Annotated in this window: 78 protein-coding genes and 1 pseudogene (1 of these 79 running past the window's edge); 59 read left to right on the forward strand and 20 right to left on the reverse strand. The window is 61.3% G+C overall.

Annotated elements, in window-relative coordinates; translation table 11 throughout:
* The 3 genes and pseudogenes from CKW32_RS18205 to CKW32_RS18220 all read right to left on the reverse strand — a co-directional run.
* Positions 1–45: the beginning of a thiamine pyrophosphate-binding protein gene (locus CKW32_RS18205; RefSeq protein WP_003442221.1), read on the reverse strand. It extends 495 nt beyond the left edge of the window; only the first 45 of its 540 coding nucleotides appear in the window; it begins with the start codon at positions 43–45; its stop codon lies beyond the left edge, outside the window.
* Positions 46–198: 153 nt separating this feature from the next.
* Positions 199–400, reverse strand: a pseudogene (locus CKW32_RS28645) (aminotransferase class I/II-fold pyridoxal phosphate-dependent enzyme); the annotation flags it as partial.
* A 191-nt stretch (positions 401–591) separates the two neighbouring features.
* Complete coding sequence (locus CKW32_RS18220) at positions 592–1,968, reverse strand: MFS family transporter (RefSeq protein WP_095185591.1); 1,377 nt, start codon at positions 1,966–1,968, stop codon at positions 592–594.
* Positions 1,969–2,474: 506 nt separating this feature from the next.
* Between CKW32_RS18220 and CKW32_RS18225 the strand changes: the two genes are divergently transcribed.
* A complete protein-coding gene (locus CKW32_RS18225; RefSeq protein WP_095185592.1) occupies positions 2,475–3,398 on the forward strand; it encodes a LysR substrate-binding domain-containing protein in 924 nt (307 codons plus the stop codon).
* A 725-nt stretch (positions 3,399–4,123) separates the two neighbouring features.
* Here CKW32_RS18225 and CKW32_RS18230 read toward each other — a convergent pair.
* Complete coding sequence (locus tag CKW32_RS18230; protein WP_095185593.1) at positions 4,124–4,450, reverse strand: DUF2388 domain-containing protein; 327 nt, start codon at positions 4,448–4,450, stop codon at positions 4,124–4,126.
* 139 nt (positions 4,451–4,589) lie between these two features.
* Positions 4,590–6,956, reverse strand: coding sequence for an outer membrane protein assembly factor BamA (gene bamA, locus CKW32_RS18235; protein ID WP_095185594.1), 2,367 nt, complete (start codon positions 6,954–6,956; stop codon positions 4,590–4,592).
* 166 nt (positions 6,957–7,122) lie between these two features.
* Here bamA and CKW32_RS18240 point away from each other — a divergent pair, with 166 nt between their 5' ends.
* The 14 genes from CKW32_RS18240 (at position 7,123) to fecE (ending at position 21,538) form a co-directional block, all read left to right on the forward strand.
* Complete coding sequence (locus CKW32_RS18240) at positions 7,123–7,806, forward strand: response regulator transcription factor (protein ID WP_095185595.1); 684 nt, start codon at positions 7,123–7,125, stop codon at positions 7,804–7,806.
* Entirely contained in the window at positions 7,803–9,083 is a 1,281-nt protein-coding gene (locus CKW32_RS18245; protein WP_095185596.1) for an ATP-binding protein, read from the forward strand. Before CKW32_RS18240 ends, CKW32_RS18245 begins: the two co-directional genes overlap by 4 nt.
* Before the next feature lie 57 nt (positions 9,084–9,140).
* Positions 9,141–9,581 (forward strand): hypothetical protein, encoded by a 441-nt coding sequence (locus tag CKW32_RS18250; RefSeq protein ID WP_095185597.1) that lies wholly within the window; start codon positions 9,141–9,143, stop codon positions 9,579–9,581.
* Between the two features lie 227 nt (positions 9,582–9,808).
* Complete coding sequence (locus CKW32_RS18255; protein ID WP_032886938.1) at positions 9,809–10,477, forward strand: GntR family transcriptional regulator; 669 nt, start codon at positions 9,809–9,811, stop codon at positions 10,475–10,477.
* A gap of 64 nt (positions 10,478–10,541) precedes the next feature.
* Complete coding sequence (locus tag CKW32_RS18260; protein WP_032886935.1) at positions 10,542–11,348, forward strand: ABC transporter substrate-binding protein; 807 nt, start codon at positions 10,542–10,544, stop codon at positions 11,346–11,348.
* Between the two features lie 12 nt (positions 11,349–11,360).
* Positions 11,361–12,137, forward strand: coding sequence for an amino acid ABC transporter permease (locus tag CKW32_RS18265; protein ID WP_032886933.1), 777 nt, complete (start codon positions 11,361–11,363; stop codon positions 12,135–12,137).
* A 2-nt stretch (positions 12,138–12,139) separates the two neighbouring features.
* Complete coding sequence (locus CKW32_RS18270; RefSeq protein ID WP_095185598.1) at positions 12,140–12,919, forward strand: amino acid ABC transporter ATP-binding protein; 780 nt, start codon at positions 12,140–12,142, stop codon at positions 12,917–12,919.
* 22 nt (positions 12,920–12,941) lie between these two features.
* Positions 12,942–14,552: a gamma-glutamyltransferase family protein gene (locus CKW32_RS18275; protein WP_095185599.1), complete on the forward strand. Its 1,611-nt coding sequence runs from the start codon at positions 12,942–12,944 to the stop codon at positions 14,550–14,552.
* 204 nt (positions 14,553–14,756) lie between these two features.
* Positions 14,757–15,239 carry an Lrp/AsnC family transcriptional regulator gene (locus tag CKW32_RS18280; protein ID WP_032886925.1) on the forward strand — a complete coding sequence of 161 codons (483 nt, stop codon included), beginning with the start codon at positions 14,757–14,759 and terminating at the stop codon, positions 15,237–15,239.
* 81 nt (positions 15,240–15,320) lie between these two features.
* Positions 15,321–17,726 carry a TonB-dependent receptor gene (locus CKW32_RS18285; protein ID WP_095185600.1) on the forward strand — a complete coding sequence of 802 codons (2,406 nt, stop codon included), beginning with the start codon at positions 15,321–15,323 and terminating at the stop codon, positions 17,724–17,726.
* Positions 17,727–17,864: 138 nt separating this feature from the next.
* Positions 17,865–18,785 carry a Fe(3+) dicitrate ABC transporter substrate-binding protein gene (locus tag CKW32_RS18290; RefSeq protein WP_032886920.1) on the forward strand — a complete coding sequence of 307 codons (921 nt, stop codon included), beginning with the start codon at positions 17,865–17,867 and terminating at the stop codon, positions 18,783–18,785.
* A 2-nt stretch (positions 18,786–18,787) separates the two neighbouring features.
* Positions 18,788–19,777 carry an iron-dicitrate ABC transporter permease FecC gene (fecC, locus tag CKW32_RS18295; protein ID WP_095185601.1) on the forward strand — a complete coding sequence of 330 codons (990 nt, stop codon included), beginning with the start codon at positions 18,788–18,790 and terminating at the stop codon, positions 19,775–19,777.
* Positions 19,774–20,742 (forward strand): iron chelate uptake ABC transporter family permease subunit, encoded by a 969-nt coding sequence (locus tag CKW32_RS18300; protein ID WP_095185602.1) that lies wholly within the window; start codon positions 19,774–19,776, stop codon positions 20,740–20,742. The genes fecC and CKW32_RS18300 overlap by 4 nt, the downstream gene beginning before the upstream one ends.
* Positions 20,743–20,746: 4 nt before the next feature.
* On the forward strand, positions 20,747–21,538 hold the full coding sequence (fecE, locus tag CKW32_RS18305; protein WP_095185603.1) for a Fe(3+) dicitrate ABC transporter ATP-binding protein FecE: 792 nt from the start codon (positions 20,747–20,749) through the stop codon (positions 21,536–21,538).
* A 1,320-nt stretch (positions 21,539–22,858) separates the two neighbouring features.
* Here fecE and CKW32_RS18310 read toward each other — a convergent pair.
* From CKW32_RS18310 to CKW32_RS18320, 3 genes are read right to left on the reverse strand one after another with little or no spacing between them, the layout of a single operon-like run.
* The gene (locus CKW32_RS18310) at positions 22,859–23,788 is read right to left on the reverse strand and encodes a sulfonate ABC transporter substrate-binding protein (protein WP_032887227.1); all 930 of its coding nucleotides are present in this window, start codon (positions 23,786–23,788) and stop codon (positions 22,859–22,861) included.
* Entirely contained in the window at positions 23,785–25,116 is a 1,332-nt protein-coding gene (locus CKW32_RS18315) for an LLM class flavin-dependent oxidoreductase (RefSeq protein WP_095185604.1), read from the reverse strand. The genes CKW32_RS18310 and CKW32_RS18315 overlap by 4 nt, the downstream gene beginning before the upstream one ends.
* A 1-nt stretch (position 25,117) precedes the next feature.
* A complete protein-coding gene (locus CKW32_RS18320; RefSeq protein WP_095185605.1) occupies positions 25,118–27,301 on the reverse strand; it encodes a TonB-dependent receptor in 2,184 nt (727 codons plus the stop codon).
* Between the two features lie 207 nt (positions 27,302–27,508).
* On the opposite strand from CKW32_RS18320, the gene CKW32_RS18325 reads away from it, so the two are divergent.
* The gene (locus CKW32_RS18325) at positions 27,509–28,537 is read left to right on the forward strand and encodes a LacI family DNA-binding transcriptional regulator (protein ID WP_095185606.1); all 1,029 of its coding nucleotides are present in this window, start codon (positions 27,509–27,511) and stop codon (positions 28,535–28,537) included.
* Between the two features lie 34 nt (positions 28,538–28,571).
* Here the strand turns inward: CKW32_RS18325 and CKW32_RS18330 are convergent, their stop codons facing one another.
* Positions 28,572–29,297 carry a M12 family metallopeptidase gene (locus CKW32_RS18330; protein ID WP_095185607.1) on the reverse strand — a complete coding sequence of 242 codons (726 nt, stop codon included), beginning with the start codon at positions 29,295–29,297 and terminating at the stop codon, positions 28,572–28,574.
* Between the two features lie 154 nt (positions 29,298–29,451).
* Between CKW32_RS18330 and CKW32_RS18335 the strand changes: the two genes are divergently transcribed.
* Complete coding sequence (locus CKW32_RS18335; RefSeq protein ID WP_032887231.1) at positions 29,452–30,066, forward strand: TetR/AcrR family transcriptional regulator; 615 nt, start codon at positions 29,452–29,454, stop codon at positions 30,064–30,066.
* 61 nt (positions 30,067–30,127) lie between these two features.
* Here CKW32_RS18335 and CKW32_RS18340 read toward each other — a convergent pair whose 3' ends face one another.
* On the reverse strand, positions 30,128–32,881 hold the full coding sequence (locus tag CKW32_RS18340) for a glycoside hydrolase family 3 protein (RefSeq protein ID WP_095185608.1): 2,754 nt from the start codon (positions 32,879–32,881) through the stop codon (positions 30,128–30,130).
* A gap of 488 nt (positions 32,882–33,369) precedes the next feature.
* Between CKW32_RS18340 and CKW32_RS18345 the strand changes: the two genes are divergently transcribed.
* From CKW32_RS18345 to CKW32_RS18445, 19 genes are all read left to right on the forward strand, one after another.
* Complete coding sequence (locus tag CKW32_RS18345; protein ID WP_032887233.1) at positions 33,370–33,594, forward strand: hypothetical protein; 225 nt, start codon at positions 33,370–33,372, stop codon at positions 33,592–33,594.
* 128 nt (positions 33,595–33,722) lie between these two features.
* Entirely contained in the window at positions 33,723–35,417 is a 1,695-nt protein-coding gene (gene gspE, locus CKW32_RS18350) for a type II secretion system ATPase GspE (RefSeq protein ID WP_032887234.1), read from the forward strand.
* Positions 35,414–36,616 carry a type II secretion system inner membrane protein GspF gene (gene gspF / locus CKW32_RS18355; RefSeq protein ID WP_032887236.1) on the forward strand — a complete coding sequence of 401 codons (1,203 nt, stop codon included), beginning with the start codon at positions 35,414–35,416 and terminating at the stop codon, positions 36,614–36,616. Before gspE ends, gspF begins: the two co-directional genes overlap by 4 nt.
* Positions 36,613–37,053, forward strand: coding sequence for a type II secretion system major pseudopilin GspG (gspG, locus tag CKW32_RS18360; RefSeq protein ID WP_177434282.1), 441 nt, complete (start codon positions 36,613–36,615; stop codon positions 37,051–37,053). The genes gspF and gspG overlap by 4 nt, the downstream gene beginning before the upstream one ends.
* Positions 37,054–37,062: 9 nt before the next feature.
* Positions 37,063–37,494, forward strand: coding sequence for a prepilin-type N-terminal cleavage/methylation domain-containing protein (locus CKW32_RS18365; protein WP_032887238.1), 432 nt, complete (start codon positions 37,063–37,065; stop codon positions 37,492–37,494).
* Positions 37,491–37,853 carry a prepilin-type N-terminal cleavage/methylation domain-containing protein gene (locus CKW32_RS18370; RefSeq protein WP_095185611.1) on the forward strand — a complete coding sequence of 121 codons (363 nt, stop codon included), beginning with the start codon at positions 37,491–37,493 and terminating at the stop codon, positions 37,851–37,853. Before CKW32_RS18365 ends, CKW32_RS18370 begins: the two co-directional genes overlap by 4 nt.
* Positions 37,850–38,479, forward strand: a complete 630-nt coding sequence (locus CKW32_RS18375) for a prepilin-type N-terminal cleavage/methylation domain-containing protein (protein WP_032887241.1) — start codon at positions 37,850–37,852, stop codon at positions 38,477–38,479. The genes CKW32_RS18370 and CKW32_RS18375 overlap by 4 nt, the downstream gene beginning before the upstream one ends.
* Positions 38,476–39,201 carry a hypothetical protein gene (locus CKW32_RS18380; protein WP_032887242.1) on the forward strand — a complete coding sequence of 242 codons (726 nt, stop codon included), beginning with the start codon at positions 38,476–38,478 and terminating at the stop codon, positions 39,199–39,201. The genes CKW32_RS18375 and CKW32_RS18380 overlap by 4 nt, the downstream gene beginning before the upstream one ends.
* Entirely contained in the window at positions 39,198–40,241 is a 1,044-nt protein-coding gene (locus CKW32_RS18385; protein WP_095185612.1) for a PilN domain-containing protein, read from the forward strand. The genes CKW32_RS18380 and CKW32_RS18385 overlap by 4 nt, the downstream gene beginning before the upstream one ends.
* Positions 40,216–40,827: a type II secretion system protein GspM gene (gspM, locus tag CKW32_RS18390; protein WP_095185613.1), complete on the forward strand. Its 612-nt coding sequence runs from the start codon at positions 40,216–40,218 to the stop codon at positions 40,825–40,827. The genes CKW32_RS18385 and gspM overlap by 26 nt, the downstream gene beginning before the upstream one ends.
* Positions 40,824–41,348 carry a general secretion pathway protein GspN gene (locus CKW32_RS18395; protein WP_032887245.1) on the forward strand — a complete coding sequence of 175 codons (525 nt, stop codon included), beginning with the start codon at positions 40,824–40,826 and terminating at the stop codon, positions 41,346–41,348. Before gspM ends, CKW32_RS18395 begins: the two co-directional genes overlap by 4 nt.
* Positions 41,345–43,564, forward strand: coding sequence for a type II secretion system secretin GspD (gene gspD, locus CKW32_RS18400; RefSeq protein ID WP_095185614.1), 2,220 nt, complete (start codon positions 41,345–41,347; stop codon positions 43,562–43,564). Before CKW32_RS18395 ends, gspD begins: the two co-directional genes overlap by 4 nt.
* 1,571 nt (positions 43,565–45,135) lie before the next feature.
* A complete protein-coding gene (locus CKW32_RS18415; protein WP_032887248.1) occupies positions 45,136–47,529 on the forward strand; it encodes a TonB-dependent siderophore receptor in 2,394 nt (797 codons plus the stop codon).
* Positions 47,530–47,545: 16 nt separating this feature from the next.
* Positions 47,546–48,511, forward strand: coding sequence for an amino acid ABC transporter permease (locus CKW32_RS18420; protein ID WP_095185617.1), 966 nt, complete (start codon positions 47,546–47,548; stop codon positions 48,509–48,511).
* Positions 48,504–49,277 carry an amino acid ABC transporter ATP-binding protein gene (locus CKW32_RS18425; protein WP_095185618.1) on the forward strand — a complete coding sequence of 258 codons (774 nt, stop codon included), beginning with the start codon at positions 48,504–48,506 and terminating at the stop codon, positions 49,275–49,277. Before CKW32_RS18420 ends, CKW32_RS18425 begins: the two co-directional genes overlap by 8 nt.
* Before the next feature lie 18 nt (positions 49,278–49,295).
* Entirely contained in the window at positions 49,296–50,219 is a 924-nt protein-coding gene (locus CKW32_RS18430) for an ABC transporter substrate-binding protein (RefSeq protein ID WP_032887252.1), read from the forward strand.
* A 12-nt stretch (positions 50,220–50,231) separates the two neighbouring features.
* The gene (locus CKW32_RS18435) at positions 50,232–51,815 is read left to right on the forward strand and encodes an FAD-dependent oxidoreductase (RefSeq protein WP_095185619.1); all 1,584 of its coding nucleotides are present in this window, start codon (positions 50,232–50,234) and stop codon (positions 51,813–51,815) included.
* A gap of 11 nt (positions 51,816–51,826) precedes the next feature.
* Positions 51,827–52,249 (forward strand): RidA family protein, encoded by a 423-nt coding sequence (locus CKW32_RS18440; RefSeq protein ID WP_032887256.1) that lies wholly within the window; start codon positions 51,827–51,829, stop codon positions 52,247–52,249.
* A gap of 159 nt (positions 52,250–52,408) precedes the next feature.
* Entirely contained in the window at positions 52,409–53,743 is a 1,335-nt protein-coding gene (locus CKW32_RS18445) for an LLM class flavin-dependent oxidoreductase (RefSeq protein ID WP_095185620.1), read from the forward strand.
* 3 nt (positions 53,744–53,746) lie between these two features.
* Here the strand turns inward: CKW32_RS18445 and CKW32_RS18450 are convergent, their stop codons facing one another.
* Complete coding sequence (locus CKW32_RS18450; RefSeq protein ID WP_256585346.1) at positions 53,747–54,304, reverse strand: hypothetical protein; 558 nt, start codon at positions 54,302–54,304, stop codon at positions 53,747–53,749.
* Positions 54,301–55,215, reverse strand: coding sequence for an NAD synthetase (locus CKW32_RS18455; RefSeq protein WP_095185621.1), 915 nt, complete (start codon positions 55,213–55,215; stop codon positions 54,301–54,303). The genes CKW32_RS18450 and CKW32_RS18455 overlap by 4 nt, the downstream gene beginning before the upstream one ends.
* A gap of 184 nt (positions 55,216–55,399) precedes the next feature.
* On the opposite strand from CKW32_RS18455, the gene CKW32_RS18460 reads away from it, so the two are divergent.
* Entirely contained in the window at positions 55,400–55,888 is a 489-nt protein-coding gene (locus tag CKW32_RS18460) for a type VI secretion system tube protein Hcp (protein WP_095185622.1), read from the forward strand.
* A gap of 48 nt (positions 55,889–55,936) precedes the next feature.
* Positions 55,937–56,119: a hypothetical protein gene (locus CKW32_RS28405; RefSeq protein ID WP_143499405.1), complete on the forward strand. Its 183-nt coding sequence runs from the start codon at positions 55,937–55,939 to the stop codon at positions 56,117–56,119.
* On the opposite strand, the gene CKW32_RS18465 is transcribed toward CKW32_RS28405, so the two are convergent.
* From CKW32_RS18465 to CKW32_RS18475, 3 genes are all read right to left on the reverse strand, one after another.
* Positions 56,094–57,425, reverse strand: a complete 1,332-nt coding sequence (locus tag CKW32_RS18465; protein WP_032887260.1) for an OprD family porin — start codon at positions 57,423–57,425, stop codon at positions 56,094–56,096. The genes CKW32_RS28405 and CKW32_RS18465 overlap by 26 nt on opposite strands.
* Positions 57,426–57,487: 62 nt before the next feature.
* Positions 57,488–59,029 (reverse strand): MFS transporter, encoded by a 1,542-nt coding sequence (locus CKW32_RS18470; RefSeq protein WP_095185623.1) that lies wholly within the window; start codon positions 59,027–59,029, stop codon positions 57,488–57,490.
* A gap of 9 nt (positions 59,030–59,038) precedes the next feature.
* Positions 59,039–60,247: an aspartate transaminase gene (locus CKW32_RS18475; protein ID WP_095185624.1), complete on the reverse strand. Its 1,209-nt coding sequence runs from the start codon at positions 60,245–60,247 to the stop codon at positions 59,039–59,041.
* Positions 60,248–60,623: 376 nt separating this feature from the next.
* Between CKW32_RS18475 and nac the strand changes: the two genes are divergently transcribed.
* The 12 genes from nac to CKW32_RS18535 all read left to right on the forward strand — a co-directional run bounded on the left by nac (position 60,624) and on the right by CKW32_RS18535 (position 70,274).
* Positions 60,624–61,529 carry a nitrogen assimilation transcriptional regulator NAC gene (nac, locus tag CKW32_RS18480; protein ID WP_032887298.1) on the forward strand — a complete coding sequence of 302 codons (906 nt, stop codon included), beginning with the start codon at positions 60,624–60,626 and terminating at the stop codon, positions 61,527–61,529.
* Between the two features lie 114 nt (positions 61,530–61,643).
* Positions 61,644–62,051, forward strand: a complete 408-nt coding sequence (locus tag CKW32_RS18485; RefSeq protein ID WP_095185625.1) for a biotin/lipoyl-containing protein — start codon at positions 61,644–61,646, stop codon at positions 62,049–62,051.
* Positions 62,052–62,084: 33 nt separating this feature from the next.
* On the forward strand, positions 62,085–63,437 hold the full coding sequence (accC, locus tag CKW32_RS18490) for an acetyl-CoA carboxylase biotin carboxylase subunit (protein WP_095185626.1): 1,353 nt from the start codon (positions 62,085–62,087) through the stop codon (positions 63,435–63,437).
* Positions 63,434–64,090 carry a 5-oxoprolinase subunit PxpB gene (pxpB, locus tag CKW32_RS18495; protein WP_032887265.1) on the forward strand — a complete coding sequence of 219 codons (657 nt, stop codon included), beginning with the start codon at positions 63,434–63,436 and terminating at the stop codon, positions 64,088–64,090. Before accC ends, pxpB begins: the two co-directional genes overlap by 4 nt.
* Positions 64,087–65,061 carry a biotin-dependent carboxyltransferase family protein gene (locus CKW32_RS18500; protein ID WP_095185628.1) on the forward strand — a complete coding sequence of 325 codons (975 nt, stop codon included), beginning with the start codon at positions 64,087–64,089 and terminating at the stop codon, positions 65,059–65,061. Before pxpB ends, CKW32_RS18500 begins: the two co-directional genes overlap by 4 nt.
* Positions 65,058–65,453 (forward strand): biotin/lipoyl-containing protein, encoded by a 396-nt coding sequence (locus CKW32_RS18505; protein ID WP_095185629.1) that lies wholly within the window; start codon positions 65,058–65,060, stop codon positions 65,451–65,453. Before CKW32_RS18500 ends, CKW32_RS18505 begins: the two co-directional genes overlap by 4 nt.
* Positions 65,450–66,223 (forward strand): LamB/YcsF family protein, encoded by a 774-nt coding sequence (locus CKW32_RS18510; protein ID WP_095185630.1) that lies wholly within the window; start codon positions 65,450–65,452, stop codon positions 66,221–66,223. Before CKW32_RS18505 ends, CKW32_RS18510 begins: the two co-directional genes overlap by 4 nt.
* A 93-nt stretch (positions 66,224–66,316) precedes the next feature.
* Entirely contained in the window at positions 66,317–67,069 is a 753-nt protein-coding gene (locus CKW32_RS18515; RefSeq protein ID WP_032887269.1) for an SDR family oxidoreductase, read from the forward strand.
* Positions 67,070–67,178: 109 nt separating this feature from the next.
* A complete protein-coding gene (locus tag CKW32_RS18520) occupies positions 67,179–67,880 on the forward strand; it encodes an amino acid ABC transporter permease (RefSeq protein ID WP_095185631.1) in 702 nt (233 codons plus the stop codon).
* A 6-nt stretch (positions 67,881–67,886) separates the two neighbouring features.
* Positions 67,887–68,630, forward strand: coding sequence for an amino acid ABC transporter permease (locus CKW32_RS18525; protein ID WP_032887299.1), 744 nt, complete (start codon positions 67,887–67,889; stop codon positions 68,628–68,630).
* Positions 68,631–68,653: 23 nt separating this feature from the next.
* Positions 68,654–69,382 (forward strand): amino acid ABC transporter ATP-binding protein, encoded by a 729-nt coding sequence (locus CKW32_RS18530; protein WP_177434288.1) that lies wholly within the window; start codon positions 68,654–68,656, stop codon positions 69,380–69,382.
* Positions 69,383–69,440: 58 nt separating this feature from the next.
* Positions 69,441–70,274: an ABC transporter substrate-binding protein gene (locus CKW32_RS18535; protein ID WP_032887272.1), complete on the forward strand. Its 834-nt coding sequence runs from the start codon at positions 69,441–69,443 to the stop codon at positions 70,272–70,274.
* A 51-nt stretch (positions 70,275–70,325) separates the two neighbouring features.
* Here the strand turns inward: CKW32_RS18535 and CKW32_RS18540 are convergent, their stop codons facing one another.
* Complete coding sequence (locus tag CKW32_RS18540) at positions 70,326–71,534, reverse strand: DUF1835 domain-containing protein (RefSeq protein WP_095185633.1); 1,209 nt, start codon at positions 71,532–71,534, stop codon at positions 70,326–70,328.
* A gap of 269 nt (positions 71,535–71,803) precedes the next feature.
* Here CKW32_RS18540 and CKW32_RS18545 point away from each other — a divergent pair, with 269 nt between their 5' ends.
* On the forward strand, positions 71,804–72,307 hold the full coding sequence (locus tag CKW32_RS18545; RefSeq protein WP_032887274.1) for a hypothetical protein: 504 nt from the start codon (positions 71,804–71,806) through the stop codon (positions 72,305–72,307).
* Between the two features lie 12 nt (positions 72,308–72,319).
* Here CKW32_RS18545 and CKW32_RS18550 read toward each other — a convergent pair whose 3' ends face one another.
* Positions 72,320–73,396 carry an aldo/keto reductase gene (locus CKW32_RS18550; RefSeq protein ID WP_032887275.1) on the reverse strand — a complete coding sequence of 359 codons (1,077 nt, stop codon included), beginning with the start codon at positions 73,394–73,396 and terminating at the stop codon, positions 72,320–72,322.
* Between the two features lie 132 nt (positions 73,397–73,528).
* Here CKW32_RS18550 and CKW32_RS18555 point away from each other — a divergent pair, with 132 nt between their 5' ends.
* Positions 73,529–74,206 carry an ATP-binding cassette domain-containing protein gene (locus tag CKW32_RS18555; RefSeq protein ID WP_095185634.1) on the forward strand — a complete coding sequence of 226 codons (678 nt, stop codon included), beginning with the start codon at positions 73,529–73,531 and terminating at the stop codon, positions 74,204–74,206.
* The gene (gene fetB / locus CKW32_RS18560; RefSeq protein WP_095185635.1) at positions 74,203–74,994 is read left to right on the forward strand and encodes an iron export ABC transporter permease subunit FetB; all 792 of its coding nucleotides are present in this window, start codon (positions 74,203–74,205) and stop codon (positions 74,992–74,994) included. The genes CKW32_RS18555 and fetB overlap by 4 nt, the downstream gene beginning before the upstream one ends.
* Before the next feature lie 77 nt (positions 74,995–75,071).
* On the opposite strand, the gene CKW32_RS18565 is transcribed toward fetB, so the two are convergent.
* Together CKW32_RS18565 and CKW32_RS18570 are read right to left on the reverse strand one after the other, a co-directional pair.
* A complete protein-coding gene (locus CKW32_RS18565) occupies positions 75,072–76,124 on the reverse strand; it encodes an L-idonate 5-dehydrogenase (RefSeq protein ID WP_095185636.1) in 1,053 nt (350 codons plus the stop codon).
* Between the two features lie 14 nt (positions 76,125–76,138).
* Entirely contained in the window at positions 76,139–76,912 is a 774-nt protein-coding gene (locus CKW32_RS18570) for a glucose 1-dehydrogenase (protein ID WP_095185637.1), read from the reverse strand.
* Between the two features lie 135 nt (positions 76,913–77,047).
* On the opposite strand from CKW32_RS18570, the gene CKW32_RS18575 reads away from it, so the two are divergent.
* The 6 genes from CKW32_RS18575 to CKW32_RS18600 all read left to right on the forward strand — a co-directional run bounded on the left by CKW32_RS18575 (position 77,048) and on the right by CKW32_RS18600 (position 82,148).
* Positions 77,048–77,920 carry a LysR family transcriptional regulator gene (locus CKW32_RS18575; protein ID WP_095185656.1) on the forward strand — a complete coding sequence of 291 codons (873 nt, stop codon included), beginning with the start codon at positions 77,048–77,050 and terminating at the stop codon, positions 77,918–77,920.
* 106 nt (positions 77,921–78,026) lie between these two features.
* Complete coding sequence (locus CKW32_RS18580; protein ID WP_095185638.1) at positions 78,027–78,659, forward strand: glutathione S-transferase family protein; 633 nt, start codon at positions 78,027–78,029, stop codon at positions 78,657–78,659.
* Positions 78,660–78,677: 18 nt separating this feature from the next.
* A complete protein-coding gene (locus tag CKW32_RS18585; RefSeq protein WP_032887281.1) occupies positions 78,678–79,586 on the forward strand; it encodes a LysR family transcriptional regulator in 909 nt (302 codons plus the stop codon).
* Positions 79,586–80,470, forward strand: coding sequence for a LysR substrate-binding domain-containing protein (locus CKW32_RS18590; protein ID WP_095185639.1), 885 nt, complete (start codon positions 79,586–79,588; stop codon positions 80,468–80,470). Before CKW32_RS18585 ends, CKW32_RS18590 begins: the two co-directional genes overlap by 1 nt.
* An 80-nt stretch (positions 80,471–80,550) precedes the next feature.
* Positions 80,551–81,483 (forward strand): pyridoxamine 5'-phosphate oxidase family protein, encoded by a 933-nt coding sequence (locus CKW32_RS18595; protein ID WP_095185640.1) that lies wholly within the window; start codon positions 80,551–80,553, stop codon positions 81,481–81,483.
* 167 nt (positions 81,484–81,650) lie between these two features.
* Entirely contained in the window at positions 81,651–82,148 is a 498-nt protein-coding gene (locus CKW32_RS18600; protein WP_095185641.1) for a hypothetical protein, read from the forward strand.
* 32 nt (positions 82,149–82,180) lie between these two features.
* Here the strand turns inward: CKW32_RS18600 and CKW32_RS18605 are convergent, their stop codons facing one another.
* On the reverse strand, positions 82,181–82,648 hold the full coding sequence (locus CKW32_RS18605) for an Sbal_3080 family lipoprotein (protein ID WP_095185642.1): 468 nt from the start codon (positions 82,646–82,648) through the stop codon (positions 82,181–82,183).
* Positions 82,649–82,974: the final 326 nt, after the last annotated feature.

Consider the following 82,974-nt stretch of genomic DNA (forward strand, 5'->3'; position numbering starts at 1 on the left):
CTCTTGCCAATCCTGTCCCACGGTGTGTTCAGCTTCTGTTGACATGCCAATCTCCCAAGCAGTGCTGCTTTTGTGTTTTCACCCATTCTGGGAGGGATGGAGGAGAAGGACGACTACCGTTTTTGTCTTTGAGATATGCCCATTTTGTATAGCAGGGGGGGAATGCGTGGCCTCTTGGGCAACGGCGATAGCCACGCATTATGGGAAGGGAAATGATTGACGCAGAGAGGTGCAGAACGTACGGAATCGCTTCGCGACCCCTACGCAATGAAGCGTCATCCATAGCGTAGACAATGCGAATGTAAGGGCCAAGGCCAAAAGCGCTTCCATGCACCACTGCCACATCCGCGTCGTCGAGCAGCGCATGCGCGACATCTTTGTCGGTGTGCAGTACTCGGCCGGTATCAAGAGGCCCGTCTTTGACTCAAGTCAGTTCAAGGATCTTGATCTGGATTGCAGGCATGGCCAAACCGGGGAAGGTAACCAAGGTTCATCAAGCGCATTCATCACAAGTAGCATAGGTATTCGCTATCCAATGATTTTAAAAGGGCCCATGGGCCCTTTCAAAAAACCACGGTAATCGTCAGTGCCTCAGATCCTTGCAGCCTGCGATTTGATGCAGCCCCTAAGTCCGGTGCGTTCTTCGATCTCACCCGAGCCGCTGATGTAACCATAGCGGGACAGGTTGGGCATTAGCATCGCTGCGATGAACGTGATGGTTACTACGGCCGCGACGTAGAAGAAGAAATACTCCTCAATACCCTGCGACCGAAGCGACAAGGCGACGTATTCGGCGGTGCCACCGAACGCCGCGTTGCCGACGGCATAAGGAAAGCCCACACCCAATGCACGTACCGCTGGCGGGAACAGTTCAGCTTTGACGATACCGGCAATCGGGGTGTAGAGCGACGCGATTGCCAGGCCGCCAAATACCAGCAGGAACGCTGTAAATGGACTGCTGACTGATTGCAGTGAATAGAGCAGGGGGATCACCAGTAGCATGGCCAACCCGGAAAACAACAACATATGGACCTTGATTCCGATTCGGTCAGCGAGCAGACCAAAGAGTGGCTGACAAAACATGAAACCGACCAGGGCGGCCGTCATGATGAAACTCACCGTTTCCGGACTAAACCCCGCAGAGATCACCAGAAATTTCTGCATGTAGGTGGTGAAGGTGTAGAAGTAAAGTGAACCGCCAATGGTAAACGCGACCACCAGTGCCACTGCGCGTTTGTGTTTGAACATGCCACGTAGCGAGCCGGCATCTTTGCGGTTCATTTCTTTTTTTGTGGCGGTTTCATGCATCGCGCGACGCAAATACACGACTACGATAGAACTAAAGGCGCCGATGAAAAAAGGAATTCTCCAGCCCCATTCCCGCAATTCCTCGCCGGTAAGGGTTTGTTGAAGTATGACCACGGTCATCAGGGCGAGGAGTTGGCCTGCGATGATGGTGAAGTACTGGAATGATCCATAGAAACAACGGCGTCCAGGTGTCGCGATTTCACTGATGTAGGTGGCGCCGGTGCCGTACTCCGCGCCCACTGACAGCCCCTGAATCAGCCTGGCAACGACAAGCAAAACTGGCGCCGCCACACCGATGGTTTCATAGGTCGGCGTGACGGCAATCAACAAGGAACCGGCGCACATCATGAACACCGAGATAATCATCGATACCTTGCGGCCGCGGGTATCAGCAATCCAGCCAAAAATCCAACCGCCGAGCGGCCGCATGAAAAAGCCGACGGCGAAGACGCCGGCGGTTGCGAGCAACTGACTGGTGGTGTCGCCTTTGGGGAAAAACGAGCTCGCAAAATAGATGGCGGTATAGGCGTAAATGAAAAAGTCGTACCACTCCACCAGATTGCCCGAGCAGGCACCCATGATCGCTCTGACACGATTCGGACTTTTCATCTGATCGGACTTTTCAGTGTGGCGTGTTGAGTCGCTGGTTGATGCAGACATTCTGTTCACCCTTGTTTCAAGGCGAGACGATACGAGGCCCACGCTGATGCGTGTCCGACGTTGCTAGCTCGATGGGTTGATGTGCTTAACGCAAGTGCTGTGACCCTTCGACGACCAAGGCACATGAAGCGGGGGGGTGTATATGAGAGGTCAGCTGTTCGCTGACTGTATAAGGCGGGTCGGTCAGGTAACGAGAAAGGTAGTAAATCATGGCGGCAAGCCCTCGAATCTTATTCTTGTAGTCAGTCGATCGCTCTTGGCGTCGACGTTGATTGCACGCTACCGCAGAGTGACGAGGGTAATAAGCCGTCAGCCAGGTCTAACTGATATACCGAAATTCTATAGCTTGTCTTGCAGCCCCTACGGGCTGGGGGATACAGCCGGCTAGAAAGCCATTAGGCCCCATGCGACGCGGGCCCTGTGGCATTCCAGGAAACGCTAATGCGTTTACACTCAGACTACTTTCGACGCATTTCGCGCCGAGCCCGACTTTGACTGGCCTGGTAATGGATGTCGTTCAACTCAAAACCTTGATTCATGTGGCCGAGCTAGGCAGTCTCAGCAAGGCCTCAGACCGGCTTCACATCGCACAACCGGCACTCAGCCGACAAATTCGAATGCTGGAAAAAGAACTCGGCACCTACCTGTTTGATCGACATGGACGAGGCATGGAGATTACCGATGCTGGTCGCGAGGTGCTGGCGCATGCCACTCGAATCATGGAGGAAATGGAATCCATTCGAAGTTCGGTGGTGGGCGGAAAGACCTCTTTTCGGGGAACGGTCGTCATCGGTACGACGCCGACGGTAGCGGAAATTGTCACCGTCCCTTTAGTGCGCAAAATCAAAGACGCGCATCCGAATCTTGCCGTCAGATTTTCCTCGGCCTTCAGCGGTTATCTGCTGGATTGGGTTCAGCGTGGCGAATTGGAACTGGCGATTTCTTACGATCCCCAACCCCTGCATACACTGCGTATTGTGCCGGTAATGATGGAAAACTTGCTGCTGGTCGGACCTGCCAGTGCCAAGCTGCGCCTGGATGTGCCGGTGTCATTCGAGTCTTTGGCCGAGCAGCAGTTGGTGTTGCCAAGCGCCCGCCACAGTCTTCGCGTGATTCTGGATAATTGTGCGCGAGAAGTCGGCATCAAGCTCAAAACCAGCGTTGAAGCTGACTCCTTCGGCGCGATGATTGACCTGGTTCGTAATGGCTTCGGTTTGACAGCTTTGCCACTGGCATCGATTTATACGCAGATTGAATCGGGAGTGCTCAGTGCTGCACCTTTGGTCGACCCTATTCCCATGCGTAAATTGGTCCAGGTATTTCCCGCGGACAGGCGAGTCAGCCCGGCTGCAAAATTTGTTGGGGATGCGTTCATCGAGATTGCTGCCGATCTAGTAGGTCGCGAAATCTGGGCAGGGCACATGCTTTGAACAACATCAATCCTCGACCATGAACCTATGAAGGAAACCCCTGTTGTGTGAGTTCACGCCGCTTTTGGCCCTTTTTCGCGCTGCCTTTGGCACCAATCCTGTCTGATATTTCTCTTCCTTTCTCAGCTTTTTCGCATGTCAGATAGCCTTGCCAAAAGCCCTGTTTCCGGGCGATTAGGGCGTTTTTCCTCACCGGCTCCGCGGCGCTAAACCCTGGAAGCTCAGTTCCGATTCTTCGTTCTTAAAGGTCACCATCCAACATCCGCGAAACCGGCTGTACGTCACGCGGGCCGTGCCTTTGAAGACAAACGGAAGCAGCGAAAGCCGGACTTCCGATTGTGCGCTAGGGAAACGGAACAGAGCGCGGGGAGGGCGCATCTATTCGAATTGATTGCTGACGGGCTGTGGGCCTCCTGAAGACCCTTTGATCACAAGGCCCAGGGGCCGATTTGGAATCAAACAATCGCGTTCGAGAGCCTGCCTCATACCTCCAAATTCGACGTTTTTGGGCCCAAACCGCAGTGCCAAACAGACCGCAAATTCACCCGACTTCTTGCTGTTTTGGTGACAAACCATTTTGCAGGTAGTTGGCACCGATTGAGTGCCGCTGAACCCTCGAAAGATCCGTCGGCCGCGGCTTCTAGCGGTCAGCTCGGAATCTCTTGCAAGGTCCTGGTCGGTGCCAAATCCGCTTCTAACTCACAGCGCTATACCGAGAGCTTCGCTCAGTACGTTGTGGCGATAACCTGTGCTAATTGCATATCAGGCATGAAAGGTGGGCTGTAGGTCGAGTGATAGTACCTGGACGCCTGCTCAAACTGGGCGCCGCGGATCTCGCCCTCTGAACCGATAAACGCCAGTGCATCGGCCTTGGCGGCGCCGAAATATTTGCTGGGATGACTTGTCACATCACTGGCGAAGGAGCTGAAGAAGGTGGGCCCCGATGTCGTCCAGAACATGGCGCGGTCGCCGGGTTTCTTGATCTCTCCTGCCATCGCTTGAGTGGCAAATAACGCCAGCCCTGCGATGATTGCTGCCTTCCATGAGTCCATTCGTCGTCGCGCCCCTTTTGTTTAATCAGCCCAGGGTAGCAGCGCAGGCGCGGTGATTTTGCTGGGCTGGAAAAATTTCCCATATCCGGCGCATCCATCTCGGCGAAGGAGAAGCTCAATCAGGCCTAACGCGCACGTATCAAAACGTTTGCCCCATGGAAAACTGGAACACCTGCTTATCTGCATTCTCCGGCGTTCGAATCGGATACGCCAAGTTCACACTCAGCGGCCCCAAAGGGCTGTACCACGTCACGCCCACGCCTACCGAGCTGGCCATCTGGCTCAAATCCACGCTGCCACAGCCCTGGGTGGTGCTGAGGTAGCACTTGTCCGAATACACCGTGCCTACATCCCAGAACACTGAGGTCCGTACAGATTTGTTGTCTTTGATAAACGGCACCGGGAACAGGTATTCCGCGCCGCCGGTTATCAGGATATTGCCGCCCAAAGCCTCGGTGTCGCGGTCGGTGTAGTACGCCTGGCCGGCGCTGGAGTAGGCGCCGGTGGCCGGGGTGTTGCGTGGGCCGAGGGTGCCACTTTCAAAACCACGCACACTACCTTCGCCGCCTGCCGTGTAGGTTTCGTAGAAGGGCAGGCTATCGGTCGAGCCATAGCCGCCGCCGTAGCCAAGCTTGGTATGGAAGCGAAGCGACGTGCTGTTGGTGATAGGCAGGAAGGTCTGCCCCGAGTAGTCGATCTTGTAGAAGCTCAGGTCGCTGCCGGGCACTGTCACCATCACGTTGAGGTTCTGTGAGTGTCCGCGGGTGGCCAGTACACCCTTATTCAGCGTCGATTCCGACCAGCCCAGGTTGGCCTTGAAGTTGGTGAACTCCTTGCCTTCGCGGTCGACGAAGTCGTAGATCTCGTCTGCGCTGTAGGTGCCCGGTTCAATGCTGTCGTGTTGCGCCGTGAGGCCAAAACTCAGGCGAGAGGTTTCGTTGATCGGGTAGCCCAGGGTTGTGCCAAGGCCAAAGCTATTGATTGCGTAATAGGAAACGCCATCATCGTAGTAGTCGTTGTAGTCAGTCTTGCTGTAGAACGCGTTGTAGCCCAGGCTCACGCCGTCGGGAGTGAAATAGGGGTCGGTAAAACCGATGTTGTATTTGCTCTGGTACGACGAGCGGGTCAGCCCCAGGCTGGCGTAATTACCGGTGCCCAGGAAGTTGCTCTGGCTGATCGAGCCGCCGAGGATCAGGCCCGAACTTTGGGCAAAGCCGACACTGGCGGTAATCGATCCAGACGCCTGTTCTTCCACGGCGTAGTTCACGTCCAGTTGGTCATCCACACCGGCCACCGCCGGCGTTTCCACGTTCACTTCCTTGAAGAAGCCCAGACGGTCAAGGCGCACTTTGGATTGGTCGATCAAGTAGGTCGACGCCCAGCCACCTTCCATCTGGCGCATCTCACGGCGCAGCACCTTATCGTCTGTCTTGGTGTTGCCACGGAAGTTGATCCGATTGACGTAAGCCCGCTTGCCGGGGTCGACGCTGAAGGTAACGTCAACCGTATGATCTTCCTCATGCACCTGCGGAACGCCGTTGACGTTGGCGAACGTATAGCCCTCGTTTCCCAGGCGACGGGTGATCAGCTCCGAAGTGGTGGTCATCAACTTGCGCGAAAACACCTGGCCCTTTTGTACCAGCAGCAGCGAATTGACCTGATCCTCAGGCACCTTCAGCTCACCACTCAGCTTCACCGAACGAACCCTGTATTTCTGGCCTTCCTGGATGTTCACGGTGATATACACGTGTTTTTTGTCCGGGGTCATGGAGACTTGGGTCGAGGCGATATCCATGTTGATATACCCACGGTCCAGGTAGTAGGAGCGCAGCCGTTCGAGGTCGCCGGAGAGTTTTTCCCGAGCGTATTTATCGTCGTTCTTGAAAAATGACAGCCAGTTGCTGGTCTTGAGCGTGAACTGGTCGATCAGTGCTTCATCCGGGAATGCTGTATTGCCCACCACATTGATGTGCTGGATCGACGCCACTTCGCCTTCATTTATCTTGATCTTCACGCCCACGCGATTGCGCGGTTGGGGCACGACCTCAGTGTCGACCGAGGCCGAGTAGCGGCCCTGGGCAACATATTGGCGCTGCAATTCGTTGCGCACGCCTTCCAGCGTGGCTCGCTGGAAAATCTCGCCCTCAGCCAGGCCGGACTGCTTCATGCCTTTCATCAGGTCTTCGGTGGAGATTGCCTTGTTACCCTCGAACTCGATACTGGCAACCGAAGGCCGCTCAACTACATTAATAATCAGCACGTCGCCTTCGCGACTAAGTTGAATGTCCTGGAAGAACCCGGTCTTGAACAGCGCGCGGGTCGAGTCCACCAGGCGCCGGTCATCCGCTTCATCGCCTACGTTCAGCGGCAATGCGCCAAACACACTGCCTGCAGAGACCCGTTGCAGGCCGTTGATTCGGATATCCGAGATTTTGAAACCCTGGGCGAGCGCCAGTGAGGTATTGAGCAGCAGCGCAACCGAGCAGAGCAGGCGCGAAAAATTCATCAAGATCTTTTCCAGAATACAGCGCCGGCGCAGCCGGACGGGTGAACAGGCAGCTTAAGAGCGTGCGGCGTTTGGTGCGGTTAACCGAATGTCAAGTTAGGTAAAGGTTGGCCTGCAAAAACGCGCCAGGGCCAATAATGCGCGACCACCCACTGACGAGCTCGCGATGATCTCCGTACTGTTAGTCGACGATGACCAGGAACTCACTGGAATGCTGAGCCAATACCTGGCGCGCGAAGGATTTGCTGCGACCGCCGTGCACACGGGCGAGGAGGGTGAAGCAGAGGCGTTGTCAGGGCGCTACAGCATTGTGGTGCTGGACGTCATGCTGCCCCAGCGCTCGGGGATCGAGGTGCTCCGGCGCATTCGCGCCGTCAGCCAGGTGCCGGTGGTCTTGCTCACCGCCCGTGGCGACAACATCGACCGCATCACCGGCCTGGAACTAGGTGCCGATGATTATGTACCCAAGCCCAGCTCCCCCGGTGAGCTGGTCGCTCGCCTGCGCGCCATCATGCGCAGGGTGCAGCCAGCCGGCCAGCCGACCTCGGAGATGATTAAGACCGGCTCGCTGGTGTTGTGGCCGGGCAAGCGCCAGGCAATATGGAAAGGGGTTGAGCTGGGCGTGACCAGCACCGAGTTCAGCCTGCTCGAAGAGCTCGCCCGCAGTGCCGGGCAGGTGGTGAGTAAAAAGGACCTGTCGTTGAACGCCTTGGGTTGCCCGTTGACCCGCTACGACCGGCGTATCGACGTGCACATCAGCAGCATTCGGCAAAAACTCGGGCCACGCGCGGATGCCAAGGCGTGGATTCAAAGCGTGCGCGGCCTCGGCTACCTGTTGATTGCCGAATGACCAAGCCCAGCCTGCTGTTCTGGAAGCTGTTCCTGGCCTTCTGGTTGGCCACCAGCCTGACGTTCCTGGCGGGGGTCGGCGTGATTGAACTGGGCAGTTTTCGCGCGGGTGATCCGCACGTGGAAGCCATTCTTACCAGCGAAGAAAGACTGCTGGAGCAATTTGGTGTCGAAGCGGCCACCCAACTGCTTAACGTGTGGGAGCATCCCTCGGACGAGGCCATTGGGGTGTATGACAGCGCGGGTCACCTGGTGGCCGGTTCAACGGTGCTGAACCCGGTCTATGAGCGATCAATCATCAGTAAGGAAGGGCTGTCGCTGTCGGTCAAGTCCACCCATGCCCCCGACGATCACGGCAGGCCCTGGCGCCAGATCCCGCTGATTATCGGTACGCTGATGAGTGCGTTGTTCAGCGGTTATATGGCGTATTACCTGGCCTGGCCCCTGGCTCATCTTAAGCGGGCCATGAGCGACGCGGCCCAAGGGCGTTTTGAAACCCGGGTCAAGCCCGCCATGGGCAAGCGCCGAGATGAAATCGTCGACTTGGCCGAAGACTGCGACCGCATGGCCAACCAGCTGAAGGTGCTGGTAGAGGCCCAGCAGCACTTATTGCACGATATCTCCCATGAGCTGCGTTCACCCCTCACGCGCATACAGGCCGCCATCGGGTTGTTGCGCCAGGATGTGGCGCGCGTGGAAATGCTCGAACGCATCGAGCGCGAATCCGAGCGCATGGACACGCTGATCGAGGCGCTGCTCACCCTGGCTCGTCTGCAGGGGCGCCCCGAAAGCATTGAGCGTGACGCCGTGGACATCGTCGAGTTGCTGGGGATGATTGTCGAGAATGCGCAATTCGAAGCCGGCATCAAAGGCTGCCGCGTGCACCTTGGGGCATGTCCGCCATTTATTGCCTGTGTCAGCGGCGAATTGCTGTACCGCTGCTTCGAAAACGTGATCCGCAACGCTGTGCGCTACACACGGCCTGGCACCACGGTGCAGGTGTCGGCCCGGATCAGCAGCGATGGGAACCGCCTCTGCGTGCACATCACCGACCAGGGGCCGGGTGTCGAAAACCGCCGGCTGCGTAGCATTTTTAACCCGTTCGAGCGCGGTGCAGGGGACGCCAGCGTGGGCTTTGGCCTGGGCTTGGCCATTGCGGCCAGGGCAGTGCAAATGCATGGCGGCAATATTGTGGCGCGCAACGAGCCGACCGGGGGACTGACGGTGGAGGTCAACCTGCACAGCGCGCGATCTTTACACGACATTACATTGGCTTGACCGCCCTGTACGTCGCACCTCTTTAGACTGGTCACCATTGATTGAGTGGAGGTGGCGATGTTTCAGGTGCATAAAAAAGGCTTTGTGCCCGGCAGGAAAATGGTCGATGGCCTGGTCCCTTATGACTTCTTTTGTGAAGACAGCCCGGCGATCAATCTGTTTGTGTTTACCGGCGCGGCCACGCCGGATGCGACCGTGCAGGAGCAGACTTTATGGGGTTTCACCCGGCTCGAACGTTTTGAAGCAATGACCGGCGCCCTGTTGAGCAACAAGCAGCACGCCGGATGGTTTCAAAGTGTCAGCGTCCTCACCGGACCCAGCCAGAACGGAACGCAGAGCGTGAAATTCCAGCGCGTGCTGAAGATCATCAAGCACGCTAGCCCCACCCGCAACGTCGACTACGAGATCCTGACTGACGAAGGCGACACCTACTTCACCCGTCAGACCGTTGCGCAGGACACCGCACAAACCATCATCTATTCGGCCGAATCCGTCTGATTCTGCACGGGCAGGTGGCTGTTACCGGCGACCGCACTGCCCCGGCATGGGGCATTTTCTGAGCCATTTGGTAGCACATTCCTACACCGTCTTTGCGTATGCCGTCAGGCACTTGCGACCTATTTCATCCAAATCAATCACTTGGCTTACCCCATGAACGATTGGCACGCATTCTGCATTTATGTATCCGTGGATAATTGGATACAAAAATTCAAAAGGTGCAGCCGATGCAGTTCGCCCCCGCTTACGTTGATCGCCAGCCTCTCACTGCCGAGGAGGAGGCCTACAAGTTCCTCCTCGACGCCATCTGCGGTGGCCGCTACCACAAGGGCGACCGGCTGATTGCTGAGGATATCGCCAGCGAGATCGGCATGAGCCGCATGCCGGTGCGCGAGGCGTTCCGTCGCCTGGACGCCCAGGGCCTGGTGACCTTGCGTCCCAACCGTGGCGCCATCGTCAGCGGCCTGGATATCGATGAACTGCACGAAGTGTTCGAGATGCGCAGCGCCCTGGAAGGTCTGGCGGTGCGCGTCGCGGTGGGCCGTATCGGTGAGCGGCAACTCGCCGCGCTGGAGCGCCTGCTCGACGAGATGGACGACTACCGCGATGAAAGCGCCGTGTGGGTCAGCCGTCATCGTGCCTTCCACGAATACCTGTGCAGCCTCAGCGGTCGCCCGCGCCTGATGAAGCAAATCTCGGCGCTGTACTCGCTGGTGGAGGCGCCCATGCGCTTGTGGTTGCAACACGGCGAAAAACCCCTCAGCGCACGTCAGGAACACGCGGTGATCCTTGAGGCGATCCGCGCCGGTGATGGGGCACGCGCTGAAGCGGTGGTGCGCGAACACATCGAAGGCACCGTGCCCGCCCTGATCCAATTCCTGCAATCCGAACAATAAGAAAGCTGTCGTGTGTTGACGTTGAGTCCTGCCCCCGTTACTTAACGAACTGGAGTGTCTGGTCATGCATAAACGCCGTGCCTTGCTGATGGCTGTCTCCCTCGGCCTCTGTACCCAATGGGCTTTTGCTGCGCCCCAGGTGCCGGAGCGCCTGCAGAAAGTCGACAAACTCACCTACTGCTCGGGGATGGATTCACCGCCCCTGGTGTCCTTCGACGAAACCCAACAACCGCGCGGGCTCACTGTCGATCTGGGGCTGGAAATAGCCAAACGCCTGGGCGATAAGCACGTGCAATGGCGGGTGATTCCGTTCTCCGGGCTGGTGCCGGCGTTGCTCGCCCAGCAGTGCGACATGATCGTTGACCAACTGTTCGACAAACCCGAGCGGCGCCAGGTGATCGACATCGTCAACTATATGTATTCCAGCCAGTCGGTGGTGGTGCCCAAGGGCAACCCCAAGGGCATCAAGACCCTGGATGACTTGTCCGGGCACAAGGTCGCGGTGCTCAACGGTTCCACTATCAAGACCCTGCTCGATACCCAGAATGAAAGCCTGACCAAGGCCGGCAAGCCGCCGATGAAACTGGTGGTCTACAACACCGACACCGATGCCTTTCAGGCCCTGCGCATCAGCCAGGTCGACGCATACGGCACCACCGTGGAAACCGCCGGCTACTACGCCGCAATGGCCCCGGATCTATTCCAGGAAGGTGTGCCCGCGTTCAGCCGCATCCTCACCGGCCTGGGCATGCGCAAGGACGACCCGCAGCTCACCGCCGCCGTACAGCAGGTGATCAGCGACATGCGCAGCGACGGCAGCTACGTGCAATTGCTTAACAAATGGCATGTCAGCAGCGACACACTCGACTGAGGCGCACCGACGATGAATTTCAATTGGGATGTGTTCTGGCAGTACCTGCTCCAGCCCAGTGGGGTGTACCTCACCGGGCTGTGGCTGACCTGCCTGATCAGCATATTGGCGATGCTGCTGGGCTGTGCGTTGGGTTTGGCGGCGGCGCTGTTGCGCCTGTCGAAGAATCCGCTGCTGCACCTGCCGGTGCGCTTTTACGTGTGGTTGATGCGCGGCACACCGTTGCTGGTGCAGATCGTGTTTTTGTACACCGCACTGGCGGCTGGCGGGATTTTCCGCTTCGAAGACATCGAGCTGTTCGGCCTGATCGTTCCCGGCAATATCCAGGCAGCCATCATCGCCCTGGGCCTCAACGAAGGTGCGTACATGGCCGAGATCATCCGCGCCGGTATCGGCGCGGTGGACAAAGGCCAATACGAAGCGGGGCGTTCCCTGGGTATGGGCTTTGCCAAACTGATGCGGCGCATCGTGCTGCCCCAGGCGTTCCGCGTGATCGTGCCGCCGTTGGGCAATGAGTTCAACGTCATGCTCAAGAACACCACCCTGGTCAGCGTGATCGGCGTGCAGGAGCTATTGCTTAGCACGCAGATGATCACCTCGGCGACCTTCCGCGTGTTCGAGCTGTACCTGGTGGTCGCCCTGTATTTCCTGACGCTGACCACCCTGTGGGGCTTCTTCCAGCGCTGGCTCGAAAATCGCTTCGGCCAGTCCGATCGACCTTCCTCGCCACCGCCGGCCGCCAGCCGTATGTTCGGTCGCAGCACCCTGAAATTGCTGAGGGGACGTTAACCATGGCGCACCAAAGTGAAGAGCTGATCATTGAGGCTTTGGATGTTCAGAAGTCGTTCGGCGAGTTGCAGATTCTCAAGGGTATCTCTCTGCAAGTGCGGCGGGGCGAAGTGGTGGTGCTGATCGGCGCCTCCGGCTCTGGCAAGACCACCTTTATCCGCTGCATCAACCTGCTCGAAGATATCCAGGGCGGACGCATTCGTGTCAACGGCCGCGCCATGGGCTATCGCGAGCGCAGCGACGGCAGCCTGGTACGCGATTCGGAGCGCAACATCGCCCGTCAGCGCCGGGACATCGGCATGGTGTTCCAACGCTTCAACCTGTTCCCCCATATGACTGCGCTGGAAAATATCATTGAGGCGCCGATCCAGGTGCTCGGCACCCCGCGTGCCCAGGCGCTGGAACAGGCGCGCGGCTTGCTGGCGCGGGTCGGCCTGGCCGACAAAGCCAACCATTACCCGTCAATGCTCTCCGGCGGCCAGCAGCAAAGGGTAGCGATTGCCCGCGCGCTGGCGATGAAGCCCCAGGCCATGTTGTTCGACGAACCCACCAGTGCCCTCGACCCGGAAACCGTCGGCGAAGTCTTGCAGGTGATGAAGGAACTGGCGGAGGAGGGCATGACCATGGTGGTGGTCACCCATGAAATGGGGTTTGCCCGTGAAGTGGCCGACCGCGTGGTGGTGCTCGATCAGGGCGAGCTCATCGAGCAGGGGCCGCCGGAACAGATCTTCAGCCACCCCAGCCATCCGCGTACCCGGGCCTTTCTCAGTCGCGTGTTATGACCCTTTTTGAAGAGCGTTTGCCATGTTGAAATTTTCTCCTCACGAGTACCCTTATCCGTCGCAACGCCAGAGCGTGTTTGCCCGTCGCGGCATGGTCGCCGCGTCGCAACCCCTGGCCGCTCAGGCCGGTATCGAAGTCATGCAAAAAGGCGGCAACGCCATCGACGCCGCCATCGCCACAGCCGCCGCCCTGACGGTGGTAGAGCCCACCGGTTGCGGCCTGGGCGGCGATGCGTTTGCCCTGGTCTGGTGCAAGGGCCAGTTGCACGGCCTGAACGGCAACGGCCACGCGCCGGCGGCCTTGAGTATTGAGGCGGTCAAGGCCGCCGGGCATGAACAGATGCCCCTGTATGGCTGGACCCCAGTCACGGTACCGGGTTGCCCGTCGGCGTGGGCTGAGTTGTCGCAACGCTTCGGCAAGTTGCCGTTCGCCGAGTTGCTGCAACCGGCGATTTCCTTGGCGCGGGAAGGCTTTGCGCTGTCGCCGGTGGTCGCCCATCAATGGCAGATCTCCATGAACGAATTCAGCCCGCACCGTGACGAAGTGCTGGACGCGTGGTTCGATACCTTCCTGATCGACGGTCGCGCGCCACGCGCCGGTGAGATCTTCCGTAACACGGCCCAGGCCCGCACCCTGGAAGAACTGGCCGCTACCTGCTGCGAAAGCCTCTATCGCGGCGCGCTGGCCGAGCGTCTTGACGCCCACTCGCGCGCCAGTGGGGGCTACCTGCGCGCCAGCGACCTCAAGGATTACCGCGCGCAGTGGGTGGAGCCGATCCATATCAACTACCGCGGCGTGGATGTCTGGGAAATTCCGCCCAGCGGCCAGGGCCTGGTGGCGTTGATGGCGCTGAAAATTCTTGAAGGCTTCACCTTCGATCACCGCGACAGCCAGCAGACCTGGCATCGCCAACTGGAGGCGATGAAGCTTGCCTACAGCGATGGGCTGCACTACATCACCGACCCCGCGCACATGCGCGTGGCGGTGGCCGACCTGCTCAGCGACGACTACAGCCGCCGCCGCCGTGACCAGATCAGCGAGCAGGCGCAGCCGCCCAAACCCGGCGACCCCCACGCCAGCGGCACGGTGTACCTGGCCACGGCGGACGCCGAAGGCAATATGGTCTCGTTTATCCAGAGCAACTACCACGGCTTCGGCTCCGGCGTTGTGTTGCCCGACAGCGGCATTGCGCTGCAGAACCGTGGGCAGGAGTTCAGCCTCGACCCGGCCCATGCCAACCACCTGGCACCGGGCAAGAAGACCTTTCACACCATCATCCCCGGCTTCCTCACCCAGGACGGCGAGGCACTCGGCCCGTTCGGCGTGATGGGGGGGTATATGCAGCCCCAGGGTCATGTGCAGATGGTGATGAACCTGGTGGACTTCGGCCTCAACCCCCAGGCCGCGCTGGATGCGCCGCGCTGGCAATGGCTGGGTGACATGAAGGTCGGCATCGAACACGGCGCCTCGCGGGGCCTGGTCAATGCACTGGCGCGGCGTGGTCATACCGTGCAGACCGACAGCGACCTGACCGATTATGGGCGCGGGCAGATTATCCTGCGTGACCCGGTCAGCGGCGTGTTGTGTGGCGGCACCGAACCACGTGCGGATTCCCATATCGCGGTGTGGTAAGGCGCAGCATGCCCGGCCGCTGCGTGGCGACGGAACCCTTCGACATCACCGGAAACACCGGCGACAGGTGAATCAAAAACCCCATGAGACGCTCCATTTCTGCATGCTGAAGGAGTTGGGATAGTATTGAGGCCCTGGTCGTCATTGGTCTCTGAATCGAGGCTGTTTTCGATAAAATTTCTCACCCCGTCGAGCACGCACCGAATGGCCAAACCCGCTTCTTACACGCTTGACCTGGACGGCTTCGACTGGTCCATCCTGGCCCTGGTGCAGCGCGACAACGCCTTGCCCCTGCGTACTCTCGCCGAGAAGGTCAACCTCTCCACCGCTGCCGTGCAACGCCGCATCAAGCGCTTGGAAGAGGGTGGAGTGATCATCGCGAATGTGGCCCTGGTGGACCCGGTGAAGGCCGGCAAGCCGATCACCATCATTGCCGAGGTTTCCGTCGAACGTACCAGCATCGACGCGCTGTCGACGACCAAGGCCAGCTTCTCCGTGCCCCAGGTGCAGCAGTGTTATTACGTCACCGGCGAAGCGGATTTCGTGCTGGTGCTGAACGTTGCCAGCATGCAGGAATACCAGGATCTCGCCGCCCGGCTGTTCGCCGAGAACCCCAACGTGAAGTGGTTCAAGACATTGGTGGCGCTGGATCGCGTCAAGGTAGGGCTGGAAGTGCCCATTGGCTAAAAAATAACTCTCGAAGCCTGTCCCCTTTTTTCACCTCGCCTGTCATTCCAGGCAAGTGAACAAAATCGAGAGCTTCCTCCAATGTCCGCAGTCCTACCCTTGCGTTTGCGCCCGTTGCTCAAACTGAGCCTGATGCTGAGCCTCAGCGCCAGCCCATTGTTTGTGCCTACAAGCTTTGCCGAAGACGCCGCCGCGCGTCGCAGCTATCAGGTGCCGGCCGGCAGCCTGAGCGCAGCGTTGACCCGTTTTGCCGGGTTGTCGGGCGTCAACCTGTCAGTGGACCCCGCGCTGGTCAGCGGGCGCAGCAGCAGTGGTTTATCCGGCGAATACGGCGTGGAGGAGGGCTTCGCGCGCTTGCTGCAAGGCTCCGGCCTGCAACTGCAACCCATGGGCGAGCAGGCCTATATGTTGGTGCCGGCGCCGGACGGCAGCACCCTGGAACTGGCGCCGACCTCTATCCTCGGCACCACCGGCCTGTACGACGGCGATACTTACGCCGGTGGCCAAGTGGCGCGCCGTGGTTCCCAAGGTTTGCTGGGCACGCGGGACTTCATGGAAACACCGTTCAGCATGACCACCTACACCGCCGATGCGGTGAAGAATCAGCAGGCGCGCACCCTCGGCGACCTGATCAACAGCGACCCCTCGGTACGCGCCACCAACCCGGCCGGTGGGCGTTATGAGCAGTTCACCATTCGTGGCTTCAGCCTGTTCAACAGTGATGTGTCGTACAACGGCCTCTATGGCGTATTGCCGACCTACACCATCGACATGGAAATGGCCGACCGCGTCGACATCTTCAAAGGCCCGACCCAACTGATCAACGGCATCTCGCCGCGTGGCAGTGTGGGCGGCGGCATCAACGTGGTGCCTAAGCGCGCCACCGATAAGGACATCACCTCGTTTACCGGCACCTGGGCCTCGGATAGCCAAGCCGGTGGGGCGGTGGACGTGGGCCGGCGCTTTGGCGAGGACAACAAGTTCGGCCTGCGTTTCAACGGCGTGAAGCAGTCCGGCGACACCGAATGGGATCACCAGAGTGTCGACCGCGAGATGGCCGTGCTGGGCCTGGATTTCCGGGGCGAGCGCCTGCGGTTGTCCACCGATATTGGCCGCACCGAACGCGATACCGATGCGCCCCAGGAACGTGTGCAGGTAGCGGCCGCCGCGCCGGTACCGAGCGCCAACGATGTGCGCCGCAATTACGCGCAATCCTGGAGCAAGGCCCGCACCAAGGACACCTTCGGTACGGTGAATGCCGAATATGACCTGAGCGATTCGGTGATGCTCTACGGCGGTGTAGGCGCGCGTAAAAGTAATCACGAGTTCCTGCGCCATGCGGTGTCGGTGAGCAATGCGGCCGGTGACTTCCGCGTGCAGCCCCGGGATTTCACCCGTGATGAAAACGTGCGAACGGCCACGGCGGGTGTACGCAACTGGTTCCATACCGGGCCGGTGAGTCATGAGGTCAACCTGGCACTCAGCGACTTCTATATGGACTTCACCAACGGTGGCGCGCGTTATCCAGAAGGCACGAGCAATCTCTACAACCCTGTGCAAACCCCGACGCCGTCTACGGCCACGCGCCAGGATGCGAAGGTCTACACCGAAAACCGTTTCAGCGGCGTGGCCCTGTCTGACACCCTGGGCTTCTTCGAAGACCGTTTGTTGCTGACCCTTGGCGCGCGCTGGCAGCGGGTGAAAGTCGACGACTGGAGCGATGGGGTCAAAGGCAAAACCAACTACGACGAAGAAAAACTCTCGCCATCCGGTGGCTTGCTGTTCAAGGCCACCGACAAACTGTCGCTGTACGCCAACTACATGGAAGGCTTGAGCCAAGGCAAGATCGCGCCGTCCACGTCGCGCAACGAAAACGAGATCTTCCCGCCGTTTGTCAGTCGCCAGGTGGAAGTGGGCGCCAAGTACGACGCCGGTGCCTTCGGCGTGACGGCCGCCGTGTTCCGCATCAAGCAACCGGCCTACGAGACCAACGCCACGTCGAGACTGTTCGGGCCTAACGGCAAGCGCGAAAACTCCGGTGCGGAACTGAGTGTGTTCGGCGAGCCGCTCAAGGGCGTGCGCCTGCTCGGCGGCGTGATGTACATCGACAGCAAACTCAAGGACACCACCAACGGCACCTACGACGGCAACCGCGCGCCGGCCACGCCCAAGTACAACGTCAACGTTGGTGCCGAATGGGACGTGCCGATGCTCGAAGGCCTGACCCTGACCAGCCGTGGCATCCACTCCAGCTCGCAGTACCTGGACCAGTCCAACGTCAAGGAAATCGACGCCTGGAACCGTATCGACGTGGGTGCCCGGTATGGGTTCAAGGTCGACGACAAGCACATCACCCTGCGGGCGAATGTGGAGAACGTCGCCGATAAACGCTATTGGAGTTCGGCGGGTGCGTCGGATGACAGCGAGCCGGGGCTGACCCTGTCGACACCGCGCACCTATCTGCTCTCTGCCACCGTCGACTTCTAGACGCCGATCAGATGGGGGAGGGGCAAGTCCCCTCCCACAAATGAGAATGTTTTTTGATCACGCCGCGCTGATATGGAATAGTACCCGCCGTTTTCCCCAGCCGGTCCAGCCGGGGTGTTTTAACGCCGAGGTCCCTTCATGCAACTGTTGCGCTCCATCCCCATCCTTGCTGCCTGCCTGCTGGCGTTCTCTTCAAGCCTGTTAAGTGCTGCACCCATCGATCTCAACGACGGCCAGCACGCTGTGCATCTGCCCGATGCGCCCAAGCGTGTGGTGGTGCTGGAGTTCTCCTTTCTCGATAGCCTCGCCGCCGTTGACGTAACCCCCGTCGGTGCAGCGGATGATGGCGACGCCAACCGCGTTTTGCCCCGTGTGCGCCAGGCCATCGGCCAATGGACGTCAGTGGGCCTGCGTTCGCAGCCGAGTATCGAGGAAATCGCCCGGCTCAAGCCGGACTTGATCGTCGCCGACCTCAATCGCCATCAAGCGCTGTACAGCGACTTGGCCAGCATCGCGCCAACCTTGTTGCTGCCTTCGCGCGGTGAGGACTATGAGGGCAGCCTCAAGTCCGCCGAGCTGATCGGTAAGGCCTTGGGCAAAAGCCCGCAGATGGAAGCGCGCATCGCCCAGAACCGCGCGAACCTGACAAAAATTGCCCAACAGATTCCCGCCGGTGCCAGCGTGCTCTTCGGTGTCGCCCGCGAAGACAGCTTTTCGGTGCACGGCCCGGATTCGTACGCTGGCAGCGTGCTCCAAGCCATCGGCCTGAAAGTGCCTTCGGTGCGCGCCAATGCCGCCCCCACCGAATTCGTCAGCCTGGAACAACTGCTGGCCCTGGACCCCGGTTGGTTGCTGGTCGGCCATTACCGTCGCCCGAGCATCGTCGACACGTGGAGCAAGCAGCCACTCTGGCAAGTGCTCGGTGCCGTGCGTAACAAGCATGTGGCCGAAGTGGATGGCGACAGCTGGGCGCGCAACCGTGGCGTGCTCGCTTCGGAGCAGATCGCCGAAGACGCCTTGGCGATTCTCAAGGGCGGCAACGCCGTACTGAGCCAATAAACATGGCGCGTAGTCTCGCGGCGGCGGGCATTGTGCTGCTCGGCGCCGTGCTGTTCTGGTTGTCGTTGTACAGCTGGTCACCGTTCACCCTGACTGCGACAGATGCCTGGAATGGCTTGGTTCATCAAGGTGCTGTCGGCGGCAATATGGCTTATATCGTTGCCCAATTGCGGGTGCCGCGCGCGGTGTGTGCGGCGCTGGTGGGTGCTTGCCTGGGCCTTGCCGGGGCACTGATGCAAGGCATCACCCGTAACCGCCTGGCCTCGCCGTCGTTATTTGGCGTGACGGCGGGGGCGGCGTTGGGGCTGGCGTTGTTTTCGACAGGATTGGTTGCACCGCCGTTTGCCGGTGGCGCCTTGCTGATGACCTGCATCGGTGGCGCGTTGGCCTGGGTCACGGTGTTCAGCCTCGGTGGCGCCTGGTCGCCGACCACGGCCCAAGGTCGCTTGGTATTGGCCGGCGTGGCGGTGGCGGCGTTGTGCGCTGCCTTGACCCGGCTCACGGTGATTCTGGTGGAGGCTCAGGCGCAAAGCGTATTGAACTGGCTGGCCGGCTCCCTCGCCAATGTGGGCGCTGCCCAAGTGCAACTGCTGTGGCCGTGCACCTTGATCGGTGGCCTGTGGGCGCTGTGGTGTGCGCCACGCCTGAACCTGATCAACCTTGGCGAAGACGCCGCCCGCTCGTTGGGCGTGGGCATCACCAGCCTGCGCTTGCAGGTGTTCATTGCCAGCCTGTTGCTGGTGGGCGCCAGTGTCTGTGCGGTGGGGCCGATTGGTTTTGTCGGCTTGATTGCGCCGAATATCCTGCGCCAGTTTCTCGGCAATGATTACCGCTGGCTGATCCCGCTGAGTGCGGCGTTGGGCGCGGTGATCGTGCTCGGCGCCGACCTGCTCAGCCGCGCCGTGGCCTTTCCGGTGGAAACCCCGGCCGGTGTAGTCACTGCGCTGATCGGCGCACCGTTCTTTCTGTTTCTTGCCAGGCGCGCCCTATGATCCGCCCACGTTTTCGCCTGTGGTTGCTGCTCGGCCTGTTGCTGCTGGCGACCTTCGTCAGCCTCAGCGCCGGCACGTTGTGGCTCAAGCCCGCGACCGTCTTCGATCGCCTGCTGGCCCATGACGCCCTCGACTTCGAAGTGTGGAACCACCGCCTGCCGCGCAGCCTGATCGCCATCCTCGCAGGCGCAGCCTTCGGCCTGGCCGGTGCGATCGTGCAAGGCGTGATCCGCAACCCGCTGGCCTCGCCGGAAATCCTCGGCGTGACCCAAGGCGCGGGGTTGGCGCTGACCGTGGCGATCATCAGTTGGCCGCACCTGCCGATTGCCTGGCTGCCGTTGGTGGCCTGCCTGGGCGGTGCCGGCGGCGCTTTGCTGCTGGCGTTGTACAACACCGGCGTGAGTTTTTCCGGTGTGCGCTTCGCGCTGTCCGGGGTGGCGATTGCGGTGACCTTGTCCAGCGTCACCGAGTTTCTGATCCTGTCCCATCCGCTGGATATCAACACCGCGCTGCTCGCGCTCACCGGCAGCCTGTGGAGCCGCAACTGGCACCATGTGGCGCTGGTGTTGCCGTTCCTGCTGCTGATCCCGGTGGGGCTATGCCTGGCCAAACCGCTGAACCTGATCGCCCTCGGTGATGAAGCGGCCCACAGCCTGGGGACCGCATTGAGTCGCACGCGCTGGCTGGCGATGGCGTGCGCGGTGCTGCTCACCAGCCTGGGCGTAGGCGTGATCGGACCGATTGGCTTTATCGGTCTGGTGGCGCCGCATATGGCGCGACGGTTGGTGGGCGGGCATCACCAGTACCTGCTGCCGGCGGCGATGCTGGTCGGCGCGCTGTTGCTGGTGCTGGCCGACACCCTCGGGCGCACGTTGATCGCGCCCAGCGAAATCCCCGCCGGGGTGCTGACGGCGGTGATTGGCGCACCGTATTTTCTTTGGTTGCTGGCACGGTTCAAGGGTTGATGACATGAGTATTCTCCAGGCCCGCGAGCTTGATATCGGCTACGGCGGCACACGCATCGTGCAGGGGCTTTCGTTTGCGCCACCGGTGGGAAAAGTCACCGCGCTGATCGGGCCCAACGGCTGCGGCAAGTCCACGTTGCTCAAGGCCTTTGCGCGCATTCTCAAACCTACGCAGGGTGAACTGACGCTCGACGGCCAGCCTTACAGCGCCTTGTCCGCCCGCCAGCTGGCACGGCAGATCGCGTTTCTGCCCCAGGTATTGCCGGTGCCGGAAGGCGTCAGCGTGCGCCAGTTGGTTGCCTACGGCCGCAGTCCTCACAACTCATTGTGGGGACGCCTCAGCGGCAGCGATCAATCCCAGGTAAACCAGGCCCTGCAGCGCCTGGAACTGGACAACCTGGCCGACCGCGCCCTGGCGGATCTGTCCGGTGGCCAGCGCCAACGCGCGTGGCTGGCGATGGTGCTGGCGCAGAACGCGCCGGTGGTATTGCTGGATGAACCGACGACCTATCTCGACATCAGTCATCAGGTCGAACTCATGGACTTGATGTGCGAACTGGCCGCCGAAGGCAAGACCGTGATCACCGTGCTCCACGACATCAACCAGGCGTGCCGCTATGCCGATCATTTGGCGGTGATGCACGGCGGTCATCTGGTCGCCGATGGCGCGCCGGGCCAGGTGATCAGTGCGCAGTTGATGCGGGAGGTGTTTGAGGTGCAGGTGCAGATCATCAATGAGCCGGTTTCCGGTACGCCGATGTGCGTCGTGGAAAAAAGCACCCGCACTCAAGCCTGACGCGTTAAAAATGTGGGAGGGGGCTTGCTCCCGATGGCGCTGAGTCAGTACAAGCTGTTCCAACTGAAGCACCGCCATCGGGAGCAAGCCCCCTCCCACATGTTGATCTTCAGGGGGGCAGTTACTTAGCTTTAACTTTACGCATTCACGATCAACACATTACCGGACTGGAATCCACTCAACTGTGGGAGGGGGCTTGCTCCCGATAGCGGTGCAACAGTCAAAACATCAAGTGACTGACACCCCGCCATCGGGAGCAAGCCCCCTCCCACATTTTGATCTTCAGGGGGGCAGTTACTTAGTTTTATCTTTACGCATTCACGATCAACACATTGCCGGACTGGAATCCACTCAACTGTGGGAGGGGGCTTGCTCCCGATGGCGGTGCAACAGTCAAAACATCAAGTGACTGACTCAGCGCTATCGGGAGCAAGCCCCCTCCCACATGTTGATCTTCAGGGAGGCAGTTACTTAGCTTTATCTTTACGCATTCACGATCAACACATTACCTGACTGGAATCCACTCAACTGTGGGAGGGGGCTTGCTCCCGATTGCAGTGCAACAGCCAAAACATCAAGTGACTGACACACCGCCATCGGGAGCAAGCCCCCTCCCACATTTTGATCTTCAGGGGGTCAGTTACTTAGCTTTATCTTTACGCATTCACGATCAACACATTACCGGACTGGAATCCACTCAACTGTGGGAGGGGGCTTGCTCCCGATAGCGGTGCAACAGTCAAAACATCAAGTGACTGACACACCGCCATCGGGAGCAAGCCCCCTCCCACATGTTGATCTCCAAGGGGGCAGTTACTTAGCTTTAACTTTACGCATTCACGATCAACACATTGCCGGACTGGAATCCACTCAACTGTGGGAGGGGGCTTGCTCCCGATTGCAGTGCAACAGCCAAAACATCAAGTGACTGACACCCCGCCATCGGGAGCAAGCCCCCTCCCACATGTTGATCTTCAGGGGGGCAGTTACTTAGTTTTATCTTTACGCATTCATGATCAACACATTGCCGGATTGGAATCCACTCAACTGTGGGAGGGGGCTTGCTCCCGATAGCGGTGCAACAGTCAAAACATCAAGTGACTGACTCAGCGCCATCGGGAGCAAGCCCCCTCCCACATTTTGATCTTTAGGGGGGGCAGTTACTTAGCTTTATCTTTACGCATTCACGATCAACACATTGCCGGACTGGAATCCACTCAACTGTGGGAGGGGGCTTGCTCCCGATGGCGGTGCAACAGTCAAAACATCAAGTGACTGACACACCGCCATCGGGAGCAAGCGCCCTCTCACATTTTGATTTCAGTGGACTTCGGATTTCCACACGGCCTGCTTCACCTCAATCGCCTTGGGCAACAACCGGTTCTGGAAAAACAAATCCGCCGTCGCTTGCTGCGCCTGAATAATCCCCTCATCAATCGGCAAAATCGGCGATGGCGGGCGGTTATCCATATAGCGGGCGATCACGTCACCGGGCAGGCCCATGAAGGCTGTCAGTACCTTCAAACTGTCCTCACGCTGGCTGCGGGTCAGTGCTTCGGCGTTGGTCAACTCACCCAGCAGATCATGGATAAATCCACCGTTGGCCTGGGCATATTCACGCCGCGCGGTGTACACCGGTCCCGACAACCCCAAGCCTTCACCATTGGCCAGCACATGGCTGGGGCTCTGGCTCAAGGCGAGGGACGAGTAGGGCTCCCAGATCGCCCAGGCATCCACGCTGCCTTGTTCGAACGCCGCGCGGGCATCGGCGGGCGGCAGGTACACCGGCTGGATGTCCTTGTAGCTAAGGCCCGCTTTGTTCAGCGCGCGCAGGATCAGGTTGTGGGAGCTGGAGCCTTTCTGGAAGGCGACTTTCTTGCCTTTCAAATCAGCCACCGAATGCAGTGGGCTGTCATTGCGCACCAGAATGGTTTCGGCGCTGGGCTTGGGCGGCTCGGCGCCGATATACACCAAGTCGGCGCCCGCTGCCTGGGCGAACAGCGGCGGGATGTCGCCGGTGGAGCCCACATCCAGTGCGCCCACGTTGAGCGCTTCAAGCATCTGCGGGCCGGCGGGGAATTCGATCCACTTCACATCCGTCTGCGGGAAGCGTTTTTCCAACAGACCATGTTCTTTGGCCAGGACCAGGGCGATGGAGCCTTTCTGGTAGCCGATGCGCAGGGTGTCCGGCTCGGCCGCCCACGCGGTTTGGGTCATCAGTAAGGCCAACAGCAGTGCCGGGATCTTCATGCCGGAGTCTCCTTGAAGCGATTTTCCGGGCGCGCCAAACCGAGGTTTTCCCGCAAGGTCGTGCCGGTGTATTCGGTGCGCAACAGGCCACGCCGTTGCAGTTCAGGCACCACCCACTGGGCGAAATCCTCCAGCCCACCGGGCAGATGAGGCACCAGGATATTGAAACCATCCGCCGCGCCGTTTTCGAACCAGTTTTGCAGCTCATCGGCAATCTGCGCGGGCGTGCCGATCAGACTGTAATGCCCGCGACCACCGGCGATGCGCCGGCCCAGCTGTCCCAGGGTCAACTGTTCGCGATGAGCCAAATCACTGAGCAATTGCTGACGGCTCCGTTGCCCGCTATCGGTCAATGGCAGCTCCGGCAACGGCCCATCCAGTGGGTACCCGGACAGGTCGAAATTGCCCAGCATGCGCCCCAGCAAGGCAACGCCGACTTCGGGCTCCACGAGATCCTGGAATGCCTCGAATTTTGCCTGGGCCTCGGCCTCGGTGTGCCCGACCACCACAAACACGCCGGGCATGATTTTCAGCGAATCCGGCTGACGTCCATACCCGTCCAGGCGACCTTTGAGATCAGCATAAAATGCCTGGGCATTGGCCAGCGAAGTCTGTGCGGTAAACACCACCTCGGCGGTCTGTGCCGCCAAATCGCGGCCCGTTTCCGAAGAACCCGCCTGCACGATCACCGGCTGGCCTTGAGGCGAGCGCGCCACGTTCAGCGGGCCTTTGACCCGGAAGTGTTCGCCCACATGATCGAGCACATGCCGCTTCGTCGGCTCGTAGTAGGTGCCGCTGGCTTTGTCGCGCACGAAGGCGTCGTCTTCCCAGCTGTCCCAAAGGCCCGTCACCACCTTATGAAACTCGCGGGCGCGGCTGTAGCGCTCGGCATGGCCCACGTGTTCATCGCGGCCGAAATTTTGCGCCTCTGCAGCAGCGTCCGACGTCACCAGGTTCCAACCCGCCCGCCCCCCTGACAGGTGATCCAGCGAGGCGAATTTGCGCGCCACATGGTAGGGCTCGTTGTAGGTGGTGGTCGCCGTGGCAATCAGGCCGATATGCTCCGTCACCGCACTCAACGCCGAGAGCAGGGTCAGCGGCTCGAAATGATCCGATCGCGCCATATGGCTGGCGATCTCGCCCGTGGGCGCGGCAATGCTGTCGGCTACGAACAGTGCATCGAACCTGGCCGCTTCGGCCACCCGCGCCAAGTGTTTGTACTGGGCGAAATCCAGCCCGGCATTTGCCGGTACGTCCGGATGGCGCCACGCGGCCACATGGTGCCCGGTGGCCATGAGAAAGGCGCCGAGTTTCAGCTGACGGCTCATGTTAGAAATCCTTGCGCAGTTGCACGCCGAAGTAACGTTCATCGTCACGAGGTACGGCGCGGTAGATGTAGTTGCCGCCACTGGCCAGCAATGGCGAGTAGGACTTGTCGGCGAGGTTTTTGGCCAGCAGCGCCACGCGCCAGCCATTGCTGTAGTCCGCCAGGGCCACGCTGGCGTTCCAGATGCCGTAGGCGCCTTGTTTGGTGTCGAGGTTTTGGCTGATGTCGTACTGCACTTCGCTCTGCCAGCTGTAGTCGGTGCCCAGTTCGATATCCAGGCCGTTATCCAGTGGGATGGTGTAGTCGGCGCGTACGTAACTCTTCCAGTCCGGGCTGTAGGGCAGCGGCTTGCCGTTGACGTTGCAGGTGGCCGCCGCGCCCGCCGGGCAGGCGAATTCGTCGATGCGTGCACGGGTGTAGGCCAGGGCGCCGGAGAGCTTGAGTTGCTGGGTGGCCTGCAAGGCGTAATCGAGTTCGACGCCTTCGGTGCTGACGCTGCCGGCGTTGATCAGGCGGGTCACCACTTGGCCGGCGACCGAGTCGAAAAAGTTGGCCTGGTAGTTGTCGTAGTCGCTGTGGAATACCGCCAGGTTGGTGGTCAGTCGGTTGTTCCAGGCCGTGGCCTTGATCCCGGCTTCCCAGGTGTTGGAGGTTTCCGGCTTGAGCGCATCGGTATCGCGCGGCTGCATGTTGAAGAACACGTTGTAGGCCGGGCCTTTGTAGCCGCGCGAGTAGGTCAGGTAGCTGGTGATGTTATCGGTCAGGTCGTACTGCACGCCGAGGCGGCCGGACCAGCCATCTTCGTCCACTGAGCCCGAGCTGGAGGTGGCCGGTTGAATCCCACTGACGGTGGTGGCCGAGGTGGATACGCGGCGGTGATCGTATTTCAAGTCGTCATGGGTGTAGCGCAGGCCCGCGATCCCGCGAAAGCGCGAGGTGAAGTTGAGCGTGGTCTCGCCAAACACCGCGTAGCTGTCGCTGGTGGTGCTGTAGTCGGCGACGCCGCGGTCGGTGCGCGTGGTGGTGGTGAGCGTGCGCTGGTAAGTCTCTTCGTCCTTGCCATGCATGTAGAACAGGCCGCCGACGTATTCCAGGAATTCACCCTTGGGCGAGGCCAGGCGCAACTCTTGAGAGTACTGGTCGAAGGCCAGCTCACCCTTGTCGGCAGTGCCGGGAAACGCGGCGGTCACGCTGCCGAGGCGGTCGCCATCCTGGTATTGGGTGTTGTCCCAGCCGCGCCAGGCGGTGATTGAGGTCAGGGTGTAGTCGCCCAGGTTCCAGTCCAACTGGGCGGACAAACCTTTGTTGGTGTCCTCGACATGGCTGCGCGTATCGGTGTTGATGTCGCGGTTGTCGCTGGAGGCCCGCACCGAGCTCAAGGCGTTGCTGAATGCCGGGGTCAATGACTTACTGACCACACCATTCGGTGCATCGTCGTGAGACTGCATGTAGTCGGCGATCAGCGTCAGCGTCACGTCGTCGTTGGGGGTGAATTCCAACTTGCCGCGAATGCCTTTGTGGTTGTAACCGTTGACCTCCTGACCGTTGTGCTGGTTGTCGACGTTGCCGTCATAGCTGCCAAACAGCGTGCTGACCGAGCCTTTGAGCACGTCCGGCACCAGGCTGCCGCCGATGCCGAAACGGGTGCGGCTTTCATTGCCGCTGTAGTACGACTGGTCGACGTAGCCGTGGGTCTCGGCGGTGGGAGCCTTGCTGGTGATATTGAGCACACCGGCCGAGGCGTTCTTGCCGAACAGCGTGCCTTGGGGGCCGCGCAGCACTTCGATGCGTTCCAGGTCCAGCAGGTCGAGGGTGGCCTGGCCGGGGCGCGCATAGACCACGCCGTCGATCACCGTGGCCACGGTTGGCTCCACGCCGGGGGAGGTGGAGATGGTACCCACGCCGCGTACGAATAATGAGGTGTCCTTGTTCGATGCGCCGGTACGGAAGTTCAGCGACGGCACCTGTTGCGCGATGCTCGCCACGCCGTTGCGGTTGTCGCGCTCCAGTTGCTCGCCATCGAGTACCGAGACCGCCACCGGGACTTTCTGCAGGGATTCTTCGCGGCGGGTGGCGGTGACGGTCACCGCTTCGAGGGTGGCTTGCGGCTCGTCGGCGGCAACGGCGACGCCTGCCGGAAGTGCGGTCAATCCGGCGAGGAATAATAAGTGAGTGTGTTTGTGCATGCTGTGCCCGCTCAAAAAAATGCCCTGGTCCGCTGCGGTTCTACGACCGTCAGCGCCTGTGAAACTGTCTTGGGCATTCGCTTGAGCGAGTAGCAGACAGCGCGCTTTGTTAGCGCTAACATCGGCATTATTGTTAGCTCTGCTTTAGAGCGTCAAATACTTAAAAATTAGTCTCATATTCTTTTTGGTTGTTAACAGGATCCTCCCGTGAGCGAAGAAAAACCGCGCAAGCGCCGTGGCGCCGGGCGTGTCACCTTGAATACCGTGGCGCGCCAGGCTGGCGTGTCGGCTATTACCGTGTCGCGTTATTTCAACCAGCCGGAACAGGTGTCCCCAGAACGCCGCGAACGCATTGCCCAAGTAGTCGCCGAGCTGGGTTACGTGCCCAACCTGGTGGCCGGCGGATTGGCGTCGGCGCGTGGGCGGATCGTGGCGATGGTGATCCCGAACATTTCCGGGCCGATTTTTGCCAATACCATTCAGGGGTTCAGCGATACCCTCAGTCGCCATGGCTACCAACTGTTGCTGGCGTCGAGTTACTTCAGCGCTGAGCAAGAAGAAAGCGCGGTGCGGGCGTTTCTGGGTTGGTCGCCAGCGGCGCTGGTGCTGACCAGTCGCTTCCACAGCGCGGCGACTGAAAAGATGATTGCCGACGCGGACATTCCGGTGGTGGAAACCTGGGACTACGTGCCCGAGCGCGCACCGGTGCAGATCGGCTTTTCCCACTACCAGGTGGGCGTCAGCGCCGCGCGTTACCTGCATGGCAAGGGCTATCGGCGCATGGCCTTCGTGCAGAACAGCGTGGCGGGTGACTTCAGCGCCCATGAGCGTGGGGAAGGATTTGCGGCAACCCTGGTCGAACTGGGCGTGCAGCCCCAGGTGTTCATCCCGGACGCCGGCCGCGCACCGTTCGAGGCCGGCAAGCAGGCCATGGAGGCGCTGATGAGCCACGCCATCCCACCGGAGGCGATCTTCTTCGCCAATGACAACCTGGCCGCCGGTGGCCTGCTGGCCGGGCAGCGTTCCGGATTGAAGTGCGCGGTGCTTGGGTTCGGTGATTACCCGTTTGCAGAAATGCTGCTGCCGAGCCTGAGCACCATCAAACCGCCGGCGCTTGAGATTGGTGTGCTGGCGGCGACGCGGGTCCTGGAAAGCCTGGGGGTCTTACCGGTTGCGGATGACGTCCAGCGGCTGAATTTCTTGCAATGTCAGTTGATCGCGCGTGAGAGTGCCTGACACAACCGGGCGCTACTCACGCGGGCTCGTATGCTTATGTGCCGGTCCGACGAGCTGCCTTCGGGTAGGCCTTGTTTGCCCAGGCGATATCGCCTGGGCTGAGTATCGAGTTTCTTGAGTGGAAGGTATTACTCGTCGTCAACGCGGGGTTGATCGCGTAGTGCATGGCTGAGTCTTCGTCATACGGCAGAAAATCATAGACAGCGCTGCGCGGCAGGGGCAGCAAGTTGGCTCGCTGGTAGTGACGGGGTATATGCCGGTCAAGTTTGGCCAGGTCCCACGGGATATTCGCGTCAGGATGCTGATGGGCGTGCCGGGCGCCGAGCATGTGGCCGAATTCGTGCAACACGGTGTGGGCGAATGAAGTCGACGAGTAGTCTATCGGCAGGTTCATGGTCGGCATTCCGGGGGAGACTTTTTGTGCATCGGTACCGACCATTGAGACCCCGGAACCTTGATGAATCGGCACCCCCGAGATGCGAACATCGCCTTCTTCCCCGCTGACGAATTCGAATTTGAGGTTGATATGGGGCAGCCACTCGCTGGCGGCCTGCTTGACCGCCTGCACATAAGGGTCGTCCATCTCGTAGTCATACATGGCGATTTTGAGGGTGCTGTGCTGCGGCCAGTATTTATCGGGCTCACCCACATCGCGGCGACTTCGGGAGAGGCGTTCGGTCGGTTGAATGCTGTCGCCGTCCTCGGCGGGCGAGGGGGGTGGCGCGGGCAGCGGAGGCGTGAATAGTCTTGAAGCGATCATGGCGTCTTACTCGGGTTAACTGGGACAAGTCCGAGCATTGATTGGCACGGATCGCCCAGAGCGTTCCATTGCAGCCCCGGCGCTCGCCCGAGGTTTATTTGCGGCGCGGTGGCATTTTGGATACGGTGCAAGCCTCTTCCTCCAGGACTTTTCCATGACCGAGTCGCCGCCGAAAACCCGCCGCGCACCCAAAGGTGAAAAACGCCGCGAAGAGCTGCTGGATGCGGCCTTGCAAGTGTTTTCCCTGGAAGGCTACAGCGGTGCCTCGATGGCGCAGGTGGCGGGGATCGTAGGGATTTCCGTGGCCGGGTTGCTGCACCATTTTCCGAGCAAGATCTCGCTGTTGATGGGCGTGTTGCAGCGGCGTGATGAGGTCAATCAGCGGATTGCCGATGAAGTGCGTGCGGAGAAAACCCTCAATGGTTTGCTCGGCAGCCTGCGCGCAATCAATCGTTCAAATGCCACGGCGCCTGGCGTGGTGCGCGCGTTTACCATCTTGAATGCCGAAAGTCTGTTGGATACCCAGCCGGCCTGGGCGTGGTTCCAGGCGCGCTACGCGGCGATTCACCAACGCATGCAAGGACAGTTTGCCGACCTGGTGGCGGCGGGGGAGGTGCGCGGCGACGTGGACATCGCCGGGCTGGTGGAGGAGATCCTGGCCATGATGGATGGCCTGCAGATCCAGTGGTTGCGGTTTCCCGAGCAGGTGGATCTGGTGGCGCGCTTCGACGCCTACATTGCGCGGGTTGAAGCGGCCATTCGAACCTGAGTCAAACACAGTCAAAAATGTGGGAGGGGGCTTGCCCATCCCACATTAGACCGAGTCGGGATCAGTTACCGGCAGCACTGCCCTGGCTGCTGTCATCGCTCATGTCATAGCCATCACCTTCACTGGTGCCGCTGTCGCCTTCATTCTGATGCAGCACACCGCCAGTCTTCACCTGTGGCAGCTCACGCAACGTCGAATTGAGCGCTGAACGCGGCAACGGGTTGCTGGTGGTCGTCGACAGTTCCTGGCGGAACGGGTTGACCAGCTTGGCGTTCAGGCGAATGTCCTGAGACGACGCGCCCACCGACAAGTTGAAGCTGTCGGCGTCCACCACCCATTGCTTGCTCTTGACGTCGTAGTAGGCCAGCGAGCGATCGTTAAGCTCGATGGTCACGCGCTTGCTCTCGCCCGGCTTCAAGAACACTTTCTTGTAGCCCTTGAGTTCCTTGAGCGCCCGCTCGACCTTCGGGTTGTTCTGGCCCACGTACAGCTCGGCGACTTCGGCGCCCGCCACCTTGCCGGTGTTGGCCAGGTCGAACGACACCTTGATCGGCGCCCCTGCAACTGCAACCCCTGGCGTCACGCTGATGTTGCTGTAGCCGAAGGTGGTGTACGACAAGCCATAGCCGAACGGGTAGAGCGGCTTGATGCCTTTTTTCTCGTAACCGCGATAGCCCAGGAACAGGTCGTCCTTGTAGCTCATCTCAGCCAGGGTTTCCTGGTTGTCGAACTTGGGGAAGGTCGCGTAGATCGGGTTGTCTTCGATGTTGCGCTCGATGCTGATTGGCAACTTGGCCGACGGGTTGACCTTGCCCAGCAGGATCTCCGCCAATGCCTGGCCGCCGTTCTGCCCAGGGTAGAACGCATGCAATGCGGCCGGTACCTGGTCGATCCAGTCGCTCATTTTCAACCCAGTGCCGCCGTGCAGGGTGACGACAGTATTGGGGTTGACCTTGGCAATGCTCTGGATCAGTTGGCCCTGGAACTCCGGCAGGTCGAAGCTGTGGTCAAAGCCTTCACCTTCGTATTCATTGCTGTTGCCCGCAGCCACCAGCACGGCGTCGTACTTGGCCAGGTCCTGTGGCGCCACCAGCGAGGCCCAGCTCATCTGCACGCCCACCAAACCGCCCATGGTCGAGAGGTAGCCGTTGCGGCGCGAGTATTCCAGCTTGATGTCGACGGCTTTGCCAGCCTCCAGATTGACCTTGGCGAATACCGGAATGGTCGGTGGGATGCTGTTGTTGGGCAGCGGCTTGCCGTCGCCGTTATCCAGCACTTTCTTACCGTTGACGTAGAGACGCACGGCACCGTCGGCGCGAATCTTGAACACCTGTTCGCCGCTGACGGTCGGGGTGATCTGGCCGCTGTAGCGAATCGAAGTGGCCGCCGTATCGCCGTTCACCGGCAGGCTGTCGGTGGACCAGTCCAGGTCGACATGGCGATCGGTGCGGCTGGCCGCCGGGTCGCCGGACCAGTTGGTGTTGCTGAAGAACTCGGTCTTCACGCCTTTGACACTGTTGCCGTCGCTGTCCGTGTGAGTCCAGTTGGAGGCCGTCGGGTCCAGGGACAGGCCGTCGATAAACTCGACCTTGGCACCCGGCGCCAATTGCTGCAGGCCGCTCAGCTCGCTGATGTAGTTGGCCGCCATCACATTCGCGCTGCCGAAACCGGTGGGCGGGGCGTATTTGGCCAGGTTGCCGACCACCGCGATGGTCTTGACCTTCTTGGCATCCAGAGGCAGCAGGTTGTTCTGGTTTTTCAGCAACACGATGCCTTCGCGCGCCGCGTTCAGGGCCACGCGGTTGCTGGTGGCGCTGTTCATGTTGTGGCTGGTCAACGGCGCTTTGCTGTCGAACTTGTACAGGTAGATCTGCTTGAGGATGCGCCGCACCTTGTCATCGATGGTCGCGCTGCTCAGCTCGCCGCTGTCCAGGAACGGCTTGAGCACCGTGCTGTTCATCTGGTAGCCCATCATGTCCAGGTCGGTGCCGGCCTGCGCCGCCGGCAAGCCGTTGACCACCGCGTTGTAGTCACTCTGCACGAAGCCTGGATAGCCCCATTCGGTCTTCAGGATGTCGCGCATCAGGTGTTTGTTCTGGCAGGCGAACTCGCCGTTCACTTTCTGGAACGCACACATCATCATCGCCACCTTGCTGTTCTTCGAGGCGGACTCGAAGGGCGGCAGGGTCATCTCGCGCAGCACACGCTCGCTGATGATTTCGTCGAGGTGGAAGCGATTGCTTTCCTGGTCGTTGGCCGCGAAATGCTTGGCGTTGGCCCACACGCCACGGGACTGGATACCGTTGATCACTGCCGGCCCCAGGCTGGCGCCGAGGAATGGGTCTTCACCGGACAGATACTCGAACGCACGGCCACTGTAGGGCATGCGGTACAGGTTCACGCCGGGGCCGGTGACGAACTGATAACCGCCACTGGCGGTGTCGTAGCCCAGTGCACGACCCAGGTCGATGGCGCGGCGCGGGTTCCAACTGGCGGCCAGGTTCGGTCCGGAAGGGTAGACCACGCCCTGGGCATTGCCTTCACTGGTGTAGCGCACACCGACGCCGCCGTCGGCACCGTGGATCTGTGGGATGCCGTATTGGGTCAGCGGCTTGACGTCCCAGCCACCGGTGCCGCCGATGTAGGCGAGTTTTTCTTCCATGGTCATCTTCGCCAGGGTTTTGTCCGCGGCCTTTTCTGCACGGTTCACCCGGCCTTCGTCCAAGGCAGGGCTGGTGGCCGCGTGCACCTGGGACACGGCCAGCGCCAGCAGGGCAAACGCCGACTGCGCACCGATCATCTTGCGTTTATTCATGGGGTTTCTCCGACAACTGTTTAGTAAAAATAGGGTGACGCTCGTCACTTTTTCGTGGGCAATAGTTCGCCTTGATCGCAATGTTTAACCGATGGCTAATTGCAATTACTTGGCGGGTTTTGCAGATTCTGTAAGTTTAATAATTGTGTTAATTATTGTTATGGATGATGTCTTGGCGATATCACTAGATGGCATTTTGAACCGCGAAAACGTGATAATTAAGGCAATTCTTGCGGTTATAAGTCAAACGAAAGCTAATTTTTGCGTGAAATAAGAAATATTTCATTACGATTTTGAACTAAGACTAAACCTACCAGTCGATTGGTTTAAGAAAATAGATGGTGGCATGGCGAACTAGTGGCGCTGATCGGTAGTTCTAAAAGGCCATGTTTTATACACGCTGTCATACACAACGCTTTGCTGTAGGGTCTTGAACCGATTCAAGGCGCCACGTGAGCGTTTCGCAGTTTTTTATCTGGAGAATGTTTATGAAAAAGTCCCTGCTGGGTGCCGGTTTTGTGCTGGGCGTTGCATTGAGCGGCGCGGCCATTGCGGCTGAAGCCACCGACGCGGATGCCAAGTCCGGCGCCGCCGATTCCACCGTGTTGACCCAGTCCCACGATGCCAAGGCTGCCAAGAAGCAGAAGGCAGAAACCACCAAGGGTGGCCGACCGTTGAATGGCAGCCAGGCCGCGCCGAAGACCTCGAACTAACGGCGAAACGCGGCCCCCTGCGGGAGGGGAAAGCCCACTCCCACAGGGGTTCCCAGTAGCCCTTTAGAACATCGCCCCTCAGATAGCTACTCATGCCAAGTCCCTCAACGCCCATCAACGCCTGTCAGATGCACATCCCGCACACCGAACAGGTCTGCGCGTGGCTGATGCAGCACGCCGGCTTGAAAACCGTTGACCTGGAGCGCGCCCGACGCCTGTCCCAGGAGTCTGACGACACCGAATTACTCGGCCTGCTCACCCGCCTGGGACTGGTCTCCGAAGTGGAGTTGGCCCGCGCCTGGGCAGACCTGCTTGGCGCACCGCTGTTGCTGGCGGACGCAGCGCCGCCGTTGCTCGACCCGTTGCCGGCCCTGACCGAGCGTTTTATGCGCCATCACCAAGTGGTGCCCGTGGGCTGGAGCCAGGGCGGGTTGCGGGTGCTGGCGGCCAACCCGGCGTTGGTTTATCCGTTCCAGGCCATGGCTTATGCGTGCGGTGTGCCGGTGTGGCTGGCGGTGGGCCCGCGCAATGAAGTCGATACCCTGATCGAGCGCTATTACGGCCAGGGCCGCTCGGCGATGGGTACCCTGATCGAAAACCTCGACGAACAGGGCGGCGCGCTCGAAGACATCGAACACCTCAAGGACATGGCCTCCGAAGCGCCGGTGATTCGCCTGGTTAACTTGATCCTGCAGCGCGCGGTTGAACATCGCGCCTCGGATATCCATATCGAACCCTTCGAAAATCAGCTCAAGGTGCGCTACCGCATCGACGGCGTGCTGCACGAGGCGGAGGCGCCGCCGTCCAGTTCATCGGCGGCGGTGATTTCGCGGGTAAAGATCATGGCGCGCCTGGACATCGCCGAACGCCGCCTGCCCCAGGACGGGCGCATCATGCTGCGCATCCAGGGCAAGGAACTGGACTTGCGTGTGTCCACCGTGCCCACCAGTTTTGGCGAGTCGGTGGTCATGCGTTTGCTCGACCGCCAGACCGTGCAGTTCGATTTCCAGAGCCTGGGCTTCGATGGCCAGCGCCTGGAAACCTTCCTCGAAGTGCTCGAACGCCCCCACGGCATCCTGCTGGTCACCGGTCCGACTGGCTCGGGCAAGACCACCACGCTGTACACCGCGCTGTCGCGGCTCAATACCGCCGAGCGCAAGATCATCACCGTGGAAGACCCGGTGGAGTACCAGCTCGAAGGCATCAACCAGATCCAGGTAAAACCGGCCATCGGCCTCGACTTTGCCGGCGCGCTGCGCTCCATCGTGCGTCAGGACCCGGACGTGATCATGATCGGCGAGATCCGCGACCTGGAAACCTGCCGCATCGCCATCCAGTCCTCGTTGACCGGCCATTTGGTGCTGTCGACCCTGCACACCAACAGCGCGGCGGCGAGTATCACGCGCTTGCTGGACATGGGCGTCGAAAGCTATCTGATCGCCTCGACCGTCAACGGCATCCTCGCCCAACGCCTGGTGCGCCGTCTCGATCCTGCCACTCGAGAAGCCTTCGAAGCACCGGCCGAATTGATCGCCGAACATGGCCTGGACCGTTTTACCGAGCAACGCCCGATCATGCTCTATCGCCCTCGCGCCGACGCGCCCGGCGGCGGCTACCACGGCCGCAGTGCAATCACCGAATTGCTGGTGATGAACGATGAACTGCGCAGCCTGCTGATGCGTCAGGCCGACGCCGCCACCCTGGAACAGGCTGCCCGTCGCGGCGGCCTGCGCACCTTGCATGAAGAAGGCCTGCGCCAAGCCGTAGCCGGGGTGACGTCCCTGGAAGAAGTGCTGCGCGTTACCCGAGGGGAGGGCACGTGAGCCTGTTCAAATACCGCGCCCTCGACAGCCAGGGCACGCCGCAAAATGGCACCCTGGAAGCCAAGGACCAGGATGCCGCCGTCGCCGCGCTGCACAAGCGCGGTTTGTTGTTATTGCACATTGATGTGGCCGGCGCTCAAGGGCTGCGCAACGCCCTTGGGCGCGGCCAGTTGAACGGCGCGGCGTTGGTCAGTTTTACCCAGCAACTGGCCACGCTTTTGGGCGCCGGACAGCCGTTGGAACGCTCCCTGGGCATCCTGCTCAAACAGCCCGGCCAGCCCCAGACCCGCGCGTTGATCGAGCGCATTCGTGAGCGCGTCAAAGCCGGTCAGCCTTTGTCCAAAGCCTTGGAAGAGGAGGGCAGCCAGTTCTCGCCGCTGTACCTGAGCATGGTGCGTGCCGGCGAGGCCGGCGGCGCCCTGGAAAACACCCTGCGCCAGCTCAGCGACTATCTGGAGCGTAGCCAACTGTTGAGGGGCGAGGTGATCAATGCGTTGATCTATCCGGCGTTTCTGGTGGTCGGCGTACTGGGTTCACTGGCGCTGTTGCTGGCCTATGTGGTGCCGCAGTTCGTGCCGATCTTCAAAGACTTGGGCGTGCCGATCCCATTGATCACTGAAGTGATCCTGAATCTCGGCCAATTCCTGGGTGCCTACGGCTTGGCGGTGTTGGCCGGGTTGATCGTGACGATCTGGACCCTGGTCGCTCGCCTGCGGGACCCCCGGCGCCGCGAAAAATACGATCGCCGCGTGTTGGGCATTCGCCTCATCGGCCCACTGTTGCAAAGGGTCGAAGCCGCCCGACTGGCGCGCACCCTGGGCACCTTGCTGAGCAATGGCGTGGCCCTGCTGCAAGCCCTGGTCATCGCCCGGCAGGTCTGCACCAACCGCGCCCTGCAAGCGCAAGTCGCCCAGGCCGCCGAGTCGGTCAAGGGCGGCGGCACCCTGGCGAGTGCCTTTGGCTCGCAGCCGCTGCTGCCGGACCTGGCCTTGCAAATGATTGAAGTCGGCGAACAGGCCGGCGAACTGGACAGCATGCTGCTCAAGGTCGCCGACGTGTTCGACGTTGAAGCCAAACGCGGCATCGACCGCTTGCTCGCTGCGCTGGTGCCGTCCCTGACCGTGGTCATGGCGGTGCTGGTGGCGGTGATCATGCTGGCGATCATGCTGCCGCTGATGAGCCTGACCAGCAATATATGAACCTTCAAGGACCCACCTCCATGCGCTCAAAACCTGCACGCCGCCAAAGCGGTTTCACCCTGTTGGAAATGCTCGCCGTGATCGTACTGCTGGGCATCGTCGCGACCATCGTGGTGCGCCAGGTCGGCGGTAACGTCGACAAGGGCAAATACGGTGCGGGCAAGGCGCAACTGGCCAGCCTTTCGATGAAAATCGAAAGCTACGGGCTGGATGTCGGCTCACCGCCCAAGACCTTGCAGCAACTGGTCGAAAAACCGGGCAACAGCGCCGGTTGGGCCGGGCCGTACGCCAAGCCGTCGGACCTCAAAGACCCGTTTGGCCATGCCTTTGGCTATCGCTTTCCTGGCGAGCACGGTGCGTTTGACCTGATCTTCTACGGCCAGGACGGCCAACCCGGCGGCGAAGGCTACAGCGCCGACCTGGGCAACTGGGAATAACCCACGACCATGCCCAACGCCCAACGCGGCTTTACCCTGCTGGAGATGCTGGTGGTGATCGTCTTGATCAGCATCGCGGCCGGGTTGGTCGGTTTTGGCCTACAACAAGGCCTGCGTGCGGCGAAAGAGCGCCAGGCGGTCGGGCAGATCGTCGAGGCGCTGCGCAGCACGCGGGCCCGGGCGATTGTCGGTGGCACCACTGAAAGCACCGTCTTCGATTTGCGCGACTTGAGTTTCCAGGCGCCCGGTCGCCCGAAAAAACACTGGCCCGCCGAGCTACAGGTAACGCTGCACACCGCCGAGCAAGCGGGCTCGGCGGTGGATTTCTATCCTGATGGCAGCTCCACCGGCGGCAACGTGCTGCTGGTCAACGGCAGCCGACGTTGGCGCATCGACATTGGCTGGCTGACCGGCAGCGTCCAGTCCAAGGCCCTGCCATGAAGGACCAGCGCGGTTTTACCCTGTTGGAAATGCTCGCCGCGCTGACGCTGATGGCGATCTGTAGCACGGTGCTGCTGGTCGCCTTCGGCCAGAGCGCGCGCTCGTTGTTGCAGGTAGCCCATAGCGACCGCCTTACCCATGCCGCCTTGAGCGTAATGGATCAGGAGGGTACCGGGCCTCTGTCGAGCGGCACGCGCCAGGGCGAAATGGACGGCATCGCCTGGCAACTGCGCATCGCCCAACAGCCCAGCCGCATCGGCCAGGCGCACTTGTTTCGCCTGGACCTGAGTGTCAGCGAAGGCCCGCGCCAGGCCAGCTTCAGCACCTTGAAACTGCGCGCCGCCGGGGCTGGATTGTGAAGCGGCGCCAGCAGGGCTTTACCCTGCTCGAAATCATGATCGTGCTCAGCCTGCTGGGGGTGCTGCTGACCCTGGTCGGCGGCGCGTTGCTCGGTGCCAATCGCGCGGTACTCAAGGCCCAGCGCTACACGGTCAGCCTGGATGAAATGCGTGCTGCCCAGCAATTTTTGCGCACCGCCATCAGCGAGGCGTTACCGCTGGATGTGACCGAGGACGACAGCCAGGTCGATGGTTTTTTCGCGGGCGGACCGCAGCGCATGCAGTTTGTGGCGACCTTGCCCGGTGTGCTCGGTGGCGGCATTCAGCGTTTCACCCTGCAACTGACTGGCCCTGAGGCGCAGCGTGATTTGCAGGTGGCGTTTGCGCGGTTTGAGTCTCTGGCGCAGGTCAGCGTGCCGGCGTCACGCAGCGAGCCACAGGTGTTGCTCAAAGGCGTCGAAGACCTGCAATTCAGCTATCGCGGCTTGTCGCCCAAGGGCCAGGCCACCGGCTGGATCAGTGAGTGGCCGTGGACCAAACGCCTGCCCTACGCGGTGCGGATTGCCGCCCGCGTCGACGGCCCGGTGCCGTGGGTGACCCAGGTGGTTGCTTTGCGCCTGAACCTGTCCGGCGGGGCGCCCGAATGATCAAGCACCAACGGGGTGTGGCCCTGCTGCTGGTGCTCTGGGTGCTGGCCTTGCTCAGTTTGTTGCTGGGCGGGCTGGCCGGTTGGGTACAGCTGGAAACGCGCCAGGCCGCGTGGCATCGCCAGCACACCCAGGCCGTGCTGGCGGCGGAGGCGGGCGTGGCGCTGGCGATGCAAGCCGTGGCCGACCCGTTGCAGCGCAAACAGTGGATTGCCGACGGGCGTGAAATCCCGCTGGTGTTCGACGACGCCCAACTGCACGTGAGCCTGCGCAGCGAGCGCGGCAAGTTGTACCTCAACAGCGCCGAAGTGGGGGATTTTGCCCGCTTGGCCCTGGCCTGCGGCGCCACACAGGCCCAGGCCAAGCAGTTGGCCAGGGACTTGGAAGTGCGCCGCAACCAGGGCCTTGCACCGTTTCGGGTGGTGGAAGAAGTGCGACAACTGCCGGGCATGACCCAGGCCTTGTACAGCGCGCTGGTGCCGGAAATCAGCCTGTGGAGCGGCCTGGATCGGCCCGATCCGGCGTTCGCGAGCCCGTTGATGCGCCGTGCCTTGAACCTGCCGCACCAAAGTGCGGTGGGTGCCGACCCCGGTGATGTGCTGGTGGTCAGCAGCCGCGCCCAACGCCCCGGCGGTTACCACGCCGAGCTGCAAGCCACGGTGTTATTGAGCCCCGCGCAAGGCAGCGCACAACCTTATCGAGTACTACGTTGGCAAGAATGAATGAACACTTAACCGCGCGGCTGCACCTGCTGACGCAGCCGCTCGCCCGGCGCTGGCACGGCAGCCTGCTGCAACAAGGCTGGCGCCTGTGGCTCAAGGAGCTGCGTGGCTGCCTGCCGGGGTGGTTGTTGCCCCATGACATTCCCGAGCACGTCTACCCGTGGCCGATCACTGTGCCTGTGGTAAAGCTCACCGGCGAGGCGCGCCAGGTGTTGTTGCTGGCACCGGACGCCGTGTTGGTGCAGAGCCTGCAATTGCCTGTGGCCGCCGCACGCAACCTGTCCACGGTCGTCGGTTACGAACTGGACCGCTTCACTCCGTTCGACGCCGCCCAGCTGTACTTTGTCGCGCGTCAGGAACGCCGCACGGCCGCCCATCTACAGGTGACGCTGGTGGCGATCCTGCGCGAGCGTCTGGACCAGATCCTCGATGACTGCGCGGCACTCGGCTTGCAACCCCACGCCGTGGACGTATACGACCGTGCGGGCGTGCCCATGGGCATCGACCTGCTGCCGGCGCCGTTGCGTCCGCGCCAGCGCCCGGCGGGCAAGGGCTTGCAGCGCAGTCTGCCGTGGCTGTGCGGCGCCTTGCTGATTGCCGCCATGGTGCTGTGGCTCAACGACCGCCAGCGCGTGCTCGACGCCATGCAACAGAGCGTGCGTGCGCAAAAGGCCCAGGTCGCCGAGGTCCAGGCCCTGCGCCAGCAACTGCTCAACACCCGGGGCGCCGCGCAGTACTTGATCCGCCGCAAGGCCGCGCAGCCGCCCTTGGCCGCATTGCTCAATGAACTGACCGCCTGCCTGCCGCCCGACACCTGGATCGACCAGTTGGAAGTCAACGACGGTGCCGACGTGTCCTTCTCCGGGCAAAGCGCCAAGGCCAGTGCCCTGATCACCCGCATCAAGAACTGCCGTAGCCTGGAAAACGCTCAGTTCGAAGGGGTCATCCAACCCGATGCGCAAACCGGCAAGGATCAGTTTTCCTTGCGCGCCCACCTGCACCAGGAGGCCGCCGATGCGCCGACCACTGACACCCCGTGAACGCCGTGGCGCGGCCTTGATCGTCCTCGCGTTGGTGCTCGGCGGCGCGTATTGGCTGTTGATCGACAGCTGGTTCGCCGGCCCGTTGCGCACCCTGGGCGAACAGGCCGAGCAGCTGCGCGAACAGCAGCAACGCTACGCCGGCGTGCTGCGCCAGGGCGACAGCTTGCGCCAGCAACTGGAAGAAGCGCGCCAGGACCCGGCCAGCAGCACCAGCCTGTTGCCCGGCGATGACCCCAGCGCGGTGGCCGCCGATTTGATGCAGCGCATCGCCGACCTGATCAATAGCCGCGCCGGCCTCGGTGGCGGCTGCAGCCTGACCCAGCGCATGCCCATCACCCCGGAGCAGGACGATGCCGAGCCCTATCGCCAGGTCAAAGTCAGCCTGACCCTCAACTGCGCCATCGAGCCCTTAACCGCGATCCTCCATGAACTGGAGTACCAGCGACCGTTTCTGTTTGTCGATGAAATGAGTATCCGCCGCGCCCCGGACGCACCCGCCAGTGGCGGCGCCGGCAAATTGGTGGTGCACCTGTTGGTGCGTGGCTACCTGCAACCGGCTGCCGCCGCGCAGGTGCGCCGATGATCAGCACCTTGCGTCCCCTGGAGTGGGGCTTGATCGGCGTGGCCGGGCTGTTGGGGCTGCTGATGGCCGGCATCCTCAGCAGCATCGGCGATGCGCCCCAGTGGTTGCCGCCGCCCGCGCCCGACACACGCGCCAATGCCGCAGCCAAGGTGTTAGTGGCCCCGAGCGCAACCCTGGACAGCCTGGCCGGCACCTGGCAGGCACCGTTGTTCAGCCCCGACCGCAGCCCCGACCGCGCGGTGGGCCAAGGCGCTGTCTCCAGCCTGTCGAGCCTCACGCTGACCGGCATCGTCCTCGACGGTGACCTGCGCGTGGCGCTGCTCAAGCGCGCCGACGGCCCGCCGTTGAAAGTCCACCAGGACCAGACCCTGCCCAATGGCTGGCGCCTGGAGCACCTGACCCCCCGCGACGCCCGTTTCGTACTCGACGGCCGCAGCCAAACCCTGAGCCTGCGGGCCCTGCGTTTGCCGCCGCCGTCCAGCACACCGCCGATTACCCTTCCTCGCGAGTCCACCCCTTGATCGATACCTTCCCTGGCGCCTTGCGCACCACCGCATTTTGCCTGGCCACCGCCGTCGCCCTCGGTGGCTGCGGGACATTCCCCGACCACCTCGACCCGGACGAGGCCCTGCTGCACGAAGCAATGCAGGGCACCGGCTCGCAACGTCCGCCCGTGGACCCGGCCAGCGAACAGGCGCCGGTCGACAGCGGCCAGCCCCAGGCAAAAGCGCCGCCCCAGCGCCAACTGATTCGCGGCAACCAACAGTTTGTGCGGCAACCGGTTGCGGCACCGTCTGCGAAGGAGGAGGGCGGCGGCGACATCGTGTTCAACTTTGCCGACCAGCCGATTGAAGCGGTGATCAACAGCGTGATGGGCGATCTGCTGCACGAGAACTACAGCATCGCTCAGGGCGTGAAGGGCAACGTCAGCTTTTCCACCTCCAAACCGGTGAACAAGCAGCAGGCGTTGTCGATTCTGGAAACCCTGCTGTCCTGGACCGACAACGCGATGATCAAGCAGGGCAGTCGTTATGTGATCCTGCCGGCGAATCAGGCAGTGGCGGGAAAACTGGTCCCCGAAATGCGCGTGTCGCAACCGTCCAGTGGCCTGTCGGCGCGGTTGTTTCCGCTGCGCTATATCTCCGCCACCGAAATGCAGAAACTGCTCAAGCCGTTCGCCCGCGAAAATGCCTTCCTGCTGGTGGACCCGGCGCGCAATGTGCTGAGCCTGGCCGGCACCCCCGAAGAACTGGCCAATTACCAGGACACCATCGACACCTTTGACGTGGACTGGCTCAAGGGCATGTCGGTGGGCGTGTTCGGCCTGCAACGCGCCTCGGTGGCCGAACTGATGCCCGAACTGCAAAAGATGTTCGGCCCCGACAGCGGCATGCCCCTGGCGGGCATGGTGCGCTTTCTGCCTATCGAGCGGACCAACTCGGTGGTGGCGATTTCGTCGCAGCCGCAGTACCTCAGTGAAGTCGGCGACTGGATCCACACCATCGACGAAGGCGGCGGCAACGAGCCGCAGATGTATGTGTATGACGTGCGCAACATGAAGGCCACCGACCTGGCCAAGTACCTGCGGCAGATCTACGGCACAGGCGCGATCAAGGACGACACCCCGGCCAAAGTCGCCCCCGGTTTGCGCACGGCAACATTGTCGTCGCCGGGCACCAACAGCACGTCCGGCAGCACGCCGGGTGGCCTGAGCAACAACCTCAATGGCAACCAACCCGCCGCAGAGGATGAGGAGCAGGAGCCCGAAGTCGAGCAGGACACCGCCGAGCAGGGCGCGACCGAAGACGCCCCGGCCAAAAGCCTCGACGCAGGCACCCGGATCACCGCGCAAAAAAGCAGTAACCAACTGCTGGTCCGCACCCGGCCGGTGCAGTGGAAAGAGATCGAATCGGCGATCAAACGTCTCGACAATCCACCGCTGCAAGTGCAGATCGAGACGCGCATTCTCGAAGTCAAACTCACCGGTGAACTGGACCTTGGCGTGCAGTGGTACCTGGGGCGCCTGGCGGGCAATTCCACCAGCACCACTGTGGCCAATGCCTCCGGCAGCCAAGGCGCGTTGGGGGGGGGCGGTGCTGGGCTAGGCGCGGATTCGTTGTTCTACTCCTTCGTCAGCACCAGCCTGCAAGTGGCGCTGCATGCATTGGAAACCAACGGTCGCACCCAGGTGCTGTCGGCGCCGTCGCTGGTGGTGATGAATAACCAGCCAGCGCAGATTCAGGTGGGGGACAACATTCCCATCAGCCAGACCACGGTTAACACGGGTACCTCGGATACCACCTTGAGCAGTGTTGAATATGTGCAGACCGGGGTGATCCTCGACGTGGTGCCGCGGATCAATCCGGGTGGATTGGTGTACATGGATATTCAGCAGCAGGTCAGTGATGCGCAGGATCAGGCGTCGACTAACAGCGACACGCCGACTAATCCGCGTATTTCCACGCGGTCGGTGTCCACCCAAGTGGCGGTGCAGAGTGGGCAGACGGTGTTGCTGGGCGGGTTGATCAAGCAGGACAACGCCGAGTCGGTGAGTGCGGTGCCTTACCTTGGAAAGATCCCGGGGTTGCGGTGGTTGTTTGGGAATACGAGCAAGTCCAAGGATCGGACGGAGTTGATTGTGTTGATTACGCCTAGGGTGATTACCAGCAGTAGTCAGGCGCGGCAAGTGACGGATGATTATCGGCAGCAGATGCAGTTGTTGCGTCCGGCTCGGTAGGTCTGGGTATGTGGTTGATGTGGGGCTTGCTTCGGATCTGCGGTTTGTCGGTGTACATATCCGTTATTCAGGTAATGGCGGCTTATGGTTCCGCTCTTACAGCGGGTCACTTTTGTAAAGGCCGGAATTCCGGCCAGCGTGGTTGACGGGGCGACTCCAGATCAAAAGCAAGGCCGCGGCGGCCTTAGAGCCGACCGCATTCCAAATGTGGGAGGGGCGGTGCGACGATTCGACTTGCTCCCGATTGCAGTGGTTCAGTTACAGCTCTGTTGGCTGACACACCGCCATCGGGAGCAAGCCCCCTCCCACAGTTTGATCTCCGTAGACTAGACAGATACCTAGGCTCGGTGTGCCCGTAATCCGACATTGATTTGGGGGGCCGCCACCACGCGCCATCCATGGCGCAGGGCGGCTAAACCGGCATCCCTGCCGGTTTAGCCCCCAAATCAACATCGAATTCCGGCCAGCGTGGTTGACGGGGCGATTCCAGATCAAAAGCAAGGCCGCGGCGGCCTTAGAGCTGACCGGGTTCTTAAGCCGAACGCATTCCAAATGTGGGAGGGGGCTTGCTCCCGATTGCAGTGGTTCAGTTACAGCTATGTTGGCTGACATACCGCCATCGGGAGCAAGCCCCCTCCCACAGTTTGATCTCCGTAGATCAGACAGATACCTAGGCTCGGTGTGCCCGTAATCCGACATTGATTTGGGGGGCCGCCGCCACGCGCCATCCATGGCGCAGGGCGGCTAAACCGGCATCCCTGCCGGTTTAGCCCCCAAATCAACATCGAATTCCGGCCATCGTGGTTGACGGGGCGATTCCAGATCAAAAGCGAGAGCGCGGCGGCCTTAGAGCCGACCGCATTCCAAATGTGGGAGGGGGCTTGCTCCCGATTGCAGTGGTTCAGTTACAGCTATGTTGGCTGACATACCGCCATCGGGAGCAAGCCCCCTCCCACAGTTTGATCTCCATAGATCAGACAGATAGGTCCTAGCCTACTGTTCTGCTTTTGATCTGCTTTTGATCTTTATCTTAGGCGCCCCGTCAAACACGCTGGCCGGACACCGAGCCTAGGCGAGGTGCCGAGTGTTGGGGCAAGAGTCCTTGGTTACTTTGGGATGGGCTGGTATTCCGGCTCTTTTCCAAAGTGACCCGCCGTAAGGGCGAAACCAATACCCGCCGTTACTCCAACAACGGATATTCCCCCAATCCACCTAACCCCTCGCACCCAAAAACATCATTATTATGAATAAAGTAATTAATAAATAATGAAATTAGAGAATATTAGCTTATATCAAAACAGCATTATATTTTCAAAACCCATTCCGTTATGTTTGATCGCAACAGCCTACCCCTGACCTCGGATGGTACCCAGCGTAATCAAGATTCTGCGCGCCATAACCGGGTGATCATCCCCCGCAGCAGAATCGTTGGAAGTGAGTTCAACGTATGTTGCCAATTCAATCCCCGCAGTCGCCCTAACCCCAAATCGCCGCAATAGCTCCAAAAAACCGAGCACCGCGCATCGCCGCGTGACTGCCCGACTTCGCGATTTGGAAATACAGGCACGCCTATGAAGCAAACGTCAAAACCCACCGCCATCCTGGCACTGGCAATTCTGGCCAACACCGCCCATGCCCAGGACGACAGCACTCTGTCCACCGTGGTGGTCACCGGTAACCGTGGTGCTGAGCAGCGCACGGTCACCAGCAGTCCGGTGCCGATCGATGTGGTCAGCGCCAAGCAACTGCAAAGCACCGGCAAACCGGGTTTGATGGAGGCGTTGAGTGCGGTGATCCCATCGCTGACCCTGCCGGAAAAAACCGGTTGGGACGCCAGCGGCATTGCCCGCGCGCCGAACCTGCGGGGCATGAGCGCCGCCGAAGTGCTGGTGCTGGTCAATGGCAAGCGCCGCCACACCGCCGCGACGCTGAACATCAACGGCATCAACACCGGCGCCGCCCCGGCAGACCTGGACTTGATCCCCATCAGCGCCATTGACCATGTGGAAGTGTTGCGTGACGGCGCCGCAGCCCAGTACGGCTCCGATGCCATCGCCGGGGTCATCAACGTGATCCTCAAGGCCGACACCAGCGGCACTTCGGTGACCAATGCCGGCCTTGGCTATGACGGCAAAAAACAGACCGTGCAACAAAGCCTCAACAAAGGCTTTGAGATCGGCAACGGCGGCATCGTGCAACTGGCACTGGATGCCCGCAGCCAGAACGATGACAACAAGGCCAGCGCCAACGGCTACACCTACGCCCAGGCCTATGAGCAAGCCGGCCGTTCCACTTATGGCGGCTACGGCACGCCGAAGACCAACTTGCTGACCCTGGGCTACAACGCCGAGTTGCCTATCGACGACGATTTCAGCCTGTATTCCTTCACCACCTATTCACGGCGCAAGGCCGAGCAGGGGCAGAATTTCCGCCTGCCGACCATCACCAACACCATCACCACCGGACCTAACGGTTACCCCGGCGGCTACACGCCGACCTGGTACATCGATGAGGACGATTTCCAGGCTGCATTCGGCGGCAAGGGCACCGTCGGCGAGTGGGACTGGGATTTGTCCACCACCTACGGGCGCAACGAAGCGGAGCAGGGCACCACCCATAACCAGAACCCGTCTTTGGGCGAGGCCACGCCGAACAGCTTCACCTCCGGCACTTGGATCAGCACCGAGCTGACCACCAACCTCGACTTCAAGCGCGGCTTCGATATCGGCCTGCAAAAGCCGCTCGACCTGAGTTACGGCTTCGAGCATCGGCGCGATACCTATGAGGTGCAGGCCGGTGATTACGAGTCTTATGCCAACGGCGGTTACTGCGTAGCCCCAGGCAATTGCGCATCAAGCGGGGCGCAGGTCACCAACGGCATTTCGCCGGATGAAGAAAGCAGCGCCTCGCGCAACAGCCTGGCCAGTTACGTCGATGTGGGCTTCAACCCGGTGCCGGACTGGTACGTGGGCACCGCGTTTCGCTACGAGCATTACAACCAGGGCGTGGGCGCCACCCGCAGCGGCAAGTTGACCACTCGCTACGATTTCACTCCACAGTTCGCCGTGCGCGCCACGGTGAGCAATGGCTTCCGCGCGCCGTCCCTGGCCAACAGCCTGTTCAGTGCGCGTTCCACCACCTATGGCGTGGTGGACGGGGTGTATCAGTCGATCAACTACGGGGTGCTGCCCACCGGTTCGGCGGCTGCCCAAGCCCTGGGCGCCCAGGATTTGAAACCCGAGCGCTCGACCAACTTCAGTCTCGGCTTCACCCTCACGCCCACCGACCGCCTTAGCTTCACCGCCGACGCCTACGTGATCAACCTGCGCGACCGCATCACCTTGACCGGCACCTTGCTGGGCCCGGAAATCACCCAGGTGCTGCAAGGCAACGGCATCACTTCCACCTCCGGCGGCCAGTACTTTATCAACGGGGCCGACACCCGCACCAAAGGCCTCGACCTGGTCGGCAACTACAGCCAGGACCTGGGCCAGTACGGCGCGCTGAAGTGGACCGCAGCGTTCAACTGGAACCAGACCAAAATCCTCAACTACAAGGAATCCACCACGATCCTCGGCACGTCCTACGACCTGATGGACCGCCAGGCACGCAACCTGATCACCGGCGTACAGCCCAGCACCAAGCTGATCCTGGGCGGTGACTGGAGCATCGATCGCTTCAACCTCAACCTGGCCCTGACCCGCTACGGCTCCTACAAGGAGGTCAATGTGTCCGCCGACCGCAGCCTCGACCGGGTCTACGCGGCCAAATGGATCACCGATCTCGACCTTGGCTACAACCTCACCAAAGACCTCAACGTGGCCATCGGCGCCAAAAACCTGTTCGACGTCTACCCCAAGAAACAAGGCGTGCCCAGCAGCACCATGGTCAGCAGCTACGGCACCTATTCGCCCTACGGATTCACCGGCGGGTACTACTACACCCGCTTGACCTATGCCTTCTAAGGCCGAGGAATAAACCATGCCTATTGTCGCCAAACCCTATGACCTGATTGACCAGCCCCGCGAGGTTCGCCAGGTCCGTGTCTCCCCACCGATCAAAGCCCTGCAAGTGGTGCCTGCCCGGCACCCGTGGCGTTGGGCCGGGTCGATCTTCGCCGCTCTGGTGCTGCTCGCGATCGCCCATTCCCTCGCCACCAACCCGCGGTGGGAGTGGGGTGTGTTCGGCCAGTGGTTCTTCTCGCCGTCGGTGCTGCGCGGGCTTGGGCAGACGTTGTTGCTGACGCTGTTGAGCACGGTGTTCAGCGTGATCCTCGGCACGGCGCTGGCCCTGGCGCGACTGTCCGGCTCGCCGCTTTTGGCGGCCCTGGCCTGGGGCTATATCTGGTTTTTCCGTTCGATGCCGGCGTTGCTGGTGCTGATCATCCTGTACAACTTTGCCTACCTTTATGACCACATTGTGCTCGGCGTGCCGTTCACCAGCGTGGTATTTGCCGAGTGGTCGACGGTGGACGTGCTCAGCCAGTTCACCACGGCGGTTCTCGGTTTGAGCCTGATGCAGGCGGCCTACGCGGCGGAGATCATTCGCGGCGGCCTGATCGGTGTGGACGCCGGTCAGCATGAAGCGGCAGCGGCGCTCGGTTTGCCTGCATCACGCCGCATCTTCCGGATCATCCTGCCCCAGGCATTGCGCTCGATCCTGCCGTCGGGCTTCAACGAGATCATCGGCCTCGTCAAGGGCACGTCCATCGTCTACGTGCTGGCCCTGCCGGAGCTGTTCTACACCGTGCAGGTCATCTACAACCGCACCCAGGCGGTGATCCCGCTGCTGATCGTCGCCACCGTGTGGTACCTGATCATCACCACCGTGCTGACCAGTGCTCAATATTACGTCGAGCGTCATTTCGCACGGGGAACGGCAAGGGTGCTACCGCCCACGCCGTTGCAGCGCATACGCGGTTGGCTCAAGGAGAAATCCTATGAGTGAAGCGCGCGCAGGACGTATCCAGATCCAGGGCGTGGGCAAGCGCTTTGGCAGCCAGCAGGTGCTCAAGGACATCGACCTGACCATCGACCCCGGCAAGGTCACGGTGATTCTTGGGCCGTCCGGCTCGGGCAAGTCCACCTTGCTGCGCACCATCAACCACCTGGAGAAAATCGACAGCGGGCACATCACCATCGACGGTGAATACGTCGGTTATCGGCGCAAAGGTGACCTGCTGTATGAACTCAAGGAGCGCGAGATTCTCAAGCGCCGCATCGACGTGGGCTTCGTGTTCCAGAACTTCAACCTGTTCCCGCACCTCACCGCTTGGGAAAACGTCGCCGAAGCGCCTTTGGCCCACAAGCGCTGGAGTAAGGCTGAGGCGCAGTCCAAGGCCGCAGAGCTGTTGGCCAAGGTCGGCCTGGCGGACAAGGTCGATGCTTATCCGCGCCAGCTTTCCGGCGGTCAGCAACAGCGCGTCGCCATCGCCCGTGCCCTGGCGCTGGACCCGAAGGTGCTGCTGTTCGACGAGCCCACATCGGCCCTCGACCCCGAGTTGGTGGGGGAAGTCCTCGACGTGATCAAGGGCCTGACCCTACTGGGCGTGACCTTGGTCATCGTCACCCATGAGATCGGCTTTGCCCGTGAAGTGGCCGACCACGTGGTGTTTCTCTGCGACGGCCAACTGATCGAAGAAGGCCCGCCTGAACAGATTTTCCGCCAACCCCGACATCCCCGCACCGTGGCCTTTCTCGGCAAAGTGCTTTAGTTAACGGAGTGACTGCCCATGTTTATCTCTACCGCTCGTATCGGCCTATTGGCGCTTGCCGTCAGCACCGCACAAAGCGCATTTGCTGTGCAACAGGTCGACCTCAGCCCCGACCGCGTGCGCGTTCATGTGCCGCGCAACGAGGCGGCCATCGCGCAGATCCCACCGGGTTTCAAGTTCGCCCAGCCGGGCAAGTTCACCGTGGCCGTGTCTGGCGTGGCAGGACCACCCCTGGCGCTACTGGCCAGTGACGACAAAACCACCATCGGCAGCGAAGCCGACACCGCGCAACTGGTGGCCGACAGCCTTGGCCTGCAACTCAACGTGGTGCAGACCAGTTGGGAGGATTGGCCCCTGGGCGTCAGCTCGGGCAAGTACGACGCGGTGATCAGCAACGTCACCGTGACTGAGGCGCGCAAGAAGCGTTTCGACTTCGCCACCTATCGCCAGGACGTGCTCGGCTTCTACGTCAAGACCACCAGCAAGATCTCTGAGATCAAACAGGCTGCGGATATTGCTGGGCTGAAGATCATCGTCGGCTCCGGTACCAACCAGGAAAAAGTCCTGCTGGCTTGGAACGAAGCCAATGAAAAGGCCGGCCTCAAACCCGCGCTGTTGCAGTACTTCGACGACCAGGCCGCCGCGCAATTGGCGGTGCAGTCCGGGCGCAGCGATGCGCTGTTCGGGCCTAACTCGGTGTACGCCTATTCGGCGGCGATCACCGGGGGCATCAAGCGCGTCGGCACGGTGAACGGTGGCTGGCCGTTGCAGGCCGACATCGCTGTGACCACGCGCAAGGACAACGGCCTGGTCAAGCCTATCCACACCGCCCTGGAAGGCGCGATTGCCGGCGGCCAATACGAACAGGTGCTGCAACGTTGGGGCCTGGATGTGGAGCGCGTGGACAAGTCGCTGATCAACCCACCCGGCCTGCCGGATTAAGGAGCAATCGACATGGGACTGACACGACGTGAAGCGTTGTCGAGCATAGCGGCGGTAGGCGGCGAAAAAGCCGTCAAGGATGCACTGGCGGCATTAGGTTTGGGGCCGTCGTCGCACCGCCGTCCGCAACCGTTGAAACTCAAAGAAGGCTTGGGGCAAGGCACCCGCGTGCTGGTGTTGGGCGCCGGGATCGCCGGTCTGGTCACCGCCTTGGAGCTGACCCGCGCCGGGTTTGACGTGCAAGTGCTGGAGGCGCGTGAGCGGGTCGGGGGGCGCACCTGGACCCTGCGTCATGGCGACCGCGTGGACTACAAGGATGGCCGCACGCAAACGGCGGCATTCGATCAAGGGCATTACTTCAACGCCGGCCCGGCCCGGATTCCCAGCCAGCACCGCACGATCCTCGACTATTGCAGTGAGCTTGGCGTGCAGTTGGAAGTGCTGGTCAACAGCAGCCATGGCGCCCAGGTAAGGCCCGATGTGCAAAAGCCGGCGTTCAGCGTTGGCCAGGCGATCAATGATGCGCGGGGGCACTTGTCCGGCCTGCTGGCCAAAGCCGTGCAGCGTGATGCCCTTGATGATGTGCTGAGTACTGAGGAACGCACGCGGTTGCTGGCGTTTTTGCAGGTGTACGGCGACCTGTCCCAAGAGTTGGCCTTTGAGGGCACGATTCGCTCGGGGCACCTTGAGTCTCCTGCCCATCCGGGCGCGTTGCCGGCCAGTCGCAGCCCGTTGTCGCTGGATCAACTGCTGCACCCGGAACTGTGGGGCGCATTGCTGCACACCGAGTTTCCGGAGTTTTCGGCGACCATGTTTCAACCAGTCGGCGGCATGGACCGCATCACCGACGCGTTCTATCAACGGGTGAGTGATCACGTGCAGTTGGGGGCCGTGGTGCGTCAGATCCGCCAATTGGAGGACGGCGTGGCGGTGACCTATCACGACCAGCACAGTGGCCGCGAACAGGTGGTGCGTGCCGATTACCTGATCTCGACGTTGCCGCTGCCGTTGCTGGCCAAACTCGATACCGACTTCAGTGACCCGATCAAAGCCGCGCTGCTCAGCACCCGCAGCGACCAGGCGACCAAAGTGGCGTGGCAATCCCCGCGCTTCTGGGAAACCGACTACCGCACCTATGGCGGGCTGTCGTGGATCGAACACCCCGCGCGCCTGTTGTGGTACCCGAGCAACGACCTCAATACCCGCGAAGGCCTGCTCGTAGCCGGCTATGTAACCGGCGAGGGCGCCGATGCGTTTGGCGCAAAACCCTTCACCGAGCAATACGCCACGTCCAGAGAAGCGGTTGAGCTGCTGCACCCCGGTTTCTCCAAACACCTGCGTAACCCGCTGGCCGTGACCTGGGAACAGATCCCCTACAGCGAGGGCCCGTGGTTGCAACGCGAACACTTCCCGGCTGACGCAAGCAGCCTGCTCGAAGCCGGCCATGGCCGTGTGTACTTCGCCGGCGACGGCCTGGTGCAAAGCGGCGTGGGTATCTGGCAGGAATCGGCGGCCAACTCGGCGCGGCATGTGATCGCGCAACTGGCCGAACGGGTAACCCAACAACGACAGGTCGCGGCACTCGCCGCCTCTTAAGGAGACACACCATGAGCGACAGCATTCAACGTACCAGCGTCGGCGATTTTCCGATCTCGCAGACCGTCACCGTGCCGGCGTCCGCCAGCCTGATCTTTGTCAGCGGGACCTTGCCGGACGCTGCCGATCCTCAGGTGCCGGGCGTCTATGGAAACACCGAAGTACAGACGGTTTCGGTATTCAACAAACTGCGCAAGGTTCTTCAGCAGCAGGACCTGGATCTGGGCGATATCGTGCAATTGCGGGTGTTTTTGGTGGGGGCTGAAGAGACCGACGGCAAGCTGGATTTTGCCGGGTTGCAGCGTGGGTATACGCAGTTCTTCGGTACGCCGGAGCAGCCGAACAAACCGGCACGGACGGCGTTGCAAGTCGTCGCGCTGCCATTGCCCGGAGCGTTGGTTGAAGTCGAAGCCATCGCTGCCCGCACAGCCTGATTCACGCGGTTAACAGTGTGGAAGGGGGCTTGGGCCTCGATGAGGGCGTGTTAGTTGATGCCTCTTTGACTGACCCGCAGCCATCGGGGGCAAGCCCCCTCCCACAGTGGGATCCGTTTTTTGCCCGTCAGTCCTCATGTTCGTTATGGAGAAATCCCTATGTCCACCTCACCCCGGCAACTCAAATTCGGTGCCATCCTCACCGGCGTCGGCACTGCGCAAAACGAATGGCTGCACCCACAAATCCCCGGCGATGCCAGTGTCGATATCGACTGGTACCGTGTCCAGGCGCAACAGGCAGAAGCGGCCAAATTCGATCTGGTCTTCATCGTCGACAGCCCCTACATCACCCCGGATTCCGCGCCGCATTTCCTCAACCGTCTGGAACCACTGACCCTGCTTTCGGCCATCGCCGGTGCGACGTCGAAGATCGGCCTGGTGGCCACGCTGACCACGTCCTACACCGAGCCCTTCAACGTCGCCCGCCAGTTTGCCTCGCTGGACCTGATCAGCGGCGGCCGCGCCGGTTGGAACGTGGTCACCACCGGCCTGGAAGGCGCGGCCGGCAACTTTGGCCGTGAGCAGCATATTGATCACACCGAGCGCTACCGCCGCGCGGCCGAGCACCTGAGCGTGGTGCAGGGGCTGTGGGATTCCTATGAAGACGACGCCTTCGTGCGCGACAAGGCCAGCGGCGTATTCCTCGACCCGCAACGCCAGCATCGCCTCGACCACCACGGCGAGTTTTTCTCAGTGACCGGCCCGTTGAACATCGCGCGTTCAGCCCAGGGCCAGCCGGTGATTTTCCAGGCGGGTATTTCCGAGTCAGGCCGCAGCCTGGCGGCGAATTACGCCGAAGGCATTTTTGCCGGCGTGGGCAATTTTGAAGACGCCCAGGCGTATTACAGCGACATCAAAAAACGGACTGCTGCCGCCGGACGTAACCCTGATCACGTGACCATCCTGCCGGGCATTTCGCCGATCATTGCCGACACCGACGAACAGGCCCAGGCCATCGACCGCGAGCGCAATGGCGAGCTGGACCTGGATAAAGCGCTGGTGCAACTGGGGCGGCCGTTCAACTACCACGACTTCAGCCAATATCCATTGGATGAACCCTTCCCGGAGCTGGGCGACCTGGGCAGCAACGGCTATCGCGGCCATGCCGAAAACATCAAGCAAGTCGCCCGTGACCAAGGACTGACCCTGCGCCAGGCGGCGTTGCGTTTTGCCAAGCCGTTCTCCAGCTTTGTTGGCTCGCCCAAGACCGTGGCCGACGAGATCGAACGCTGGTTTGTCGAAGGCGCGGTGGATGGTTTCAACATCCACGTGGGCGCACCGGATGACTTCGCGCGGTTTACCGACCAAGTGCTGCCGTTGTTGCGTGAGCGTGGGTTGTTTCGCAGTGAATACAGCCACAGCACCTTGCGCGGGCATCTTGGGCTGCCGGTGCCGGTGAATCGGCACACGGCTGCGCGGAGAGAAGCGGCCTGAGGGTTACCACCATTTCCAGCGGCCCTGTTGTTTCAGGGTCGCGATGATGGCTTCGCGTTTGTGGCGTAGCTCTACCGACTTTTGCCGCAGTTCGCGGCAGCGGTTGCTGTTGAGGATCAGCAGACCGACAAGTGGGCCGAGTAGGGCCAGTGCGTAGAGATAGGTGTTGGGGCGCCACAGGACGGCGGGTAGGGATATCAGCAGGCAGAGGAGGTAGATCGCGACGTTTATCCATACCCAATGGATTCGGCCGTAGAGCACTTCGTATTTGGCCAGGGCGAAAACTGCGGCGACTACCATGCCGCCAATAAAGGATGCGTTAGTGGATGTATGAATAGGAAGTGCAGAAAAATAGGTCATTGCGACCAGCAGCGTTACCAACCCTATTGAAAAGCATCCTGCAATCAGGTCGGCGCCTATTATTGGCATGAAGCGTCTTAGGAGTTTGCGCGGATCTTCGATAAAGAGCTCTGAGTGATAGGCATCTTCTCCTGTCATTCCTTTCCCATCGTTTATGCTTTTAAGGTTGTTCAGACTGTTGGCTTTTCTTCGCTTCTTCACTCGGTCACCTCTTCGTATAGACCGATTGCGAGTGTCTTGACGTTTCCGTTCATTGCACTGCTGGTAAACCCCAATGTTGCTGCCAAGGCATCTCTTATATGGTTGGCGGTGGCTTGTTTCATTTCGGTTGCGCTAATGCGTTTGGACGCCCGCCCCGCTGCCTGTTCCAACTTGAGTAGCTGAGTGGTGAGGCGTGGGTCGCGGATTCTGAGCAACTCGTTGTTCAGTTTTGCCCGCTCTTGTCGGGATAGACCGCTAAGGACTTGCCGCAGGTTTTTTCCTGTCACGCGCGTAGCAGTGTTAGCCGCTTTAACCGTTACAAGCGCCGAGCTTGTGACGCCGAGCAACGCCACACCATCCAGGACAGTCATTGCAGCGTCATACCATGCATTGTTGTCCAGTTCATCGTTGAATTGAGGGTTGTAGGCCTCACTGAATGTTCGAACAACACCAGAAAAGCATTGAATTGTGCTCGCAACTGCAGCGGCTTTACCAACGAAGGAAATCACCGCACTTGCTCCGCCAGTGAATGGCATAAACATAACTCCACTGCCGATAACCACCCAACTCAACACTGCTCCGATACACGTCGCTGTTGTACTCAGCGCCTCTACCATCAATTTTGACTCCCGAGGCTCATGCTCCAACATCCGCTTAAACTCCACCGGCCCCACATACCTCGGCGCTTCCCGCAGCACCACTTTGATCGGCCGCACGCTGCAAATCGCCTGGAACTCCCGCAGTACCACCACGTTGAAATCCCCATCGATATACACCACCCCCGCACCAATCAACGCCGGGTCGGCGTCTATGGCGAAGAACAACCGCCGCAGGTCGATGCTGCTTTCAATGCGTTGGCGTGTGGTGCGGTGGGCTGAGGGGAATCCATCCTTGAACAGAGCGGCCGTCATTCCTTAACTCCTTTTTTTGGGAGCTGAGAGAGTAAATACGCCGCAACTGGGATGAATGTCGGAAGCTTCGCCATTTACAGTCGGGTACGTCCTGAAGCGACGTTGACGTCTTGTATGCCCGCTCCTGATTGAGGAAAAGTGCGCGCCACGTCACTTCCGGCGGACCACAGGACAAGGAGCCAACATGGCAGTCGACATGTTTTTGAAACTGGGCGACATCAAGGGTGAATCGCAAGACTTGGCCCATCGTGACGAGATCGATATCACCAACTGGGGGTGGGGATTATCGCAAACGGGCTCGATGCATTCCGGCACGGGAGGCGGTTCGGGCAAGGCCGACTTCACCAACCTGAACCTGACCAAACCCCTGGATAAATCCAGCCCCAACCTGATGATGGCGTGCGCCACCGGCAAGCATTATCCCCAGGCCAAATTGGTGGTGCGCAAGGCCGGCGGAACCAGCCCGGTGGAGTATCTGGTGATTACCTTGAAGGAAGTCATGGTGGTGTCGTACAGCACCCGCGCTGACACGGCCGATGATGTTTTGTACGACAGCATCGCCTTGAACTTCGCCACCGTCGACGTCAGCTACCAGCCGCAGAAGGCGGATGGCGCCAAGGACGGTGGGCCGGTGAAGTTTGGCTGGAATATTCGGCAGAACGTCAAAGTCTGATCCCTTGCCGCCAACCCGGTTGTCTACCCGCTCGACGGCAATGCGACGATGGCAGCGTTGGGCACCAAACAGCTCAACCGCCTGTTCCTCAGCCCCATGCTGCTGCGCATCGAACACAATGTGCCCACCTTCGACTGCATGCCGCAGGTGGGCGAGGGCGCCCAGCATGACCCGCTGACCACGAGCCCAGCGGCGCCGCTTGTGCTTAGAGGATGTTCAACGGGTAGCTGACAATCACCCGATGCTCATCACTGTCCCGTTGGGTCGTCACTTCAGTGCGCAACGACGCGTGGCGCAGGGCAATGCTCAGGTTCTTCAGCGGCCCCTGCTGGATCACGTAGCTCACCGTCAAGTTGCGCTCCCACTCGCTTTTATCCCCTGTGGGCGTGCGGATGTTCGAGCCGCTTTCGTACATGCCCATAAAGCTCAGGCCTGGCACGCCGACCGAGGCGAAGTCATAGCCGTAACGCACCTGCCAGGTGGTTTCCCCGGCGCGCTGGAATTTGCCGATCATCGACTCGGTCATGAAGTAGGCCGTGGAACCGTCACCCTGGTTCAACCACACCGCATCGCTGTCGCCGCTGACCTGTTGCAGGCCGGCGGCAATCGTGTGGCCGTTGACCAGGTAGGTGAATTGGGCGCTGCTCAGGCGGCTGTCGACCTTGCCCTTGGTCACGCCGTCGCCGTAGTAGCCGAAGGTGTAGAACGCTGGGTCGTTGCCGTTGGCGCCGTCGGAGCGGTTGTCGAAGTGGCGCAGGTCGGTGCGCAGGGTGCCCGGGCCGATCTGCCAGTCGTACTTGAGGCCCAGGAAGTTCTGTTTGTAGAAGTCCTGCAGGTTGCCGTAGTAGTACTGCAAGGTCAGGTCTTTGGTCGGTTTGTAGTCGACGCCGCCGTAGTAGAACTTGTTGACGAACTCACCGGTACGCGCGTTGTTGGCGCCGGGAATCGACATGCCCATCTGGTCGCTTGAACCACGGCCCTTCACGTGTTCCAACTGGCCGAGGGTGAAGGTGAAATGGTCCAGGTCCTTGGACTGCACCTGCCCGCCATTGAAGGTCTGTTGCAACATGCGGTCGGTGGACATCACCACCGGCAGCATCGGCACCAGAGTGCCGTATTTCAGCTCGGTCTTGGCAAAGCGCGCCTTGGCCGTCAGCCCCAGGCTGCCGAACTCATCCACTGCGCGGCCATCGCTGTCGGTGGGGAACACGTTGCCGTTGAACGCGGTGCTTTGCGGGTTGTAGTGGCGCCCCTTGCCGGAGTCCAGACGCACACCGAACATGCCGATGGCGTCCATGCCGAAGCCCACGGTGCCTTGGGTGTAACCGGACTCGAAGTTGGCGATAAAACCCTGGCCCCATTCCTGGGTGTAGTTGGGGTCGGCGGCGCCGCTGCGGTTGTCGGCGTTGCTGAAGAAGTTGCGGGCCAGCACATTTAGCTTGCTGTCTTCCACCAGGCCTGCGGCGTAGCCCTGCTGGGCGATGATCAGGCCACAGAGGCCGGCGAGTACGGTTGGTGCGCGATTGAAAAGCTCCATTGGTGTCATCCCCATGTGTGATTGGTTTTTTGAGGGCAGTCAAAAGCGGCAGTGAAAGTTTTCTATTTTTTTTCAGGAGCGGGAGCAACGGTGGCCGGCACGACGTGCAGTCGCACCGGCGGTAAGCGGTACAGGATGAACAGGGCGAGCACGCCAATCCCCGCGCACAGCAGCAGGCCCACGCCCACCGACTGGGCCAGCGCATCGCGGGCCAGCTCCAGCCATGGCGTGGCGTCGAGATTGGCGTGCAACAGCACTTGTGGGTCGGCATACAGGGCAATGCCCTCGGCATGGCCCGCCGCAAGAAACACCCGTTGCAGATGGGTGCTGTAGAGCAGGTTGACCAGCACGCCCATGCCGGCAGTGCCGAGCAAACCGCCCACCAGACGCAGGGATTGAGTGAGCGCCGTGGCGATGCCGAGAAACTGCCGTTCGGCCAGGGTCTGGGTGAATACCGTGAGGTTGAGCAGGATGAATCCCAGGCCCAACCCGGCCAGTAGAATCAAGCCAAGCAACTCATTGAACGACGCGCTTCGTCCGACCACTGCCAACCCCAGGCACGCCAGCAGCAACGCGACAAAACCGGCCAGCGGCAACCAGTTTGGGTTGCGCAAACGGGTCACGATGCGGCTGTTGACGATGGCGCCGAGGGTGATGCTCAACGCCAGCGGTGTGATCAACACACCGGCGTCCTGAGGCGAATACCCGTAGGCGCCTTGCAGTAAGAGCGGCAGGTAAAACAGCAGCGAAAACATGATCGCCCCGGCGGCCACCGACAGCGTGAACAGCAGTTGCAGGCTCGGCAGGGTGAACAGCGCGGCCGGCAACAACGCATGCGGGCAACGCCGCTCCCAGTGCCACAACGCAATGATCGCCGCGATACACCCCAGACCTAACGCCGCGCTGAGTGCGAGGCTCGAATGCCCCAGCCATTCCACAAACAATTGCAGACTGCCCAACGCCAGCGCGATCAACAGTGCGCCGGGCCAATCCAGGCGAATGCTGCTGTGTTGTTGCGGGCGATACCACGGCAGGAAACGCCAGGCAATCAACAGCGCCAGGCAGCCCAACGGTAGGTTGATATAGAACACCGAGCGCCAGCCGAAGGCGCCGGTGAGATACCCCCCCAGCCCCGGGCCGATGGCATTGACTACGCTGAACAGCGCACTCAACAGCATCTGCCAGCGCAGGCGCTGGCGGGTGTCGGGAAACAGTTCGGGGATACAGGCGAACGCGGTGCCGATCAACATGCCGCCGCCGATGCCCTGCAACGCACGGCCGATCACCAGCACCAGCATGTCGTTGGCCAGGGCGCAGGCCAGGGACGCCAGAGTGAAGATCAACGTGGCGGCCAGTACGAACGGCTTACGCCCGTAGTAATCCCCCAGCCGTCCGAAAATCGGGATGGTGACGATGGACGCCAACAGATAACCAGTGGCGACCCATGCATAGAGTTCAAAGCCTTTGAGCTCGGCCACGATGCTCGGCAACGCGTTGCCGATCACGGTCTGGTCCAGTGCCGAGAGCATCAGCACCAACGAGATGCCAATCATCGCCAGCAAGGCTTGCTTGAAACTCAGGGGAGGGTGGGCCGCCGCGGTCATCGTCGAACCTCAGCGCAACGCGGCAACGGCAGCGGCAATGCGCGCGCAGCCTTGGTCGAGGGTGCTGATGTCGGTAGCAATCGACATGCGAAAGAACGGTGCCAGGCCATAGGCCGTGCCCGCCACTACCGCCACGCCCTGGCTTTCGAGCAGGTACATCACCACTTCGCTGTCGCTGTTGAGGGTTTTACCCTCGGCGGTTTTTTTACCTAGCAGACCGCCGCAGTTCACATACAGATAGAACGCGCCGTCCGGCTTGCGGCAGCTCAGGCCGGGGATTGCATTGAGCAGTTCAAGGCAACGGTCGCGTCGTTGCTGGTACACCTCGACGCTGTGTTTGACGAAGTGTTGGTCGCCGTTGAGCGCTTCCAATGCCGCCGCCTGACTGACTGAGCAGGCGTTACTGGTGGACTGGGATTGCAGGGTCGCCATGGCGCCGATCAGGTCGGCGGGGCCGGCGGCATAACCGATGCGCCAGCCGGTCATGGCGTAAGTCTTGGACACGCCGTTGACCACCAGGGTGCGGTCCTTCAAGGCTGGTTCAATGGCCAGGATGTGTGGGTTGTCCAGACCGTCGAAGCGGATGTGCTCGTAGATGTCATCGGTCATTAGCAGCACATGCGGATAGTCCAGCAGCACGTCGGCCAGGGCGCGCAGTTCGGCGTGGCTGTAGCTGGCGCCGGTGGGGTTGCTCGGTGAGTTGAGCAGCAGCCAGCGGGTGCGCTCGGTGATCGCTTCGCGCAACTGTGCTGGGGTCAGCTTGAACCCGTTGTGTTCCGGGCAGGCCAGGGTCACCGGCTCGCCTTCGCAGGCCAGGACCATGTCCGGGTACGACACCCAGTAGGGCGCAGGGATCAGCACTTCATCACCGGCGCCTAGGGTGGCGGCGAAGGCGTTGAAGATCGCGCTCTTGGCGCCGCTGGTCACCAGTACATGAGCGGCGGTGTAGCTCAGGCCGTTCTCGCGGGCCAGTTTATCGACGATGGCCTGGCGCAGTTCCGGGGTGCCGGCGTTTTGGGTGTAACGGGTTTCACCGCGCTCGATGGCCGCGCTGGCGGCTTGGCGGATGTGGGGGGGTGTATCGAAATCCGGCTCGCCCACTACCAGGTTGATGATGGACTGGCCTTGGCGACGCAGCTCGTTGGCGCGGTCGGACGCGGCGCTGCTGGGCGATGGTTTGATGCGTTGCACACGGGCGGCGATGCGGGAGGCGGTCACGGGCGTTCCTCGATGATGGCGTTGATGGCGTCACAGTACGAGGGCCGGGCGAGGGGGCCATAAGACGAGTTTGTTCTGGGTTGATAGGCAGTGCTTATGGCTGGGCTTGCACCAAGCAGGTGCGTCCAGTCCTGGCTGCTCCGAGCGGGTGCTTTGGGTGGGGGATCAGGAGCAACCATAGCAAAGCCTTATGGCTGGTTATGCGGGTGGCCTGTCTTTTGCAAACCTGCCAGGTGTACACAAATCCAAATGTGGGGGGGGGCTTGCTCCCGAAAGCAGTGTGCCAGTCACAGATGCATCCACTGACACTGCTATCGGGAGCAAGCCCCCTCCCACATTTAAGGCATCACTTGTCCCTTACATGAGCACCGCCATTTTGAACCTGCGTCGATTGAAGTATTTCGTAAAACTGGTCGACATCGGCAGCATGACCCAGGCCGCTGATGTGTTGCATGTGGCGCAACCGGCGTTGAGTCAGCAACTGGCAACCCTGGAAGCCGAGTTGCAACAACAATTGCTGATCCGCACCAAGCGCGGCGTGACGCCGACTGAGGCGGGCAAGGTGTTGTATGGCCATGCGCAAATTATCCTGCGCCAGTGCGAACAGGCTCAGAGCGATATCAATGCCACCGGCCATGCCTTGTCCGGGCAGGTGTCGGTGGGGCTGGCGCCGGGGACGGCGGCGTCGACGTTGTCGCTGCCGTTGCTGCGCACCGTGCGCGAACGTCACCCCGGCATCCTGCTGTACCTCAATGAAAACTTCGGCACCACGTTGAGCGAACTGATCATGAACGGCCGCATGGACATGGCCGTGCTTTACGGCGGGCGGGAGGTGCATGGTTTGAGTTTTGTCTCGCTGCTGCGCGAGCCGCTGTACCTGGTGAGTGCCGACCCGGCCATTGCCAGTCGCGAAGACATCCCGCTGGCCGAGTTGGCCGACATGGACATGCTGTTGCCGCGCCCCTACAACGTCATGCGTCGGATGGTGGACGAAGCCTTCCTGCGTATCGGCCTGGGTGTGCGGGTAGTGGCCGAGATTGAATCGTCCACCACGCTCACCGCCGCCGTGGCCGACCACTTCGGTTCGACCATCCTGCCTGAGTCGTCGGCGCGGGTCATGGCCGCGGACCCTTCGGTGCATATGTGCCGCATCGTCGAGCCCGAGGTGGAGGCGCCGTTGGCGTTGTGCCTGTCCGGGCATTTGCCGTTGTCCGTGCCGGCCCAGGCGGTCAAGGCGATTCTGCTGGAGCTGGTGGCGCAGATGCGTGGCAGCGCCGTGTGAGGCGTCATAAGGTCGGCTTATCACCCCAAAGCCAAAGCGTCTTGGCCGCGTTTCGAGGGGCTCGGTAGATTGGGCTCATCCACTCAAGACACGCTCGACAGGCAGGGGCCATACATGGATTCAGCACGTATCAAGGGGTTGATGGATTTGCTGGCCGAATCCGATCTGCTGGAACTGAGCCTCACCGAAGGCGACAGCACGCTGCGGCTGTTCAAGCAGGCGGGGCAGGGGACCACCAGCGTTGCACCCACCGTGGTCGCAGCCCCCAAAGCTGCACCGGCTGCCAGCGCCGTTGAAGTCAAAGCCAGCCTTTATGGCGTGCTGCACCTGACGCCCGCCGTCGGTGAGCCGCCTTTTGTGACCGTGGGGCAAAGCATCGAGACCGGCCAGACCGTGGCGGTGATCGAGGCGATGAAGATGTTCCACCCGGTAAAGGCCAAGGTGGCGGGCCAGGTGGTTGAGATCCTGGTCGAGGCCGGGGTTGAAGTCGACGCCGGCCAGTCGCTGTTCCGGCTCGGTTGACCCTTACGCGTATTCGTTATTCAGGTGAATCCAATGTTCGACAAAGTGCTGATCGCCAACCGTGGCGAAATCGCCCTGCGCATTCAGCGTGCCTGCCATGGCCTGGGCATCAAGACCGTAGCGGTGTTTTCCGAAGCGGACCGTCACGCCCACTACGTGCAAAACGCTGACGAATCGCTGTGCATCGGTCCGGCCGCGCCGGGCATGAGCTACCTCAACCAGACGGCGTTGCTGTTCGCCGCCAAGGTCACTGGCGCCCAGGCGATCCACCCTGGCTACGGGTTCCTTTCGGAAAACGCCGGGTTTGCCGAGCGCATCGAAACCGCCGGCCTGACCTTTATCGGCCCGAGCGCAGCCTGCATCCGCACCATGGGCGACAAGGTGGCCGCCAAGCGTGCCATGCGTGAAGCCGGTGTGCCGTGCGTGCCGGGGCCTGATTCGACAATGCCTACCGACGACGCCAGCATTCTCGCCATCGCTGCCGAGATCGGTTACCCAGTGATCGTCAAAGCCGCTGGTGGTGGCGGTGGTCGCGGCATGCGCGTGGTGCAGGCCGAAGCCGAGTTGCTCGCTGCCATCGCGCTCACCCGTGAAGAGGCGCGGTTGGCGTTCGGCAACCCGGAGCTGTATATCGAGAAATTCCTCGGCCACCCGCGGCATGTGGAAATCCAGGTGCTGTGTGATGCCCACGGCCATGCGATCTGGCTCGGCTGCCGCGACTGTTCCCTGCAACGCCGCCACCAAAAAGTTTTGGAAGAAGCACCCGCACCGGGCATCGATCCCGCATTGATCGCCAAGGTCGGCGAACGCTGCGCCGAGGCCTGCCGCCAGATTGGCTATCGCGGTGTGGGCACGTTTGAGTTCTTGTACGAAGACGGCGAGTTCTTTTTCATCGAGATGAACACGCGTCTGCAAGTCGAACACCCGGTCACTGAAATGACCACCGGCATCGACATCGTGCAGCAGCAACTGCGCATGGCCCGCGGCGAAGTGTTGGGCTTGCGCCAGGAGGATGTGCAGTTGAACGGCCACTCTCTGGAGTGCCGCATCAACGCCGAAGACCCGATCACCTTTATGCCCACACCCGGCTTGATTCAGCGTTGGGAAGTGCCCGGCGGATTTGGCGTGCGGGTTGATTCCCATGTCACCACCGGCTACCGCGTCCCGCCGTACTACGACTCGATGGTGGCCAAGGTAATCACCCACGGCGCCACGCGGGAAGAGGCGTTAGCGCGGATGCGCCTGGCCCTGAGCGAAATGATCGTGGACGGCATCAGCACCAATATCCCGTTGCACCGAGACATTCTCGACGATCCGGCATTCTGCGCCGGCGGTGTCGACATTCATCACCTGGAGCGCTGGTTGCAGCAAAGGAGCCCGACATGAACACCGCACCTTCCATCAGCCTGCTGGGCTCCAGCGCGTTGCTGTTCGAGGCGCCGGGCGAGCTCGACCTGGCCCCGCAGCAGCGTATCTGGCGCCTGGCCCTGCAAGCGGGCGAATGGCCGGAAATCCACGAAGCCGTGCCGGGCATGAACAACCTGATGCTGACGTTCCTCACGCCGCCCCGTGAACTCAACGGCGTGTGCCAGCGCCTGCTGGATGCCTGGGAACAGAGCCAACCGCTGCCCCTGGAAGGGCGAATTGTCGAGTTGCCGGTGGTGTACGGCGGCGAATTCGGCCCGCACATGGCAGACGTGATCGCCCACACCGGGCTGGATATCGAGACCATTGCCAACCTGCATTGCGAGCCGCTGTACCCGGTGTACGCCCTGGGCAGCCACCCCGGTTACTGCTACCTCGGCGGCATGGATCCACGCCTGGCCACGCCCCGTCGCCAGGTGCCGGTGCTGAATATCGGTGCGGGCTCGGTGTCCATCGGCGGCGTGCAGACGGGCGTCTCCGCCTCGGCCGGCCCCAGCGGCTGGAACACCATCGGCCGCACCGAGATGGCTTTTTTCGACCCCGCCCAAACCCCGCCTGCCATCTTGCGGCCGGGTGATTTCCTGCGCTTGCGCATCGAGAGGATCATTCGATGATCGAGATTCTATCGGCCACCGCCCTGGCCACCGTGCAGGACCTCGGTCGTTTCGGCAGCCTGGGTTACGGCGTAGGTACCTCGGGCGCCATGGACCATCTGGCCCTGGCCTTGGGCAACTTGCTGCTGGGCAATCCCGAAGACGCCGCTGCGATTGAAATCCCGCTGTTTACGTTTGAAGTTCGCCTGATGCAGGACTGCGCCTTTGCCCTGACCGGCGCCGCCTGCGACGCCACGCTGGACGGCCAGCCGTTGCCGCCGAACTGGGTTTGCCAAGGGCGAGAGGGTCAAGTGTTGAGCCTGGGGTATCCGACGTCTGGCAGTCGCGCTTATCTGTGTTTGGCGGGGGGCGTGGACGTGCCGTCGGTGCTGGGTTCACGCAGCACGCAATTGCGTGGCGAGTTCGGTGGTTTGGACGGCCGGGCGTTGCAGCAGGGCGATCGACTCGCTGCCTTGCGACCAGGCCTCAGCACCTTGGCGCTGGACTTCGGCGTTTTGGCGCCCAGTCTCTCGCTGCCGTTACAGGTAGACGGCGTGCCCGCGATGCGCGTGCTGCCCGCCGCTGAATACGAGCGCTTCCAGGAAACCTCCCGCGCCGCGTTCTGGTCTGGCGAGTGGAAGATCACCACCCAGAGCAATCGCTATGGCTACCGCATGGAAGGTGAACCGCTGCTGCCCATCGCACCGATGGAAATTCGCTCCCACGGCATCGTGCCCGGCGTGATCCAGGTGCCCCATGGCGGTCAGCCGATCATCCAGATGCGCGACGCGCAGCCCAGCGGCGGCTACCCCAAATTCGGCAGCGTGATCGAGGCTGACCTATGGCGTTTGGGGCAGGCGCCGATCGGCAGCAAAGTGCGCTTTATCGAGTGCAGTTATGAAGAGGCCGTTGACGCCTTGGAAACCAATCGACGTTACCTGCGTGAAGTCAGCCGTCTGGTGGAGCTGCACCGTCAAGGAGTGAAAGCATGACGCTTGAAGAGATTCGCCAACTGGCGCTGTGGCTCAAGGAACACCACTTGGCTGGCGCAGAGATGAGTAGCCCTGGCGTGCACCTGACCCTCAAGCGCGGTGCGCCTGCCGTCAGTGTGGTCACGCCAGTCGCGGCTGCGGTAGTGGATGACAAGGTGCTGCGCACCACCGGCCTGGGTCGTCTGCTGCTGACTCATCCGCAACAAAACCAGCCGTTCGTGGCTGTGGGCGATCAGCTTAGCGCCGGTCAACTGGTGGCCGTGCTGCAAGTGGGTGAGCTGTTGCTGCCTCAGCGCAGCCCGAAAGCCGCCAAGGTCGTGGATATACGCGTGCCGTGCGGCACCACCGTCGGCTACGGCGAAGCCTTTCTGGGCCTGGAGTATCCGGTATGAAGATCGATTTGAATGCCGACCTCGGCGAAGGCTTCGGCCCGTGGCGCATGGGCGAGGACGAAGCACTGATGAGCCTGATTTCCTCGGCCAACGTCGCCTGCGGTTATCACGCCGGCGACCCATTGATCATGGACACCACCGTACGCCTGGCAAAAGCCGGTGGCATCGACTTGGGCGCGCACGTGGGTTTCCCGGATTTGATGGGCTTCGGTCGTCGCCAAATGAACATCGAGATCAAGGAACTGGCCACCTATGTGATCTACCAGCTCGGTGCGCTGGCCGGGATGGCGGCCGTGAATGGCCATCGCATGACCCATATGAGCTTCCACGGCGCCCTGGGCAATATGGCCGCCGCCGATGCGGCGCTGGCCGAGCCGTTGGTGCGGGCGGTGGCGGCGTTCGACCCCACGCTGATCATCAGCTCTTCCAGCAGCCGCGCCATCGAAGGCGCGGCCGAAAAATGTGGTCTGCGCGTGGCCACGACGTTCCTCGCCGACCGCGCCTATGACGATGACTGCCTGCTGGTGCCACGCAAGGTCGAGGGCTCGGTAATCAAGGAGCCTGCGGCAGTCTTGCAACGGGTGCGGCAGTTGCTGGAGGAGGGCACCGTGGCCGCCCTGAGCGGCAAGGTGCTGCGGGTGCCGGCCCACTCGATCCTGCTGCACGGCGACACCCCCGGTGCGGTCGACCTGGCGCGCACCATTCGCCAGGAAATCGAGCAATTGGGCGGGCGGATTACCCCGATTTCCCAGCTGCTGGCGGCGTCATAAGCAGGCCTTATCGCCACACAATCATCGCGTCTTGGTCCAGCGCCTGAAGGCTGGATAGAGTCGAACCATAACCCGCGACACAAGGATCACCCCATGCCATTTTCCGACTACAAAACCGCACTGGTCACCGGCGCCTCATCGGGCATCGGTGCCGCCGTTGTGGAGCGTCTGTGCCAGGAAGGCGTGCAGGTGCATGCCCTGGCCCGCAGTGCCGACAAGTTGCAGGCACTGGCGGCAAAGACTGGCTGCATTCCCCACGCCATCGACGTGACCGATATTGCCGGCCTGACTCGGTTGTTCGCCGAAAACACCTTCGACATCCTGGTCAACAACGCCGGTGTCGATAAACCCGGCTCCTTGCTCAAGGCCGATGCCGACGGTATCGACCTGCTGATCGACGTCAACCTTCGCGCGGTGTTGCACCTGGCGCGCCTGGCGTTGCCGGGGATGGTCGAGCGCGACTGCGGGCACATCATCAACATCAGCTCGATTGCAGCGGCCTACAACTTTGGCGGCAACTCTACCTACCACGCGACCAAGGCCGCGGTGAGCATGCTCTCGCGTCAATTGCGCATTGATGCCTTCGGCAAGCGCGTGCGGGTTACCGAGATCTGCCCAGGCCGAGTGGCCACGGACATCTTTGCCCATGTGCATGGCGACTCCGAGGAGACCTACAAACGCTTCGTCGAAGGTTTTGAATTGCCCCAGGCCGAAGACATCGCCAACGCCATTGCCTTCGCGATTGCAGCGCCGATTGCCGTCAACGTCGGGCATATGGAAATCACCCCCACCCTGCAAGTGCCGGGCGGGCTTTCTACCGCGCGACCTCAGGATTATCAGGGCTGAAACCAGCCCTCTAAAACAGAACGGATCGATCCGTCATTGCTGCACCGCGCCACGGCCACGCCGGGTGACTTTGATTTCTGCCCTAGCCCAATGCCGATAGGGATTGACCATGAAGCAAGACTTCGATTTGGCCGCGATTCTGCAAGGCGAGTATGCCGAGCTGATCGTCAAGGGCATCGAAATGACCTTGCAGCTGGCGTTGTTCGCCTGGCTGCTGGCGATGGTGCTGGCGCTGACGCTGGTTACGGTGCGCCTGACCGGCAACAAGCTGGCCGACCGTCTGGTGGCGGGGTACGTGTCCTACCACCGCAACGTACCGACCCTGGTGCAACTGATGCTGTGGTACTTCGGTGTGCCCACGTTGCTCAGCGAATCCGCGCAACTGTGGCTGGCCAACCACAACACCGAATACCTGTTTTCGGTGATCGCCCTGGGCTTGTGCCAGGCCGCGTATTTCTGTGAAGACATGCGCAGCGGCCTGCGCGCCATTCCGGCCGGGCAGACCGAAGCGTCCAGAGCCCTGGGACTGGGCTACGTGCGCTCAATGCGCTACGTGATCCTGCCTCAGGGGGTGCGCAACTGCCTTCCGTCCTTGATCAACCACACCGTGTTGTTGTTCAAGAACACCAGCCTGGCCATGGCGATTGGTGTGATGGAGCTGACCTACGCCAGCCGCGAAGTGGAGAACTATACGTTCCGCACCTTCGAGTCGTACCTGGTGGCCACGGTGTTCTACCTGGTGTTTTCACTGCTGCTGATGGGCGCCGGGGCGTTGCTCGCTCGGCACTTCAGCAAAGCCCTGGCGAGGTAGATGGCGATGTTCGATATCGTTGAAATCCTGCAGAACAACTGGACGTTGTTCCTCATCGGTCAATACCCCCACGGCCCATTGGGTGGCCTGGCGAGCACCCTGATCCTGGCCGCGCTGGCATTGCTGTTGGCGTTCCCGTTCGGCTTGCTGCTGGCGCTGGCGCGGGTATCGCCGTGGAAAGGTTTGTACTGGGTCGCCACGGTGTGGGTCTACGTGCTGCGCGGTATTCCCTTGCTGATGGTGATCTTTTGGACGTACTTCCTGGTGCCGTTGCTGATCGGCCATAACATCACCGGCTTCATGACCATGCTCTGCACCCTGGTGATCTACCAGAGCGCCTACCTGTGCGAAATCATTCGCGGCGGCATCCAGGCCTTGCCGAGTGGGCAATACGAAGCGTCCCGCGCCCTTGGCCTGGGCTACGTGCGCACCACGCTCTGGGTGATCCTGCCCCAGGCACTGTACAACGCGTTGCCGAGCCTGATCAGCCAGTTCATCTCGATCATCAAGGAGACCTCACTGGGCTACGTGATCAACGTGCAGGAGGTGACGTTTGCCGCCAACCAAGTCAACAACCAACTGCTGACCAAGCCGTTCCAGGTGTTTTTCATCCTGGCGATCATCTACTACCTGCTGTGTTTCGGCCTGACCCGCCTGGCCGGTTATGTGGAACAGCGCATTGCGCGCAAGCGCCTGGGCGACGGAGGGCAAACCCTGCCTGGCCAACCGTTGCTGGCCACCGATAATTGAAGAGGGCTGCGCTCATGCATCCAATGATCATGTTTTCGAAAATCAATAAATGGTACGGCGAGTACCAGGCGCTCACTGACATCACGGCCGAAGTGCAACCCGGCGAAGTGGTGGTGCTGTGCGGCCCTTCGGGGTCGGGCAAATCCACCTTGATTCGCACGGTCAATCGCTTGGAAGACATCCAGGCAGGCCAGATCCTGTTCGACGGCCAGGACGTTCACGGCACCGACGCGCAGATCAACCGCCTGCGCAGCCGCGTGGGGTTTGTGTTCCAGAGCTTCAACCTGTTCCCGCACCTGTCGGTGCTGGAAAACATCACCCTGGCCCCCAACAAACTGCGCAACCTCAAGGGCGCGGCGGCCAAGCAAAAAGCCATGGAGTTGCTCGACCGTGTCGGCCTGGCCCACAAGGCCGGTGCTTACCCGGCGCAGTTGTCCGGCGGGCAACAGCAGCGCGTGGCAATCGCCCGCGCACTGGCGATGGAGCCGCCGGTGATGCTATTCGACGAGCCCACCAGTGCCCTCGACCCGGAAATGGTCGGCGAAGTGCTGAGCGTGATGAAGGGCTTGGCCAAGGACGGCATGACCATGATGTGCGTGACCCACGAGATGAATTTCGCCCGCGAAGTGGCCGACACCATCTGGTTTATGGATGCAGGGCAGATTCTGGAAAAGAGCAGCCCCGAGGCCTTCTTCACCCAGCCCTCGCACCCGCGAGCGCAACGTTTCATCGCCGACCTGCGGGCCCATTGAGCTGCGGCGGTTTTGCTCCCTCTGCCATTTTGCTGGTCCAACTTTCTGGAGATTTCCCATGGGTATGAAGCATCTGTTTACTGCGCTGGCGTTGGGGCCACTGGCAATCGCGGTCGCACAAGCCGACCAACTGAGCGACATCATGGCCAAGCAATCCTTGAGCTGTGGGGTGTACGCCGACGTCCCGCCATTTTCCGCACCGGACCCGAAAACCCGCGAGCTGGTCGGCATGGACGTCGACCTCTGCAAAGCCCTGGCCAAGACACTCGGCGTAGCCCTGGAACTCAAGCCACTGTCGGTTGAAGCGCGTATTCCTGAAGTGAAAATGGGCCGTGTCGATGTGATCTTCGCCAACCTGGCCTACACCAAGACCCGCGCCGACCAGATCCAGTTCAGCGACCCTTACTACATCGCCAAGGAAACCCTGGTGGTGCGCGCGGCGAATGCCGACCAGCCGAAAAGCTTCTTCAAGGACAAGCGCATCAGCTCCACCAAGGGCTCGACCTCCGAACAGTCGATCCGCCTTGCCGGCGCCACCCCGGTGACCTTCCAGGACACTGGCTCGGCCTACATGGCCCTGCAGCAGAACAAGGTCGTGGGCCTGGTGACCAACACCATGACCGCCCTCAAGCTGGTCAATCAGGCCAAGGCCGGTGGTGTGGAACTGGCGATTGCCAAAGAACCGATGGCCTTGGAGCCGATTGGTGCCGGTATGCGCCGCGACGAGCCGGCGTTTTTGGCCAAGGTCAATGAGTCGCTGATGGCGATGGAAAAGGCCGGGGAGATCGACGCGATCTGGGAGCGCTGGATCGGCCCGAACACCGAGTACAAGATGGTGCGCGAGGACAAGGTGCAGCCTTTGAGCGCGTTGAAGTTCGAGCCGTTGCCTTAAGGGTAATCGGTCACAAAAAAGCCCGCCGTGTGTCATGCACGGCGGGCTTTTTTACTGGGTGCTCCAGACAGGGTTCAGATCCTCATCAATCATCCAGTGCGGCTGGCCAGGTGTGATACGCACGCCGCCGACCCAGCGCTCATGTGCTGCATGGTCGGGCCAATGGGCTCGGCCATGGAGCACGTCCTGCCCCAAGGGGGTCAGCGCCAACATGCGTTGCGGCCATGGTTTTTGTGGGTCTGTCTCGGTCAGCAACGGCTTGTCGCCATCGATCAATGGCCGCAGCAGCACCTGAAACATCATGTCCCCCATGGACGGCAGCGGGTCGCGCTTGGCCATCAATTCGGCGAACACGCGACCGAACGGCAACGGCCCAGCTTCGGCGAGGTAGGTGAGGGACAGGCGCTCGGTCAGCGACAGACCATCGTGTGTTCCCGGCAATTCCTGCAACTGGCGCAACAGCGCCGGGGCAAGCAAGGGCAGGGCGGGGTGTTTGCCGTGGGCCAACGCTGCCCATGCGATGGGTGAACTGTCGCAATAGGCTGCCCAGGCCCGTTTGGCCAGTTGCACGGCCTCGTCGCCGATCAGTCTGCGTTGCGGCCAGAGCCAGGCGAGCACGTCCGGCGCCAGTTGGCCGATGCCGATAAAGCGCTCGACGCCGGGAATGCGGTCCACCTCGATCAGCTCCAGTTTGCCCGGTGCTTGTTCAAGACCGGCCAAGGCGCGGATCAGGAACAACTGGTCATAGGCATCTGCCTCACACCACAACACGCTGTGTTCGGCGCTGGCCAGGGTTTCGAGGTGGTTGTATTCATCGTCGACGCGGCGCGCTGCATCCGTTTCATTGATGGCAAAGGCTTGGCTGATAAAGGCACTGCGCATCGCACGAAATGCCGGGCTGGGCAGATCACGCACCGGCCCCATGCACAGCGGGTCGCTGAGCATGTGGAACCGGCCCTTGAACCCCGCCACCTGCAGGCTATGGGCGATGTCATTGCCGCAGCGCCAGTGGGTGGTGCGCGCTTCATCGCTGGCTGCAAAGTCGGGATGGCGGGCGGCGAAGTCAATGGCGTCGATATGAGCCTTGAGCTTGGGCCAACTGCTGAAACCCAGTTGTTTGGCCACCTGCCATTGGGCCTGGGACAGTGTGGCAGCCGGGTCTTGGCTTTTCAGGTGCCGCAACAGTTCCTTGGCGCGCTTGCGCTGCTGCTCAAGGTTGAGACGGCCATCGGTGTTGGAAGATAGGGGGCGTTGCGACATACGATCTCCTTGCACAGACCTTTTCCGCTTTAAGGTTGGGAGTCGTAGAAATGAGGTGAAGCTTGAGTGTCTTGGGCGCAGCCCTTTCCGCGGAAGGTGGCGTAGAGAGCGCCAGGCGGGAAATATAGGCAGTGTGGCGCTCGATTGCAAATCAGGTATGCGCCCCCGATAGGGTTTAAGAATCGTCTTAAAGTCATGCGCTCCTGCTGACGGTTACCGTGTGCACCGTTGAATGATCGACGTTGCTGCCCAACTGTCAGGGTTACCCTATGTCCACTAAAACGCTCCGCCTCTTGATTGCCGATGCTGACCTTCAGCAGCGGATCAGGATTGAGAAGATGCTCAACCTGATGGGCTATCACCGCATCGCGCCCTTGAGCTCGTTCGATGAGTTGCGCGTGCTGACGCGTTCGGGAGGCGTGGCATTCGACCTGTTGATCATCAACAGCGCATTGGTGAGTTCGCCGCAGGAGAACCTGCTGGAGTACTGCCACGCCAACCCGTTGATTCGTCACACGCTGATTTACGATGGGCAATGCACACCGCATGTGCTGGTAGCGGGCAATCAGCCGACCTTACACCTCTCAGTGCCGCACTTGCCGGACTTTATCGCGCTGCAGCATTGCATGGGGATCGTCGATCCTGCCCCTCGCATACGCGTGGGTAAGCGGCCGACCTTGCGCGTTGCTGACAGCCCCAATCCAGCATCGGCGCGCTTCCAGGGTGACCCGGCCTTGGTGGCGTGCGCAGTGGGGCTGTCGCCCAGGCGTTGAGGGGGTCAGGGGTTACTTGTCTTTGCGTGCATCCATGGTTTTCTGATGCTCGGCGAGGAACGGCTGCTCCGCCGGATCAAAGCGATCAATGCCGGCCGTAAAACGATGCCAGTACGGATACAACGGTTGGCGCCGTGTCACCGCTTCGATACGCGAGGACTGTTCGTCGGTGAGTTTCAGTTCGGTGGCCGCCAGGTTGTCGCGCAGATGCGCTTCAGTGCGGGCGCCGACGATCAGCGAGGTAATCCCCGGACGATCCTTGAGCCACGCCAGGCAGGTACGCGCCACCGACACGCCGTGTTCATCACCCACGGCGGCGAGGGTTTCGATGATGTCCAGCGCACGCTCCTGGTCATGCACGTAGGGTTCCGGCCAGTCGCTGCCCTGGCGGGTATTGGCCGGCGGTTTTTGCCCACGGCGCGTGGAGCCGGTCAGCAGGCCTTCGCCCATTGGCCCCCACACCAGGGTGCCGACGTTCTGATCCAGGGCCAACGGCAGCAACTCGTACTCGGCCTCGCGGGATTCCGGGGTGTAGTAGATCTGTTGGGTGATCGGCTTGAGCATGCCGTGCAGTTCGGCCTTGCCCAGGGTTTTCATCATCTGCCAGGCGGTGAAGTTGCTGGTGCCGAAGTAACGGATTTTCCCCGAGCCTACCAACAGCCGCAGGGCTTCGAGGGTTTCCTCGATGGGCGTCATGCCGTCCCAGTTGTGCAATTGGTAGAGATCGATGTGGTCGGTACCGAGGCGCTTCAAGCTGGCTTCGCAGGCGCGAATCAGGTGGTAGCGCGAGGAGCCGGAGTTGTTCGGGTTGCTGTCTACCGGGCTGCGGCCCTTGGTGGCCAGCAGGATATCGTTGCGTTTGTCACCCAGGGCCTTGCCGACCACTTCTTCGGCCAGACCGTGGGAATAGAGGTCGGCGGTGTCGACCATATTGACCCCGGCATCGAATGCGATATCGAACATGCGCTTGGCTTGGGGCACGTCCACCGATCCGCACTTTTCAAACTCGGCGCGACCGCCAAAGGGCACGGTGCCGAGGATGATTTCGGATACCAGCAGGCCCGAATGGCCCAGTTGTCGGTATTGCATGTCGTCTCCTACTTAACGTTGAACCTGAGTTTCTGAACAACGTGGGTGGCGATAGTTTGAATTTTTTCATGAAAACTTCCTGCGCCTGCTTCACCATTGCGCCCAACAGGTTTTAAGAGGAATACCGCGTCCATGAGCGCCCTGATAGAAACCCGCGCCCTCACGCGTATCGACGAGCGTCGCCAGGTGGCTTTGCTGCAACCCACGGATTTCACCTTGAAGCGCGCCGACCGCGTCTCCATCACCGGCTCATCGGGCTCTGGAAAAAGCGTCTTCCTGCGTGCGCTGGCTTTGCTCGATACGCCGAGTTCCGGGCAAGTGCTGTGGAACAACCAGCCGATCGTCAACGCGCAGATCCCCCATTACCGCAGCCATATCAGCTACCTGTCTCAACGCCCGGCGTTGCTCGAAGGCACGGTGGAGGACAACCTCAGGTTCCCGTTCAGCCTCAAGACGCTGCACCAACGCCGCTTTGACCAGGACGTGGTGACGACCTTGTTGGGGCATGCCGGCAAGGCAGCGGATTTTTTGACCAAGAACGCGTTGGACCTGTCGGGCGGTGAGTCCCAGGTGGTCTCGCTGATCCGCACACTGCAACTGAACCCCGAAGTGCTGTTGCTCGACGAGCCAACCGCCGCCCTCGACCCTGCGTCATCCCGTGATGTGGAAGCGCTGATCGACGCCTGGTTCGCCGGTAACAAGGCCCGCGCCTATATCTGGGTATCCCACGATCTGGATCAGGCACAGCGCATGAGTGACATCCACTTGCACATGAGTGCCGGTGTCCTCAGCGGAGCGGCCCAACCATGAATTATCAAAACCTCACCGCCCTGGACATGGGCATTGCCGCGTCGCTGATCCTGGTCAACGGCGCGCTGTCGTTGCTGCTGCGCCTGGGCCTTGGACGCCAGTTGTTATGGGCGGCGGTGCGCACCGTGGTGCAACTGCTGGCCATCGGTTACCTGCTGGGCTGGGTGTTTGAATTCGCCTATTGGTACGTGGTGCTGCCGCTGATGTGCGCCATGACCCTGATCGCCGGGCTTTCGGCGGCGGGACGTGGGCGGCGTACGTATCGGGGGCAGCGGGTCGACAGCATTCTGTCGGTGTGGGGCAGTTCGTGGCTGGTGACGGCGGTGGGCTTGTTTGCGGTGATCCGCATTCACCCATGGTACGAGCCGCAATACGCTGTCCCGATGCTTGGCATGATCCTCGGCAACACCTTGACCGGCGTGTCCTTAGGGATTGAGCGCATGACCCAGGAACTTACCTCGGGCCGCAACACCATCGAAATGATCCTGGCCCTCGGCGGCTCACGCTGGGAAGCCGCCCAGGAAGCCATTCGCCAGGCCGTGCGCGCCGGGATGATCCCCACGCTGAACCAGATGACCGTGGTCGGCATCGTCAGTCTGCCCGGCATGATGACCGGCCAAGTGCTGGCCGGAGAGAACCCTGTGGACGCGGTGCGGTATCAAATCGTGATCATGTTCTTGATCGCCGCGTCATCGGCGTTGGGCACGGTAGGGGCGGTGTTGCTTACCTATCGGCGGTTGTTTTCGGTGAGCCACCGCTTTTTGCGCGAGCGACTGGAAGAGCGCTGACAAACCAGCCCCTGTGGGAGCCAGCTTGCCGGCGATGGCGGTCTATCAGGCAACCTCAGGTTATCTGGCCCACCGCTTCAATCCACCTCCGCCACACCAAAATCGAGCACCACCTTCATCGCCTGGGTCTTGTCCGCAGCCAGTTCAAACGCCTGCACGGCTTGCTCGAACGGCACCGTATGGGAGATCACCGGCCGTACATCAATGACCTGGCGATTGAGCAAGTCCACCGCCTGGGCAAACTCACTGTGGAAGCGGAAGGTGCCGCGCAGGTCGATCTCGCGGCTGACCAGCAGGTTCAGCGGCAGCGACACTTCACCGCCCAACCCGACAGTGACCAGCACGCCGCGCGGGGCGATGCAGTCCAGGCCGTTGCGCAGGGCTTGGGCACTGCCGGAGACTTCGAACATCACCTCGAAGTAACCCTTCTCGGCGGTGTAGCGTTTGAGCGCATCGATGCCGTCGGCGATGTTATGGGTGCGCGTGGCGCCCATTTTTTCCGCACAGGCCAGTGCGCTGGCGGACAGGTCCACAGCGACGATTTCAGCGGCACCGGCGGCGCGCAGGCTGCCGATCAGCAGGTTGCCGATGGGGCCGCAACCGGTCACCAGTACGCGCTTGCCGAACACCGCGCCGGCCCGTTGGATCGCATGCAACCCGACCGACAACGGCTCGGCCAGCGCACCTTCGGCGAGGCTGACGTGATCGGCCAGCACATGTGCCTGATGCGTCTCGATTACCAGGCTCTGGCGAAACGCGCCCTGGATATGCGGGAAGGGCATCGCGCTGCCGTAAAAGCGCATGTTCAGGCAATGGTTGGGCAGGCCTTGATGGCAATAGCGGCAAGCGCCGCACGGGCGTGACGGCGATACGGCAATGCGCTGGCCGACCTTGAACTGGCCGGCGTCCGAGCCCACGGCGTCGATCACTGCCGATACTTCATGGCCGAGCACCATCGGCTCGCGCAGGCGCACAGTGCCGAAGCCGCCGTGCTGGTAATAGTGCAAGTCCGAGCCGCAGATACCGCCGCGGGCGATGCGTACACGCAGTTGCTCGGGCCCCAGAGCAGGGGGTTCGTCCTGGGGGCTCACCCGCAGGTCTTTTGAGGCGTGGCAGACAATGGCGTGCATAAGGTTCTCCAGGGTTACAGCGACGCGGTGATGCCACCGTCGACATACAGGATATGACCGTTGACGAAACTTGCGGCATCGCTGGCCAGAAACACCGCTGCACCGGCCAACTCGGCGACGTCGCCCCAGCGGCGGCTCGGTGTGCGCTGCACCAGCCAGTCGCTGAATTCGGGGTTGGCCACCAGGTTGGCGTTCAACTCGGTCTTGAAGTAACCGGGGCCGATACCGTTGACCGTCAGCCCGTGCGGGCCCCAGTCGATGGCCATGCCCTTGGTCAACATCTTCAACGCGCCTTTACTCGCCGCATACGGCGCGATGCCCGGGCGGCCCAATTCACTTTGCACCGAACAGATATTGATGATGCGCCCCCGTTTGCGCGGAATCATCGCCCGCGCCACGGCCTGACCCACCAGGAAGGCGCTGTCGAGGTTGGTGCTGATCAGTTCGCGCCAGTGCTGCTCGCTGTAGTTTTCCAGCGGCCCACGGCGTTGCATGCCGGCGTTGTTCACCAGGATGTCCAAGGGGCCGAGGCGTTCCTCGATTGTTGCCACCCCGTCCTGGATTGCTGCGCTGTCGGTCACGTCGAAGGCCTGGGTGTGCACCTCCAGGCCTTCGAGGGTCAGCAGGGCGGCGGCGTCACGCAATGTGCTGCGGTTACGCCCGTTGAGCACCACCCGTGCGCCCGCTTGGGCCAGGCCACGGGCGATGGCCAGGCCGATACCGGCACTGGAACCGGTGACCAGCGCCAGCCGGCCGTCGAGGCGAAAGGTGTCTAGAACGCTTTGCATGGGCATATTTCTCCGCGCGCGCTTGTGATAATCAAAACGCTGTCTGATGGGCTTAACTTCACCTCGGTGTAGGGCGCAGGTCCAATGTTCATTTATGATCGGCTGATCAATATCCGTGATAACCAGGAGGGCTGGATGGAACTCAAGCACTTGCGCGCTTTTGTGGTACTGGCCCAGGAGCTGCATTTCGGCCGGGCGGCGGGGCAGTTGTCGATTGTGCAACCGGCGCTGAGCATGCAGATCAAGCAACTCGAAAGTGGCTTGGGCGTACGCCTGCTGGACCGCAATCGGCACTCGGTGACATTGACCGATGCTGGCCGGGTGTTCCTGCCGGAGGCCCAGGCGACCCTGCACCAGGCCGCGCGGGCGGCGGAGGCGGCGCGGGCCTCCAACCGGGGGGAAATCGGCCGAGTGCGGCTGGGCTTTGTGTCGTCGGTATTGCCGCAACTGTTGCCCGAGTTGATCCGCGCGGTGCATCAGCGCTACCCGCGTATCGAGCTGGAACTCAAGGACATGCCCGGCCCCGATCAAGCCGCCGCGTTGAAGCATGGCCGCCTCGATTTCGGCTTGATGCGCCTGCCCGCCGCCTACCCCGGTGTGCAGACCCGCGTGGTGTTGCGCGAGCCGTTCTGTGTGGCCTTGCCGATGGATCATCCGTTGGCCGCACAGGATTCGATCCAGCCCGGCGATCTGCTCGGCGTGCCGGTGTACATCCTCGCGCGGCGCTATGCGCCGGGGTTCTACGACGAATTTATCCAGGCCGTGGGCATCCCGCTGCAGATCGCGTCCGAGCTGGGCGAGTTCACCACCATGCTCGCGCTGGTCTGTGCCGGGTTGGGCGTCGGCGTTTTGCCGCAGCAGGCTGCGCGGGCGTTGCCAGCCAACTGCGTGTCGCGGCCGCTGGTATTGGGAGCGTTCCAGGCCAGCACGGGGTTGGCTTGGACCGAGTTGGACAGCGCAGTGAAGACCACGCTGTTTACGCTGATCGTTGAACTGTTTGGCGAGTGATTGTTTCACCGGGTGAAATGCTGGATTGTAAAACCTGGTGATTCCATTGATCGGCGCAGCGGTGGAACATCTCAGGTGTCGGAACCCCCACCTTTTGGAGCCTTACATGTCCCAGCCTGCGATCAAACTCTATGGTTTTCCACTGTCCGGCCATTCCCATCGGGCCGAGCTGATGCTGTCCCTGCTGGGGCTGCCCACCGAATTCATCCTGGTGGACCTCAAGCAAGGCGCCCATAAATCCGCTGATTTCACGGCGACGATCAATCGCTTCGGCCAGGTGCCGGCGATTGACGATAACGGCACGGTGCTGGCGGACTCCAACGCGATCCTGGTCTACCTCGCCACGAAATACGGCAACGGCCACTGGCTGCCAAGCGACCCGGTGGGGCAGGCACGTGTACAGCGTTGGTTGTCGGCGGCTGCCGGACAGCTGCATGCCGGGCCCGCGACTGCACGCTTGGCCACGGTATTTGGCGCCGACGTGGACGCGGCGGCCGCCATCAGTCGCGCCCATGCCTTGTTGGAACTGGTGGAACAGCAACTGAGCGAAACCCGCTTCCTGGCTGGCGAGCAGCCGAGCATTGCAGATATCGCGTTCTACACCTACGTGGCCCATGCGCCGGAAGGTAATGTGTCGCTGGTCGACTACCCTAAGGTGCGCGCCTGGCTTGCCAGTATTGAGGCCCTGCCAGGTTTTGTGGGCATGCCGCGTACGGCGGTAGGTTTGCAATCACAGTAACCTTCCTGAGGCGCATCGATGGACCGATTTCACGAAATGCAGGTGTTCCTGGCGGTGGCCGAGGAGGAGGGTTTCGCTGCCGCCGCGCGCCGCCTGAACACCTCGCCGCCTAGCGTGACCCGCGCCATCGCGGCCATGGAACAACGCATCGGCACCCAACTGCTGGCGCGCACTACGCGCAGCTTGCACCTGACCGAAGCCGGCCAGCGTTACCTCGCAGATTGCCGGCGCATCCTCGCCGAGTTGGACGAAGCCGAAGAAGCGGCGGCGGGCAGTTATTCGATCCCCTGTGGCCACCTTACGGTGACCGCACCGGTGCTGTTTGGCGAGCTGTATGTGGCGCCGGTGCTGGGTGACTATCTCGACCGCTTTCCCCAGGTGAACATCAATGCCTTGCTGGTGGATCGGGTGGTCAACATGGTCGACGAAGGGATTGATGTGGCTGTGCGTATCGGCCATCTGCATGAACCGGGGCAACAGGCGATCAAGGTGGGCGAGGTGCGCCGTGTGGTGTGCGCGTCGCCTGGTTATCTCGACCAGCACGGTCGCCCGCTGCACCCCGAGCAATTGCGTGCAGCGCAAATCATCGGCCTATCCTCCAGCCATTTGGTCAGTGAGTGGGCGTTTGTCGACGCCGGCCAGCCGCTGACGGTACCCATCGAACCACGCTTGGTGGTCTCGGCGAACAACGCGGCGATTAACCTGGCGCGCCTGGGGTGGGGCATGACCCGTGTGCTGTCGTATCAAGTCGCGGCAGCGGTGGCGGCCGATGAACTGGAGATTGTGCTGGAGGCTTTTGAACCGGCGCCGCTGCCGATCCAGGTGGTGTTCCAGAGCAGCGGGCGTGTGCCGGCCAAGGTCAGTACGTTTGTGGATTTTCTCAGCCAGCGCCTGGGCCAGGACGCCGCGCTCCAACGGCACGGCTGATGGAGCGCTTTCGCGATATGCAACTGTTCGCCGCCATGGCCGGGCAACCGAGCCTGGCATCGGCGGCGCGCCGTGCGTGCGTCTCCGGCCCGACCTTGGTACGTGCCATTGCGCGGTTGGAAGCACGCCTGCACGTGACGTTGCTGCAACGCAGCACCCAAGGCGTGAGCCTTACGGACGCCGGCAGCGCCTACCTGGCCGACTGCCTGCGACTGCTGGCCAGCGTGGACGCCGCCGAAGCCTCGGCCAAGGGCGCGCATGTGCAGGCTCAGGGCAATCTGCGGGTGTTCTTGCCGCTGTTGTTCAGCCGTTACCTGATGGCGCCGGTGTTGGCCGACTATCTGGAGCGGTACCCCGACATGCGCGTAGTGGCGCGTTATCACGACTATGACCCCAACCTGCATGAGGAGGGCCTGGACGTGGCGATCCTGGTGGGCGAGCTGCCCAGCTCGTCACTGATCGCGCGGCCGCTCGGGCAGGTGCGGCAACTCCTTTGCGCCAGCCCCGATTATCTCGCCACCCACGGCGAGCCCCGGCACCCGAGCGAGCTCAAGCAGCATCGGCTGATCGCCAGTGCCGAGCACGTGCATTGGGATTTCCCAGGCTATTTGCTCAAGGCGCGTGCGCGGTTGAGTTGCTCCACGGTACAAGGCGCAATCAATGCCGCCGTGCTGGGGGCGGGCGTGGTGCGTTGCCTGAGCTACCCGCTGCACGCGCCGTTGGGCAGCGGGCAATTGCGCCGGATCTTGCCGGCCTATGAAGGGCCGCCGCTGCCAGTCAATGTGGTGTATCGCGAGGGCCGCAACGCGCCGATGCGTGTGCGCAGTTTTGTCGACCATTGCGTGGCGGCGTTGCGGGAACACCCAGCATTTCAGTTGGCGTAACAGTGGATTGTCTGGGGTGGTTATTCCCTCTGTTGGCGGGCAGGGCGCAGCATCGCAGCATCTAACGGGAGGTCATCGCCATGAATCCAATCGAACTATCCCCCTGGCATGCCGGCGAACGGCAGATGCAGGAAAGCGCCGGCGTCGCTGAGCGCATGGCTGTGGTCGGGCCCAAAGTAATTCGTGATCACTTGCCTGAGCAGCACCGGGATTTCTACCCTTTGCTGCCATACCTGTTGCTGGGTGTGGTGGACGAACAGGGCATTCCGTGGGCGACGATGATTGAGGGCGCACCGGGTTTCGCCCATTCGCCCGAGCCGCAGACCCTGCAGATCGACAGTCTGCCCAATACCAGCGACCCCGCTCGCAATGCCGTGCGGCAAGGAGCGTCCGTGGGGCTGCTGGGCATCGACCTCAACACCCGCCGCCGCAACCGCATGAACGGCCGCATCGGCGCCCTGGATCACGAGGGTTTTTCGGTGGACGTGGTGCATACCTTCGGCAACTGCCCTAAATACATCCAACTGCGGCCGGTGGACGGTATCGCGCGCAAACCCGGCACCGTGGCCGAGCGCTCCAGCAACCTCGACGCTGGCGCCCAAGCGATGATCCGCAACGCCGACACCTTCTTCGTCGCCAGCTATGTGGACGCTGAAGGCGAACGTTCGGTGGACGTGTCCCATCGCGGCGGCAACACCGGCTTTGTGCGTGTCGACGGCAACGTGCTGACCATCCCGGATTTTGCCGGCAACCTGTTCTTCAACACCCTGGGCAACCTGGCAGCCAACCCGGTGGCGGGTCTGCTGTTCATCGACTTTGACTCGGGCGACGTATTGCAGATTGCCGGAAGCACCTCGCTGATCCTCAGCGGTCCCGAAGTGGCAGCGTTTGAAGGCGCGCAGCGGTTGTGGACGGTGACCGTGGAACACGTGGTAAGGCGCTCGGCGGCGTTGGCGTTGCGTTGGGAGTTTGAGCAGTTTTCGCCGTTCAGTCTGGCGATGGGGGGGTGGTAGTGCGCGTGCCGTTCTGGTCGAAGTGAACCTTGTACTAATGACCACAGGTAATAAGAAACGCGTGTTTAAACCTGTCATAAGTCACAGGTTACAACTCACGTTTATTCCACTTCAATACCGGTTGAAAGCGCGGCGACCTCACATTGATAGTGGAGCGGGAGATCAACATGTTTGAAGACATCGAACTGTATAAGTCTAATAAAGGGACGGCCACCGGTACCATGAACGGCAAGGTCGTCAGCCTGAGCGATGATCAAACGTATCCCTTTAAGGCGACATGGATCTACCGTGACAACCAAAATGGGACGTTGAGTTTCCGTGGCACAGTGGATGATCTGGAAAGCCCTGGTCGGACATCGCTCATTGGACTGGCACTCACTCCTGAGAGCGCTCCCAGCGGCACCTATAGTATCGGCATAAACCCTGAGAGCGCTCACAGCGACACCTGTAGTGTCGGCGCAAACCCTGTGACGCTGACGTTGCTTTACATGACTTTTATCCGAGACACCGGTGTCACCACAGATTACGAAGGGATTGAGGGTTGGGTTGAGTTGAAAAGCGCCTACCCTGAAAAGCCGATCAGCGGAAAGCTGTGGTTTAAAACAAGACCACGCGTGGGACGTGCGTACGAGGTCGAGCTGGACTTCAATATCCCAGACTTTTAAGACGTAGAGCTTCAGGTGCTTGTCTGTTGAATTCAGTCTGGCACTGAGGGAAGGTCAGGCCGGGTCGTACCGTAGACCACTTCCGGGAACAGCTGGTTGGTCATCTCGATGATCTTGTTCTGTGCGTCGATAAACTTGCCCATCCGTGCGCCACCTGAAGTCGAGTCGTACAGCGCCTGGCCGACCTGGCGGCCGTTCTCGAACACCTGGATCTGGGCAAAGCTCATGTACAGCGCCATATCCCAGCTCCATTTGCCAATGTAGGTGGTCGACAACGCACAGCTGGCAGGCGGGCTCCCGGGCGGCAATTCGCGGGTGTGAAAACCTTTGCTGCGCAGTTGCGCGGTGTAGGTGGTGTTGAATCCTTCGCGCAGGCCTTCTGCGGGGATCGTGCAGATCTCCGGGGACTGGGTGGTGGACAGGGAAACTGGGGTGACGGTTTGCGTGATGCTGCAGCCGGTAAGGGCCAGGGCAAGTGCGGGAGCTGCGATCAGGTGCATAGAGACGTCCATGTGGGGAGTAATGGCTGGATGATAGCAGTGAAGTCCTGATGACGATTACGATCTCCAGTCCTTAGCGTCGCGAGTGCACACATTGTGTTGTGGCAAGCGGGCTCTGTGTAGTGAGCAGGCTTGCCCTGCGCTGGGTTGCGCAGCAGCCCCAAAACCCATCACCGCGGAGTGTCTGGCAAACGGCATTCCTCAGTACTGGGGCCGCTTCGCAGCCCAGCGCAGGGCAAGCCTGCTCACCACAATAAACCTGCTCACGTCCATGTGGGGAGTAATGGCTGGATGATCGCAGTGAAGTCCTGAGGGCGATTACGATC

It is taken from the genome of Pseudomonas sp. Irchel 3H9 (genome assembly GCF_900187495.1).
In the GTDB taxonomy this organism is placed as follows: Bacteria; Pseudomonadota; Gammaproteobacteria; order Pseudomonadales; family Pseudomonadaceae; genus Aquipseudomonas; species Aquipseudomonas sivasensis.

Excerpts from the sequence above, each read along its gene's own strand:
- CKW32_RS18220 (WP_095185591.1), bottom strand. The coding sequence starts at position 1,968 with ATGTCTGCATCAACCAGCGACTCAACACGCCACACTGAAAAGTCCGAT.
- CKW32_RS18225 (WP_095185592.1), top strand. The coding sequence starts at position 2,475 with ATGGATGTCGTTCAACTCAAAACCTTGATTCATGTGGCCGAGCTAGGC.
- CKW32_RS18230 (WP_095185593.1), bottom strand. The coding sequence starts at position 4,450 with ATGGACTCATGGAAGGCAGCAATCATCGCAGGGCTGGCGTTATTTGCC.
- bamA (WP_095185594.1), bottom strand. The coding sequence starts at position 6,956 with ATGAATTTTTCGCGCCTGCTCTGCTCGGTTGCGCTGCTGCTCAATACC.
- CKW32_RS18240 (WP_095185595.1), top strand. The coding sequence starts at position 7,123 with ATGATCTCCGTACTGTTAGTCGACGATGACCAGGAACTCACTGGAATG.
- CKW32_RS18245 (WP_095185596.1), top strand. The coding sequence starts at position 7,803 with ATGACCAAGCCCAGCCTGCTGTTCTGGAAGCTGTTCCTGGCCTTCTGG.
- CKW32_RS18250 (WP_095185597.1), top strand. The coding sequence starts at position 9,141 with ATGTTTCAGGTGCATAAAAAAGGCTTTGTGCCCGGCAGGAAAATGGTC.
- CKW32_RS18255 (WP_032886938.1), top strand. The coding sequence starts at position 9,809 with ATGCAGTTCGCCCCCGCTTACGTTGATCGCCAGCCTCTCACTGCCGAG.
- CKW32_RS18260 (WP_032886935.1), top strand. The coding sequence starts at position 10,542 with ATGCATAAACGCCGTGCCTTGCTGATGGCTGTCTCCCTCGGCCTCTGT.
- CKW32_RS18265 (WP_032886933.1), top strand. The coding sequence starts at position 11,361 with ATGAATTTCAATTGGGATGTGTTCTGGCAGTACCTGCTCCAGCCCAGT.
- CKW32_RS18270 (WP_095185598.1), top strand. The coding sequence starts at position 12,140 with ATGGCGCACCAAAGTGAAGAGCTGATCATTGAGGCTTTGGATGTTCAG.
- CKW32_RS18275 (WP_095185599.1), top strand. The coding sequence starts at position 12,942 with ATGTTGAAATTTTCTCCTCACGAGTACCCTTATCCGTCGCAACGCCAG.
- CKW32_RS18280 (WP_032886925.1), top strand. The coding sequence starts at position 14,757 with ATGGCCAAACCCGCTTCTTACACGCTTGACCTGGACGGCTTCGACTGG.
- CKW32_RS18285 (WP_095185600.1), top strand. The coding sequence starts at position 15,321 with ATGTCCGCAGTCCTACCCTTGCGTTTGCGCCCGTTGCTCAAACTGAGC.
- CKW32_RS18290 (WP_032886920.1), top strand. The coding sequence starts at position 17,865 with ATGCAACTGTTGCGCTCCATCCCCATCCTTGCTGCCTGCCTGCTGGCG.
- fecC (WP_095185601.1), top strand. The coding sequence starts at position 18,788 with ATGGCGCGTAGTCTCGCGGCGGCGGGCATTGTGCTGCTCGGCGCCGTG.
- CKW32_RS18300 (WP_095185602.1), top strand. The coding sequence starts at position 19,774 with ATGATCCGCCCACGTTTTCGCCTGTGGTTGCTGCTCGGCCTGTTGCTG.
- fecE (WP_095185603.1), top strand. The coding sequence starts at position 20,747 with ATGAGTATTCTCCAGGCCCGCGAGCTTGATATCGGCTACGGCGGCACA.
- CKW32_RS18310 (WP_032887227.1), bottom strand. The coding sequence starts at position 23,788 with ATGAAGATCCCGGCACTGCTGTTGGCCTTACTGATGACCCAAACCGCG.
- CKW32_RS18315 (WP_095185604.1), bottom strand. The coding sequence starts at position 25,116 with ATGAGCCGTCAGCTGAAACTCGGCGCCTTTCTCATGGCCACCGGGCAC.
- CKW32_RS18320 (WP_095185605.1), bottom strand. The coding sequence starts at position 27,301 with ATGCACAAACACACTCACTTATTATTCCTCGCCGGATTGACCGCACTT.
- CKW32_RS18330 (WP_095185607.1), bottom strand. The coding sequence starts at position 29,297 with ATGATCGCTTCAAGACTATTCACGCCTCCGCTGCCCGCGCCACCCCCC.
- CKW32_RS18335 (WP_032887231.1), top strand. The coding sequence starts at position 29,452 with ATGACCGAGTCGCCGCCGAAAACCCGCCGCGCACCCAAAGGTGAAAAA.
- CKW32_RS18340 (WP_095185608.1), bottom strand. The coding sequence starts at position 32,881 with ATGAATAAACGCAAGATGATCGGTGCGCAGTCGGCGTTTGCCCTGCTG.
- CKW32_RS18345 (WP_032887233.1), top strand. The coding sequence starts at position 33,370 with ATGAAAAAGTCCCTGCTGGGTGCCGGTTTTGTGCTGGGCGTTGCATTG.
- gspE (WP_032887234.1), top strand. The coding sequence starts at position 33,723 with ATGCACATCCCGCACACCGAACAGGTCTGCGCGTGGCTGATGCAGCAC.
- gspG (WP_177434282.1), top strand. The coding sequence starts at position 36,613 with ATGAACCTTCAAGGACCCACCTCCATGCGCTCAAAACCTGCACGCCGC.
- CKW32_RS18365 (WP_032887238.1), top strand. The coding sequence starts at position 37,063 with ATGCCCAACGCCCAACGCGGCTTTACCCTGCTGGAGATGCTGGTGGTG.
- CKW32_RS18370 (WP_095185611.1), top strand. The coding sequence starts at position 37,491 with ATGAAGGACCAGCGCGGTTTTACCCTGTTGGAAATGCTCGCCGCGCTG.
- CKW32_RS18380 (WP_032887242.1), top strand. The coding sequence starts at position 38,476 with ATGATCAAGCACCAACGGGGTGTGGCCCTGCTGCTGGTGCTCTGGGTG.
- CKW32_RS18385 (WP_095185612.1), top strand. The coding sequence starts at position 39,198 with ATGAATGAACACTTAACCGCGCGGCTGCACCTGCTGACGCAGCCGCTC.
- gspM (WP_095185613.1), top strand. The coding sequence starts at position 40,216 with ATGCGCCGACCACTGACACCCCGTGAACGCCGTGGCGCGGCCTTGATC.
- CKW32_RS18395 (WP_032887245.1), top strand. The coding sequence starts at position 40,824 with ATGATCAGCACCTTGCGTCCCCTGGAGTGGGGCTTGATCGGCGTGGCC.
- CKW32_RS18415 (WP_032887248.1), top strand. The coding sequence starts at position 45,136 with ATGAAGCAAACGTCAAAACCCACCGCCATCCTGGCACTGGCAATTCTG.
- CKW32_RS18420 (WP_095185617.1), top strand. The coding sequence starts at position 47,546 with ATGCCTATTGTCGCCAAACCCTATGACCTGATTGACCAGCCCCGCGAG.
- CKW32_RS18425 (WP_095185618.1), top strand. The coding sequence starts at position 48,504 with ATGAGTGAAGCGCGCGCAGGACGTATCCAGATCCAGGGCGTGGGCAAG.
- CKW32_RS18430 (WP_032887252.1), top strand. The coding sequence starts at position 49,296 with ATGTTTATCTCTACCGCTCGTATCGGCCTATTGGCGCTTGCCGTCAGC.
- CKW32_RS18435 (WP_095185619.1), top strand. The coding sequence starts at position 50,232 with ATGGGACTGACACGACGTGAAGCGTTGTCGAGCATAGCGGCGGTAGGC.
- CKW32_RS18440 (WP_032887256.1), top strand. The coding sequence starts at position 51,827 with ATGAGCGACAGCATTCAACGTACCAGCGTCGGCGATTTTCCGATCTCG.
- CKW32_RS18445 (WP_095185620.1), top strand. The coding sequence starts at position 52,409 with ATGTCCACCTCACCCCGGCAACTCAAATTCGGTGCCATCCTCACCGGC.
- CKW32_RS18455 (WP_095185621.1), bottom strand. The coding sequence starts at position 55,215 with ATGACGGCCGCTCTGTTCAAGGATGGATTCCCCTCAGCCCACCGCACC.
- CKW32_RS18460 (WP_095185622.1), top strand. The coding sequence starts at position 55,400 with ATGGCAGTCGACATGTTTTTGAAACTGGGCGACATCAAGGGTGAATCG.
- CKW32_RS28405 (WP_143499405.1), top strand. The coding sequence starts at position 55,937 with ATGGCAGCGTTGGGCACCAAACAGCTCAACCGCCTGTTCCTCAGCCCC.
- CKW32_RS18465 (WP_032887260.1), bottom strand. The coding sequence starts at position 57,425 with ATGGAGCTTTTCAATCGCGCACCAACCGTACTCGCCGGCCTCTGTGGC.
- CKW32_RS18470 (WP_095185623.1), bottom strand. The coding sequence starts at position 59,029 with ATGACCGCGGCGGCCCACCCTCCCCTGAGTTTCAAGCAAGCCTTGCTG.
- CKW32_RS18485 (WP_095185625.1), top strand. The coding sequence starts at position 61,644 with ATGGATTCAGCACGTATCAAGGGGTTGATGGATTTGCTGGCCGAATCC.
- accC (WP_095185626.1), top strand. The coding sequence starts at position 62,085 with ATGTTCGACAAAGTGCTGATCGCCAACCGTGGCGAAATCGCCCTGCGC.
- pxpB (WP_032887265.1), top strand. The coding sequence starts at position 63,434 with ATGAACACCGCACCTTCCATCAGCCTGCTGGGCTCCAGCGCGTTGCTG.
- CKW32_RS18500 (WP_095185628.1), top strand. The coding sequence starts at position 64,087 with ATGATCGAGATTCTATCGGCCACCGCCCTGGCCACCGTGCAGGACCTC.
- CKW32_RS18505 (WP_095185629.1), top strand. The coding sequence starts at position 65,058 with ATGACGCTTGAAGAGATTCGCCAACTGGCGCTGTGGCTCAAGGAACAC.
- CKW32_RS18510 (WP_095185630.1), top strand. The coding sequence starts at position 65,450 with ATGAAGATCGATTTGAATGCCGACCTCGGCGAAGGCTTCGGCCCGTGG.
- CKW32_RS18515 (WP_032887269.1), top strand. The coding sequence starts at position 66,317 with ATGCCATTTTCCGACTACAAAACCGCACTGGTCACCGGCGCCTCATCG.
- CKW32_RS18520 (WP_095185631.1), top strand. The coding sequence starts at position 67,179 with ATGAAGCAAGACTTCGATTTGGCCGCGATTCTGCAAGGCGAGTATGCC.
- CKW32_RS18525 (WP_032887299.1), top strand. The coding sequence starts at position 67,887 with ATGTTCGATATCGTTGAAATCCTGCAGAACAACTGGACGTTGTTCCTC.
- CKW32_RS18530 (WP_177434288.1), top strand. The coding sequence starts at position 68,654 with ATGATCATGTTTTCGAAAATCAATAAATGGTACGGCGAGTACCAGGCG.
- CKW32_RS18535 (WP_032887272.1), top strand. The coding sequence starts at position 69,441 with ATGGGTATGAAGCATCTGTTTACTGCGCTGGCGTTGGGGCCACTGGCA.
- CKW32_RS18540 (WP_095185633.1), bottom strand. The coding sequence starts at position 71,534 with ATGTCGCAACGCCCCCTATCTTCCAACACCGATGGCCGTCTCAACCTT.
- CKW32_RS18545 (WP_032887274.1), top strand. The coding sequence starts at position 71,804 with ATGTCCACTAAAACGCTCCGCCTCTTGATTGCCGATGCTGACCTTCAG.
- CKW32_RS18550 (WP_032887275.1), bottom strand. The coding sequence starts at position 73,396 with ATGCAATACCGACAACTGGGCCATTCGGGCCTGCTGGTATCCGAAATC.
- CKW32_RS18555 (WP_095185634.1), top strand. The coding sequence starts at position 73,529 with ATGAGCGCCCTGATAGAAACCCGCGCCCTCACGCGTATCGACGAGCGT.
- fetB (WP_095185635.1), top strand. The coding sequence starts at position 74,203 with ATGAATTATCAAAACCTCACCGCCCTGGACATGGGCATTGCCGCGTCG.
- CKW32_RS18565 (WP_095185636.1), bottom strand. The coding sequence starts at position 76,124 with ATGCACGCCATTGTCTGCCACGCCTCAAAAGACCTGCGGGTGAGCCCC.
- CKW32_RS18570 (WP_095185637.1), bottom strand. The coding sequence starts at position 76,912 with ATGCAAAGCGTTCTAGACACCTTTCGCCTCGACGGCCGGCTGGCGCTG.
- CKW32_RS18575 (WP_095185656.1), top strand. The coding sequence starts at position 77,048 with ATGGAACTCAAGCACTTGCGCGCTTTTGTGGTACTGGCCCAGGAGCTG.
- CKW32_RS18580 (WP_095185638.1), top strand. The coding sequence starts at position 78,027 with ATGTCCCAGCCTGCGATCAAACTCTATGGTTTTCCACTGTCCGGCCAT.
- CKW32_RS18585 (WP_032887281.1), top strand. The coding sequence starts at position 78,678 with ATGGACCGATTTCACGAAATGCAGGTGTTCCTGGCGGTGGCCGAGGAG.
- CKW32_RS18590 (WP_095185639.1), top strand. The coding sequence starts at position 79,586 with ATGGAGCGCTTTCGCGATATGCAACTGTTCGCCGCCATGGCCGGGCAA.
- CKW32_RS18595 (WP_095185640.1), top strand. The coding sequence starts at position 80,551 with ATGAATCCAATCGAACTATCCCCCTGGCATGCCGGCGAACGGCAGATG.
- CKW32_RS18600 (WP_095185641.1), top strand. The coding sequence starts at position 81,651 with ATGTTTGAAGACATCGAACTGTATAAGTCTAATAAAGGGACGGCCACC.
- CKW32_RS18605 (WP_095185642.1), bottom strand. The coding sequence starts at position 82,648 with ATGCACCTGATCGCAGCTCCCGCACTTGCCCTGGCCCTTACCGGCTGC.